The 115,343-nt window shown below is 55.0% G+C and carries 109 protein-coding genes (1 of these 109 running past the window's edge); 34 read left to right on the forward strand and 75 right to left on the reverse strand.

Translation table 11 applies throughout. From position 1 onward, the window contains the following. The 9 genes from DFO56_RS21150 to fkpA all read right to left on the reverse strand — a co-directional run. A partial coding sequence (locus tag DFO56_RS21150; RefSeq protein WP_016831079.1) for a GTP-binding protein occupies positions 1-176 on the reverse strand: 176 nt, incomplete at its 3' end. Between the two features lie 70 nt (positions 177-246). Beyond that, positions 247-2,361, reverse strand: a complete 2,115-nt coding sequence (gene fusA, locus DFO56_RS21155) for an elongation factor G (protein ID WP_020455498.1) — start codon at positions 2,359-2,361, stop codon at positions 247-249. 99 nt (positions 2,362-2,460) lie between these two features. Further along, positions 2,461-2,931, reverse strand: coding sequence for a 30S ribosomal protein S7 (gene rpsG, locus DFO56_RS21160; RefSeq protein ID WP_007369802.1), 471 nt, complete (start codon positions 2,929-2,931; stop codon positions 2,461-2,463). Positions 2,932-3,028: 97 nt separating this feature from the next. Further along, positions 3,029-3,403 (reverse strand): 30S ribosomal protein S12, encoded by a 375-nt coding sequence (gene rpsL, locus DFO56_RS21165; protein ID WP_003023654.1) that lies wholly within the window; start codon positions 3,401-3,403, stop codon positions 3,029-3,031. A gap of 124 nt (positions 3,404-3,527) precedes the next feature. Then, a complete protein-coding gene (gene tusB / locus DFO56_RS21170; protein ID WP_045507925.1) occupies positions 3,528-3,815 on the reverse strand; it encodes a sulfurtransferase complex subunit TusB in 288 nt (95 codons plus the stop codon). Between the two features lie 7 nt (positions 3,816-3,822). Further along, a complete protein-coding gene (gene tusC, locus DFO56_RS21175; protein WP_045507922.1) occupies positions 3,823-4,182 on the reverse strand; it encodes a sulfurtransferase complex subunit TusC in 360 nt (119 codons plus the stop codon). Further along, on the reverse strand, positions 4,182-4,568 hold the full coding sequence (gene tusD, locus DFO56_RS21180; protein ID WP_020455501.1) for a sulfurtransferase complex subunit TusD: 387 nt from the start codon (positions 4,566-4,568) through the stop codon (positions 4,182-4,184). Before tusD ends, tusC begins: the two co-directional genes overlap by 1 nt. After that, positions 4,568-5,290 (reverse strand): transcriptional regulator, encoded by a 723-nt coding sequence (locus DFO56_RS21185; RefSeq protein ID WP_017459895.1) that lies wholly within the window; start codon positions 5,288-5,290, stop codon positions 4,568-4,570. Before DFO56_RS21185 ends, tusD begins: the two co-directional genes overlap by 1 nt. Before the next feature lie 159 nt (positions 5,291-5,449). Beyond that, positions 5,450-6,322, reverse strand: coding sequence for an FKBP-type peptidyl-prolyl cis-trans isomerase (fkpA, locus tag DFO56_RS21190; RefSeq protein WP_020455502.1), 873 nt, complete (start codon positions 6,320-6,322; stop codon positions 5,450-5,452). 237 nt (positions 6,323-6,559) lie between these two features. On the opposite strand from fkpA, the gene DFO56_RS21195 reads away from it, so the two are divergent. Then, positions 6,560-6,778 (forward strand): protein SlyX, encoded by a 219-nt coding sequence (locus DFO56_RS21195; RefSeq protein ID WP_020455503.1) that lies wholly within the window; start codon positions 6,560-6,562, stop codon positions 6,776-6,778. Positions 6,779-6,935: 157 nt separating this feature from the next. On the opposite strand, the gene slyD is transcribed toward DFO56_RS21195, so the two are convergent. From slyD to kefG, 4 genes are all read right to left on the reverse strand, one after another. Beyond that, positions 6,936-7,523: a peptidylprolyl isomerase gene (slyD, locus tag DFO56_RS21200; protein ID WP_017459892.1), complete on the reverse strand. Its 588-nt coding sequence runs from the start codon at positions 7,521-7,523 to the stop codon at positions 6,936-6,938. A gap of 94 nt (positions 7,524-7,617) precedes the next feature. Beyond that, complete coding sequence (locus tag DFO56_RS21205) at positions 7,618-7,818, reverse strand: YheV family putative zinc ribbon protein (protein WP_017459891.1); 201 nt, start codon at positions 7,816-7,818, stop codon at positions 7,618-7,620. Between the two features lie 10 nt (positions 7,819-7,828). Beyond that, entirely contained in the window at positions 7,829-9,634 is a 1,806-nt protein-coding gene (gene kefB, locus DFO56_RS21210; protein WP_045507920.1) for a glutathione-regulated potassium-efflux system protein KefB, read from the reverse strand. Further along, positions 9,634-10,188, reverse strand: coding sequence for a glutathione-regulated potassium-efflux system ancillary protein KefG (gene kefG / locus DFO56_RS21215; RefSeq protein ID WP_071925236.1), 555 nt, complete (start codon positions 10,186-10,188; stop codon positions 9,634-9,636). Before kefG ends, kefB begins: the two co-directional genes overlap by 1 nt. Positions 10,189-10,354: 166 nt before the next feature. On the opposite strand from kefG, the gene DFO56_RS21220 reads away from it, so the two are divergent. Next, positions 10,355-12,259, forward strand: coding sequence for an ABC transporter ATP-binding protein (locus DFO56_RS21220; RefSeq protein WP_045507917.1), 1,905 nt, complete (start codon positions 10,355-10,357; stop codon positions 12,257-12,259). A 26-nt stretch (positions 12,260-12,285) separates the two neighbouring features. Then, entirely contained in the window at positions 12,286-13,230 is a 945-nt protein-coding gene (locus DFO56_RS21225) for a LysR family transcriptional regulator (protein ID WP_045507913.1), read from the forward strand. Here the strand turns inward: DFO56_RS21225 and mdcH are convergent. From mdcH to prs, 10 genes are all read right to left on the reverse strand, one after another. Continuing rightward, positions 13,214-14,116 carry a malonate decarboxylase subunit epsilon gene (mdcH, locus tag DFO56_RS21230; RefSeq protein ID WP_045507909.1) on the reverse strand — a complete coding sequence of 301 codons (903 nt, stop codon included), beginning with the start codon at positions 14,114-14,116 and terminating at the stop codon, positions 13,214-13,216. The two genes, DFO56_RS21225 and mdcH, sit on opposite strands and share 17 nt — an antisense overlap. Then, positions 14,113-14,733 carry a malonate decarboxylase holo-ACP synthase gene (locus DFO56_RS21235; protein ID WP_045507906.1) on the reverse strand — a complete coding sequence of 207 codons (621 nt, stop codon included), beginning with the start codon at positions 14,731-14,733 and terminating at the stop codon, positions 14,113-14,115. Before DFO56_RS21235 ends, mdcH begins: the two co-directional genes overlap by 4 nt. 2 nt (positions 14,734-14,735) lie before the next feature. After that, positions 14,736-15,695, reverse strand: a complete 960-nt coding sequence (locus tag DFO56_RS21240; protein ID WP_020455509.1) for an AEC family transporter — start codon at positions 15,693-15,695, stop codon at positions 14,736-14,738. Between the two features lie 121 nt (positions 15,696-15,816). Beyond that, positions 15,817-16,617, reverse strand: a complete 801-nt coding sequence (gene mdcE / locus DFO56_RS21245; protein WP_045507902.1) for a biotin-independent malonate decarboxylase subunit gamma — start codon at positions 16,615-16,617, stop codon at positions 15,817-15,819. Next, a complete protein-coding gene (locus DFO56_RS21250; protein WP_045507898.1) occupies positions 16,614-17,450 on the reverse strand; it encodes a biotin-independent malonate decarboxylase subunit beta in 837 nt (278 codons plus the stop codon). The genes mdcE and DFO56_RS21250 overlap by 4 nt, the downstream gene beginning before the upstream one ends. Next, complete coding sequence (mdcC, locus tag DFO56_RS21255) at positions 17,443-17,742, reverse strand: malonate decarboxylase acyl carrier protein (RefSeq protein WP_020455512.1); 300 nt, start codon at positions 17,740-17,742, stop codon at positions 17,443-17,445. Before mdcC ends, DFO56_RS21250 begins: the two co-directional genes overlap by 8 nt. A gap of 9 nt (positions 17,743-17,751) precedes the next feature. Continuing rightward, entirely contained in the window at positions 17,752-18,609 is an 858-nt protein-coding gene (locus DFO56_RS21260; protein ID WP_045507894.1) for a triphosphoribosyl-dephospho-CoA synthase, read from the reverse strand. Beyond that, on the reverse strand, positions 18,609-20,264 hold the full coding sequence (gene mdcA / locus DFO56_RS21265) for a malonate decarboxylase subunit alpha (protein ID WP_045507892.1): 1,656 nt from the start codon (positions 20,262-20,264) through the stop codon (positions 18,609-18,611). The genes DFO56_RS21260 and mdcA overlap by 1 nt, the downstream gene beginning before the upstream one ends. 208 nt (positions 20,265-20,472) lie before the next feature. Beyond that, positions 20,473-21,963, reverse strand: coding sequence for a nicotinate phosphoribosyltransferase (locus DFO56_RS21275; protein WP_045507890.1), 1,491 nt, complete (start codon positions 21,961-21,963; stop codon positions 20,473-20,475). Between the two features lie 13 nt (positions 21,964-21,976). Continuing rightward, positions 21,977-22,837, reverse strand: a complete 861-nt coding sequence (gene prs / locus DFO56_RS21280; RefSeq protein ID WP_045507887.1) for a ribose-phosphate diphosphokinase — start codon at positions 22,835-22,837, stop codon at positions 21,977-21,979. Between the two features lie 195 nt (positions 22,838-23,032). Here prs and DFO56_RS21285 point away from each other — a divergent pair, with 195 nt between their 5' ends. From DFO56_RS21285 to DFO56_RS21300, 4 genes are all read left to right on the forward strand, one after another. Then, positions 23,033-23,752, forward strand: a complete 720-nt coding sequence (locus tag DFO56_RS21285) for an NUDIX domain-containing protein (protein ID WP_045507884.1) — start codon at positions 23,033-23,035, stop codon at positions 23,750-23,752. Positions 23,753-23,844: 92 nt separating this feature from the next. Continuing rightward, on the forward strand, positions 23,845-24,864 hold the full coding sequence (locus tag DFO56_RS21290) for a hydrolase (protein WP_045507971.1): 1,020 nt from the start codon (positions 23,845-23,847) through the stop codon (positions 24,862-24,864). Next, positions 24,861-25,079 carry a YheU family protein gene (locus DFO56_RS21295; RefSeq protein ID WP_017459872.1) on the forward strand — a complete coding sequence of 73 codons (219 nt, stop codon included), beginning with the start codon at positions 24,861-24,863 and terminating at the stop codon, positions 25,077-25,079. The genes DFO56_RS21290 and DFO56_RS21295 overlap by 4 nt, the downstream gene beginning before the upstream one ends. A gap of 54 nt (positions 25,080-25,133) precedes the next feature. After that, the gene (locus DFO56_RS21300; RefSeq protein WP_020455521.1) at positions 25,134-26,003 is read left to right on the forward strand and encodes a phosphoribulokinase; all 870 of its coding nucleotides are present in this window, start codon (positions 25,134-25,136) and stop codon (positions 26,001-26,003) included. Between the two features lie 42 nt (positions 26,004-26,045). Here the strand turns inward: DFO56_RS21300 and DFO56_RS21305 are convergent, their stop codons facing one another. Then, positions 26,046-26,450, reverse strand: coding sequence for an OsmC family protein (locus DFO56_RS21305; protein ID WP_020455522.1), 405 nt, complete (start codon positions 26,448-26,450; stop codon positions 26,046-26,048). A gap of 304 nt (positions 26,451-26,754) precedes the next feature. On the opposite strand from DFO56_RS21305, the gene crp reads away from it, so the two are divergent. Further along, positions 26,755-27,387: a cAMP-activated global transcriptional regulator CRP gene (gene crp, locus DFO56_RS21310; protein ID WP_000242758.1), complete on the forward strand. Its 633-nt coding sequence runs from the start codon at positions 26,755-26,757 to the stop codon at positions 27,385-27,387. Between the two features lie 46 nt (positions 27,388-27,433). Continuing rightward, positions 27,434-29,512: a YccS/YhfK family putative transporter gene (locus DFO56_RS21315; RefSeq protein WP_045507876.1), complete on the forward strand. Its 2,079-nt coding sequence runs from the start codon at positions 27,434-27,436 to the stop codon at positions 29,510-29,512. Here DFO56_RS21315 and DFO56_RS21320 read toward each other — a convergent pair. From DFO56_RS21320 to DFO56_RS21345, 6 genes are all read right to left on the reverse strand, one after another. Continuing rightward, positions 29,502-30,722 carry an aspartate aminotransferase family protein gene (locus tag DFO56_RS21320; protein ID WP_020455524.1) on the reverse strand — a complete coding sequence of 407 codons (1,221 nt, stop codon included), beginning with the start codon at positions 30,720-30,722 and terminating at the stop codon, positions 29,502-29,504. The genes DFO56_RS21315 and DFO56_RS21320 overlap by 11 nt on opposite strands. 87 nt (positions 30,723-30,809) lie before the next feature. Next, entirely contained in the window at positions 30,810-31,373 is a 564-nt protein-coding gene (gene pabA, locus DFO56_RS21325; RefSeq protein WP_020455525.1) for an aminodeoxychorismate synthase component 2, read from the reverse strand. Positions 31,374-31,404: 31 nt separating this feature from the next. Further along, positions 31,405-32,007 carry a putative adenosine monophosphate-protein transferase Fic gene (locus tag DFO56_RS21330; RefSeq protein WP_020455526.1) on the reverse strand — a complete coding sequence of 201 codons (603 nt, stop codon included), beginning with the start codon at positions 32,005-32,007 and terminating at the stop codon, positions 31,405-31,407. After that, positions 31,997-32,167 (reverse strand): YhfG family protein, encoded by a 171-nt coding sequence (locus DFO56_RS21335; RefSeq protein WP_020455527.1) that lies wholly within the window; start codon positions 32,165-32,167, stop codon positions 31,997-31,999. The genes DFO56_RS21330 and DFO56_RS21335 overlap by 11 nt, the downstream gene beginning before the upstream one ends. 105 nt (positions 32,168-32,272) lie before the next feature. Beyond that, positions 32,273-32,845 (reverse strand): peptidylprolyl isomerase A, encoded by a 573-nt coding sequence (ppiA, locus tag DFO56_RS21340; RefSeq protein WP_045507873.1) that lies wholly within the window; start codon positions 32,843-32,845, stop codon positions 32,273-32,275. Positions 32,846-32,988: 143 nt separating this feature from the next. Next, entirely contained in the window at positions 32,989-34,290 is a 1,302-nt protein-coding gene (locus DFO56_RS21345) for a cytosine deaminase (RefSeq protein ID WP_045507870.1), read from the reverse strand. 240 nt (positions 34,291-34,530) lie between these two features. On the opposite strand from DFO56_RS21345, the gene nirB reads away from it, so the two are divergent. The 4 genes from nirB (at position 34,531) to cysG (ending at position 39,684) form a co-directional block, all read left to right on the forward strand. Next, the gene (gene nirB / locus DFO56_RS21350) at positions 34,531-37,074 is read left to right on the forward strand and encodes a nitrite reductase large subunit NirB (RefSeq protein WP_020455529.1); all 2,544 of its coding nucleotides are present in this window, start codon (positions 34,531-34,533) and stop codon (positions 37,072-37,074) included. Further along, on the forward strand, positions 37,071-37,397 hold the full coding sequence (gene nirD, locus DFO56_RS21355) for a nitrite reductase small subunit NirD (RefSeq protein WP_020455530.1): 327 nt from the start codon (positions 37,071-37,073) through the stop codon (positions 37,395-37,397). The genes nirB and nirD overlap by 4 nt, the downstream gene beginning before the upstream one ends. 95 nt (positions 37,398-37,492) lie before the next feature. Then, on the forward strand, positions 37,493-38,302 hold the full coding sequence (gene nirC / locus DFO56_RS21360) for a nitrite transporter NirC (protein ID WP_044489510.1): 810 nt from the start codon (positions 37,493-37,495) through the stop codon (positions 38,300-38,302). A 17-nt stretch (positions 38,303-38,319) separates the two neighbouring features. Then, a complete protein-coding gene (gene cysG, locus DFO56_RS21365) occupies positions 38,320-39,684 on the forward strand; it encodes a siroheme synthase CysG (protein WP_045507866.1) in 1,365 nt (454 codons plus the stop codon). A 48-nt stretch (positions 39,685-39,732) separates the two neighbouring features. On the opposite strand, the gene trpS is transcribed toward cysG, so the two are convergent. The 12 genes from trpS to DFO56_RS21430 all read right to left on the reverse strand — a co-directional run bounded on the left by trpS (position 39,733) and on the right by DFO56_RS21430 (position 49,746). Next, the gene (gene trpS, locus DFO56_RS21370) at positions 39,733-40,737 is read right to left on the reverse strand and encodes a tryptophan--tRNA ligase (protein WP_020455534.1); all 1,005 of its coding nucleotides are present in this window, start codon (positions 40,735-40,737) and stop codon (positions 39,733-39,735) included. Then, entirely contained in the window at positions 40,730-41,488 is a 759-nt protein-coding gene (gene gph, locus DFO56_RS21375; RefSeq protein ID WP_045507862.1) for a phosphoglycolate phosphatase, read from the reverse strand. The genes trpS and gph overlap by 8 nt, the downstream gene beginning before the upstream one ends. Further along, positions 41,481-42,158 carry a ribulose-phosphate 3-epimerase gene (gene rpe, locus DFO56_RS21380; protein ID WP_020455536.1) on the reverse strand — a complete coding sequence of 226 codons (678 nt, stop codon included), beginning with the start codon at positions 42,156-42,158 and terminating at the stop codon, positions 41,481-41,483. The genes gph and rpe overlap by 8 nt, the downstream gene beginning before the upstream one ends. A 51-nt stretch (positions 42,159-42,209) precedes the next feature. Then, positions 42,210-43,031 carry an adenine-specific DNA-methyltransferase gene (gene dam, locus DFO56_RS21385; RefSeq protein ID WP_020455537.1) on the reverse strand — a complete coding sequence of 274 codons (822 nt, stop codon included), beginning with the start codon at positions 43,029-43,031 and terminating at the stop codon, positions 42,210-42,212. A 67-nt stretch (positions 43,032-43,098) separates the two neighbouring features. Beyond that, complete coding sequence (gene damX / locus DFO56_RS21390; protein ID WP_045507859.1) at positions 43,099-44,400, reverse strand: cell division protein DamX; 1,302 nt, start codon at positions 44,398-44,400, stop codon at positions 43,099-43,101. Positions 44,401-44,488: 88 nt separating this feature from the next. Then, positions 44,489-45,577, reverse strand: a complete 1,089-nt coding sequence (aroB, locus tag DFO56_RS21395) for a 3-dehydroquinate synthase (protein ID WP_045507857.1) — start codon at positions 45,575-45,577, stop codon at positions 44,489-44,491. 55 nt (positions 45,578-45,632) lie between these two features. Beyond that, entirely contained in the window at positions 45,633-46,154 is a 522-nt protein-coding gene (aroK, locus tag DFO56_RS21400) for a shikimate kinase AroK (protein ID WP_017459852.1), read from the reverse strand. 287 nt (positions 46,155-46,441) lie between these two features. Continuing rightward, positions 46,442-47,677 (reverse strand): DNA uptake porin HofQ, encoded by a 1,236-nt coding sequence (hofQ, locus tag DFO56_RS21410; RefSeq protein ID WP_071925237.1) that lies wholly within the window; start codon positions 47,675-47,677, stop codon positions 46,442-46,444. Next, entirely contained in the window at positions 47,643-47,990 is a 348-nt protein-coding gene (locus tag DFO56_RS21415; RefSeq protein WP_045507854.1) for a HofP DNA utilization family protein, read from the reverse strand. Before DFO56_RS21415 ends, hofQ begins: the two co-directional genes overlap by 35 nt. Further along, positions 47,980-48,441, reverse strand: a complete 462-nt coding sequence (locus tag DFO56_RS21420; RefSeq protein WP_233500426.1) for a hypothetical protein — start codon at positions 48,439-48,441, stop codon at positions 47,980-47,982. The genes DFO56_RS21415 and DFO56_RS21420 overlap by 11 nt, the downstream gene beginning before the upstream one ends. Then, positions 48,425-48,961, reverse strand: coding sequence for a PilN domain-containing protein (locus DFO56_RS21425; RefSeq protein WP_045507848.1), 537 nt, complete (start codon positions 48,959-48,961; stop codon positions 48,425-48,427). The genes DFO56_RS21420 and DFO56_RS21425 overlap by 17 nt, the downstream gene beginning before the upstream one ends. Continuing rightward, positions 48,961-49,746 (reverse strand): hypothetical protein, encoded by a 786-nt coding sequence (locus tag DFO56_RS21430; protein WP_045507845.1) that lies wholly within the window; start codon positions 49,744-49,746, stop codon positions 48,961-48,963. Before DFO56_RS21430 ends, DFO56_RS21425 begins: the two co-directional genes overlap by 1 nt. Before the next feature lie 119 nt (positions 49,747-49,865). Here DFO56_RS21430 and mrcA point away from each other — a divergent pair, with 119 nt between their 5' ends. Continuing rightward, positions 49,866-52,418, forward strand: coding sequence for a peptidoglycan glycosyltransferase/peptidoglycan DD-transpeptidase MrcA (gene mrcA / locus DFO56_RS21435; protein WP_020455545.1), 2,553 nt, complete (start codon positions 49,866-49,868; stop codon positions 52,416-52,418). 78 nt (positions 52,419-52,496) lie between these two features. Here the strand turns inward: mrcA and nudE are convergent, their stop codons facing one another. Next, a complete protein-coding gene (gene nudE, locus DFO56_RS21440; protein WP_020455546.1) occupies positions 52,497-53,057 on the reverse strand; it encodes an ADP compounds hydrolase NudE in 561 nt (186 codons plus the stop codon). Between the two features lie 316 nt (positions 53,058-53,373). Here nudE and DFO56_RS21445 point away from each other — a divergent pair, with 316 nt between their 5' ends. The 5 genes from DFO56_RS21445 (at position 53,374) to pckA (ending at position 59,511) form a co-directional block, all read left to right on the forward strand. Next, positions 53,374-55,512, forward strand: coding sequence for an intracellular growth attenuator family protein (locus DFO56_RS21445; protein WP_045507842.1), 2,139 nt, complete (start codon positions 53,374-53,376; stop codon positions 55,510-55,512). 60 nt (positions 55,513-55,572) lie between these two features. Continuing rightward, positions 55,573-56,250: a GMP/IMP nucleotidase gene (gene yrfG / locus DFO56_RS21450; protein WP_045507969.1), complete on the forward strand. Its 678-nt coding sequence runs from the start codon at positions 55,573-55,575 to the stop codon at positions 56,248-56,250. Then, entirely contained in the window at positions 56,250-56,651 is a 402-nt protein-coding gene (hslR, locus tag DFO56_RS21455) for a ribosome-associated heat shock protein Hsp15 (protein WP_045507840.1), read from the forward strand. Before yrfG ends, hslR begins: the two co-directional genes overlap by 1 nt. 24 nt (positions 56,652-56,675) lie before the next feature. After that, complete coding sequence (gene hslO / locus DFO56_RS21460) at positions 56,676-57,554, forward strand: Hsp33 family molecular chaperone HslO (protein ID WP_045507837.1); 879 nt, start codon at positions 56,676-56,678, stop codon at positions 57,552-57,554. A gap of 337 nt (positions 57,555-57,891) precedes the next feature. Then, positions 57,892-59,511, forward strand: a complete 1,620-nt coding sequence (gene pckA / locus DFO56_RS21465) for a phosphoenolpyruvate carboxykinase (ATP) (RefSeq protein ID WP_020455551.1) — start codon at positions 57,892-57,894, stop codon at positions 59,509-59,511. Between the two features lie 45 nt (positions 59,512-59,556). Here pckA and envZ read toward each other — a convergent pair whose 3' ends face one another. Beyond that, positions 59,557-60,909: a two-component system sensor histidine kinase EnvZ gene (envZ, locus tag DFO56_RS21470; RefSeq protein ID WP_020455552.1), complete on the reverse strand. Its 1,353-nt coding sequence runs from the start codon at positions 60,907-60,909 to the stop codon at positions 59,557-59,559. Further along, positions 60,906-61,625 carry a two-component system response regulator OmpR gene (gene ompR, locus DFO56_RS21475; protein WP_001157751.1) on the reverse strand — a complete coding sequence of 240 codons (720 nt, stop codon included), beginning with the start codon at positions 61,623-61,625 and terminating at the stop codon, positions 60,906-60,908. The genes envZ and ompR overlap by 4 nt, the downstream gene beginning before the upstream one ends. A 227-nt stretch (positions 61,626-61,852) precedes the next feature. Between ompR and greB the strand changes: the two genes are divergently transcribed. From greB to feoC, 5 genes are all read left to right on the forward strand, one after another. Continuing rightward, a complete protein-coding gene (gene greB, locus DFO56_RS21480) occupies positions 61,853-62,326 on the forward strand; it encodes a transcription elongation factor GreB (RefSeq protein WP_017459528.1) in 474 nt (157 codons plus the stop codon). Between the two features lie 95 nt (positions 62,327-62,421). Next, positions 62,422-64,761: a Tex family protein gene (locus DFO56_RS21485; RefSeq protein WP_045507832.1), complete on the forward strand. Its 2,340-nt coding sequence runs from the start codon at positions 62,422-62,424 to the stop codon at positions 64,759-64,761. A gap of 493 nt (positions 64,762-65,254) precedes the next feature. After that, positions 65,255-65,482: a ferrous iron transporter A gene (gene feoA, locus DFO56_RS21490; protein ID WP_017459530.1), complete on the forward strand. Its 228-nt coding sequence runs from the start codon at positions 65,255-65,257 to the stop codon at positions 65,480-65,482. Positions 65,483-65,515: 33 nt separating this feature from the next. Further along, a complete protein-coding gene (gene feoB, locus DFO56_RS21495; RefSeq protein ID WP_045507829.1) occupies positions 65,516-67,834 on the forward strand; it encodes a Fe(2+) transporter permease subunit FeoB in 2,319 nt (772 codons plus the stop codon). 12 nt (positions 67,835-67,846) lie between these two features. Then, on the forward strand, positions 67,847-68,086 hold the full coding sequence (gene feoC, locus DFO56_RS21500; RefSeq protein WP_045507825.1) for a [Fe-S]-dependent transcriptional repressor FeoC: 240 nt from the start codon (positions 67,847-67,849) through the stop codon (positions 68,084-68,086). Here the strand turns inward: feoC and bioH are convergent. After that, positions 68,083-68,856, reverse strand: coding sequence for a pimeloyl-ACP methyl ester esterase BioH (bioH, locus tag DFO56_RS21505; protein ID WP_045507822.1), 774 nt, complete (start codon positions 68,854-68,856; stop codon positions 68,083-68,085). The two genes, feoC and bioH, sit on opposite strands and share 4 nt — an antisense overlap. Before the next feature lie 38 nt (positions 68,857-68,894). Here bioH and gntX point away from each other — a divergent pair, with 38 nt between their 5' ends. The 4 genes from gntX to gntT all read left to right on the forward strand — a co-directional run bounded on the left by gntX (position 68,895) and on the right by gntT (position 71,889). Next, positions 68,895-69,578: a DNA utilization protein GntX gene (gene gntX, locus DFO56_RS21510; protein ID WP_045507819.1), complete on the forward strand. Its 684-nt coding sequence runs from the start codon at positions 68,895-68,897 to the stop codon at positions 69,576-69,578. A 58-nt stretch (positions 69,579-69,636) separates the two neighbouring features. Next, on the forward strand, positions 69,637-70,212 hold the full coding sequence (nfuA, locus tag DFO56_RS21515) for a Fe-S biogenesis protein NfuA (protein WP_017459535.1): 576 nt from the start codon (positions 69,637-69,639) through the stop codon (positions 70,210-70,212). A gap of 135 nt (positions 70,213-70,347) precedes the next feature. Continuing rightward, positions 70,348-70,569, forward strand: a complete 222-nt coding sequence (locus DFO56_RS24665; RefSeq protein ID WP_147271695.1) for a hypothetical protein — start codon at positions 70,348-70,350, stop codon at positions 70,567-70,569. A 3-nt stretch (positions 70,570-70,572) separates the two neighbouring features. Beyond that, positions 70,573-71,889 (forward strand): gluconate transporter, encoded by a 1,317-nt coding sequence (gene gntT / locus DFO56_RS21520; protein WP_020455560.1) that lies wholly within the window; start codon positions 70,573-70,575, stop codon positions 71,887-71,889. 43 nt (positions 71,890-71,932) lie between these two features. Here gntT and malQ read toward each other — a convergent pair whose 3' ends face one another. Both malQ and malP read right to left on the reverse strand, forming a co-directional pair. Beyond that, positions 71,933-74,023, reverse strand: coding sequence for a 4-alpha-glucanotransferase (gene malQ / locus DFO56_RS21525; protein WP_045507815.1), 2,091 nt, complete (start codon positions 74,021-74,023; stop codon positions 71,933-71,935). Between the two features lie 9 nt (positions 74,024-74,032). Next, positions 74,033-76,426 carry a maltodextrin phosphorylase gene (malP, locus tag DFO56_RS21530; RefSeq protein ID WP_045507812.1) on the reverse strand — a complete coding sequence of 798 codons (2,394 nt, stop codon included), beginning with the start codon at positions 76,424-76,426 and terminating at the stop codon, positions 74,033-74,035. A gap of 605 nt (positions 76,427-77,031) precedes the next feature. Between malP and malT the strand changes: the two genes are divergently transcribed. Next, entirely contained in the window at positions 77,032-79,737 is a 2,706-nt protein-coding gene (malT, locus tag DFO56_RS21540) for an HTH-type transcriptional regulator MalT (RefSeq protein WP_045507809.1), read from the forward strand. A gap of 18 nt (positions 79,738-79,755) precedes the next feature. Here malT and DFO56_RS21545 read toward each other — a convergent pair whose 3' ends face one another. The 3 genes from DFO56_RS21545 to glpE are packed head-to-tail and all read right to left on the reverse strand — an operon-like array spanning position 79,756 to position 81,749. Beyond that, positions 79,756-80,514: a DeoR/GlpR family transcriptional regulator gene (locus tag DFO56_RS21545; RefSeq protein ID WP_017459542.1), complete on the reverse strand. Its 759-nt coding sequence runs from the start codon at positions 80,512-80,514 to the stop codon at positions 79,756-79,758. A gap of 17 nt (positions 80,515-80,531) precedes the next feature. Then, on the reverse strand, positions 80,532-81,362 hold the full coding sequence (glpG, locus tag DFO56_RS21550; RefSeq protein ID WP_045507806.1) for a rhomboid family intramembrane serine protease GlpG: 831 nt from the start codon (positions 81,360-81,362) through the stop codon (positions 80,532-80,534). 57 nt (positions 81,363-81,419) lie between these two features. Then, positions 81,420-81,749, reverse strand: coding sequence for a thiosulfate sulfurtransferase GlpE (gene glpE / locus DFO56_RS21555; RefSeq protein WP_017459544.1), 330 nt, complete (start codon positions 81,747-81,749; stop codon positions 81,420-81,422). A gap of 189 nt (positions 81,750-81,938) precedes the next feature. Between glpE and glpD the strand changes: the two genes are divergently transcribed. Continuing rightward, positions 81,939-83,444 (forward strand): glycerol-3-phosphate dehydrogenase, encoded by a 1,506-nt coding sequence (gene glpD, locus DFO56_RS21560; protein WP_020455567.1) that lies wholly within the window; start codon positions 81,939-81,941, stop codon positions 83,442-83,444. Positions 83,445-83,519: 75 nt separating this feature from the next. On the opposite strand, the gene glgP is transcribed toward glpD, so the two are convergent. The 6 genes from glgP to asd all read right to left on the reverse strand — a co-directional run bounded on the left by glgP (position 83,520) and on the right by asd (position 94,334). Beyond that, complete coding sequence (glgP, locus tag DFO56_RS21565; protein ID WP_020455568.1) at positions 83,520-85,967, reverse strand: glycogen phosphorylase; 2,448 nt, start codon at positions 85,965-85,967, stop codon at positions 83,520-83,522. Between the two features lie 19 nt (positions 85,968-85,986). Continuing rightward, positions 85,987-87,420 (reverse strand): glycogen synthase GlgA, encoded by a 1,434-nt coding sequence (gene glgA, locus DFO56_RS21570; protein ID WP_045507802.1) that lies wholly within the window; start codon positions 87,418-87,420, stop codon positions 85,987-85,989. A gap of 82 nt (positions 87,421-87,502) precedes the next feature. Next, positions 87,503-88,795: a glucose-1-phosphate adenylyltransferase gene (glgC, locus tag DFO56_RS21575; RefSeq protein WP_020455569.1), complete on the reverse strand. Its 1,293-nt coding sequence runs from the start codon at positions 88,793-88,795 to the stop codon at positions 87,503-87,505. 14 nt (positions 88,796-88,809) lie between these two features. Further along, complete coding sequence (glgX, locus tag DFO56_RS21580) at positions 88,810-90,786, reverse strand: glycogen debranching protein GlgX (RefSeq protein WP_045507799.1); 1,977 nt, start codon at positions 90,784-90,786, stop codon at positions 88,810-88,812. After that, positions 90,783-92,969 (reverse strand): 1,4-alpha-glucan branching enzyme, encoded by a 2,187-nt coding sequence (glgB, locus tag DFO56_RS21585; RefSeq protein ID WP_045507795.1) that lies wholly within the window; start codon positions 92,967-92,969, stop codon positions 90,783-90,785. The genes glgX and glgB overlap by 4 nt, the downstream gene beginning before the upstream one ends. A gap of 258 nt (positions 92,970-93,227) precedes the next feature. Continuing rightward, entirely contained in the window at positions 93,228-94,334 is a 1,107-nt protein-coding gene (gene asd, locus DFO56_RS21590) for an aspartate-semialdehyde dehydrogenase (RefSeq protein ID WP_020455572.1), read from the reverse strand. A 172-nt stretch (positions 94,335-94,506) separates the two neighbouring features. Between asd and DFO56_RS21595 the strand changes: the two genes are divergently transcribed. Beyond that, positions 94,507-95,100, forward strand: a complete 594-nt coding sequence (locus tag DFO56_RS21595) for a YhgN family NAAT transporter (protein ID WP_017459552.1) — start codon at positions 94,507-94,509, stop codon at positions 95,098-95,100. Between the two features lie 36 nt (positions 95,101-95,136). Here DFO56_RS21595 and gntU read toward each other — a convergent pair whose 3' ends face one another. The 5 genes from gntU to DFO56_RS21620 all read right to left on the reverse strand — a co-directional run bounded on the left by gntU (position 95,137) and on the right by DFO56_RS21620 (position 100,098). After that, positions 95,137-96,477 (reverse strand): gluconate transporter, encoded by a 1,341-nt coding sequence (gene gntU / locus DFO56_RS21600; protein WP_045507792.1) that lies wholly within the window; start codon positions 96,475-96,477, stop codon positions 95,137-95,139. Beyond that, complete coding sequence (gntK, locus tag DFO56_RS21605) at positions 96,474-97,007, reverse strand: gluconokinase (protein ID WP_044489513.1); 534 nt, start codon at positions 97,005-97,007, stop codon at positions 96,474-96,476. The genes gntU and gntK overlap by 4 nt, the downstream gene beginning before the upstream one ends. Before the next feature lie 136 nt (positions 97,008-97,143). Then, entirely contained in the window at positions 97,144-98,139 is a 996-nt protein-coding gene (gene gntR, locus DFO56_RS21610) for a gluconate operon transcriptional repressor GntR (RefSeq protein WP_045507789.1), read from the reverse strand. A gap of 102 nt (positions 98,140-98,241) precedes the next feature. Then, the gene (locus tag DFO56_RS21615) at positions 98,242-98,937 is read right to left on the reverse strand and encodes a pirin family protein (protein WP_020455576.1); all 696 of its coding nucleotides are present in this window, start codon (positions 98,935-98,937) and stop codon (positions 98,242-98,244) included. A 123-nt stretch (positions 98,938-99,060) separates the two neighbouring features. Then, positions 99,061-100,098 (reverse strand): oxidoreductase, encoded by a 1,038-nt coding sequence (locus DFO56_RS21620; protein ID WP_045507786.1) that lies wholly within the window; start codon positions 100,096-100,098, stop codon positions 99,061-99,063. A 321-nt stretch (positions 100,099-100,419) separates the two neighbouring features. Between DFO56_RS21620 and yhhY the strand changes: the two genes are divergently transcribed. Next, positions 100,420-100,911 (forward strand): N-acetyltransferase, encoded by a 492-nt coding sequence (gene yhhY / locus DFO56_RS21630; protein ID WP_020455578.1) that lies wholly within the window; start codon positions 100,420-100,422, stop codon positions 100,909-100,911. Between the two features lie 34 nt (positions 100,912-100,945). On the opposite strand, the gene ggt is transcribed toward yhhY, so the two are convergent. Next, positions 100,946-102,706, reverse strand: coding sequence for a gamma-glutamyltransferase (ggt, locus tag DFO56_RS21635; protein ID WP_045507782.1), 1,761 nt, complete (start codon positions 102,704-102,706; stop codon positions 100,946-100,948). Positions 102,707-102,826: 120 nt separating this feature from the next. On the opposite strand from ggt, the gene DFO56_RS21640 reads away from it, so the two are divergent. Continuing rightward, positions 102,827-103,240, forward strand: coding sequence for a DUF2756 family protein (locus tag DFO56_RS21640; protein ID WP_045507779.1), 414 nt, complete (start codon positions 102,827-102,829; stop codon positions 103,238-103,240). On the opposite strand, the gene ugpQ is transcribed toward DFO56_RS21640, so the two are convergent. The 11 genes from ugpQ to livK all read right to left on the reverse strand — a co-directional run bounded on the left by ugpQ (position 103,237) and on the right by livK (position 114,037). Then, positions 103,237-103,977 carry a glycerophosphodiester phosphodiesterase gene (gene ugpQ / locus DFO56_RS21645; RefSeq protein WP_045507776.1) on the reverse strand — a complete coding sequence of 247 codons (741 nt, stop codon included), beginning with the start codon at positions 103,975-103,977 and terminating at the stop codon, positions 103,237-103,239. The genes DFO56_RS21640 and ugpQ overlap by 4 nt on opposite strands. Next, on the reverse strand, positions 103,974-105,047 hold the full coding sequence (locus DFO56_RS21650; RefSeq protein WP_017459562.1) for a sn-glycerol-3-phosphate import ATP-binding protein UgpC: 1,074 nt from the start codon (positions 105,045-105,047) through the stop codon (positions 103,974-103,976). Before DFO56_RS21650 ends, ugpQ begins: the two co-directional genes overlap by 4 nt. 269 nt (positions 105,048-105,316) lie before the next feature. Then, positions 105,317-106,162 carry a sn-glycerol-3-phosphate ABC transporter permease UgpE gene (gene ugpE / locus DFO56_RS21655; RefSeq protein WP_045507774.1) on the reverse strand — a complete coding sequence of 282 codons (846 nt, stop codon included), beginning with the start codon at positions 106,160-106,162 and terminating at the stop codon, positions 105,317-105,319. Beyond that, complete coding sequence (ugpA, locus tag DFO56_RS21660) at positions 106,159-107,046, reverse strand: sn-glycerol-3-phosphate ABC transporter permease UgpA (protein ID WP_045507771.1); 888 nt, start codon at positions 107,044-107,046, stop codon at positions 106,159-106,161. The genes ugpE and ugpA overlap by 4 nt, the downstream gene beginning before the upstream one ends. Positions 107,047-107,145: 99 nt before the next feature. Next, on the reverse strand, positions 107,146-108,462 hold the full coding sequence (gene ugpB, locus DFO56_RS21665; RefSeq protein ID WP_017459565.1) for a sn-glycerol-3-phosphate ABC transporter substrate-binding protein UgpB: 1,317 nt from the start codon (positions 108,460-108,462) through the stop codon (positions 107,146-107,148). A 307-nt stretch (positions 108,463-108,769) separates the two neighbouring features. Beyond that, positions 108,770-108,895 (reverse strand): type I toxin-antitoxin system Hok family toxin, encoded by a 126-nt coding sequence (locus tag DFO56_RS25030; protein ID WP_228007870.1) that lies wholly within the window; start codon positions 108,893-108,895, stop codon positions 108,770-108,772. Between the two features lie 298 nt (positions 108,896-109,193). Further along, positions 109,194-109,907, reverse strand: a complete 714-nt coding sequence (gene livF, locus DFO56_RS21675; RefSeq protein WP_044489515.1) for a high-affinity branched-chain amino acid ABC transporter ATP-binding protein LivF — start codon at positions 109,905-109,907, stop codon at positions 109,194-109,196. A 1-nt stretch (position 109,908) separates the two neighbouring features. Next, entirely contained in the window at positions 109,909-110,676 is a 768-nt protein-coding gene (livG, locus tag DFO56_RS21680; RefSeq protein ID WP_020455588.1) for a high-affinity branched-chain amino acid ABC transporter ATP-binding protein LivG, read from the reverse strand. Continuing rightward, a complete protein-coding gene (locus DFO56_RS21685; RefSeq protein WP_045507767.1) occupies positions 110,673-111,950 on the reverse strand; it encodes a high-affinity branched-chain amino acid ABC transporter permease LivM in 1,278 nt (425 codons plus the stop codon). Before DFO56_RS21685 ends, livG begins: the two co-directional genes overlap by 4 nt. Continuing rightward, positions 111,947-112,873 carry a high-affinity branched-chain amino acid ABC transporter permease LivH gene (gene livH, locus DFO56_RS21690; RefSeq protein ID WP_020455590.1) on the reverse strand — a complete coding sequence of 309 codons (927 nt, stop codon included), beginning with the start codon at positions 112,871-112,873 and terminating at the stop codon, positions 111,947-111,949. Before livH ends, DFO56_RS21685 begins: the two co-directional genes overlap by 4 nt. 54 nt (positions 112,874-112,927) lie before the next feature. Beyond that, a complete protein-coding gene (livK, locus tag DFO56_RS21695) occupies positions 112,928-114,037 on the reverse strand; it encodes a high-affinity branched-chain amino acid ABC transporter substrate-binding protein LivK (RefSeq protein ID WP_045507764.1) in 1,110 nt (369 codons plus the stop codon). 487 nt (positions 114,038-114,524) lie between these two features. Here livK and panM point away from each other — a divergent pair, with 487 nt between their 5' ends. Further along, on the forward strand, positions 114,525-114,908 hold the full coding sequence (gene panM / locus DFO56_RS21700; RefSeq protein ID WP_044489748.1) for an aspartate 1-decarboxylase autocleavage activator PanM: 384 nt from the start codon (positions 114,525-114,527) through the stop codon (positions 114,906-114,908). 231 nt (positions 114,909-115,139) lie between these two features. Here the strand turns inward: panM and DFO56_RS21710 are convergent, their stop codons facing one another. Then, a protein-coding gene (locus DFO56_RS21710; protein ID WP_141402823.1) for a branched-chain amino acid ABC transporter substrate-binding protein crosses the window boundary here: on the reverse strand, positions 115,140-115,343 show its final stretch. 900 nt of this gene lie beyond the right edge of the window; only the last 204 of its 1,104 coding nucleotides appear in the window; its start codon lies beyond the right edge, outside the window; the stop codon is at positions 115,140-115,142.

The raw sequence follows: 115,343 nt of genomic DNA on the forward strand, positions 1-115,343 counted from the left end.
CGAGCTTTTTCTTCCGGCGCGTTATCGATCTGGTCGAATGCGCGAGCAGAACCACCGTAGGTTTTAGCCAGAACGGTAGTGATTGCAGCAGTCAGAGTAGTTTTACCATGGTCAACGTGGCCGATAGTACCGACGTTGACGTGCGGTTTTGTACGTTCAAATTTTTCTTTAGACACGGCTTTATTCCTTACTATAGTGCTCTCCCTCTTTGGAGAGAGCACGGGACTTTGGTTTTAACCCTGCGGCTTATTTACCACGGGCTTCAATTACGGCCTGAGCAACGTTGTTCGGCGCATCATCATACTTCAGGAATTCCATAGTATAAGACGCACGACCTTTGGTCAGAGAACGCAGCTGAGTTGCATATCCGAACATTTCAGACAGCGGAACTTCAGCGTGGATCTTAACGCCAGTAACTTCAGATTCCTGACCGCGCAGCATACCGCGACGACGGCTAAGGTCACCGATTACGTCACCGGTGTTCTCTTCCGGAGTCTCTACTTCAACCTTCATGATCGGCTCAAGCAGAACTGGTTTCGCTTTCTTAAAGCCATCTTTAAAGGCAATAGACGCAGCCAGTTTAAACGCCAGTTCAGAGGAGTCAACGTCGTGGTAAGAACCGAAGTGCAGACGCACACCGAGATCAACTACCGGGTAACCCGCCAGCGGACCAGATTTCAGCTGTTCCTGGATACCTTTATCAACGGCCGGGATGTATTCGCCAGGAATTACACCACCTTTGATGTCGTTGATGAACTCGTAACCTTTCGGGTTAGAGCCCGGCTCCAGCGGGTACATGTCGATAACAACATGACCGTACTGACCGCGACCACCAGACTGCTTAGCGTGTTTACCTTCGATATCGGTAACTTTCGCACGAATCGCTTCGCGGTAAGCAACCTGAGGTTTACCGACGTTCGCTTCAACGTTGAATTCACGTTTCATACGGTCAACGATGATGTCGAGGTGCAGCTCACCCATACCGGCGATAATGGTCTGGTTAGATTCTTCATCAGTCCATACGCGGAATGACGGGTCTTCTTTCGCCAGACGGCCCAGAGCCAGACCCATTTTTTCCTGGTCAGCTTTGGTTTTCGGTTCTACCGCAATGGAGATTACCGGTTCCGGGAATTCCATACGTTCCAGAATGATCGGATGATCCGGGTCACACAGGGTGTCACCAGTGGTCACGTCTTTCAGACCGATAGCAGCAGCGATGTCGCCAGCGCGAACTTCTTTGATTTCTTCACGTTTGTTAGCGTGCATCTGAACGATACGACCGAAACGCTCACGTGCAGCTTTCACGGAGTTCAGGATGGTATCACCAGAGTTAACCACACCGGAGTAAACACGGAAGAAGGTCAGGTTACCAACGAACGGGTCGGTAGCGATTTTGAACGCCAGCGCAGAGAACGGCTCTTCATCACTTGCGTGACGCTCAGCCGGAGTATCTTTACCATCGTCCAGGATACCGTTGATCGCAGGTACGTCAGTCGGGGACGGCAGGTAGTCAACTACCGCATCCAGCATCGCCTGAACACCTTTGTTCTTAAATGCAGAACCACAAGTTACCAGGATGATTTCGTTGTTCAGAACACGCTGACGCAGAGCTTTTTTGATCTCTTCTTCAGTCAGTTCTTCACCACCCAGGTATTTCTCCATCAGCTCTTCAGAAGCTTCAGCAGCGGATTCGATCAGATTCTGGTGCCATTCGTCAGCCAGATCCTGCATCTCAGCCGGGATATCTTCGTATTCGAAGGTAACGCCCTGGTCTGCATCGTTCCAGTTGATGGCTTTCATTTTCACCAGGTCAACAACACCGGTGAAACCTTCTTCAGCACCAATTGCCAGCTGCAACGGAACCGGGTTCGCGCCCAGACGGGTTTTGATCTGACCAACAACTTTCAGGAAGTTAGCGCCCATGCGGTCCATTTTGTTAACGAACGCAATGCGCGGAACTTTATATTTGTTTGCCTGACGCCATACGGTTTCAGACTGCGGCTGAACACCACCAACGGCGCAGTAAACCATTACCGCACCGTCAAGAACACGCATGGAACGTTCTACTTCGATGGTGAAGTCAACGTGCCCCGGGGTGTCGATGATGTTTACGCGATGCGGTTCATACTGCTTCGCCATACCAGACCAGAATGCAGTAGTCGCTGCGGAGGTAATGGTAATACCACGCTCCTGCTCCTGCTCCATCCAGTCCATGGTTGCGGCGCCGTCATGAACTTCACCGATTTTGTGGTTTACACCGGTGTAGAACAGAATACGTTCGGTAGTCGTGGTTTTACCGGCGTCGATGTGCGCACTGATACCAATGTTACGGTAGCGTGCGATGGGTGTTGTACGAGCCATTTGATTCCTCGTTTGTCTCTTTAGGCGTTCAGATTTAAGTTGCCAAACGGCGGGCTACTTGCTTGAAGCGCCCGCCATGTGACTAAAACTCCGAAGGGATTACCAACGGTAGTGTGCGAACGCCTTGTTGGCTTCGGCCATACGGTGAACGTCTTCACGTTTCTTAACTGCAGTACCTTTGTTGTCCGCAGCATCGGAAAGTTCGTTCGCCAGGCGCAGAGCCATGGATTTATCACCGCGTTTACGAGCAGCTTCAACGATCCAACGCATTGCCAGAGCATTGCGACGAACCGGACGAACTTCAACCGGAACCTGATAAGTAGAACCACCAACGCGGCGAGACTTAACTTCGACAGTCGGGCGCACGTTTTCGAGAGCTACTTCGAAAGCTTCCAGTTCATTTTTACCAGAACGCTGAGCCAGGGTCTCAAGCGCGCTGTATACGATTGCTTCTGCAGTAGATTTTTTACCGTCTACCATCAGGATATTGACAAATTTAGCCAGCAGTTCTGATCCGAACTTCGGATCCGGCAGAATTTTACGCTGACCAATAACACGACGACGTGGCATGGAAATACTCCGTTGTTAATTCAGGATTGTCCAAAACTCTAAGAGTTTAGTTTGACATTAAAGTTAAAACAGTTTGGCCTTACTTAACGGAGAACCATTAAGCCTTAGGACGTTTCACGCCGTATTTGGAGCGAGATTGCTTACGGTCTTTAACACCGGAGCAGTCGAGCGCGCCACGTACAGTGTGGTAACGAACACCCGGGAGGTCTTTTACACGACCGCCACGGATCAGGATCACGGAGTGCTCCTGCAGGTTGTGACCTTCACCACCGATGTAGGAAGTCACTTCAAAACCGTTGGTCAAACGAACACGACATACTTTACGCAATGCGGAGTTCGGTTTTTTCGGGGTGGTAGTATATACGCGAGTACATACGCCACGTTTTTGCGGGCATGCTTCCAGCGCAGGCACGTTGCTTTTTGCAACTTTGCGAGCGCGTGGTTTGCGTACCAGCTGGTTAACTGTTGCCATTAAATAGCTCCTGGTTTTAGCTTTTGCTTCGTAAACACGTAATAAAACGACCTCATATAATATGAGGACGCAGAATTTTATGGCTGTGCTTAAAAGGTGTCAAGAAATATACAGCGATCACACATTACCAATGCATCTGAACAGCGTTTTTCACCGTCAGGCTAACGAAATCAGTATAGCCAACCCTGACAACGCTGCTTGAAATTTGACCACCCAGACCGCGGGCATCGATATCTTCTTTCAGCGCGTGCACAGTTATGGGGGCGTTTAGCAATAACTCAACATAGCGCCCATTTTGCAAGGCCGCCGTTACGCCATCTGAAAGCAGCAGCAGATCGTCGCCGGGGCGCAGCAAACGGAGCATCGACGCCATATCACACTGCCAGGGAGAGCGGGACAAGGTATGCAGCATAAATGCCTCAAAAGGTCAGAACGACGGTGTAGCTATCGAGCTTTTCGCGCAGCGCGTCCGCTTCCAGGCGCTGAGCCGGCAAGACGAAGGTTGTCTCCTCGCCTAACCCACGTTCACGTAGCGAATCAGCACACAGCCAGCACTGTTCGATGTCATAAAGCGGCAGAACTTTAAACGTCGCGATGTAATCGCGCGCTAATACCGCATCCGGCCGCTGCTTGGCCAGCAACTGGAATACACCATCACCAATAAAAAACACGCCGATATCGTCGGTAAACGCAGAAGTCGCGAGCAACGCATCCAGCCCTTCGCGACCAGAAGAGGAGCCATGCGGCGCTGAAGTAAACACAAAGGCGATACGTTGCATCAGAATTGCACCACCCGATCGCAAGAGAGCGCGGCTTCCGCCAGCGCGCCAAGGCCGGTCAGTGAAAAACCGGCTTGCAGGTTTGCACCAGGCAGCGCCAAACGTTGTGCTTCGGCATCATCAACAACGCCACGACGCAATGCGGCGGCAACGCAGATATGCAGCTCGACCTGATGTTCCTCATGCAGGCGTTGCCAGGCGCGAACCAGGTCAAATTCATCACTGGCGGGCGCAGTGAGCGCATTGGCATTGCTCACCCCTTCGCGATAAAAAAAGACGCTGGCTAGTGTATGCCCGGCATCCAGGAGCGCCTGCGCAAACTGATACGCGCTGCTGGCCTGTTGCGTACCATACGCCGGGCCGGTGACCATCAGGGCAAAACGCATTAACGATCCTGTACGGAAAAATCGCCGCTTTTGAACTGGCGGATATAGAGGTAAACGGTGTGCTTGGAAATATTGAGGCGATCGGCGACCTGGTTGATAGCATCTTTGATATCAAAGATTCCCTTCTCGTAGAGGTTCAGTACGATCTGGCGATTCTTGGCGTTGTTGGAAACGTTACGATCAGCGTTGACCTCTTCAATGGTGAACTCCAGCGTTTGCATGACCAGATCTTCCACCGAGGAAGCAAAGTTCACCGAAGAGCCAACATCAGGCGTTTCCGGCGGCACAAAGGTGCTCATGATCTGTGAGAACGGCACATCAAGGTTCATGTTGATGCATAACAGGCCAATCACGCGGTGATCGCGGTTACGGATAGCAATAGTGACGGACTTCATCAGCACACCGCTTTTCGCACGCGTGAAGTAGCACTTCGATACGCTGCTGTCGGCACCGGTCATATCATGCAGCATGCGCAGGGCGAGATCGGTGATGGGCGAGCCAATTTTACGCCCTGTGTGTTCGCCATTGGCAATACGGATTGCGGAACATTTCAAATCTTGCAGGGAGTGCAAAACGATTTCACAGTGGCTACCAATGAGCATCGCTAACCCGTCCACCACCGCTTCATAGGATTTCAGGATATCGAAGTCGGTCTGATCGAAAGGACGTTGATCCAGTAAATCAAGCTCACTGGTTTCGTTGGTTAATAGCGACCTGGACATGAAAAAAAACACTCCTTTTCAGGAACCTGTCGTTATGTTTTCAGGGCAGGCTCAGTATTTATATGGGGATATAAATTAATACATCGTAGGTTAAGCTTTCCAGAATTATATCCCTGCTGCAAAAAAAAACGCCGCCCGAAGGCGGCGTTATTGCAAATTTTATTTCTTACTGGTGTCTGCGGCTTTCGCGTCTGCAGCTTTATCACCGGCTGCCGGAGCAGCATCTGCCGCCGGGGCGTCAGCTTTCGGCGCTGCGGCATCGGCTTTCGGCGCGGCCTTGATATCCAACAGCTCAACATCGAATACCAGCGTGGAGTTAGCCGGAATACCCGGAACGCCAGTTTTCCCGTAAGCCAGTGCCGGCGGGATAACCAGTTTGATCTTGCCGCCTTTCTTGATGTTTTTCAGGCCTTCAGTCCAGCCAGGGATAACACCATCAAGACGGAAAGAGAGCGGCTCACCACGGGTGTAAGAGTTATCGAACTCTTTACCGTCGATCAGCGTACCTTTGTAGTTCACAACAACCGTGTCGCTGTCTTTCGGCGCATCGCCGGTACCTTCTTTCTCTACTTTATACAGCAGACCGGTATCGGACGTTTTCACACCTTTCTCTTTAGCGAAGGTGTCACGGAAGGCTTTGCCTTTCGCTTCGTTGTCAGCAGCGTCTTTTTCCATGCGATCCTGCGCGGCAGTTTTCACACGGGTCTCAAACGCTTGCAGGGTTTGTTCGATCTCCTGGTCGCTCAGTTTGCTCTTATCGGCAAACGCGTCCTGAACACCAGCGATCAGCTGAGCTTTATCCAGTTTGATGCCCAGTTTTTCCTGCTCTTTCAGCGAGTTTTCCATGTAGCGGCCCAGCGAAGCGCCCAGCGCATAGGCGGATTTCTGGTCGTCATTTTTAAATGCCGCTTTGCTGTCAGCTGCTGCAGCCGGTTCTTTCTTTGCAGCAGCATCGGCAGCGAAAGAGATCGGTGCGTGAAGGGCGACGGCCATCGTGGTCGCCAGCAGCGTGACTTTAAACAGTGATTTCATCCATTTCTCCAGGGGCCGGGGCATCTCGCCCCAGGGTTAAACAAAAAGTAAGAGACGTACTATAAAGCGTTGCGGTGGAAATCAACATAAGGACACCACCTGAATTCACCTGTTTTCTGACTATTTTTGTTTAAATAAGTTTCTGCTTTTCTTTGCCAGAGCTGTACCTGGCGGCAAAGTTCAGTAAAATTCGCCCGTTTAATGAAAATCGGGCCGGACGCAATCCAGAGGTGATGTATGCATGAGTTAACAATAGAAGCGCGACTGGCGGAACTGGAAAGCCGGTTGGCTTTTCAGGAGAAGACCATTGAGGAATTAAACCAGACGGTTGTCGCCCATGAACTGGAAATGGCGAAGCTGCGCGAACATCTGCGGTTAATGGCAGAAAAGCTCAAAGCCAGCCAGCCTTCGCACATGGCCTCCCCTTCCGAAGAGACGCCGCCGCCCCATTATTAAGGCGTAAAAAAAGCGGGTTTCCCCGCTCATCACTAACGCTATGGATTTCGTGTTGCAGGCAGTCGGCAAACTTGAAAATCCCCGGGAGCACAGAAAACTATGCGACCGGGGTTTAAAAGCGAAGCCAACGCCCCTGCGACGCGAAAGACGACGCGTATTAGTGGCAGCCGCAGCCACCGTTACCGCCGCAACCACCTTTCCCGTGGTCATGGCCGTGATCGTGACCGTGGCCGCCGCAGCAACCGTCGTGATCGTGGTCGTGGTCATGATCGTGACCATGCGGACCGTGAACGTGGCCGTGAGCCAGCTCTTCTTCGGTTGCTTCGCGGATAGCGACAACTTCAACGTTGAACTTCAGATTCTGGCCAGCCAGCATGTGGTTGCCGTCAACAACAACGTGGTCGTCTTCCACTTCGGTGATTTCTACCGGTACCGGGCCCTGGTCGGTTTCCGCCAGGAAGCGCATGCCAACCTGCAGCTCATCAACGCCCATAAAGACGTCTTTCGGTACGCGCTGCACCAGGTTTTCGTCGTACTGACCGTAAGCGTCGTTCGCGCCAACAGCCACATCGAATTTGTCGCCGACTTCGTGACCGTCCAGCGCGTTTTCCAGACCAGAGATCAGGGAACCGTGACCGTGCAGGTAGTCCAGCGGCGCACTCACCGGAGACTCATCAACCAATACACCGTCTTCTGTACGTACCTGATAGGCCAGGCTGACCACCAGGTCTTTTGCTACTTTCATGATATCTCCTGAGCGTGGGAAAATTACTGGCGCAGATTGTAGCGGAATTCTGCACCCGTGTACCCTTTAGCTTAAAAAAAGCTGCCCGATCTCGCTAGTCCGGATGAAAAATGCCAATCACTTGCTCATCTTTGCGAACATGCTCGCGGGCTTCTTTATCCGCTTCACGCATCTGGTGCCCACACTTAACGCACTCAACAATATCAACATTATTCTCACGCCACATTGCCATTGAGTCCTTCGCCTGGCATGCCGGGCAAACCGCCCCGGCGATAAAACGTTTTCGTACAGCCATTCGATTCCCCTTATTCAAACTCGTCCCAGCCATCCAGCTGGCGACGCTCTTGCTGCATTTCACGCTGGAAAATCTCCTCCAGCTCGCGCCGCGCTTCGCGGACACGGGAAATTTGCATCGTATCGGTATGCACCGGCATCAGCTCGCGCAGCATACGCATATCTAAACGTTTAAAGTGCAGTTGCGCACGCTGAGCCTGATGCGGATGCATCCCCAGCGAAATAAGCGTCTTGCGTCCTAACTCCAGCGCACTGGAGAAGGTCTCGCGGGAAAACTGCGTCACACCGGCCTGCAGGAGTTCATGTGCTTCCACACGCCCACGGGCGCGAGCCAGGATTGCCAGGTTCGGAAAATGCTGCTGGCAAATCTCCACCAGCTTCATCGTATCCAGCGGGTCATTACAGGTGATGACGATCGATTGCGCCGCCTCCGCGCCCGCCGAGCGCAGCAGCTCCACCTGGGTTGCATCCCCGTAATAGACCTTATAACCATATTTACGCATCAGGTTGACGGCGCTGATATCGCGCTCAAGCACGGTAATGCGCATCTTGTTCGCCATTAACAAGCGGCCAATCACCTGACCAAAACGCCCAAACCCCACCACAATCACCTGCGGTTTGTCGTCTTCCACCCATGGAGTCTCATCTTCATCTTCCGGGGTGTTAAAACGCCGGGAGAGAAGTTTATCCACGCCACGCATCAGCAGCGGTGTGGTCATCATCGACAACGTGACGGTGACCAGCAGCAGCGCCATTTGATCGTTCTGGAACAAGCGCTGAGAAGACGCCGAGGAGAACAAGACAAACGCGAATTCACCCCCCTGGCTTAACACACCGGCGAACTGCATACGCTCCGAACTGCGCAAACCGTATATTCGCGCCAGCCCGTACAGCACCAGTGATTTCACCGCCACCAGTACTGCAACGCTCAGTACCACCCATAACAGATGGGTATAGAGCACCCCAAGGTTCAGCGCCATGCCAACGGAAATAAAAAACAGCCCCAGCAACAGCCCCTTAAAAGGCTCGATGGCGATCTCCAGCTCGTGGCGATATTCACTTTCGGCCAGCAACACACCGGCGATAAAGGTTCCCAGCGCCATCGATAACCCCAGCGCATCCATAAACAGCGCCGAGCCAAGCACCAACAGTAACGTCGCGGCGGTAAACACTTCACGCACGCCGGAACCGGCAATAAAGCGAAACACAGGCCGCAGCAAATAACGCCCGCCAATCAACATGCCCGCGAACGCCAGCACTTTCATGCCAACCTTCATCCAGTCGAGATGCTCATCACCATTGCCCGCCAGCAACGGCACCAGCGCCAGCGCCGGGATCACAGCTAAATCCTGAAACAGCAGCACCGAAAATCCCAGTTGACCGGATTCGCTGCGGTTCATGCCTTTATCGCGCATCAGTTGCAGCGCCATCGCGGTGGAAGACATCGCCAGGCCGATACCGCCAATCACCGCCGCCTGCCAGGAAAATTGCGTCAGCATCAGCAGCCCGGCGAGGATCGCCGCGCTCAGCAGCACCTGCGCCGCGCCGACGCCAAAGATGGAGCGCCGAAGCTCCCAAAGTTTTCGCGGGTTCAGCTCCAGCCCGATGATAAACATCAGAAACACCACGCCCAGCTCGGAGAAATGGAGGATTTCATCAACATCGCTGATAAACCCCAGCCCCCAGGGGCCAATCGCGATACCCGCAAGCAGGTAGCCGAGCACCGCGCCAATCCCTAAACGCGCGGCAAGCGGAACAGCGACCACCGCCGCAAAAAGAAATAACACACCGGCCAGTAAAAGCGCGGAACCTTCCATTAACGGCCTCCCACAGGCAACGGTGACGCCAGCCAGTCACCATACGCTTTGGCGTGACTCGCCAACTCCTGCGGCTGTTGCCGGCGCGCCCAGTACACAATAATCGGGCTTAACCAGTGCATGCGGCACATGGCGGCAGTCAGCTCAAACGGGCGCAAAATATCATTCATGGAGTAGCGGTTAAGCCCATCGTGGCGATACGCAGCCTCCGGTTCCCCGGTGGTGACCACGCTACGCCAATACTTTCCCGCGAGTTGGTTCCCGCCAATGCCGCTGGCAAAGCCACGGCTTAACACACGATCAAGCCACTCTTTGAGCAGCGCCGGGCAACTGTAGGTATATAACGGATGTTGAAACACAATGACGTCATGCTCACGCAGCAACGCCTGTTCATAAGGAATATCGATAAAAAAGTCAGGGTAACGGGCATAAAGATCGTGCACCGTGACATTTTGCAGCTGCGTTGCCGGCTTAAGCAAAACCCGGTTAGCCACCGAGTCCTGTGATTCCGGATGGGCATACAGCAGCAACACTTTCGCTGTCTGCGACATCATTCCCCTCCCGGGTGTCAAACTCTGGCGAGCGGCCTGTGGGCGCTGCCAGAATGATTTTGTCTATCATCTTCATTTTGGGCTACCATTGCGGCCCCGGTGCGTCTTTTGGCCGCACTCTTACATTATCATAATGACAAATTAACATAGTCTGAACATACGGCGCCTTATGATTGTTTTCTCCTCGTTACAAATTCGTCGCGGCGTGCGTGTCCTGCTGGATAACGCCACAGCCACCATTAACCCGGGCCAGAAAGTAGGCCTGGTGGGTAAAAACGGCTGCGGCAAATCAACGCTGCTGTCGCTATTGAAAAACGAGATCGGTGCCGACGGCGGCAGCTTCACGTTTCCCGGCACCTGGCAACTGGCATGGGTGAACCAGGAAACGCCAGCGCTGGATGAAGCGGCTATAGACTATGTAATCGATGGCGATCGCGAATACCGCCAGCTTGAAGCCGAACTGAACGCCGCCAACGAACGTAACGATGGTCACGCCATCGCCACCGTGCACGGAAAGCTCGACGCCATCGACGCGTGGACCATTCGCGCACGCGCGTCCAGTCTGCTGCACGGTCTGGGTTTCAGCAACGAGCAACTGGAGCGCCCGGTAAGCGACTTCTCCGGTGGCTGGCGTATGCGTTTAAACCTCGCGCAGGCGCTGATTTGCCGCTCCGACTTACTGCTGCTTGATGAACCGACCAACCACCTCGATCTCGATGCGGTGATCTGGCTGGAAAAATGGCTGAAAAGCTACCAGGGGACACTGATTCTGATTTCCCACGACCGTGATTTTCTCGATCCGGTGGTGGACAAAATTCTGCATATTGAGCAGCAAAGCCTGTTCGAATATACCGGCAACTACAGCTCGTTTGAGCGCCAGCGCGCCACACGCCTTGCTCAGCAGCAGGCCACTTATGAAAGCCAGCAACAGCGCGTTGCCCATCTGCAAAGTTTTATCGACCGCTTCAAAGCGAAAGCCAGCAAGGCGAAGCAGGCACAAAGCCGTATCAAAATGCTCGAGCGCATGGAATTGATTGCCCCGGCGCATGTTGATAACCCGTTCCACTTCAGTTTCCGCCCACCGGAAAGTCTGCCTAACCCGCTATTAAAGATGGAAAAAGTGAGCGCCGGTTACGGCGATCGCACCATTCTGAACGCCATTAAGCTCAACCTGGTGCCGGGTTCGCGCATTGGCCTGCTGGGGCGTAACGGCGCAGGTAAATCCACGCTTATCAAACTGCTGGCCGGTGAGCTGGCGGCGCAGAGCGGTGAAATCGGGCTGGCGAAAGGTATTAAGCTCGGTTACTTCGCCCAGCATCAACTGGAATTTTTACGCGCTGACGAATCGCCGTTGCAGCACCTGGCGCGCCTCGCACCGCAGGAGTTGGAGCAGAAACTGCGCGATTACCTGGGCGGCTTTGGTTTCCAGGGCGATAAAGTCACGGAAATAACCGAACGCTTCTCCGGCGGCGAAAAAGCGCGTCTGGTGCTGGCATTGATCGTCTGGCAGCGTCCAAACCTGCTGCTGCTCGATGAACCGACCAACCACCTCGATCTCGATATGCGCCAGGCACTGACCGAAGCGCTGATTGAGTTTGAAGGCGCGTTAGTGGTCGTGTCGCATGACCGCCACCTGATTCGCTCCACCACAGACGATCTCTACCTGGTGCACGACGGCAAAGTAGAGCCGTTCGAAGGTGATCTGGAAGATTATCAGCAGTGGCTGAGCGACGTGCAAAAACAGGAGAGCCAGCCTGCGGATACGGTAAAAGAGAGCGCCAACAGCGCTCAGGCGCGCAAAGATCAGAAGCGCCGGGAAGCCGAGCTGCGCACGCAAACTCAGCCGCTGCGAAAAGAGATTGCCCGGCTGGAAAAAGAGATGGAAAAACTCAACACCCAGCTTGCCCAGGCCGAAGAGAAACTCGGTGATAGCGGGCTTTACGATCAAAGCCGTAAAGCAGAGCTAACCACCTGTCTGCAACAGCAGGCGGCGGCAAAATCGGGTCTCGAAGCGTGCGAGATGGCCTGGCTGGAAGCGCACGAGCAACTGGAAGCCATGTTGCAAGGGGAGTAACACGCAACAACGCGGCGGGAGAGCTTATGAATCTGGATATCACCAACGACATTACGTTTCGCAAGCTGGGCATCTTCATGACCTTTATGGAAAAAGGCAATATTGCGCGCGCCGCCGAAGCGCTCAATCTCAGCGGCGTGAGCGTACACCGTGCGCTGCACACGCTGGAAGAAAATGTCCGTTGTCCGCTGTTTGCCCACAAAGGCCGTAACCTCATCCCGCTGCCTGCCGCGTGGACGTTGCTGGAGTATTGCCAGGAAGTGACGCAGTTAATGGAGCGTGGGCTGGATGAGGCGCGTAAAACTGCCGGCGTTGGCCAGGGGCGGTTGCGCGTTGGCACGCTCTACTCCCTGACGCTGGAAACCGTACCGCGGCTGATAATGGGAATGAAATTGCGGCGTCCGGATCTGGAGATGGATCTGACGATGGGCTCGAACCAAGCGCTGTTGCAGATGCTTGAGGAAGGCAGGCTCGACGCGATTTTGATCTCCATTTCAGAAAGCGAAATCGACCGCAACAACCTCGAAGTTCTGCCGCTGTTTCATGACGACATCTTCCTTGCCGCACCAGCGAGCGCCACGCTTGAAACCGATACGCTGGCCGATCTGCGCGACTACCGCACGCAAAAATTTGTCTCGCTGGCCGAAGGCTTCGCCACCTATGCCGGTTTTCAGGAAGCGTTTCATATTGCCGGTTTTGAGCCGGAAATTGTCACCCGCGTCAATGACATCTTCTCTATGCTGAGCCTGGTGCAGGCGGGCGTCGGCTTTACGCTGATACCGGGAAGAATGAAGAAAGTCTACGAAGGATCAGTGCAAATGTTGCGCCTCGCCGAGTCGTATCAAATGCAGCAGTTGATCGCCATTGTCTTTTCCCGCAATCGCGAGCGCGATCCCAACTTGCTGGCGCTGGCGGCGGAAGGCCGCATGTACGCCCGCAGCCTGCAAGAAAACATTACACCTGCACCCTGAGGCGATTCGCCAGATGTACCGCCACCTCCACACCGCTGCGCTCCAGCGAAATGCTTTCGCCGTTCCACGCGGCTTGCCGGGTCAGGCAGGTCAGAATACCGCCCGGCGGCATTTCAATCGCCAGCCGCGCGTCACGTTCGTTAGCGGCAACGACCGCCTCCTGCCAGCGCACGGTGCGCGCCATATTCCACGCCAGATCGTCAGCGATTTTCTCCGGCTGCCACAACACGCGCCCGGTGCTACCGCTTAAATAAGCGCACTGCGGGCGGCGAAGCGTCACATCTGCAAACGCCTGCGCCAGTTTTTCGGCGGGTTTTTCCAGCAATGCGCAGTGGGAAGGTACGCTGACCGCGAGGCGCTGCGCCTTGCTGGCCCCTTTTGCTAATGCCCGTTGCGCCACCTGCGCCATCGCCTCATCGCTGCCGGCAATAACAATCTGCGTTTCGGCATTGAGATTAGCGATATAGGCTCCGCTGCCTTCGATCAGCGTTTCCACCGTAGGCAACGTCAGCCCCATGATCGCCGTCAGCCCGTAACCGTGCGGATACGCCTGTTCCATCAAATCACCACGCAAGGCCACCAGGCGCAGCGCATCCTGAAAATCGAGCGCGCCGGCCACGACCGCCGCCGGATACGCGCCAATCGACAGGCCGCTGGTGATATCCGCTTGCACGCCCCGCCGCTGTAATTCGCGCGCCCAGGCGACACCGGCAATCAGCAGCGCCAGTTGAACCGCGCGGGTATGTTTTAGCGATTCGGCGGTATCGAGGGTGTCGATTTCCGCGCCCAGCAGGTCACGGGCCTGGTCCATTTCACTGCCGGGAAGCGCTTGTAACATTCCCGGGCGTTGTGTCCCCTGCCCCGGAAAAGTAAAGATGATTTTCATGAATCCTCCCTTTGCCACGGATCGCTCACCAGACGCGGCCCGTGGTTGGTTTTCAGCATCACCCGCCCGTCACGCAGCCACTCGGCTAAGGCAAAGCCGCCGTTCGGCGTTTCCACCTGGGTATCCGCCCGGCAAAGCCCGCCGCTAAGCTGCTGTTGCCAGCGGGCCAGATCGCGAGTGGAGAGCGGTTCTGGCGCGCGGATCAGCAAGTCGAGATCGCTGGTCGCATGGATAACCGGAATGCCGGTCGCCAGCGCATAACCGCTGCTGCCGGTCACTCCCCACGTCCACGGCCAACTAAACTGCGCCAGTTGCAGCGCCAGTTGTACCGGTGGCTGGGAGATAAACGGCGAACGCGGCAGTTCTTGTGGTGCGACCAGTTGTTCGGGTGAGACCACACGGATAACCTGTTCAGGCTTTACCCACCCCGCCGCGCGCTGGTCGCGGCGCAGGCCGCGCACGCCAACGGGGATGCGTCCGTTTTGGGCAACATCACGCCGCACCACCACCGGTAAACTGGCGTGCCAGATCTCTGCGACCCAGGGTTCGGTTACCCCTTCCAGCGCATCTTGTGCGCGAAGCCAGAGCAGATCGTGCGGGCGTAATGTTGCGGTCATGATTACATTCCTGAAGTCAGCGATATAAACAGCGGCAGCGACAGGATACAGAGCACAGAGCTCAACAGCAGCACGGCTTCTGCATCCGGCGATTGCACGCCAAAGCGGTTACCAAATACCACACCGAAGAAACCTGCCGCCAGGGCAATCATCAGGATAGCGGTGATTGCCACCGAACCGTGCAGACCCAACACCAGCACAATCCCCCACGCAATCGCTGGTTGGATCAGCAGTTTGGTGATGGTGGCAGAAATAACCATGGTGTTAATCGCCAGTTTTCTCGCCGAGAGGATCACACCGGTCAGGAACAGCGCCGCAGCCGTCGCAGCGAGACCAAGCGGTTTGATGGATGCCAGTACCAGTTCCGGCATTTTGATACCGATAGCGGAGAGCACCACGCCCAGCAGCGGCCCCCAGACAATCGGTTTTTTCACCGAGCGCCACATCAGTACCGGCAGCATGCCCAGCGTAGAACCGGTGTTATCACCCGCGGCTCGCGCTTTTTCACGCTCAAGGATCAGTAAGCAGAACGGCGTCATCAGCACGGAACCACAGGCGATGGAAACTGCAACGGAGAGCGATGTCGACGGACCTTCACCCAGCACGCTGCCCAGAATTGGCAGGCCGAGCGCGGCGTAGTTCGGTAGCGCGACAGTCAGCGTCAGTACGGCGGCATCCTGCGGCGATTTTTTGAAAACCGAGGTCGCCAGAAAATAGATGGCGGCATAGGTAATCCACATGGAGAGGGTCAGCACCAGAATCAGCGGTGATTGCGCGATGATCCCGGTCCACGGCGTCTGCACGGTAGCGCTAAACAGCGCAGCGGGCAGAGCAAAATCCATTACAAAGATATTCAGCAGGGAAACGTTTTTGTTGTCGACCATTTTGGCCTTTCCCGCCCAGAAACCCAGCAACATGATGACAAATATCGGTGCGAGGGCATGAACAATTACGTAAGTCATAAATCACCTGTAAGCCTTTAAAAGGAAAAGAAATAGCACTAGCGCGATGGTTATTATTTTCAGTAGCGCATGAGCGCGGCGTGCGCGCCCATGCGTTGCTATCTGGCAGGTTTCTTTTTACTTACCAGCTCGCTTTCATGCGTTCGCGCACAAGAGCGGAGCTGCGGCGGTTGTCGGCACCCAGACGGTTTTTCAACGTGGTGTCCTGACGAGCGTCGTTGATGGCCTGGTGCAAGGTGCTCTGCACCTGCGCCAGGTCGGCGTCTGACGGCGCGTCCGGGTTGCTGATGTTCAGCAGATCGGCAAGCAGCCCCAGTGTCGCGTAGTTACTGATGTCATAAGCCATCGGCGGAATGGTGGCCGCCAGTTCTTCCAGCGCCTCCACACTACGCAAGGTAATGCGCGCCGCCGACTCTTTGCCCATGGCGTGGATCAGCACACCGGCATCGTTAAAGGCGATCAGGCGGTTCGCCTGGTAGCCGTGGGCCAGAAACGCCCCGGACATCGCTTTACCGACGATCAAACCAATCACCGGATGCCCCGCCAGCCGCGCATTGGCGTAAGCCGCAGCCGCACCGGCTAGCGCCTGGTGAATACCAAAGGCTTCTTCACGACGACCATAGGCCTGGCTTGGCACATCAATCACCGCAATGATTGGGCGCTTCACGCTGTTGTTGGCATCGGCAGCAACGGTTTCGCTCACCACTTTCGCCAGCGTCCAGCCCTCCAGCAGACCAACTTCACCTTTTGCCGCACGCGGATAATGGTTGTTGGCATCCGGCACCACGGCAATGAAACGCACCGCTTCGCCATTAACCTTGCCATCGGCTGCCTGTACAGACGGGCACAGCCCGCTCAGACGTGTTGCATTCGGCGCCAGTTTTTCCAGCCATAACGCGCCGCGGCTTACTGTCGTACTCATGCTTTCCCCTCCCCGGCAAACAACGCGCTGATCTGTTCGGCATCCGCTTGTTTGCGGGTGTCGAAGTGGGTCAGACGTTGCAGATAATCGTCGTAGTTATCGGTGCGATGTTTGGCCGGTACGCCTTTGGCAATCGCCTCATTCATCGCCTGTTTCACCGCTTGGATGCCATCGCCGACCAGCGCATCCACCAGCCCGCTGCGATAACGCACTTCGCCGCCGGTCATGCTCCAGATAAACGGACGGTCGCGGGAGTCGTACTCTTCAATCCCGGCTTCCTGTTCGATAACCTGCGGGCCGTTCAGACCAAGACGGGCTTCGCGCGTCACAATCAGGTAGCTACAGAGCGCAGCGGCGATAGACATCCCGCCGAAGCAGCCAACCGTACCGGCAACGATGCCGATAACCGGCGTGTAACGGCGCAGGTCAACAATCGCCGCGTGAATATCGGCAATCGCCGCCAGTCCAAGGTTGGCTTCCTGCAAGCGCACGCCGCCGGTTTCGAGGCACAGCACCGCCTGAGTCGGGATGCCGTTACGGTTATCTTCCGCCGCCAGTTCAAGTGCCGCCGCCATTTTCGCGCCGGAGACTTCGCCCATGCTGCCGCCCTGGAACGCGCCTTCAATCGCCACCACAACCGCCGGCTGACCGTTGATGGTGCCTTTGGCGACCACCATGCCGTCATCGGCCTGCGGCACAATGCCCTGCGGGCCTAACCACGGCGAAATAATGCCTTCAAACGGATCCAGCAATTCGCGGTAGCTGCCGTCATCGAGCAGTGCCTGTGCGCGCTGGCGCGCTTTGAGTTCGATAAAACTGCGATCGTCACGCATAGCTCACCTCTTCGAATACCTGTTCGATACGGATGCGCGCCACACCGGGCGTCGCGCCGAAATCGTGGATCACAAGCTGGCCCGCAGGCAGCGTGCTTACCAGACCGAGACGGTTGAACAACGCTTCCCAGCGTCCACGGCTGTTATCCACGGAGGTGGTGATCTCAATTGTCAGTGTTTGCCCCTGGTCGGCGGTGAATAACACCTCCATATCCCCGGAGCCCACAACGCCCGCCAGCGCTTTACCGCGTAATGCGCGGCCAGCAGGCACGGTTATCGTAATGTGTTCCATAACTTCCTCTTAATTCGCTAAATAAGGCGTGGTCATGCGATCGAGAAACAGTGTCGCCGCGAGTAAATCTGCCGCGCCGCCCGGCGACGCGTTCAGCGCCAGCATCCGCGCATCCAGTTCGGCTAACGCTTGCTGACCGGCCTTCGACGCAACGCCCCCGGCTTGCAGCACCGCACTCGCCCCCTGGCGCATCGCATCCAGCCCCTCCAGACCCGCGCGGGAAAGCACACAGGTATCGCTGAGCGAGGTCATGATGGCCATCAGCGCATCAAGCCTGGCCTGCGCTTCGTTGCTGCCGCGCTGGCGGCTGTGCTGCAACTGTGGTAGCGCCAGCTTGATGATGTGCGGAAAGCCTTGTTGCGCCTCCTCACGTGCGCCCGGCACCCGGTAACGGTGCGTGGCGCGCAGCCCTTTACTGAAGAGCTTCGGCGCAGCGTCATCCGGCAGTTGCGCCAGCTTCGCGGCCGTGGCGGCAATCGCCTGTGCCGGTGCGCTACCGCCCAACATGGCGACCGCGCTCACCAGCAGCCCCAATGCCCAGATCGCACCGCGATGAGTATTCACGCCACCGGTGGCCGCCATCATCTGCTGCTCACCTTCCCGACCTAATCGCCCAATGGTTTGTCTGAGCGCCACATCCGCTGGCCGCCGCCAGCTTTGTTGCGCCAGCGCCTGAAACGTGGGGGTCAGGCTATGCGCGGAACGCTCCATCAGTTCGAGCGTTAAATCGTGATGCGCGCCGTTCCCCCGGCTGTCCACCAGACCGGGCTTCGGGCTTAATCGTGCTTCGTCAATCAGACACAGTGTGGCGGTTCGCGCCAACCATTCGGCACCGCCTTCAGCGTCAATCCGTGGCAGAAGTTTCATTACCAGCTCCGGAATTTCGCAGGTGGGTTGTACAGCCCGCCGGACCACTCCACCAGATCCGCTACGCTGCTGGCAGCCAGCAGTGAACGGGTGGCGTCAGTGCGGCGAATGCCCATATCTTCCGGGTAGACCACTTTGCCGCTCTGGCGAAGCTGGGCGACACGTTTGGCGTCAACGCCCAGACCGATATCGGTGATCCCCGCCACCGCCGCGACCATCGCCCGGCGCTCTTCAAGGCTTTCAGCGCGATAGAGGTAAGCAATCCCCTCCTCGGTCAGCACGTGCGTCACGTCATCGCCATAAATCATTACCGGAGCCAGCGGCATGCCGGAGGTTTTCGCCACGTCCACGGCGTCGAGTTTTTCCACGAATGTGGGTTTCGCACCGGCCTGGAAGGTTTCCACCATCTGCACCACCAGTTTTTTACCGCGCTGCATCGGGTCAGGTTCGGTGATCATGTTCAGCCAGGCCGGTGTTGCGTGGCGGCGACCGTGCGGGTCATGGCCCATATTTGGCGCACCACCAAAGCCTGAGAGACGACCGCGCGTCACGGTCGAGGAGTTTGCCAGGCCATCGACTTGTAACGTCGAGCCGATAAACATATCGACCGCGTACTGACCCGCTAACTGGCAGAACGCGCGGTTGGAACGCATGGAGCCGTCGGAACCGGTGAAGAACACGTCCGGGCGGGCACGGATGTACTCTTCCATCCCCAACTCGCCGCCGAAGCAGTGCACACTTTCCACCCAGCCGCTTTCAATCGCCGGGATCAGCGTCGGGTGCGGGTTCAGCGTCCAGTGTTTGCAGATTTTGCCTTTCAGGCCGAGCTGCTCACCGTAGGTCGGCAGCAGCAATTCAATCGCCGCGGTGTTAAAGCCGATACCGTGGTTGAGCGACTGCACCTGATGCTCGGCGTAGATGCCTTTGATCGCCATCATCGCCATCAGAATGTGTTCTTGCTTGATGAGGCGCGGGTCGCGGGTAAACAGCGGCTCGATGAAGAACGGTTTGTCGGCGACCACTACGTAGTCGATCCAGGAACCGGGGATATCAACACGCGGCAGGTCACATTCGTCATCTACCAACTCATTGACCTGGGCGATAACGATGCCGTCGCGGAAGGCGGCGGCTTCCACCAGCGCCGGGGTATCTTCCGTACTTGGGCCGGTGTAAAGGTTGCCTTTGCGGTCCGCTTTATAACCGGCAATCAGCGCCACATTCGGGCACAGATCAACGTACAGGCGGGAGTAAAGTTCGATGTAAGTATGGATCGCGCCGATTTCCAGCAGGCCATCTTCCAGCAGTTGCGAGATGCGCAGACTCTGGGTGCCGGAGAAGGAGAAATCCAGCTTGCGGGCAATGCCCTTTTCAAAAATATCCAGATGTTCGCTGCGCCCAACGCTCGGCATAATCATATGCAGGTCGTGGACTTTCTGCGGATTGACTTCGGCAAGTGTTCGCGAGAGGAAATCCGCCTGTTTTTGGTTGTTCCCTTCCAGCACCACACGGTCGCCCGGTGCAATCAGCTTTTCCAGCATGGCGACAAGGTCGCCGGTCGGCAGTACCTTGCCCTGCACGGGAATGGACGCCAGGCGGCGCTGTTTCTCGCTGCGCCGCGTGTTCCATACCTGTGCTGGCGTTTGCCCAGATAACATTATTAACCTCCTGATTCAGCTCATCATTTTGACTTGCTTAACACTGATCTCAGTGTGCGCCGTGATGAGAAAGCCATCAATTAAGGAGGCGGCTAAATCATTAGCCTGAGAGTAATAATCAAATGAAAGTAATTGTGATGTGCGTCAATTTCGACATCGAAAGAAAGGTTTATGGCGCTGGCGGTACGAGCGTACCGCCAGCTGAGGATTAACGCTGGTTCGCCAGGCGCTGGCGAATCTGTTCAAAATGTTCGGTCTGGTAGAGCTTGCCGTCGAGGAAGCGGGTTTTCAGCTCCCCGCCTTTTTCCTGCTCCCAGCTCTGCTCATCGTGCAGTTGCAGTTCGCCTTGCGCATCGCGATCCACGCGCAATAACCCGCGCGCCGAGCGTTTCAGGCCGTTATCGGTTTTCGGCTCTTTAAAGATCATCCGTCCTTCACCATTGACCGCGCCCCAGGTCGCTTTCATCGCAAAACCAAAGGTGTCACGGGTGTTGTACTGATAGGTAAACGAGCCGACGCCGAACACCACGTTAGAGCTGGCGAAGCCTTTGGCCTCCAGACGGCGCAGGATCTCATTGGCGCGCGCCAGGGTAATGGAGTCGCCGTAAATCAGGCCGACATGCGGATCCAGCACTTTGTAACCCTTCTCATTGACCGTGCCGCCAAAGATTTCCCACAGTACTTCGACCGAGCCTTTCTCCTCCGGGCTACGTTCTGCCCGCGTGTCATCATCCGCGCCTGTACCACAAAGGATTTCTACCGGATCACCGCTGTCCGGACGGAACACCACGCGCCCGTCACGGCCCAGAATGATCTGTTTCAGTTCGCGGGTATATTCCGTCAGTACGCGCCAGTAGTCCCAGGTATCGGACACGATAGAAACAAATCCCTGCGGGTAGATGTCGGCAATCAGACGGCGGAACGTTTCGATTTCGTGGTCGTGTTCGCCCATGCACATCACGCTGTGCTCGGTCGCCGGAATGCTGGCACCAATAAAATACGCATCCCCATCGGTATAGTGATCGCGGGCATACAGCAGTGAGGGAATGCTGTCGGTGCCTTTAAAACTCAGTAAATGCCCCGCACCCGCCTGCGCCGTATCGTGCAGGCCAGCCATGCCGCGAAACGAGAAGTCGTGGCACTGGAAATCGAGGTGCGACAAATCCGTGCAGGTCTTTGCTGCCCATTGTTCGCAAATTTTCCGGTAGTGGTGCGCAATGGTGGCATTGGTGGAGGCTTTCCACAGCTCGGCGGAAAGCACCGTTTCCAGGTAGTTCACCAGCCAGAAAAACTCCTCGCGGGTATTGGTAATGGTCAGAACCGGCACTTTCATCGGCACTTTGCTGCCTTCATCCAGCGATTTAATGTGCAGCGGCAGATAGCCCAAACGGTGCAGCGCGCGAATGTGATCGACCGCCACGGCGTCCCTGCCGAGATAGTTATCCATCACCTGCTTGTATTCGTTAACGACTTCCTCTTCCGGGCGGGCAAAAAAGCCGTCGTTGAACAGATCGACCATAAACCACTTCAGGAAACCCTGCAGACCAAAGAACACCAGCTTGCCGTCGGCTACCGGCGACTGGAAAAAGCGGTCGCTGCGCGGCGTGAAATTGGAGTAAACCTGCGTTGTCCCCTGCGGGTACTGCACGCGGTGTGAAACTTTGTAACCGTCGATAGCCAGAATCGGATTGATATTCATGATGTTGTCTCCCTCAGGCGCGAAAAATAGCGTCAATGTCGATCAGTTCAACTCGCGGATCCGCAAGCGCAGGCGAGGTGAAGGATGTGGTGGTGTAAATCGCGTCGATACCGTTATTGAGCAGGTTCTCTACCCCTTTGGAAAAGACACCGTGCGTGACATACAAGCTAACGCTGCGGGCGCCGGCATCGCGCAACACCTGGGCTGAACCAATAAATGTGCCGCCTGCATCGCAAAGGTCGTCAACAATCAGCACATCTTTTCCCGCCACATCACCGGCGACCAGCGCAAACCCAGTCAGGTTTCCGGTGGCGACATCACGCTCTTTAGTGAGGATCGCGTACTCTTGCGCGCCACTGGCTTTTGCCACGTTATGGATTTTCTTCAGCGCACCGGCATCCGGCGCGACCAGCATCAGCTCGCCTTTGCCAATGGCACGACGCAGGGTTTCGCTCTGCATTAAGCAACTTTCCTGCGCAATGACTACGCAGTTAGTGATGGCTGCGGCAGCGGCGTCGCTGTGCGGGTCAAGTATAAAAACTTTGTTGAAATTGAGTGTGTTGAGGAAGTTGGCGAAAACTTTCAGCGCGGAACTGTCGCCGGGCACCATATGCCTGTCCTGACGCGCCCATGGCAACCACGCCAGCTCCAGATGGCTCACTGTGATATCGGCGGCGTGACGAACGGCGTCGACCAGTTGTGCCAGCAGCATAAAGTCGTTCATATCGCGCATCGCCGCAACACGCACCCGCATCTGCTGGCCAAATGAAGGAAGTTTACCGGTCACTTTGAGCCAGACAGCTCCGTCCGGAAAAACGCCATGGCTCAGTGCAACCTGCTCGTTATCAATGAATAATTCGATTCTGCTCGCCATCTTTCACCTCGACGCAATGGTTAATGTCCCTTGGACACTTTTAATATTGTCGATAAGACACTTATTAGGCAAGTATTTTTTTGTCTATTCATAAATTAAACAGTTAACCCTTTCAAAATTAACCAGATAAAAGTTAACTTGCCGCACCAGGGCAGGCTGATAAACTTGTGGCGTGTAAAAAGGAGCGAGTAAGCGATGATCAGTGAAGCAGAGTATCTGAAAACGTATGATGCCAGCCGTTTCCCCTCACCGCTGGTGACGGTGGATAGCGTGCTGTTTACGCTGCATCAGCAGGTGCTTTGCGTGTTATTGGTTCAGCGAGCCAGCCAGCCGCAGCAAGGGCGCTGGGGATTACCCGGCGGATTTATCGATATGGCGCAGGATGATTCCACGCGCGCCACGGCGCTGCGCAAACTGACGGAAAAAACTGGCGTTTCCCCATCGTGGCTGGAACAGCTGGATACCTTTTCCGGCCCGCAGCGCGATCCGCGCGGCTGGAGCCTGACCATCGCCTGGTTTGCGCTGATTTCGTGGGTCTCCTGCGCGCCGCATATCGCAAGCGTTAGCGATGCGAAATGGGTGCCGGTGAGTGAGCTGGATGCCATTGAACTGGCTTTTGATCATCGGGCAATTATTCAGGCGGCGCTGCACCGGCTGCGGCAGAAAACCATGTATTCGTTACTGCCGGTTTACTGTTTGCCAGAGAGCTTTACCCAGGCGCAATTGCAGGAAGCGACGGAGATAATCCTTGGTCAGCCGATTCAGCGTAAAAGTTTGATTCGCCGCTTTGAAGCCTCCGGCATGTTTGAAGAGACCGGCGAAAGCGTGGCGACCGGCGCGCGTAAAGCGCGTTTATGGCGGCGCAAACCTGGCGTCGACATCCATCTGTTTTCGCGGAATTTGCTAACAGATTAATGCCCGATCGTGCTAAGTCCCGTAAAATGAACAAACGGAATGCCCTTGCGCGGTTATAGTTGTCCCATACCTACTCTATTTTTTTCTGTGTTATGGCTGAAATCACACCTTCACAACTTTCGGAAATTGCAGATGATACGCATGACTTTCGCCCGATGCGCGGCGTGCGTAACCCGCATTTGCAGACCATGCTGCCACGGCTGATTCGACGCCGCCTCCAGTTTGAACCCTGGTGGCAGCGCCTTGAGCTGCCGGATGGCGACTTTGTTGATTTGGCATGGAGCGAAGAGCCGAATCAGGCGAAACATAAACCGCGGCTGGTGGTTTTCCATGGACTGGAGGGCAGCCTGCACAGCCCATATGCGCATGGACTGGTGCATGCGGCGAAACAGCGCGGCTGGCTTGGCGTGGTCATGCATTTTCGCGGCTGTAGCGGCATCCCGAATCGTCTGAACCGCATTTATCACTCGGGCGAAACCGAAGATGGCACCTGGTTCTTGCACTGGTTACATCAGGAATTTGGGCCCGCGCCAACCGCAGCGGTGGGTTATTCGCTCGGCGGGAACATGCTCGGTTGTTTGCTGGCAAAAGCCGATGACGACTTGCCCGTCGATGCGGCGGTGATTGTCTCTGCTCCGTTGGTGCTGGAAGCCTGCAGTTATCATATGGATAAGGGATTTTCCCGTGTTTATCAGCGCTATTTGTTGAATTTGCTGAAAGCGAACGCCGCGCGCAAATTACGCGCTTATCCTGGTTCGCTGCCAACCACCTTGCCGGCGCTGCGTAAGCTGCGCCGTATTCGCGAGTTCGACGATCTGATCACCGCGAAAATCCATGTTTTTGCCGACGCGCTGGATTACTATCGCCGCTGTAGCGCGATGCCGGTTTTGCCGGATATTCGTAAACCGACGCTGATTATCCACGCGAAAGATGACCCGTTTATGGATCACAATGTGATCCCGGATGCCGGACATTTGCCGGCGAATATTGAATACCAACTGACGGAACACGGCGGCCATGTCGGGTTTGTTGGCGGAACCTTGCGCCACCCGGAAATGTGGCTGGAAAAGCGTATTCCGGATTGGTTATCCGCTTACCTGGAAAGACGATGATTATTCCCTGGCAAGAGATTGACGCGCAGACGCTGGACAATCTGATTGAGAGCTTTGTCTTGCGCGAAGGCACTGATTATGGTGAACATGAGCGTTCACTTGAGCAAAAGGTCGCCGACGTTAAACGGCAGCTGCAACGCGGCGAAGCCGTACTGGTGTGGTCGGAACTGCACGAGACGGTCAATATCATGCCGCGCGGGCAGTTCCACGACTGAACAGGTACATGGCGGCTGGCTATACTGAAATAATCGTTTATTCAGGGAGTTGCTATGTCCGCCAAACATCCGGTTATCGCCGTTACAGGCTCCAGCGGCGCGGGAACCACCACCACCAGCCTCGCCTTTCGTAAGATCTTCGCCCAGCTCAATATGCACGCGGCAGAAGTGGAAGGGGACAGCTTCCATCGCTATACCCGCCCGGAAATGGATATGGCTATCCGTAAGGCCCGCGATCTTGGGCGGCATATCAGCTATTTTGGCCCGGAAGCCAATGATTTTGGCCTGCTGGAACAGACGTTTATCGAATATGGCCAAACCGGCAAAGGCCAGGCGCGCAAATACCTGCATACCTACGATGAAGCCGTTCCCTGGAACCAGGTTCCAGGCACGTTTACGCCGTGGCAACCGCTGCCGGAGCCGACCGATGTGCTGTTTTATGAAGGTCTGCACGGCGGCGTGGTAACGCCGCAAAACGATGTCGCGCGTCATGTGGATTTGCTGGTGGGCGTGGTGCCGATCGTCAATCTGGAATGGATTCAAAAACTTGTCCGCGATACCAGCGAGCGCGGGCATTCGCGGGAAGCGGTAATGGATTCTGTCGTGCGTTCGATGGAAGATTACATCAATTTTATTACGCCGCAGTTTTCCCGTACGCACATTAACTTCCAGCGCGTGCCAACGGTGGATACGTCCAATCCGTTTGCCGCGAAAGGCATTCCCTCACTGGACGAGAGTTTTGTGGTGATCCATTTCCGCAATCTGGAAGGGATTGATTACCCGTGGTTGCTGGCAATGCTGCAAGGCTCGTTTATCTCGCATATGGATACGCTGGTGGTGCCTGGCGGAAAAATGGGGCTGGCGATGGAGTTGATTATGACGCCGCTGGTGCAACGGCTGATGGAAGGTAAAAAGATCAAATAATGCAGAAAGCCCGGTGGTGTGCTGCTTACCGGGCTTTTCGCATCAGGCTTCGATAACTTCGTAAGAGTGGGTGATGTTCACCGCTTTTTCGAGCATCAAGGCCACGGAGCAATACTTCTCCGCGGATAAATCCACCGCGCGGGAAACCGCAGCATCCTTCAGATCTTTACCGGTGACGATAAAGTGCAAATTGATGTGGGTAAACAGGCGCGGCGCTTCTTCACGGCGCTCTGAAGTCAGCTTCACTTCGCAGTCAGTCACGTCATGACGCCCTTTTTGTAAAATAGAAACCACATCAATGGCGCTGCATCCGCCCGCCGCCATCAGCACCATTTCCATCGGGCTTGGCGCTTTGTCGCCGGAGTTGCCGTCCATCAGGATTTGGTGGCCCGATGCGGACTCACCGATGAACGTTAACCCTTCAACCCATTTCACACGTGCCTGCATTTTCTTCACTCCGGAGTGGCAATTTTCTTTACAGATTACGCGTACATAACAAAACTCGCAACGGAAGGCGACCTGCGTCATGCTGAAGCGAGACACCAGGAGACAGGCGGTAAAAGCTATGCTAAAACACTCTGGATGCTACAGAGATAAATGGATGTTACGCATGTATGCATGACATCATACTTTAGAGACCGCAGATGACGCTGACGGTCCACTTCCCTGGATGCGGGAAGCTTAGATTGCAACCCCAGACGTAGGGGCTCATCCTGTGTCTGAGACAGCTTATAACAGAGGATAATCGCGCATGGTGCTTGGCAAACCACAAACAGACCCGACGCTTGAATGGTTCTTGTCTCATTGCCACATTCATAAGTACCCGTCGAAGAGCACGCTGATTCACCAGGGTGAAAAAGCGGAAACGCTGTACTACATCGTTAAAGGCTCAGTGGCAGTGCTGATCAAGGACGAAGAGGGTAAAGAGATGATCCTCTCCTACCTGAACCAGGGAGATTTTATCGGTGAACTGGGCCTGTTCGAAGAGGGTCAGGAGCGCAGTGCATGGGTACGCGCTAAAACTGCTTGTGAAGTGGCTGAAATCTCGTACAAAAAATTCCGTCAGTTAATCCAGGTTAACCCGGATATCCTGATGCGTCTTTCCTCGCAAATGGCGCGTCGCCTGCAGGTCACTTCAGAAAAAGTGGGTAACCTCGCCTTCCTGGATGTAACCGGCCGTATCGCGCAAACGCTGTTAAACCTGGCGAAACAGCCAGATGCAATGACCCATCCGGACGGCATGCAAATTAAAATTACTCGCCAGGAAATTGGTCAGATCGTCGGTTGTTCCCGTGAAACAGTGGGCCGCATTCTCAAAATGCTCGAAGATCAGAACCTGATCTCCGCCCACGGTAAAACCATCGTCGTATACGGAACGCGTTAATCTGTAAAACGGCGCAGCTTACGCGCTGCGTCGTTTTTCTTCCCTCATGTGGCGCAGGCTGATTTATCACCCCGAAATCAACTACGCACTGCGACAAACGCTGGTGTTATGTTTACCTGTGGCCATTGGTCTGGTTACTGGTCATCTGCAACAAGGTCTGCTGTTTTCCCTCGTTCCCGCCTGCTGCAACATTGCCGGGCTTGATACGCCACATAAACGTTTTTTCAAACGCCTGATCATTGGCGGAACGCTGTTTGCAGGCAGCAGCCTGGCGGTGCAGCTATTGCTGGCGAGAGATCTTCCATTGCCGCTGATCCTCACCGGGCTGACGCTGGTTTTAGGCGTAACCGCCGAAATCAGTGCGCTGCACGGTCGCCTGCTCCCGGCTTCGCTCATTGCCGCCATCTTTACGCTCAGCCTCGCCGGTAACATGCCGGTATGGGAGCCGATACTTATCTATGCGCTGGGCACGCTGTGGTACGGATTGTTCAACTGGTTCTGGTTCTGGATGTGGCGCGAGCAACCGCTGCGCGAATCGCTCAGCCTGCTCTACCGACAACTGGCAGACTACTGCGAGGCGAAATACAGCTTGCTGACGCAGCATGCCGACCCGGAAAAAGCGCTGCCGCCGTTGCTTGCCCGCCAGCAAAAAGCGGTGGATATGATAAGCCAGTGCTATCAACAACTGCATATGCTGGCTGCCAATAAACACAACGATTACAAACGGCTACTGCGGGTTTTCCAGGTAGGGATTGATTTGCAAGAGCACATTTCGGTGAGTTTGCACCAGCCGGAAGAAGTGCAAAAACTGGTGGAACAAACCCACGCCGAACAGGTGATCCGCTGGAACGCGCAAACCGTCGCCGCTCGCCTGCGCGTGCTGGCAGACGACATTCTCTATCACCGCTATCCCACGCGCTTCAACATGGATAAGCAGATTGGCGCGCTGGAAAAAATCGCCCGCCAGCACCCGGATAACCCGGTCGGGCAGTTCTGCGCCTGGCATTTTAGCCGTATCGCGCGCGTCTTGCGCACTCAGCGCCCGCTCTATGCCCGCGATCTGATGGCGGAAAAGCAGCGGCGCTTGCCCCTTCTCCCGGCGCTGAAAAGCTATTTATCACTGAAATCTGCGGCGCTGCGTAATGCCGCGCGAATCAGCGTCATGCTCAGCATCGCCAGCCTGATGGGCAGCGCCCTGCATTTACCGAAACCCTACTGGATCATGATGACGGTGATGTTTGTCACGCAAAACGGTTATGGCGCAACGCGCGTTCGCATTGTCCACCGGGCGGCGGGCACCATTGCGGGACTGGTGATTGCCGGGGCGACGCTACACTTTCATGTTCCACTCGGTTTTACGCTGGCCGCGATGCTGATGATTACGCTGGTCAGTTATCTCATTATTCGGAAAAACTACGGCTGGGCGATGGTGGGTTTTACCATTACCGCCGTCTACACCTTGCAACTGCTGACGCTAAATGGTGAGGAGTTTATTGTCGCCCGCCTTATCGACACGTTGATTGGTTGCCTGATCGCTTTCGGCGGCATGGTCTGGCTGTGGCCGCAGTGGCAAAGTGGCTTGCTGCGCCAGAATGCGCACGATGCGCTGGAAACAGATCAGGAAGCGATTCGCCTGATCTTAAGCGATAACCCGCAGCCCACTCCGCTTGCCTGGCAGCGCATGCGCGTAAACCAGGCGCATAACGCTTTGTTTAACTCGCTAAACCAGGCGATGCAGGAACCGGGCTTCAATACGCGTTATCTGGAAGATATGAAACTGTGGGTAACGCACAGCCAGTTTATCGTTGAGCATATTAATGCAATGACGACGCTGGCACGTGAACATACGATGTTGACGCCGGAGCTGGCGCAACGTTATTTGCAATCCTGCGAAATTGCCCTGCAGCGCTGCCAGCAGCGGCTGGAGTATGACGGGCCGGGAGGATCCGGCGATGTGAATATTCTCGAAGCCCCGGAAGCATTAACGCACGGGCCAATGAGCACGCTGGAGCAGCATTTACAGCGGATTATCGGGCATCTGAACACCATGCACACCATTTCGTCGGTAGCATGGCGTCAGCGCCCGCATCACGGCATTTGGTTAAACCGCCGCCTTAACCGTTGACCACTTTCGCCACCGCATTCGCGAAGCGCTTCATCCCTTCTTCGATATCCTGCGCGTCAATAATCAGCGAAGGCACAAAACGCATGACGTCCGGGCCAGCATTCAGCACCATGACGCCCGCATCGGCAGCGGCGTAGAGGAAGTCGCGCGCACGGCCTTTATATTGCGGGTTCAGCTCAGCACCAATCAGCAGCCCCATGCCACGAATATCGCTAAACAGGTCAAACTTCTCGCCAATTTGCTGCAGATGTTTAACGAACAACTGACGTTTTTCATTCACGCCGCTGAGTACTTCCGCCGTGTTGATAATGTCGAATGCGGTTCCTGCGACGGCGCAGGCCAGCGGGTTGCCACCATAAGTAGAGCCGTGTGAACCGGCGTGGAAGACACTGGCAATTTCATGTGTAGTCAGCATCGCGCTGATAGGGAAACCGCCGCCGAGCGCTTTGGCGCTGGTCAGAATATCCGGCGTCACACCATAGTGCATGTAAGCAAACAACTCTCCGCTGCGGCCCATGCCGCACTGCACTTCGTCGAACACCAGCAGAGCGTTGTGCTGATCGCACAGCTCGCGCAAACCTTTCAGGAAATCCGGTGTGGCGGCAGTAACGCCGCCTTCGCCCTGAATAGGCTCTACCACTACCGCGCAGGTGTGGTCGTCCATCACCGCTTTCACCGCGTGCAGATCGTTAAACGGCACATGGATAATGTCCGCCGGTTTCGGGCCAAAGCCATCGGAATACTTCGGCTGGCCGCCCACGCTTACGGTAAACAGCGAACGGCCGTGGAAGGCATTATGAAACGCGATGATTTTTGTTTTGTATGGACTGTGACGCGTAGATGCATAAAAACGCGCCAGCTTGAATGCTGTTTCGTTAGCTTCAGTGCCGGAGTTCATAAACACCACACGCTCGGCAAACGTGGCGTCAATGAGTTTACGCGCCAGGCGCAGAGCAGGCTCGTTGGTAAAAACATTGCTGGTGTGCCACAGCGTTTCGCCCTGCGTTTTCAGCGTCTCCACCAGCGCCGGATGGCAGTGCCCTAACGCAGTAACCGCAATTCCACCTGCAAAATCAACGTACTCTTTACCCTGCTGATCCCACACCCTGCTGCCTTTACCCTTTACCGGGATAAACTCGGCCGGTGCGTAAATTGGCAGAATAACGTCATCGAAGTTTGCACGCGTTACCGCGTCTTGCTGAGTTGCCATGGCTTGCCCATCCAGTTTTACGTTGCATTGATTATGAAAATATAATCACGAAATATGCATAAAAAATCAGTTAATGGCAACCACAAATCAGCGTTCGAGGAAGTTTTTCAATAACTGATGTCCCTGCTCGCTCAGGATACTTTCCGGGTGAAATTGCACCCCTTCCAGATCCCACTCCAGGTGGCGAATGCCCATGATCTCGCCGCTATCACTCCAGGCGGTAATCTCAAAGCATGCCGGTAACGTAGGCGGATCGATAACCAGGGAATGGTAACGGGTGACGGTTAACGGATTATTAAGCCCGCTAAATACGCCAGTGCCGTTGTGGGTGACAGGCGATGTCTTACCATGCATCACTTTTGCCGCACGAACGATAGTCGCGCCAAAGACCTGCGCAATCGCCTGATGACCAAGACAAACGCCAAGAATCGGCAATTTCCCCGCGTAATGGCGGATAACCGCCAGCGAAACGCCGGACTCATCCGGCGTACAAGGACCGGGCGAAATCACGATCTTTTCCGGTGCCAGCGCAGCAATATCGGCAAGCGCGATCTCATCGTTACGCCGCACCTCTACGCTTGCCCCCAGTTCACAAAAATATTGATACAGGTTCCAGGTAAAGGAGTCGTAATTGTCGATAAGCAGGATCATAGCGGCCTCTGGTGTCGGAAACCGCGCTAGTTTACTCGCTTTCGACCGCTTCGCTCACCACTTTGCTGAAGATGGTGCAAAGCGGCGCTAAGTCGCCCATTGCACCTGCCTGGTTTGCCTCGCGCCACTCATCAGGATCGATGCCACGCCAGTCGAGCGAAAAACCCGCGTGCAGCGCCAGTTGTTCAAAGAAGATGCGCTGAGCGATACCGTTGCCAAGGCGAAACGGGTGCAGCACGTTGATTTCACAGTAGTAGTGCGCCAGCCGCTCAATAAACGCTGCTTTTTCCAGCCCGCACAGCCACTCTTCATCTTCCAGTTGCTGCATCAATGCATTGCCCTCTTTCTCGATATACTCGAAGTGGCAAAACCGGGTATCGCCTTCGTAAATATCCACTTCACGGATCTGCCCGGCCCAGTCGAACACATCCTGATAAAGATGGTGGTGAATGGCGCATAAATGAGGAAGACCGCGCACCATCGGGCCAAGATCCAGTGTGGCGGCGCGCAAGGCGGTGAACTGATAAGCCGCCTGCTCCAGTTTCTGCGCCTGGCGAAGCCCCAGCTCATTGCGCATCACATTCAGGCCAGGATAGAGATACGGATCGCGCCCGTCGCCGAATTTATCGCTCATAGTGCCTCCGCAGTTCTTCAAGGCGCTCATCGGCTTCCGCGCTACTTAGCGTCACCAGTTCGCTGTCGACATTTTCCAGCCGCCGGCTGGCCTGAAAATTGGCATTGCGCTGCTGTTCCCAGAGACGGGATTTTTGCCGGTCGGTGAGTTTTTTGGCCATAGCGCCTCCCTGTTTCACATGTCGGTGCCCAAATTATAAGCAGAAATGACAGGTTACGCAGGGAAGCTCAGGAAGCACGGGGTGAATACCCCGTGCGGGGGAAACTTACGGCAGCACTTTCGCGGAGAGAATAACGACCGGTTTTGACGGAACATTCTGGTAAGGCCCGACATCGTGCGTCGGTACCTGGGAAATTTTGTCGGCGACATCCATGCCCTTCACCACTTTACCAAACACCGCATAACCAAAGTCGCGCTGGCCATGATCGAGGAAAGCGTTGTCAGCCACGTTGATAAAGAACTGGCTGGTTGCGCTGTCTTTATCGGCAGTGCGCGCCATCGAAATGGTGCCACGCGTGTTACGCAAGCCATTGTCAGCCTCGTTTTTAATAGGCGGGTTAGGCTGCTTTTGCTGCATCTGTTCGTTGAAACCACCGCCCTGCACCATAAATCCCGGGATCACACGATGAAACGTGGTGTTGTTATAGAAACCGTTATTTACGTAATCAAGGAAGTTTTTCACCGACACAGGGGCTTTCTGGTTGTTCAGCTCCAGTTCAATGGAGCCGGCGGAAGTGGTGAGCAGAACATGAGGATCGCCTTTTGCCGCCAGCGCAGCAGAAGAGAAAGCAGAAAGGGCAAACACAGCCGCAACAGCCGCCAGAGTCGATTTAACCATAAGGTTTCCTTAACGAAGAGCAGTAAAGAAAGCGAGTGGCTTGATTCTAAAGAGCAGTCAGCCAGCAGGCCAGCCTTTTACTTAATTTTACGTATTTAGTAACAGATGTAACGCCAGACCGCTCACAACCCGCTTCACGAAGGCTACATACCTGAACGATAACGGCTAAAAAGCACCGCTTCACCACCGTTATCCATCTGAATCCAGCTTTGCGCAGGTTGCGTGCTGGCAATGATCCGCCCTTGTCGAATCGACCAGCGTACCGGCGACTGGCAGCGCACCGCATCAAAACCGCTTTCAACGGGCAAAATGACCATGTTCGCCGGGTTACCCGTTTCAATCCCGTACTGCGTTAAACCAAACGTTCTGGCGCTGTTATGCGTGATAAGACGCAACCCATCATTAATTTGCTGGTAGCCCATCAGCTGACAAACGTGCAGCCCCATATGCAGCACCTGCAACATATTGCCGGTGCCAAGCGGATACCAGGGATCAAACACATCGTCATGGCCAAAGCAGACATTTATTCCCGCCGCCAGGAGCTCTTTCACCCGCGTAATTCCCCGGCGCTTTGGATAATCGTCAAAGCGCCCCTGCAAGTGAATGTTTACCAGCGGGTTAGCGACAAAGTTAATGCCGGAAAGCTTTAACAGACGGAACAGCCGCGAGGTGTATGCGCCATTGTAAGAGTGCATCGCCGTGGTATGGCTGGCGGTGACGCGCGGGCCCATGCCCATCTTCAGCGCCAGCGCGGCAACGGTTTCGACAAATCGCGACTGCTCGTCGTCAATTTCATCACAGTGAATATCCAACGGGCGGTCATATTTTTGCGCCAGTGCGAACGCAATGTGCAGCGATTCAACGCCATATTCGCGGGTAAATTCAAAGTGCGGGATCGCGCCAACCACATCCGCGCCAAACTGGAGCGCCTCTTCCAGCAATGCAGCGCCGTTGGGATAGGAGAGAATTCCTTCCTGCGGGAAAGCGACGATTTGCAGATCAATCCACGGCGCGACCTCGACTTTTACTTCCAGCATGGCTTTCAGCGCTGTCAGGCTGGGATCGGAAACATCAACATGGGTCCGTACATGCTGCACGCCGTTGGCCATTTGCCACTTCAATGTTTGCCAGGCGCGCGCTTTGACATCCTGGTGGCTCAGCAGCGCTTTGCGTTCCGCCCAGCGCTCAATGCCTTCAAACAGCGTGCCGGATTGATTCCAGTTCGGCTCTCCGGCAGTTTGCGTGGTATCCAGGTGAATATGCGGTTCGACAAACGGCGGTAGCGCCAGCCCACCGTGCGCATTCAGCACTTCCAGGCTATCGCTGTGTGTTTCATTCATCGGAGTGATTTCACCGAAGCGACCATTCTCAATCGCGATTTGCCATACCCCTTCGCGATCGGGTAAATGCACATTCTGAACTAACCAAATCGGTGCTGCCGACATAGTGTGACTCCCTCTGTTTCCCTCCGATAATTTGTATCAGACGTGCGTGCAAAAACCCTCTTTTTTTGTACACAAATTCCGCAAACCATAAAAACCAGTGATATCCGCTACTTATAAAAACCAATAAAAATCAAATATCTACCCATTAAGTGGTATGCGAAGGTGTATTTGATGTACATCAATAAGCCGGGTAGCTGAATCGTTAAGGTAGGTGGTAGTAGAAAAGAAATCGAGGCAAAAATGAGCAAAGTCAAACTCGCTATTATCGGTAACGGCATGGTCGGTCACCGTTTTATTGAGGATCTCCTCGATAAAGCCGACGCCAGCCAGTTCGATATTACCGTCTTCTGTGAGGAGCCGCGTAAAGCCTACGACCGCGTCCACCTCTCTTCCTATTTTTCCCACCATACGGCTGAAGAGCTGTCGCTGGTTCGCGAAGGCTTTTACGAGAAACACGGCGTAAAAGTGCTGGTCGGCGAGCGCGCTATCACTATCAACCGTCAGGAAAAAGTGATCCACTCCAGCGCCGGACGCACGGTTTATTACGACAAATTGATCATGGCTACCGGTTCCTATCCGTGGATCCCGCCGATCAAAGGTTCCGAAACACAAGACTGCTTCGTTTATCGCACCATTGAAGATTTGAACGCCATTGAATCCTGCGCCCGTCGCAGCCGCCGCGGCGCGGTCGTCGGGGGCGGTTTGCTCGGTCTGGAAGCGGCCGGAGCGCTGAAAAACTTAGGCGTGGAAACCCACGTCATTGAATTTGCGCCAATGCTGATGGCAGAACAGCTCGACCAGATGGGCGGCGAGCAACTGAAGCGCAAAATTGAAAGCATGGGTGTGCGCGTGCACACCAGCAAAAATACCAAAGAGATTGTGCAGGAAGGCACCGAAGCGCGTAAAACCATGCATTTTGCTGATGGTAGCGCACTGGAAGTCGACTTTATCGTCTTCTCCACCGGTATTCGCCCGCGCGACAAACTGGCGACCCAGTGCGGCCTGGAAGTGGCGCAGCGCGGCGGTATCGTGATCAACGATAGCTGCCAGACCTCAGATCCGAATATCTATGCCATCGGCGAGTGCGCCAGCTGGAACAACCGCGTATACGGTCTGGTCGCGCCAGGTTACAAAATGGCGCAGGTGGCAGTGGATCATATCCTCGGCACCGCCAACGCCTTTGAAGGTGCAGACCTCAGCGCCAAACTGAAACTGCTCGGCGTCGACGTTGGTGGTATCGGCGACGCGCATGGTCGTACGCCAGGCGCTCGCAGCTATGTCTATCTCGACGAAAGCAAAGAAGTTTACAAGCGTCTGATTGTCAGCCCGGATAACAAAACCCTGCTCGGCGCGGTACTGGTGGGTGACACCAGTGATTTCGGCAACCTGCTGCAACTGGTGCTGAACGCTATCGAACTGCCGGAAAACCCGGATGCGCTGATCCTGCCGGCCCATGCGGCAGGCGGTAAACCCTCTATCGGCGTGGATAAGCTGCCGGACAGCGCGCAGATCTGCTCCTGCTTCGACGTCACCAAAGGCGACCTGATTGCCGCGATTAACAAAGGCTGTCACACCGTTGCCGCACTGAAAGCAGAAACCAAAGCCGGTACGGGCTGCGGCGGTTGTATCCCACTGGTAACCCAGGTGCTGAACGCCGAACTGGCGAAACAGGGTATCGAAGTAACCAATAATCTGTGTGAGCACTTTGCTTACTCACGCCAGGAGCTGTACCACCTGATCCGCGTGGAAGGCATAAAATCCTTCGACGAACTGCTGGCAAAATATGGCAAAGGTTATGGTTGCGAAGTGTGTAAACCGACCATCGGTTCACTGCTGGCTTCCTGCTGGAATGAGTACATCCTGAAACCGCAGCACACACCGTTGCAGGATACCAACGACAACTTCCTCGCCAACATCCAGAAAGATGGCACCTATTCCGTGATCCCGCGCTCCGCAGGCGGCGAAATCACCCCGGAAGGGCTGATGGAAGTGGGCCGTATCGCCCGAGAATTCAATCTCTACACCAAAATCACCGGTTCTCAGCGTATTGGCCTGTTTGGCGCGCAAAAAGACGACCTGCCGGAAATCTGGCGTCAGTTGATTAACGCGGGCTTTGAAACCGGGCACGCCTACGCCAAAGCATTACGTATGGCGAAAACCTGTGTCGGTTCGACCTGGTGCCGTTACGGTGTGGGTGACAGTGTGGGCTTCGGCGTTGAGCTGGAAAACCGCTACAAAGGGATTCGTACCCCGCACAAAATGAAGTTCGGCGTTTCTGGCTGTACCCGTGAATGTGCCGAAGCACAGGGTAAAGACGTGGGGATCATCGCCACGGAAAAAGGCTGGAACCTGTATGTGTGCGGTAACGGCGGCATGAAGCCGCGCCACGCGGATCTGCTGGCGGCGGATCTCGATCGCGAAACCCTGCTGCACTATCTTGACCGCTTTATGATGTTCTACATCCGTACCGCCGACAAACTGACGCGTACCGCCTCCTGGCTCGACAGCATGGAAGGCGGCATCGAATATCTGAAGAGCGTGATTATCGATGACAAACTGGGCTTTGACGCGCAGCTTGAAGAAGAGATGACCCGCCTGCGTGAAGCGGTAGTCTGCGAATGGACTGAAACGGTGAACACGCCTTCTGCGCAGCTTCGCTTCAAACACTTTATCAACAGCGACCGCCGCGATCCGAACGTGCAGGTAGTGCCAGAGCGTCAGCAACATCGCCCGGCAACCCCGTATGAACGAATTCCGGTGGTGTTAGTGGAGGATAACGCATGAGCCAGTGGAACACCGTCTGCAAAATCGACGACATCATCCCGGCGACCGGTGTGTGTGCGTTGGTGAAAGGTCAGCAAGTCGCGATTTTCCGCCCGCGCCATGATGATCAAGTGTATGCCATCAGCAATATCGACCCGTTTTTTGAGTCCAGCGTGCTCTCTCGCGGCCTTATCGCTGAACATCAGGGCGAGTTATGGGTTGCCAGCCCGCTGAAAAAACAGCGCTTCCGCCTGCGCGACGGCGTATGCATGGAAGATGAAAGCCGCTCTGTCGCGCATTTCGATGCGCGCGTGAAAGACGGCGAAGTACAGATTAAAGCGTAATACCCCTGCGGGGGCGCAATGCTCCCGCTGTTTCACTTTTTCGTTTTCATTTTTTCCTTTTAAACATTTTCTTTTAACTTTGGATAATCAACATCATGTTTACCGACACTATTAATAAGTGCGCGGCTAACGCTGCGCGTATCGCTCGCCTCTCTTCACAAAATCCGCTGGGTTTCTGGATAAGCTCTGCCATGGCGGGCGCTTATGTTGGCCTCGGCATCATCCTGATTTTTACCCTTGGTAACCTGCTTGATCCGACATTGCGCCCGCTGGTGATGGGCGCGACGTTCGGTATCGCCTTAACGCTGGTGATTATCGCCGGTTCTGAATTGTTTACCGGTCACACCATGTTTCTGACGCTGGGCGTCAAAGCGGGCACCATCAGCCACGGGCAAATGTGGGCTATTTTGCCGCAAACCTGGCTCGGTAATTTGCTCGGATCAGTGTTCGTCGCGTTGCTGTATAGCTGGGGTGGCGGCAGTTTGTTACCGGTGGATACGAGTCTGGTGCATGCGGTAGCGCTGGCGAAAACCAGTGCGCCAGCAACGGTGTTGTTCTTTAAAGGCGCGCTGTGTAACTGGCTGGTGTGCCTGGCTATCTGGATGGCAATCCGTACCGAAGGCGCAGCAAAATTCCTCGCTATCTGGTGGTGTCTGCTGGCGTTTATCGCCTCGGGTTACGAACACTCCATCGCCAATATGACGCTCTTTGCCCTCTCCTGGTTTGGTCATCACAGCGAGGCGTATACCCTCTCTGGTATCGGTCATAACCTGCTGTGGGTAACGCTTGGCAATACTCTCTCTGGTGCGGTATTTATGGGGTTAGGTTACTGGTATGCTACGCCGAAATCTGAGCGTCCTTCTGCGGTCACCCGCGTGGCAAGCCAGGCTACAGCGAATAACTAAAATGTTGAGGTAATGTCGTGGACCATTTGCCAATTTTTTGCCAGCTACGCGATCGCCAGTGCCTGCTTGTCGGTGGAGGCGATGTCGCAGAACGTAAAGCCCGGCTGTTAATGGATGCGGGTGCACGGCTTACCGTTAACGCGCTCACGTTTGTTCCTCAGTTCACCGTCTGGGCCGAAGAAGGCATGTTGACGCTGGTTGAAGGCGAATTTAGCGAAACGCTGTTAGACGCGTGTTGGCTGGCGATTGCCGCAACGGATGACGAAGCGGTTAATCAGCGCGTCAGCGATGCCGCAGAGCAGCGCCGTATCTTCTGTAACGTTGTCGATGCGCCCAAACAGGCGAGCTTTATCATGCCGTCAATCATTGACCGCTCGCCGTTGATGGTGGCGGTCTCTTCCGGCGGCACATCACCGGTACTAGCGCGTCTGCTGCGCGAAAAACTCGAATCGCTGTTGCCGCAGCATCTGGGCCACGTCGCCCATTACGCAGGCAAACTACGCAGCCGGGTCAAGAAACAGTTCGCCAGCATGAGCGAGCGTCGCCGCTTCTGGGAAAAATTGTTCGTCAACGACCGACTGGCGCAATCCCTGGCGAACCAGGACACCAACGCCGTGGAGAAAATAACCGAGCAACTGCTGGCCGAGCCGCTGGATAATCGTGGTGAAGTGGTGCTGGTTGGCGCGGGGCCTGGCGACGCCGGGCTACTGACCTTAAAAGGTTTGCAGCAGATCCAGCAAGCCGATGTGGTGGTGTATGACCGGCTGGTTTCCGATGAGATCATGAACCTGGTGCGCCGCGACGCTGACCGGGTGTTTGTTGGCAAACGCGCGGGCTATCACTGTGTACCGCAGGAGGAGATCAATCAGATCCTGCTGCGCGAAGCGCAAAGCGGTAAGCGAGTTGTCCGGCTCAAAGGCGGCGACCCGTTTATTTTCGGTCGCGGCGGCGAAGAGCTGGAAACGCTCTGCCACGCGGGTATCCCTTTTTCGGTGGTGCCAGGCATTACGGCGGCATCCGGCTGTTCGGCCTACTCCGGCATTCCGTTAACCCACCGAGATTACGCACAAAGCGTGCGGCTGGTGACGGGGCACCTGAAAACCGGTGGTGAGCTGGACTGGGCCAATCTGGCTGCGGAAAAGCAAACGCTGGTGTTCTATATGGGGCTGAATCAGGCAGCGACGATTCAGGCGCAATTAATAGAGCATGGAATGCAGGCAGATATGCCGGTGGCGCTGGTGGAAAACGGCACCTCGGTACAACAGAAAGTCGTGAGTGGTGATTTGACGCAACTGGGCGAACTGGCACAGCAGGTGCAAAGCCCGGCGCTGATCATCGTTGGTCGCGTGGTGGGACTGCGCGATAAGCTTAAATGGTTTTAAAAACAGAAAAAGGGCAGGTAAACCTGCCCTTTTTAATGGTGTCAACGATTACGGTTTAGCAACGAAACCAATCGCTTCGTAGACTTTCTTCAGGGTTTCCGATGCCCGCGCGCTGGCTTTTTCCGCGCCGTCTTTCATCACCTGTTGCAGGAAGGCTTCATCATTGCGATAGCGATGATAACGCTCTTGCAGCTCGGTCAGCATGCCGGAAACGGCATCCGCCACTTCCCCTTTCAGATGACCATACATTTTGCCTTCAAAGTGCTGTTCCAGCTCGGCAATACTCTGGCCGGTTACGGCAGAGAGAATATCCAGCAGGTTGGAAACACCGGCTTTGTTGGCGATGTCGTAGCGAACCACCGGCGGCTCGTCGGAGTCGGTCACCGCGCGTTTGATTTTTTTCACTACCGATTTCGGATCTTCCAGCAGGCCAATAACGTTGTTGCGGTTATCGTCCGACTTGGACATTTTCTTGGTCGGCTCCAGCAGCGACATCACGCGTGCGCCAGATTTTGGAATAAACGGCTCAGGCACTTTAAAGATATCGCCATAAATCGCGTTAAAACGCTGGGCGATATCGCGGCTCAGTTCCAGATGCTGTTTCTGGTCTTCACCCACCGGCACCTGGTTGGTTTGATACAGCAGAATGTCTGCCGCCATCAGCACCGGGTAATCAAACAGACCGGCGTTAATGTTTTCCGCATAGCGCGCAGATTTGTCTTTGAACTGGGTCATGCGGCTCAGTTCACCGAAATAGGTGTAGCAGTTCAGCGCCCAGCCGAGCTGTGCATGCTCCGGCACATGGGACTGAACGAAGATGGTGCTTTTTTGCGGATCGATGCCGCACGCCAGGTAAAGAGCCAGCGTGTCCAGCGTCGCCTTACGCAGCGCTAGCGGATCCTGGCGCACGGTAATCGCGTGCTGGTCAACGATGCAGTAGATACAGTGATAGTCGTCCTGCATGTTCACCCACTGACGCAGCGCACCCATATAGTTGCCAATGGTTAATTCACCTGAGGGCTGTGCGCCACTAAAGACGATGGGCTTAGTCATTTTTCGTTTCCTGATTTTCACTGTGCGAAAGCCCGAGTGCGGGCAGTAAATCTTTGAAGTGATCGAACACGTAGTCCGGCTCACTGGCGGTAATCGCTTCGCCGTAGTTATAACCGTAAGTCATACCGACACAGACGCTTCCAGCCGCTTTTGCCGCCAGGATGTCATTGCGCGAATCACCGACGAAGAGCAATTCATGAGGTTGAATATTGAGCTTTTTGCACACCAGAAGCAACGGTTCCTGATGCGGCTTTTTGTTTACCACATCATCGCCGCCGACCACAAAGGTGAAATATTGCGCAATACCCAGCGCCTCCAGCAGCGGTGCCACGAACGGCGTCGGCTTATTGGTCACCAGCGCCAGTGGCAAGCCTTTGGCATGCAGAGCTGCCAGCGTTTGTGCCACGTCCGGGAACAGAAAACTGCCCTCTTCCACCGTCTCTTCGTAATAACGGTTGAACAACTTACGCAGCATGCGTATCTGCTCTTCTTGTGGAATGTCGTGACCCACATCCGGCTTACCTTGCGCCGCGCGCTGGCTGGTGCGCTCCTGGCGAGCCCAGTTAAACGCCCGCTCCATCAACACATCCGCGCCGTTACCAATCCAGGTCACCACGCGCGCTTCGCCCGCCTGCGGTAACTCAAGCGCATACAGCGCGCTATCAACAGCAGCGGTCAGACCCGGCGCGCTATCCACCAGCGTACCGTCGAGATCAAAAGCAATACCCTGAATCGACTGCATTTTATTCATGACTTACCTTTGCCAGTTCACTACGCATTTCATCAATAACCTGTTTGTAATCCGGTTTATCGAAAATTGCCGAGCCTGCGACAAACATATCCGCGCCCGCTGCGGCAATTTCACCGATATTGCTCACCTTCACACCGCCGTCGACTTCGAGACGGATATCGAAGCCTGAGGCATCAATGCGACGACGCACTTCACGCAGCTTATCCAGCGTGTGTGGAATGAAAGACTGGCCGCCAAAGCCGGGGTTTACCGACATCAGCAGGATCACGTCCAGTTTATCCATCACGTAATCCAGGTAGCTGAGCGGTGTTGCCGGGTTAAGCACCAGTCCCGCTTTACAACCGTGTTCTTTGATGAGTTGCAGGGAGCGATCGACGTGTTCGGAGGCTTCGGGATGAAAGGTGATAATGCTTGCGCCAGCGGCGGCGAAGTCCGGGATCAGCCGATCAACCGGTTTCACCATCAGGTGAACATCAATAGGCGCGGTGATGCCATAATTACGCAGCGCTTTGAGCACCATCGGGCCAATGGTCAAATTCGGCACGTAATGGTTATCCATCACGTCGAAATGCACCACGTCACCACCTGCAGCCAGTACGGCGGCGGTATCTTCGCCGAGGCGTGCAAAATCAGCCGACAGAATCGAAGGGGCAATCAAATACTGTTTCATCCGCATCTCCTTGAGAAAGTAGGGTTCGGCAGGCAGCGCGGTGAATGCGAATTATCGCGGAGCCGGGCGATAGAGTGCCAGCAGCTCATCCACCTTTTTACGTGTACCACCGTTACTGCTGATACTGCGCCGCACTTTTACCACGTGCAATTTTGCCTGACTGTACCACTCACGCGTTAATAGCGTGTCGTGGTTGGAAATCAATACCGGGATCCGGTTTTGCACCAGGCTTTCGGCAATCGCCGCCAAATGCGCCTGCTGCTCAAGACTGAAACTGTTGGTGTGATACGCCGTAAAATTGGCCGTCGCCGACAGCGGGGCGTAAGGCGGATCGCAGTAGACCACGGAGTTCTCGTCCGCGCGCGCCATGCTATCTGCGTAAGACTCGCAGTAAAAAAAGGCATTCTGCGCTTTTTCGGCGAAGTGATACAACTCCGCTTCCGGGAAATAGGGTTTCTTATAACGCCCGAAAGGCACGTTGAATTCACCGCGCAAATTATAGCGGCACAGGCCGTTGTAGCCATGGCGATTGAGGTATAAAAACAGCAGCGCGCGCCGGAAAGGATCCTGGCACTGGTTAAACTCTTCGCGTAGCTGATAGTAAACCACGGACTGGTTTGTCGCAGGGGCAAACAACGCCCGCGCCTGGCGCACATACTCGTCAGGCTGGTCTTTAACGATGTTATAGAGGCTAATCAAATCGCTGTTGATATCAGCGAGGATATAGCGGGAGAACGACGTGTTGAGAAACACCGAACCCGCGCCGACGAACGGCTCGATAAGGCATTCACCCTGCGGCAGATGCCTTCCGATATCGTCCAGCAGGGGGTATTTCCCCCCTGCCCATTTCAAAAAAGCGCGATTCTTTTTCATGCTGACTGATTACTTACACTCTCTCCGGCTGTGGAGAAAGCTCCGACAGCATCCTGCGCTTTATACATTACTTCAGATCGGCCTGAACCTGATGTATCGGTTTGGCCCAGGGATTTTTCGCCTGTACGTCTGCCGGCAACGCCGCGACAGCGCGTTTCGCATCGTCTTTAGATGCGTACACACCGCTCACCAGCACGTACCACGGCTGACCGTTACGCGTTGTCTGGTAAACCACGAAGTTTTTCAGATTCTCTTTCTTCGCCCATGCATTCAGGTTGTTAGAGTTCGAGGAACTGCTCAACTGCAGCGTGTAGTGGTTACCCGGCGCAGATTTTAACGCTCCAACATTCCCGGTGGCGGCAGCAGCGCTTGCCGCAGGCGCGGCGCTGGCTGCAGGTGCAGTCGCGGCTTTAGCCTGAGTTTGCACTGGTGACGATGTTACCGCAGGCGCTTTTACCGGCGAGGTCGCGGCGGTTTCAGTGCGTTTCGGCGGCTGAGCAACCGGTTTGGATTCGGCTTTCGGTTCTGCTTTCGCCACTGGCTCTTTAGCAACCGCCTTCGGCTCGATCACCATCTGTTTGCGTTCGGCACGCGGCGCAGCGGTATGGCTTTGAGCTGCAGCAGATTGTTGCTGACGCGCAGCAGCGCCATTGCCGTTACGTACCGGCGCAACTGTTGCAGGTTCAGTTGGCAGCGTCGAATTCACCGCGTTATCCATCTGCGACTGACTTTGTGGCTGAGTCAGTGCGTTATTCAGATCGCCCTGCACTTCAACACGCTGCTGGCCCGCAGGCGCGGCAGGAGCTTCAGCTTGTGATGGTGTAGAAGAAATCGGTGGCAGCGAGACATCCTGCTGCGCAGGTGCATTGCCTGAAGTGGGTTGCTGAGCAGGTGCTGGCTGTGCGCCATTTGCCTGATCTGCGGCACCGGTATTGCTGGCGTTGTTATTGCCTGCAGAGAGATCGATGCTTTTCTCCGCCGGTGCGTTTTGTTCATTACTCGTTGTCGGTGCGGGGGATTTCAGCGCGGAGCCGATGCCGATGATTAACAGAAGCAGAACCAGAATGCCGACGCCCATCATCACATATTGACGGGAAGCGGGTTTCGCGGCTGCCGCTTTCTTGCGCTTACGCGGACGGCGCTCTTCGCGCTCCTCGTCATACGCGTTTTCATCTTCTTCGTAGCTCTCTTCTTCACGCTCATCACGCGCCCGGCGGCTGCGAGAAGGGCGGCGTTCGTCCGCATCGACATCAACATCATCAAAGTTGATTTGCGGTTCATCGACACGCTCGGAAGATTGGCGAGAACGACCAGTACGACGATCGCTGGGATCGGGTTTCAGCTCGTCTTCTGGTTTGAATTCATCCATTTAACACCCCACACAAAGGCGTATGCCACATCATGCATCCCGCCCGAAGTTAAACGCCACGCGGTGCGTGACCAGACCTTTCTAATAGTTACGCCTGCTGGCAATCAGCAATAGCGCCAAGTACTACGTCGTGCGGCACTCCGCCGCGAACTTCACTCTTCCCTATTGCCAACGGGAGCACTAAACGCATCTCTCCCGCCAGCACTTTTTTATCGCGCATCATGTGCGGTAAATAAGCCTGCGCGGACATCTCCTGCGGGCCTTGTACCGGCAAACCTGCGCGTTTCAGCAGCGCTTTTATACGCTGCGTATCCGCTTTGCTTAACTGGCCAAGACGTTCAGATGCATGCGCCGCCATCACCATACCTGCCGCGACAGCTTCACCGTGCAACCAGTTCCCGTAGCCCATTTCCGCTTCAATAGCGTGGCCGAAGGTATGCCCCAGATTCAGTAAAGCACGTAAGCCTGTTTCCCGCTCATCGGCGGCAACAACTTCTGCTTTCAGCTCACAACAACGGCGAATACAGTACGCCATCGCCGGACCATCAAGGCGCAGCAACGCATCCATGTTCTGTTCCAGCCAGTCAAAGAACTCGCCGTCGAGAATAATGCCGTATTTGATCACTTCCGCGAGGCCGGAGGATAATTCGCGGGCAGGAAGCGTAGCCAGACAATCAAGATCGACAATCACCGACGCAGGCTGATAAAACGCGCCGATCATGTTTTTGCCGAGGGGGTGGTTCACCGCTGTTTTGCCGCCAACAGAGGAATCAACCTGCGAAAGGAGCGTGGTCGGCACTTGAATAAAGCGCACACCGCGCTGATAGCTGGCGGCCGCGAAGCCGGTCAAATCGCCCACCACTCCACCGCCCAGCGCGACCAGTGTGGTATCGCGCCCATGGGGTTTTTGCAACAATGCGGTAAAGACCGTGTCCATCACCGCAAGGCTTTTGTACTGCTCGCCATCCGGCAGAATCACGCTATCCACTTTCACGCCAGCCTGTTCAAGAACATGGCGGACTTTATCAAGATAGAGCGGAGCCAGTGTTTCATTGGTGACCAGCATAACCTGATCACCAGACTTCAGGGGCGAGAAGGAAGCTGGATCGTTAAACAGACCAGCCGCGATGGTGATAGGGTAACTACGTTCCCCGAGAGTGACTGTGATCCTCTCCATGACGCGACATCCACCTTAGTTGCTTAAACCCGCAGGCGTGTGAATTAAGCCAGAATTAGTTGCTTTCCAGCATATGAATAATCTGGTTTGCCACCACTTTAGCACTCTGATCGTCGGTGCGAATGGTCACGTCGGCAATCTCTTCATACAAAGGATTACGTTCGTCGGCCAACGCTTCCAGTACTTCGCGCGGCGGCGTATCCACCTGCAGAAGCGGGCGTTTTTTGTCACGTTGAGTGCGAGCTAATTGCTTTTCGATAGTGGTTTCCAGATAAACCACTACGCCACGGGCGGAGAGACGATTACGGGTCTCGCGAGACTTCACAGAGCCACCGCCGGTCGCCAGTACGATGCCCTGTTTTTCCGTCAGCTCATTGATGATTTTTTCTTCGCGATCGCGGAAGCCTTCTTCACCTTCAACATCGAAGACCCAGCCCACATCAGCTCCGGTTCGTTTCTCAATCTCTTGATCAGAATCGTAAAATTCCATATTGAGTTGTTGAGCTAACTGACGCCCAATAGTGCTTTTGCCGGCACCCATAGGCCCAACCAGAAAGATATTGCGTTTCTCTGCCATTTTTTCGGTACTACTAAGACTATTCGTTGATGATAAACCCGCTTCGCAAAGACTCGGCGTAGCAGGACATGAACTGAAACCTCATATGCGATAGTGCGAGAGTCAGATCGAAAATTATCTCAGTACTCCGGCTTGTTTGGCAACTGAATAAACACGCAATCCTTCATGCTGCTCATTGTTCGACGGAGACCACTGACGCTCAAATCGGTACTCCTTGTAAGCTAAATCATGTCTCACGTCAAACACATGAACCAAGTTCCATTGAAAAAGGGGGAGTTACGGCAGATTTAATGTACCGCCGCCAACCTGGGCGTAATAAACACCACCAGCTCGCGCCGCTCATTATCTTTGGCGTCCTGGCGAAATAACCTGCCGATACCTGGAATTGAGCCTAAACCAGGAACCTGCGCCCTGTCGGCGGAGTTCTTTTGTGAGAAGATCCCACCAAGCGCCAGCGTATCGCCGCTTTTAACCTCTACCTGCGTTTCAATTTCCTGCTTGTCAATCGCCATCGCCTCGCCCCCTGCTTGCTGTAGCACCTGGCCTGGCATATTTTGGCTAATGCGCAGCTTCAGCCGCACACGGTTATCGGGCAGCACCGTCGGTGTAACTTCCATCCCCAGCACCGCCTCTTTAAATTCTACCGCCGTGCTACCGCTATCGCCGCTGGCAACCTGATAAGGTATTTCGCTCCCCTGCTTAATACTCGCCGGCTGGCGGTGAGAAGCCAACAAGCGTGGGCTGGCGATAATTTCAAGCTGCTGTTTTTGCTCAAGGGCTGACAACTCCAGCTCCAGCAGTTGGGCGTTGATACTGCCGATATTAAAGCTGACGCGCGTACTGGCATCCGGAACCGAGAGATCGGCAGAAACACCGCTAAGTCGCCCACGCGCTGCGGGTTTATCCTGCGCCAGTCCCCATTTCACCCCCAACTCGCGCAGGCTTTTTTCATTGATGGTGACAATATAAGCCGCCAGCTCTACCTGCTCGACCGGTAGATCCATCTGTGTGACCCATTTTTCCAGTGCGGCGAGCCCTTCTTTATTATCACGCACCAGTAACCGGTTAAGCCGCACATCAACCGTCATCGCCCCTTGTGGGCTGAGCAGTTTTTCTCCGGCTTTTGCCAGCTCTACCGCGTCGGCATAGCGCAACACAAAACTGCGTGTTTGCAAGGGTATATTCTGCTTGCGCTGGCGCTGAGCGGCCTCCTGCTCCGCCTGCTTTTGCTGCCGCCATGCCGTCGTATGGACCTGCCAGATGTTGCCCTGCTGGTGTAACGTTAATCCGGCACTGGCGGCAACGGTTTGGAGCGCCTGCTGCCAGGGGACCTCTTTGAGATTCAGCGACACCGTGCCGCTGACCTCAGGTGAAATCACCATGTTCTGCTTCTCCAGCGCAACCAGCGCCTGCAATACCTGGGTGACTGGCACGTCGTCGACGGTCATTGTGACGACACGTGATGTCTGCGCGCCGGCAAGCGGCAAGCTAAAGAGCATCGCGCTCGCTATCCATTTTCGCATGTTGAGTTCCTTCTCGTTGCCAGCGCCATTGCGCTGGTGTGCACTCTTCGCCAATCTCAATCAGCATTTCGTCCTGGTGAATGGCGACAACGCGCCATCCGGTGGGCAGCGTTTCGCCGACAATAAGGCGATACCAGCGCCCGGTGGTATCACGCACGATCCCTATCGGTTGATCACCTGCCACCGCGCCGTGAAAATGCCAGTTGCTGAGCTGGGCGGTTCGGCAGATATCCGGCGGTGGCTGGAAAGGGTCGCGCATGCCGCACAGAAGCAGGCTGAGCAGCGCGGCCAGTAACAGACGACTAATTCGCATTGTCCTGCTCCACTCGCAACGTAAAATTCAGCGCGCCTTCACCAGCCATTAATGAAAACGCAGGAACCTGCATGCCGCTCGCCGTTAGCAGTGAAAACGTCTCAACCACGCCTTCCCAGCCGGTCGCAAGCACTAACTCTCCACCCCCCTGAGCAGGCTGCCAGCGGGCAAGCTGGCGCCCCTGTGACTGAAAATCCAGCGGGCTAAATGCCCGGCGTTGCGGCAAGATCACGGATTCTGACGGCGGCACCAACGCATGTAACTTTTGCCACTGCGCGCGCAGCTTCATGTTTTGTTGCTGTCGTTGATCAACCAGCCGCATTTGCGTCTCTTTGACTGGACTTATCGCCAGCCACCATAAAAGTGCCAGCGCGCAAAGTGAGCTGAGTAGCCAACAAAGCACCCGCGTTCGTAGTGACAAAGCAAACCAGACATCAGGGTTGAGCATCATCACGCTCCCGGTTCAGTTGGTAGTGGAATTGCCAGCGCCCTTGCGCATCACGCTCTACGGTGCCTGCGGGTTGCAGCTGAAACCCTGCCGTTTTCTGCAACCGTTGCTCAAGCTCGCTTAATGCGTTAAAAGAGCCGGCCAGGCCAGTGATTTCAAGCTGGTTTTGCTGCCAGCGCAAAGCAGTAAGCCAGGCATTGGGCGGCAGATTTTCCGCCAGAGTAAGCAACGTCTGTCGCCACGCCTCGGTACGCTGAAGCCGTAATCGCTGCGCCTGCTCCTGCTGCCAGCGCTGGTGTCGAAGCTGCAACGGCTGCTCAGCGGCGTGCAACCCTGCAAGTAAGGCGGCATCAGATTGCTGCCACAGCGTGGCCTGGCGCAGACCAGCCACAGCGGATGCCCGCCATAATGCGCCGCCTGGCACAATCACCACCGCTGTTGCGATAAAAACCGCAAACCAGAGACGAATGCAGCGCAACCGCTTTTGACGCCGCCAGGGGAGAAAATTCACGACGGGCTGCATCAGTATCCCCTGGCAACAGCCAGTCCCAGCGCTATCGCGTAGCGTTCTCCGCTATCGGGTAATGGTGCCTGGCGCGACGGGACCGCGCTCCAGCAGTCAAATCCTCCGGGCATCCCGCCACACTGCGCGATTTCGTCTGCGGGCAGCCCAAGCACGGCGGCAAGCCGGGCGGCATTTTCAGCCTCTTCGCGCGCACGTCGCCCCCAGCTCTCTCTCGTGGCCCACAGCCACTGGCGCTCATCACACCAGGCCAGACAACGAGCCGGTGGAGTAAGCCAGGGTAACAATGGCTGTAATGCACTGGCATCCGGGGTAATAGAGGAAAGATGAAGGGATAATGTCTGTGCTATCTCCAGCAGTGACGCCACATCTTTATTTTGTGCAGCAGTAACGCCGTATGCTTTGCCGGGTTCATCTTCGGTGAAGTCGAAACAGAGATCGTTTTCTGCCATCTCCAGTTCACGCGCCATTGCTTGCGAAACCCAACTTGTTAAAGCAGGTTCGCGCAGCGTGACTGCCGGTCGCGGCAGCTTTTTTTGCAGGGTTTGCCCCGCAGGAAATGCCATGCGTACGCAATGGCGTTGCGGTAGGGTTTGCCGCCAGGGCCGCAAAACATTGAGCAGTTCTTCTGGCGCTTTTATTCGCCCCTGCACCACGACGCAAGGGGATAGCGGAAGGTGCCACCAACGGCGCAGCGCCTGGCCGCGACGCCCGGCGGCAAGGGCGACAATGAAGATGCCATCTTGTTGAATATGCAAACCAATTTGCCAGTGCCTGAATGCCATAAATCCCGATCTCCTTATCGTCTCGCTGGATGACGCTATATCAATGCATCAGGCTTGCCTTTATACTACCGCGCGGTTGTTTATAAACTGCCCAAATGACTCTAAATGGGAAATCTCCAGTGAAGTTCGTAAAGTATTTATTCATCCTTGCAGTATGTTGCATTCTGCTGGGAGCAGGCTCGATTTACGGTCTGTACAAATATATTGAGCCACAGCTACCTGACGTCGCCACGCTGAAAGACGTGCGGCTACAAATTCCGATGCAGGTCTACAGCGCTGACGGCGAATTGATCGCGCAATATGGCGAAAAACGCCGTATTCCGCTGACGTTGAATCAAATCCCGCCTGAAATGGTTAAAGCGTTTATCGCCACGGAAGATAGCCGTTTTTATGAACATCACGGTGTTGACCCGGTGGGGATTTTCCGCGCCGCCAGCGTGGCGATGTTTTCCGGACGTGCGTCGCAGGGCGCAAGTACGATTACCCAACAGCTGGCACGTAACTTTTTCTTAAGCCCGGAACGCACGCTGATGCGTAAGCTTAAAGAAGTGTTCCTGGCGATCCGCATTGAACAGTTGCTGAGCAAAGATGAGATCCTTGAGCTTTATCTCAATAAGATCTACCTCGGTTACCGCGCGTACGGCGTGGGCGCTGCGGCACAGGTGTACTTTGGGAAATCGGTCGATCAGTTAACGCTGAGTGAAATGGCGGTGATTGCCGGTCTGCCAAAAGCACCGTCTACGTTTAACCCGCTCTATTCACTTGATCGCGCTACCGCGCGCCGCAATGTGGTGCTGGCACGTATGGAGAGCGAAGGCTACATCACCGAGCAGCAGTATGATCAAGCGCGCGGTGAAGCTATCGATGCCAATTACCATGCGCCGGAAATCGCTTTTTCCGCGCCTTACCTTTCCGAAATGGTGCGCCAGGATTTGGTCAATCGCTATGGCGATAAAGCCTACGAAGATGGCTACCGCGTTTACACCACTATCACCCGCAAAGTGCAGCAAGCCGCGCAGGCCGCCGTACGTAATAACGTGATGGATTACGACATGCGCCATGGTTATCGCGGCCCGTCGAATGTGTTGTGGAAAGTGGGCGAAGCGGCGTGGGACAGTAAAAAAATCACCGATTCCCTGAAAACGCTGCCGTCTTATGGCCCGCTCTCGCCAGCAGTGGTGACCAGCGCCAATCCGCAAGAAGCGACGGCGATGATGGCCGATGGCACCTCGGTCTCTTTGCGCATGGAAGGCATGCGCTGGGCGCGTCCTTATCGTTCCGATACGCAACAAGGCGCAACGCCGCGCAAAGTTACCGACGTGGTGCAGGCCGGACAGCAGATTTGGGTTCGCCAGGTGGATGACGCGTGGTGGCTGGCACAGGTGCCGGACGTTAACTCGGCGCTGGTTTCCATCAACCCACGTAACGGCGCCGTATTGGCGCTGGTGGGCGGCTTCGATTTCAACCAAAGCAAGTTTAACCGCGCGACACAGGCGCTGCGCCAGGTGGGTTCTAACATCAAGCCGTTCCTTTACACCGCAGCAATGGATAAGGGCCTGACGCTGGCGAGCATTCTGAATGATGCGCCAATTTCCCGCTGGGACGCGGGCGCAGGCTCCGACTGGCGACCAAAAAACTCGCCGGACGAGTATGCCGGTCCGATTCGTTTACGCCAGGGTTTGGGGCAGTCTAAAAACGTGGTGATGGTGCGTGCAATGCGCGCAATGGGTGTGGATTACGCGGCGGAATATCTGCAGCGTTTCGGCTTCCCGGCGCAAAACATTGTTCACACCGAATCGCTGGCGTTGGGCTCTGCTTCCTTTACACCAATGCAGGTTGCCCGCGGTTATTCGGTGATGGCGAACGGTGGTTTCCTGATCGATCCGTATTTCATTACCAAAATCGAAAACGATCAGGGCAACGTGCTGTTTGAAGTACGTCCGAAAATCGCCTGTGCCGATTGTGATATTCCGGTGATTTACGGCGATACGCCGAAATCGAACGTGCTGGAAAACAAAGACATGGAAAACGTCGCCACCTCACAAGAGCAGCAGAACGCAGCCGTACCGCAGCCGCAGCTTGAGCAAGCCAACCAGGCGCTGGTGCAAAGAAGCGGCGCCGAAGAGTACGCGCCACACGTTATTAGCACCCCGCTGTCGTTTTTGATCAAAAGCGCGCTGAACAGTAACATCTTTGGCGAGCCCGGCTGGCAGGGCACAGGCTGGCGCGCAGGTCGTGATCTCAAACGCAATGATATTGGCGGTAAAACCGGGACCACGAACAGTTCGAAAGATGCCTGGTTCTCGGGTTATGGCCCGGGTGTGGTGACCTCCGTTTGGATCGGCTTTGACGATCATCGCAGGGATTTGGGGCGTACTACCGCCTCCGGCGCGATTAAAGATCAGATTTCCGGCTACGAAGGCGGCGCGAAAAGCGCACAACCTGCCTGGGATGCGTATATGAAAGTCGTGCTGGATGGGGTTCCTGAAGAGCCATTAACCCCGCCGCCAGGCATAGTGACGGTGAATATCGACCGCAGCACCGGCCAACTGGCGAACGGTGGTAGCAGCCGCCAGGAGTACTTTATCGAAGGGACGCAGCCAACGCAGCAAGCCGTCCATGAAGTGGGCACCACGTTAATGGATAACGGTGAGTCTCACGAGCTGTTTTAACTCGGCGCCGGGCTTGTCCCGGCTGACAGACAGCAAAAAGGGCGCGAATGCGCCCTTTTCATTTATTCTTTTGTGCGTTCAGAGCCGCCCCTGGCCTTTTAGCCATTCGCGAACCAAAAACAGCGCGCTGACATTGCGGGCTTCGTTGAAATCAGGATCTTCCAGCAGGTCCATCAAATGCTTCAGCGGCCAGCGTACCTGCGGTAGCGGTTCTGGTTCATCACCCGGCAGCGACTCAGGATAGAGATCTTCTGCCACGATGATGTTCATTTTGCTGGAGAAGTAAGAAGGCGCCATACTGAGTTTTTTCAGAAAAGTAAGCTCTTTTGCGCCAAATCCGACTTCTTCTTTTAGTTCACGGTTCGCCGCTTCGTATATACTCTCACCCGGATCGATAAGACCCTTGGAAAATCCCAGTTCGTAAGATTCAGTGCCAACCGCATATTCGCGGATCAGGATCAGGTGATCGTCAACAATTGGCACAATCATCACGGCTTCGTGCGTAGAGGGGCGCATACGTTCATAAACACGGCGCACGCCGTTACTGAATTCCAGATCCACACGTTCTACGTTAAAAAGTCGTGAAGACGCGACCGTTTCTACGTTAAGAATGGTGGGTTTTTGCAATGATTCGCTCATTATTATCGGTCTTTGCAGAGAAACTTTCGTTATTGTGCGACACTACGCACTGTTTGGGCAATGTACTTTGCCGCTAATTTACATTCCTGCAACCTCTTCGAAATCAATTCCCAATTTAACCCAAAAGTCAATAGCTTGAAATAAAACTAAGAATTTGCTGATATTCCCGTTAGGGTGGTTTTGCTATTCTCTTTGACATTGGTATGCGCTTAAAAATACTCAAGTTAATTGCTTGCTTAAAAGGCCAACCACATTAGATTGTTACGGGAAGGGTGCAACTGACTACACCTGTTAGAAAAAGTAAGATGGGGAAAGCATGAGCACCATTTTGATTTTTTTCGCTGCTATGCTGGCCTGCGCATTCCTCGCCGGATGGATTTTCAGGTTCAGGTCGCAACGTCGGTATCGACTGCCTTATTTGCAGGCATTCACCGGCGCGACTACCCGTAAATTAACACCTGAAGAGCGTGAAACGGCGGAACGCTATCTGGAAACGCTCTCCCGCACGCAAAACAATCTCGCCCCGACGGGCGCGACTGCCGCCCCTGTCTCCATCAGCCTTAACGCACATAGCAACACGGTGCTGTATGTCACGCACTCGATCACCCGCTATGGCATCACCACTGACGCCCCGAATAAATGGCGCTACTACCTTGATTCCGTCGAAGTGCACTTGCCCCCTTCATGGGAGCAGTACATTACCGACGAGAACAATGTTGAACTGATCCGCACCGACTCAATGCCGCTGGTTATTTCGCTTAACGGGCATACGCTTAGCGAATACATGAGCGAAGAGCGCGGCGGTGAACTGGAACGCGTCTCGTCGAGTCAATCCGCCATCCGTGGCGAAGAAAGCGAGCAAATTGAGCTGCTGAATATTCGCCGGGAAACATCGGAAGAATATGCATTAAGCCGCCCGGACGGCATGCGCGAAGCGCTGCTGATTTCGGTCTCGTTTTTACTGTTTTTCTTCTGTCTGGCCTCGCCCGATGTCTTTATCCCGTGGCTGGCGGGCGGCGGCGTGATGTTGCTTGCCGCCGGGCTCTGGGGGTTATATGCGCCACCGGCTAAAAACACACTGCGGGAGATTCATTGTCTGCGTGGCACACCAAAGCGCTGGGGGCTGTTCGGTGAGAATAATCAGGAGCAAATGAATAATATCTCGTTAGGTATTATCGACCTGATTTATCCGCGTCACTGGCAGCCCTTCGTCACCCAGGATTTGGGCCAGCAAACCGATATTGATATCTACCTCGATCGCCACGTTGTGCGCCAGGGGCGTTTTCTCTCCCTGCACGATGAAGTGAAAAATTTCCCGCTGCAGCACTGGGTGCGCAGCGCCGTCATTTCTATCGGTTCTCTGGTGGTGCTGGCGATGTTGTTGATTTGGGTGCCGCTGGATATGCCGATCAAATTTACCGTGTCGTGGATTAAAGGCGCGCAGACCGTTGAAGCGAGCAGTGTGAATCAGCTTGAAGCTGCCGGGTTGCGGATTGGTGACACGTTGCGCATCAGCGGTACCGGCATGTGTAATATTCACATGCAAAATAACTGGACCTCGCGCCAGACGTCGCCGTTTACGCCGTTCGACTGCTCGCAAATTATCTGGAACAACGCCCCACCCCTGCCGTTGCCAGAATCCGATATTGTGAACAAAGCCACCGCGCTTGCTCAGGCGGTCAGCCGCCAGCTTCACCCCACTACCGAAGAAGATTCCCGCGTGAGCCCGGTGTTGCGCTCAGCCATTCAGAAATCCGGCATGGTGCTGCTGGATGATTTCGCCGATATCGTACTGAAAACTCAGGATTTGTGTGCTGCCCAGGATGAGTGTTTGCGGTTGAAAAACGCGCTGGTCAACCTCGGAAACAGTAAAGACTGGGAAACTCTGACCAAACGCGCCAGCGACGGGAAACTCACCGGTGTGAACGTCTTGCTGCGCCCGGTAAGCGCCGAGTCGCTGGATAATTTGGTTACCACCTCCACCGCGCCGTTCATTATGCGGGAAACGACCCGCGCCGCGCAGGCGCTGAACAGCCCGGCACCGGGCGGTTTTGTGATTAGCAGTGAAGAAGGTAGCGAGCTGGTTGATCAACCCTGGCCGCCGATTGCGCTGTATGACTACCCTGCACAGGAACAATGGAAGGAATTCCAGCGGCTGGCGCAAATGCTGATGCAGACGCCGTTTCGCGCGGAAGGGATCATTACCAATATCTATACCGATGCCAACGGCACCAGGCACATCAGCCTGCACCGCATGCCGGATGCCAGCGGCCTATGGCGTTATGCGGGAACCACACTTCTGCTGGTCGCGATGGTGATTTGCAGCCTTTACAACGGTGTGCTGGCGCTTCGGCGTTACCAGCGCAATCGCACACGTATCGAAGAGATTCAGCAGTATTACGCAAGCTGTCTGAACCCCCAGTTTCTGCCCACCCAGGATAGCCTCAGCAGCTAACGATCTGTCGTGCGAGCTGTGTTAACCTGTCGCGCACGTTTTCTCTGGCTGGAGTTTTTAATGCACCTTGATATCGCATGGCAGGACGTCGATACCGTTTTGCTGGATATGGACGGCACGCTTCTCGATCTCGCGTTTGATAACTTCTTCTGGCAAAAACTGGTGCCGGAAACCTTTGGCGTCAAACAAGGCTTAACGCCAGAAGAAGCGCAGAACGTTCTCCGTCAGGAGTATCACGCCGTGCAGCATACGCTAAACTGGTACTGTCTGGATTACTGGAGCGAACGCCTGGGCCTGGATATTTGCGCCATGACCACCCAGCAGGGGCCGCGCGCGGTGCTGCGTGAAGATACGGTGCCGTTTCTGGATGCGTTACAAAAAAGCGGTAAACGCCGCATTTTACTGACCAATGCGCACCCGCATAATCTGGCGGTCAAACTTGAGCACACGGGTCTTGCGTCGCACCTTGATTTATTACTTTCCACCCATACATTTGGTTATCCGAAAGAGGATCAGCGCCTGTGGCAGGCTGTCGCGCAGGAAACCGGGCTTAATCCTGAACGGACGCTGTTTATCGATGACAGCGAACCGATTCTTGATGCGGCGGCGAAATTTGGCATCCGCTATTGCCTGGGCGTCACCAACCCGGATTCCGGGCTTGCGGAAAAACGTTATCTGCGCCATCCAGGCACTAATGACTACCGCGGCATGATCCCCTCACTTCTCAAGGAGATGTGATGAAACAGCAGCCTGCGCAAGAGGTTCGTCTGGATAAGTGGCTATGGGCTGCGCGTTTTTATAAAACACGCGCCCTTGCCCGCGAAATGGTTGACGGCGGCAAAGTGCATTACAACGGGCAGCGCAGCAAGCCGAGTAAAATCGTCGAGCTGAACGCCACGCTCACGCTGCGTCAGGGAAATGATGAGCGAACCGTGATCATTAAAGGCATTACGGAGCAGCGCCGACCGGCAAATGAAGCTGTCGCGCTGTATGAAGAGACGGCAGAAAGCATCGAGAAACGCGAAAAAATGGCGCTGGCCCGCAAACTTAACGCGCTCACCATGCCCCACCCCGATCGCCGCCCGGATAAGAAAGAACGTCGCGATCTAATAAAATTTAAATTGGGTGACAGCGAATAACGCTCACCCGCAAGAGAGATAATCATGGCCATTCAAGACCAATTACACCGCTATCTTTTTGAAAACTACGCTGTTCGCGGCGAGCTGGTGACCGTTTCCCATACCTGGAAACAGATCCTCGAAAACCACAACTATCCGCTGCCGGTAAAAACGGTGCTCGGCGAGTTGCTGGTTGCTACCAGCCTGCTGACCGCAACGCTGAAATTTGCCGGTGATATCACCGTGCAGTTGCAGGGTGACGGCCCGATGAGCCTGGCGGTGATCAACGGTAACAATCGCCAGCAAATGCGCGGTGTGGCGCGTGTTCAGGGCGATGTGCCGGAAAATGCGGATCTGAAAACGCTAGTGGGTAACGGCTATTTGGTTATCACCATTACGCCGGAAGAGGGCGAGCGTTATCAGGGCGTTGTGGGTCTTGAAGGTGATACGCTGGCGGCTTGTCTGGAAGATTACTTTATGCGTTCAGAGCAGTTGCCAACGCGCTTGTTTATCCGCACCGGCGAGGTCGATGGCCAACCCGCAGCGGGCGGCATGCTGCTGCAGGTATTACCGGCACAGGAAACGCAGGCCGAAGATTTTGAGCATCTGGCCGTGCTGACGGAAACCATCAAAGCGGAAGAGTTGCTGACGCTGGCGGCGGAAGATGTGCTGTGGCGCTTGTATCACGAAGAAGAAGTCACGCTGTACGATCCGCAAGATGTGGAATTCAAATGCACTTGCTCGCGCGAACGCTGCGCGGGTGCGCTGAAGACACTGCCGGACGAAGAAGTGGATAGCATCCTCGCTGAAGAGGGAGAAATCGACATGCACTGCGACTATTGCGGCAGCCACTATCTGTTTAACGCGATGGATATTGCCGAGATCCGCAACAACGCCTCCCCTGCCGATCCACAGGTGCACTAAACATCCCTCCTTACGCCGCCTGCGGGCGGCGCTTTTGCATGACTCGTCACGTTTCCGCTAAAATCCTCAATGAAAGTGTTACGTAACTTACTTTCATGAAAGCGATTACAGTCACAAAGCCGCGGTTAAAAATGTCGTCTTACGCCATTTTTGGAACATTTACCCCATAAATGAGACTATTTTTGCCATAATCCGTCTCGTTACGTGACCACAATCACAGTGTTTTCCGTCAGTCTGGGTTTGTCGAGTTAGGTAAATCTATGAGCCTCGTCCCGGTAAGCGGGTAAAAAACAACCCTACAATTTCAGGCAGTACATATTGGCTAAGGAGCAGTGACATGCGCGTTAAGAGCTTAACCCCGCAGGATCTCAAGGCTTATGGTATCAACGATGTTCAGGATGTCGTCTACAACCCCGATTACGATACGCTGTATCAGGAGGAGCTCCGTCCAGACCTGGAAGGATATGAGCGTGGTGTGCTGACGAATTCTGGTGCTGTCGCCGTCGACACCGGTATTTTTACCGGCCGTTCGCCGAAGGATAAGTATATTGTGCGTGATGACACCACCCGCGATACCGTGTGGTGGTCCGATAAAGGCAAAGGCAAGAACGACAATAAGCCGATCTCGCCTGAGGTCTGGCAACATCTAAAAGGCCTGGTCACCAGGCAGCTTTCCGGCAAGCGTCTGTTTATTATTGACGCCTTTTGCGGCGCAAACCCGGACACGCGTCTCTCGGTGCGTTTTATCACCGAAGTGGCCTGGCAGGCGCACTTCGTGAAGAACATGTTCATTCGCCCGACCGAAGAAGAGCTGGCAAGCTTTACGCCAGACTTTATCGTGATGAATGGCGCGAAATGCACCAACCCACAATGGCAAGAGCAAGGTCTCAACTCGGAAAACTTTGTCGCCTTTAATCTCACCGAACGCATCCAGTTGATTGGCGGAACCTGGTACGGCGGCGAGATGAAGAAAGGTATGTTCTCAATCATGAACTACCTGCTGCCGTTACAGGGCATCGCCTCAATGCACTGTTCAGCAAACGTCGGTGAAAAAGGCGATGTTGCCGTGTTCTTCGGGCTTTCCGGTACCGGCAAAACCACCCTCTCCACCGACCCGAAACGCCGCCTGATTGGCGACGATGAACACGGCTGGGATGATGACGGCGTTTTCAACTTCGAAGGCGGTTGCTACGCCAAAACTATTCGGCTTTCGGAAGAGGCTGAACCGGATATCTTTCACGCCATCCGTCGCGATGCGCTACTGGAAAATGTCAGCGTCCGCGCCGACGGCAGCATTGATTATGATGATGCGTCGAAAACGGAAAACACCCGGGTGTCGTACCCGATTTACCATATTCAGAACATCGTAAAACCGGTCTCCAAAGCAGGTCACGCCACGAAAGTTATCTTCCTGACGGCAGATGCGTTCGGCGTGCTGCCGCCGGTTTCACGCCTGACCGCCAGCCAGACGCAGTACCATTTCCTTTCCGGTTTTACCGCTAAACTTGCCGGAACCGAACGCGGCGTCACCGAGCCGACACCCACCTTCTCGGCCTGTTTTGGTGCCGCGTTTTTATCACTGCATCCAACGCAATATGCGGAAGTTCTGGTGAAAAGAATGCAGGCGTCAGGCGCGCAGGCGTATCTGGTCAATACCGGCTGGAACGGCACCGGTAAACGCATCTCTATCAAGGATACGCGGGCGATTATCGACGCGATCCTTAATGGCTCGCTGGACGATGCAGAAACCTTTACCCTGCCGATGTTCAACCTGGCCATCCCGACTTCGCTGCCGGGCGTAGATACGCGCATTCTCGACCCGCGCAATACCTACGCGTCTGCGGAGCAGTGGCAGGAGAAAGCCACGCAGCTGGCAACGTTGTTTATTGAAAATTTCGAGAAGTACACCGATACCGCCGCCGGTGCCGCGTTAGTCAGCGCCGGGCCAAAAGTGTAATTTGGCTACGCAAGAGAAACAAAACCCGCCAGATGGCGGGTTTTTTTACACTTCTTTATTCTGCCCGCTCAGCCGGGCAATCGGAATCGGCAGCCAGGCGCGAATACAGAGCCCGCCCCGCTCGCTGGTACCCAATTCAAGAATGCCGTTATGGTTATCCACAATACGCTGCACGATTGCCAGCCCCAGGCCCGTACCGCTGGTGCTGCGCGCGCTGTCACCGCGGACAAACGGCTGGAACAGATGTTCGCGCTGCTCCGGTTTGATGCCCGGGCCGTCATCTTCAACCTGGAACCAGGCGCGATTGTGCTCGGTACCGCTGCTGACTTTGATCCAGCCATTGCCGTAGCGCGCCGCGTTAACCACCATATTGGCAACCGCGCGTTTAATGGAAAGCGGGTGCATACGCACGAAAATCTCGCTCTCTTTCAACCCGGTATCGATTTCACGCTCGTAGCCACTTTCTGCCGCGATGACTTCCCCAAGCACCGCGTTCAGTTCGGCCACTTCCATCGGCATTTCCTGCCCGGTACGCAGATAATCGATAAACTGCTCGATAATCGCGTTGCACTCTTCAATATCTTTATTAATGGATTCAGCGAGATAGCCATCTTCTTCCGCCATCATCTCCGTCGCTAAGCGAATACGCGTGAGCGGCGTACGCAGATCGTGGCTGACGCCCGCCATCAATAACGTGCGATCGTCGGCAAGCTGCTTCACCCCGGCGGCCATCTGGTTAAAGGCGCGGGTAACCGAGCGCACTTCCGACGCGCCATATTCACGCAGCGGCGGCGGAATATGCCCTTTCCCCACCTTCAGCGCGGCGTGTTCCAGGTCAACAAGTGGTCGGTTCTGAATGCGGATAAACAACCAGGCACCGCCTATCGCCAGCAGCATAATCGCCAGCGTGTAGCGGAACAGCGGGGAGAAATCCCCTTGATGAATTTCGGTCAGCGGTACGCGCACCCAGATATTGGGCGACAGCCAGGTTTTCAGCCACACCACCGGTGAGCTTTTATTCACCTCAACGCGCACTTCGGTCGGGCCGCCAAGCTGCTGCGCCATTTGCTGACTTAAGAATTCGTAATGCTGCGCCCAACGCAGACCGGCGTCTTCTGCGGCCTCGTTGGAGTAAAGCGAAATGCCCAGCTCGCGGTAAATCTCACGGCGAAACGCCGGAGGCACCACCAGCTGCGTGCCGTCCTCCAGTTGCAGTTTATCGGTCATCAACATACGCACTTCGTAGGCGAGAACCTTATTAAACTGCTGGAGGCTGGGCAGAATGGCGAAGTTCAGCACCACCAGGTAGGTCGTCACCAGGCTGGCGAACAGCAAGGTGACGATAAGTAACAGGGTGCGGGCAAAAGAACTGCGCGGCGAGAAACGCACTCGCATCATGCTTTAGAGCCGTCCGGTACAAAAACGTAGCCAAGGCCCCAAACGGTCTGGATATAGCGCGGGTGCGCCGGATCTTCTTCCACCATGCGACGCAAGCGCGAGATCTGCACGTCAATAGAACGCTCCATCGCCGAGTATTCACGCCCGCGCGCCAGGTTCATCAGCTTATCGCGCGATAACGGCTCACGCGGATGGCTCACCAGTGCTTTCAGCACCGCGAATTCACCGCTGGTCAGCGGCATCGGTTCATCTTCACGGAACATTTCGCGCGTACCAAGATTCAGCTTGAACTTACCAAACGCAATTACCGCTTCTTCCTGAGACGGCGCGCCCGGCAATTCATTCGCCTGACGGCGCAACACAGCACGAATACGCGCCAGCAGTTCACGCGGGTTAAACGGTTTGGGAATATAATCATCGGCACCAATTTCCAGACCCACAATGCGGTCCACTTCTTCGCCTTTCGCCGTCACCATAATAATCGGCATCGGGTTGCTCTGGCTGCGCAAACGGCGGCAGATAGAGAGGCCATCTTCTCCTGGCAGCATCAGATCCAGCACCATCAAATGGAAAGATTCACGGGTTAACAGACGATCCATCTGCTCAGCGTTAGCCACGCTGCGAACCTGGAAGCCCTGCTCGGTAAGGTAACGCTCAAGCAATGCGCGCAGGCGCATGTCGTCATCCACGACCAGAATCTTATAATTCTCTTGCATTGTTTATACTCCCAAAGGTTCCGACAATAATGTTTCCGTATTCTAGAAAAGTGCGCGTTCACGACCAGCGAAATCTGGTATACATTCTAGTCGAAATTGTTACAAAGCATATTTAACAGCAGCTTATATGCATATGTCATCACAGAAAGCATGATTAATCTGCACCTTACACTATCGCGTTTGTAACGTGTGTGCAGGCAAGAACGTCACGGAAATAAGGCCCAAGAATGAAAACGCCCCTGATTACCCGCGAAGGTTATGAAAAACTGAAGCAGGAACTCGATTTTCTCTGGCGTCAGGAGCGCCCGGAAGTCACCAAAAAAGTCACCTGGGCGGCCAGCCTCGGCGACCGCAGCGAAAACGCCGATTATCAGTACAACAAAAAGCGCCTGCGCGAGATAGACCGCCGCGTACGCTATCTCACCAAATGCCTGGAAAATCTCAAAATCGTTGATTACTCCCCTCAGCAGGAAGGCAAAGTCTTTTTTGGCGCCTGGGTGGAAATCGAAAACGACGACGGCGATACACTGCGTTTTCGCATTGTGGGTTATGACGAAATTTTCGGCCGCAAAGATTACATTTCTATCGATTCGCCGATGGCGCGCGCCCTGCTCAAGAAAGAGGAAGGCGACGTGGCGGTAGTGCAAACGCCCGGCGGTGAAGCAACCTGGTACGTCAATCAAATTGAATACGTGAAATAGCCCCCAGAACCGTCCGAGAAGCCCTGTGCGGCTGGCATTTTGCGATGCCAGTCCGTATAACTATCCCCTGATTTTTGTTCAGAAGATGAAATGACATGATGAATGATTCGCTCTGCCGCATTATTGCGGGTGAACTTCAGGCACGAACCGAACAGGTGGAATCCGCCGTTCGCCTGCTTGATGAAGGGAACACAGTGCCGTTTATCGCGCGCTATCGTAAAGAGGTCACCGGCGGTCTGGACGACACGCAATTGCGTCAGCTCGAAACCCGCCTTGGTTATCTGCGCGAGCTGGAAGAGCGCCGCCAGGCGATTCTGAAATCGATTGGCGAACAGGGCAAACTCAGCGATGAGCTGGCAAAAGCCATTAACGGTACGCTGAGCAAAACCGAGCTTGAAGATCTCTACCTGCCGTACAAACCAAAACGCCGCACGCGCGGGCAAATCGCCATTGAAGCCGGGCTGGAGCCGCTGGCAGATTCCCTCTGGAATGACCCCTCGCAAGACCCGGAAACGCTGGCCGCAACGTTTGTCGATACCGACAAAGGCGTCGCCGACAGCAAAGCGGCACTGGATGGCGCGCGCTATATCCTGATGGAACGCTTCGCGGAAGATGCCGCGTTGCTGGCAAAAGTGCGTGACTATTTGTGGAAAAACGCCCATCTCGTCTCCACCGTGGTTAGCGGCAAAGAGGATGAAGGCGCTAAATTCCGCGACTATTTCGATCATCACGAACCGATTTCGACTGTCCCTTCGCACCGCGCGCTGGCGATGTTTCGCGGGCGTAACGAAGGTGTGCTGCAACTGGCGCTGAACGCCGATCCGCAGTTTGATGAGCCGCCAAAAGAGAGCCACTGCGAGCAAATTATTATCGACCACCTCGGCCTGCGCCTGAACAACGCGCCAGCGGACAGCTGGCGTAAAGGCGTGGTGAGCTGGACGTGGCGTATCAAAGTGTTGATGCATCTGGAAACGGAGCTGATGGGCACCGTGCGCGAACGCGCGGAAGACGAAGCCATCAATGTTTTCGCCCGTAACCTGCACGATCTGCTGATGGCCGCCCCTGCCGGGCTGCGCGCCACGATGGGTCTTGATCCGGGCTTGCGTACCGGTGTGAAAGTCGCAGTGGTGGATGCCACCGGCAAACTGGTCGCCACCGACACGATCTATCCGCATACCGGGCAAGCGGCAAAAGCGGCTGTAGCCGTCGCAGCGCTGTGTGAAAAACACAATGTTGAACTGGTGGCGATTGGTAACGGCACCGCCTCGCGCGAAACAGAACGCTTCTACCTCGATGTGCAGAAACAGTTCCCGAACGTGACCGCGCAGAAAGTGATTGTCAGCGAAGCGGGCGCATCGGTTTATTCCGCTTCCGAACTGGCGGCGCTCGAATTCCCGGATCTGGATGTTTCACTGCGCGGTGCGGTCTCTATTGCCCGCCGCTTACAAGACCCGCTGGCGGAGCTGGTGAAAATCGATCCGAAATCTATCGGTGTCGGCCAGTACCAGCACGATGTCAGCCAGACGCAACTGGCGCGCAAACTGGATGCAGTTGTGGAGGATTGCGTGAACGCTGTTGGCGTCGACCTGAATACCGCCTCTGTGCCGCTGCTGACGCGCGTCGCCGGTTTAACCCGCATGATGGCGCAGAATATTGTCGCCTGGCGCGATGAAAATGGTCAGTTCCAGAACCGCCAGCAGTTGCTGAAAGTGAGCCGTCTGGGGCCGAAAGCCTTTGAGCAGTGCGCGGGCTTCCTGCGTATTAACCACGGCGACAACCCGCTGGACGCCTCCACCGTTCACCCGGAAACCTACCCGGTGGTTGAACGTATTCTGGCGGCAACCGAGCAGTCACTGCGCGATCTGATGGGCAATAGCGCGGAGTTGCGCAAGCTGAAAGCCAGCGATTTTACCGATGAGCAGTTTGGTGTACCGACGGTCACCGACATTATCAAAGAGCTGGAAAAACCAGGCCGCGATCCGCGTCCGGAGTTTAAAACCGCGACCTTTGCCGAAGGCGTGGAAACGATGAATGACCTGCTACCGGGCATGGTGCTTGAAGGCGCAGTCACCAATGTGACGAACTTTGGCGCCTTCGTTGATATCGGCGTGCATCAGGATGGTCTGGTGCATATTTCATCGCTGGCGGATAAGTTCGTCGAAGATCCGCATACCGTGGTGAAAGCGGGCGATATCGTGAAGGTCAAAGTGCTGGAAGTGGATTTACAGCGCAAACGAATCGCGTTGACCATGCGTCTGGACGAGCAGCCAGGCGAGACCAATTCCCGTCGAGGGAGTGGTAACTCGGGCAATCGCGATAACGCGAACCGCAACGCGGCTCGTCCGGCGAAAGCGCCACGCGGTCGCGACAGCCAGCCAGGCGGCAACAGTGCAATGATGGATGCACTCGCTGCGGCAATGGGTAAAAAACGTTAATCTTTACCCCTCCCTTCACCGGGAGGGGTATTTTTTGCAAACACGTTCGAAAAAGTCCAGATTAAATCTGTCCAATGATGAACGAAAAGCAATTAACTCGTTATTTCAGATGTTATTTACTATTCAAAATTATTAACTAATCACTACCTGTATTTAATTATGCAATCGGCATCGGCGTTATTTTCCTTGCGCGGCGCATATTACAAACATTAAACGCGAATTAACTTTGTAAAATAAAAATTACCTTTTTAACCTGGCGGTAATATTTTCTCGTTTTGCGCTGGTAATACACAACCCAACAAATTTTTGAGCTACGTCAAAAGAGAATCAAATTCTCATTTCTGCCCCCGGCAAACGCATTTTTATGATTGATGATAAAAACTATTCTCATTATCATTGGATCAGTAGATTATTTCTCCACTCCTTCGATGATGAACAGTGCGCCAGACGGCGCGTGGAAACTCTTGGCTCGCAGCGTAAATAAGTAGGCTCTATGCAATTCTCTCCAGACAGTGCGTGGAAAATTACCGGTTTCTCCCAAGAAATAAGTCCGGCCTGGCGACAGAAACTTCTGTCATTAGGGATGTTGCCCGGCTCCTCTTTTAATGTGGTGCGCGTCGCCCCTTTGGGTGACCCTATTCATATTGAAACCCGCCGCGTTAATTTAGTGTTACGGAAAAAAGATCTCGCGTTCCTTGAACTGGAAGCGGTATCTCGTTAATCAGCCAGTTGTTACAAAGAGTGCTAAGTAAAAATGAAAAAATTGACCATTGGCTTAATTGGTAACCCTAATTCTGGCAAGACAACGTTATTTAATCAGCTCACCGGCGCGCGTCAGCGGGTGGGAAACTGGTCCGGCGTAACCGTTGAGCGCAAAGAGGGACAGTTCAACACGACCGACCACCAGGTGACGCTGGTCGATCTTCCCGGCACCTATTCGCTCACTACCATTTCCGCGCAAACGTCGCTCGATGAGCAGATCGCCTGCCACTACATTTTAAGCGGTGACGCCGATCTGGTGATCAACGTGGTCGATGCCTCCAATCTTGAGCGCAACCTTTACCTGACGCTGCAATTACTGGAGCTGGGCGTGCCGTGCATTATCGCCCTCAACATGCTGGATATCGCGGAAAAACAGAAAATCCGTATTGATATCGATGGTCTTGCCGCACGCCTGGGCTGTCCGGTGATACCGCTGGTTTCCACGCGTGGTCGCGGGATTGAAGCGCTTAAAATGGCTGTCGACCGTCACCAACACAACGACAACATAGAACTGGTGCATTACGCCCAACCCCTTTCCCGCGAAGCAGACGCGCTGGCGCAGCAAATGGCCGATGATGTGCCATTACAGCAACGCCGCTGGATGGGCCTGCAAATGCTGGAAGGTGATATCTACAGCCGCGCAAATTCTGGCGTAAACGAACAGCAACTGGCTGCCTCGCTCGCTCGCCTGGGAGCGGAAATGGACGATCCTGCGTTGCATATTGCTGATGCGCGTTATCAGTCGATTGCGGCGATTTGCGATACCGTCAGCAACACGCTCACCGCCGAGCCAAGCCAGTTCACCGCCGCAGTTGATCGCATCATCATTAACCGCTTTTTAGGGTTGCCGATCTTTTTGTTCGTCATGTATCTGATGTTCCTGTTCGCGATTAACATCGGCGGCGCGTTCCAGCCGATTTTCGACGCAGGTTCAGTCGCGATCTTCATTCACGGTATTCAGTGGCTGGGTTATACGCTGCACTTCCCGGAATGGCTGACCGTATTCCTCGCACAAGGGCTTGGTGGCGGCGTGAATACCGTGCTGCCGCTGGTGCCGCAGCTCGGCATGATGTACCTGTTTATGTCCTTTCTTGAGGACTCCGGTTATATGGCGCGCGCCGCGTTTGTGATGGATCGCCTGATGCAGTCGCTGGGGCTGCCGGGCAAATCTTTCGTACCGCTGATTGTCGGTTTCGGCTGTAACGTACCGTCAGTGATGGGCGCACGCACATTAGACGCGCCGCGTGAACGTCTGATCACCATCATGATGGCGCCGTTTATGTCATGTGGTGCGCGTCTGGCCATTTTCGCAGTTTTCGCTGCCGCCTTTTTCGGCCAGCAAGGAGCGCTCACCGTCTTCTCGCTGTATGTGATTGGTATCGTGATGGCGATCCTTACCGGTCTGGTGCTGAAACATACGCTGCTGCGCGGCGAAGCATCGCCGTTTGTGATGGAACTGCCGGTGTATCACGTGCCGCATCTGAAAAGCCTGTTGCTGCAAACCTGGCAGCGTCTAAAAGGCTTTGTCATCCGCGCGGGTAAAGTGATTATCATCGTCAGCATTTTCCTCAGCGCGATGAACAGCTTCTCGCTGGATGGTCGTACCGTACACAAAATTGATGAATCTGCATTGGCCTCAGTCAGCCGCGTCTTTACCCCGCTGCTGGAGCCGATTGGCGTGCATGGCGACCACTGGCAAGCCACCGTGGGTCTTGTTACGGGCGCAATGGCGAAAGAGGTGGTCGTCGGTACGCTGAACTCACTTTACACCGCGGAAAATATTGAGCAGGAAGCCTTTAACCCGGCGGAATTCAGCCTGACGGGGGAGCTGATTGCCGCTCTGGAAGATACGGCGAAAAGCGTGAAAGAGACGTTCAGCCTGAGCGTACTGGCTAACCCAATCGAAGCCAGCAAAGGCGATGGCGAAATGGCGACCGGTACCATGGGCGTAATGAGCGAAAAATTCGGCAGTGCGGCAGCCGCTTACAGCTACCTGATTTTTGTGCTGCTTTACGTACCGTGTATCACCGCGATGGGCGCTATCGCCCGCGAATCCAGCCGTGGCTGGATGGGCTTCTCGGTGCTGTGGGGGCTGAATATCGCCTACTCGCTCGCCACGCTCTTTTACCAGACGGCGACCTTCAGCGAGCACCCGGTCTACAGCCTGATCTGTATTCTGGCGGTTCTGCTGTTTAACGTGGTGGTAATTAGCGCCCTTCGCCGCGCCAGAAGCCGGGTGGACGTCAGCCTGCTGGCTACGCGTAAAACCGTCGCCAGCTGCTGCGACAGCCCGGCGGGCGATTGTCACTAAGGAGCAACAACGATGGCGTCGTTAATTGAAGTGCGTGATTTGTTGGCATTGCAAGGCCGGATGGAGGCTCAGCAACTGAGCGCCGCGCTGCATACGCCACGCGCGATGATCGACGCCATGCTCGCTCGCATGGAAGCCATGGGTAAAGCCGTGCGTATTCAGGAAGAGACTACCGGTTGTTTAACCGGTAGCTGCAAGCAGTGCCCGGAAGGGAAAAGCGCCTGCTCTCGCGAGTGGTGGGCGCTGCGTTAAACAAGCCTGGCTTTCAGCGCCAGCAACGCCTCGCAGAACGCGGCAGGATGGGAAACAAACGGCGCATGTGCCGCTTTCGGGAAAATCAACGACTCGCTCTGCGGCCACATATCATCCAGTAACGGAACGATTTTACGCGGCACCAGTCCGTCAAGATGGCCATACATACGTAAAAACGGCAGCGTCAGTCCACTCAGTGCTTCGCGTAAATCTACCGTTTTTAAAATCTCCAGCCCGCCGTTCAGCACTTCCGTTGGCGGCATCGGAAGCGACAACACCGCGTTTTTCAGCTCGCGCGCATCCTGCCTTGCGGTTTCGGTGCCGAGCGTCTGCAATGCCAGGAAACGCTCAACGGTACGCTGAAAATCCTCACTCAATTGGTGTTGAAAACCGGCCAGCACCTCAGGTTTGATACCCGCCCAATCGCCCTGCGCGCTAAAACAGGGCGATGAAGCAACCGTAACCAACGCACTGACGCGTTCAGGTGATTGCAACGCAATCTGGCTCGCCACCAGCCCGCCCAGGCTCCAGCCCAGCCATATCGCCTTTTTTGGCGCGTGAGATAACACGATATCCGCTATCTGTTGCAGCGCCAGTGCGCCAAACCCTTCACTTCGGCCATAGCCCGGCAGATCCACTAAATGCAGCGTAAATTGCGAACACAGTTCCGGTGTAATGCAATCCCAGACCTGCGCATTCAGCCCCCATCCGTGCAGCAGCACAAGATGACAATTTCCTTCGCCTTTGGTTTGCCACCAGATGTTCTTCATCAGCTATCGTTCTCTTCTTTCACACAAGGAGGTGGCACATGCTAACAGTGCCAGGCTTATGCTGGCTATGTCGAATGCCATTGATGCTGAGCCAGTGGGGAGTCTGTTCCGGCTGCACGCGCGCCATGGAAGTGCGCGAAAAAGTTTGCCCTTTGTGCGGTTTACCCGCCGCTCGCGACGACATTGCCTGCGGGCGCTGTCTGCAAAAACCGCCGCCCTGGCAGCGGCTGATTGCCGTCAGCCGTTATGCACCACCGCTTAGTCCGCTGGTGCAGCAGTTTAAATTTATGCCTCGCCCGGAAATCGCCCGCGCGCTGGCCCGTCTGCTGCTGTTAGCCGTATTAAACGCACGCCGCAGCGGAAACTGGCAGACGCCGGATATTATCCTCAGCGTACCGCTACATGCGCGTCGCCAGTGGCGCAGAGGCTTTAATCAAAGCGATCTCCTGTGCCGGGCGCTGGCGCATTGGTTGCAATGCCCATACTCTTCCGGCGCTCTACGCCGGGTGCGGGCAACGCCTGTGCAGCATCAACTCAATGCCCGTTTGCGCAAGCAGAACCTGAAAAATGCCTTTCGTCTTGAATTGCCCGTTGCCGGTCTCCATATCGTCGTGGTGGATGATGTCGTCACGACCGGCAGCACCGTTGCGGAAATCACCCGGCTGCTATTACGCAGCGGCGCAGCAACTGTTCAGGTCTGGTGCCTGTGTCGAACCTTGTAGACCCTCGATGATGGGCGTATTATAACCAAGTAAAATAGTCAACTATTAGGCCATTGCTATGATCCGTATTTCCGACGCTGCCCAAGCGCACTTTGTCAAACTGCTGGCAAATCAGGAAGAAGGGACACAAATCCGCGTATTTGTGATTAACCCAGGCACACCCAACGCTGAGTGTGGCGTCTCTTATTGCCCGCCGGACGCGGTTGAAGCCACCGACACCGCGCTGAAATTTGAACAACTGATTGCCTATGTCGATGAGCTGAGCGCGCCGTATCTGGAAGATGCGGAAATCGATTTTGTCACCGACCAGTTGGGTTCCCAGCTGACGCTGAAAGCGCCGAACGCCAAAATGCGTAAAGTGTCCGACGACGCGCCGCTGATGGAGCGCGTTGAGTATTTGCTGCAGTCGCAAATAAACCCGCAGTTAGCCGGCCACGGCGGCCGTGTTTCGCTGATGGAGATCACCGATGAAGGCTACGCCATTCTGCAGTTTGGCGGTGGCTGTAACGGTTGCTCCATGGTCGACGTGACGCTGAAAGAGGGTATCGAAAAGCAGTTGCTGACCGAGTTCCCGGAGCTGAAAGGTGTGCGCGATCTGACCGAACATCAGCGCGGCGAGCACTCTTACTACTAAGTCTGCTTTCTGCTGTAGATTGCCCGGCGGCGTTCTGCCTGCCGGGTCTACAACGTTAACCCGTGTGTTACCCGTATCTCCCCGCCCACATTTCTCTTTTCATACCTGTTTAGTTTCCTGGCGTTAATATGACGCATGTCTCAGATCTTACATTTAGATCGCCAGAGTGATTCTCTTTTCGTGGATGTTACCCGTATCATTCCTGCCAGCACTGACAACTTAAAAAACATCCGACTACAATTTTTAGCAATGGATGTCAGCCGCAACGGTGCCGCAGCTCGCTCCTTCCTTTTTCGGGAATTTTCAGCGGCTGCCAGAAATACTGACGTTACCCATAACAAATTAAAGGCCAGGTAAATCATGCCATTAGTCATAGTCGCTATCGGTGTTGCTCTCTTACTCCTGTTAATGATCCGCTTCAAACTGAACGGATTTATCGCCCTGATCCTTGTGGCGCTCGCCGTGGGGATGATGCAGGGCATGCCGCTTGATGCCGTTATTAAATCCATTAAAAATGGTGTTGGCGGTACGCTCGGCAGCCTTGCGCTGATCATGGGTTTTGGTGCCATGCTCGGCAAACTGCTGGCGGACTGCGGCGGCGCACAGCGCATTGCCACCACGCTTATCGAAAAATTTGGTCGCCAGTACATTCAGTGGGCAGTGGTGCTGACCGGTTTTACCGTCGGTTTCGCGCTGTTCTATGAAGTCGGCTTCGTACTGCTGCTGCCGCTGGTGTTTACCATTGCGGCATCCGCACGTATTCCGCTGCTGTATGTGGGTGTGCCGATGGCGGCAGCACTGTCAGTGACGCACGGCTTTCTGCCTCCACACCCGGGCCCAACAGCGATTGCGACCATTTTCCATGCGGATATGGGCAAAACGCTGCTCTACGGAACACTGCTCGGTATCCCAACCGTTATCCTTGCTGGCCCGGTCTATGCCCGTTTCCTGAAAAGCATTGATAAACCGATCCCGGATGGTCTCTACAACGCGAAAACCTTCACCGAAGAAGAGATGCCGGGCTTTGGCGTCAGCGTCTGGACATCGCTGGTACCGGTGATCCTGATGGCACTGCGCGCGGTAGCAGAAATGCTGCTGCCGAAAGGCCATGCGCTGCTGCCTTACGCTGAATTCTTCGGCGACCCGGTCATGGCAACCATGATTGCGGTGCTGATTGCGGTATTCACCTTCGGCCTGAACCGTGGCCGTTCGATGGACGACATCAACGAAACGCTGACCAGCTCCATCAAAATCATTGCCATGATGCTGCTGATCATCGGTGGTGGTGGTGCGTTCAAACAGGTTCTGGTTGATAGCGGCGTCGATAAATACATCGCTTCAATGATGCATTCCACCAATCTCTCCCCGCTGTTTATGGCGTGGTCAATTGCCGCAGTGCTGCGTATCGCGCTGGGTTCCGCCACCGTTGCGGCAATCACCGCAGGTGGTATTGCGGCGCCGTTGATTGCCACCACCGGCGTAAGCCCGGAGTTGATGGTGATTGCAGTCGGTTCCGGTAGCGTGATTTTCTCTCACGTTAACGATCCGGGTTTCTGGCTGTTCAAAGAGTATTTTAACCTGACCATCGGCGAGACCATGCGCTCCTGGTCGGCGCTGGAAACCATCATTTCCGTGTGCGGTCTGGTTGGCTGCCTGCTGCTGGGCATGGTGGTTTAATTCAGTCGCTGCACGTAAAAAGGCCCGGATAACCGGGCCTTTTTTATTTCCGCTTTGCCGCCGCTTTACGGCGTCGATCGAGGTCTTTTAATAACTTATTGACCTTTTCATCGGCAAACATCGCCTCCAGCGACACCGCCAGCTTCCGCCGCCAGTTTTTATACTGATAACTGGTGCCCGGAATATTCACCGGCCCGGCCATATCCAGCCAGTCTTCCGGTTGCAGCCCCAACAGCGCACTGTTGCTGTCGGCGATATAACGCTGCATCCCACGGTTAAGTACCGACGTCATTGGCATACGCGACGCTTTATGTCCGGCCCGCTGCGGCAAACAACCGTACTGATGAAGCGCATCAAGCAGCCCCTGTTTCGCCAGTTCGCGATCCTGATACAACCCGCGCAAAACCACTTCATCCGGATAGAGCCCCAGCGTTTTACCGAGCGTCAAATCGCCGCTTTCCCAGTAGCCACGCAGGGTAGGAAGATCGTGCGTTGTCGCCACCGCCATTGACTGTTGCGGGTACGCCTGCGGCGCGCGGAACGTTTTTTCATGATCGTTTTCGAAGTAGAGCACTTTGTAAGAGTACACACCGCTGCTGCGCAGTTTACCGACGATCTCCACCGGTACGGTTCCCAGATCTTCACCAATCACCATGCACTGATGACGCTGGCTTTCCAGCGCGAGAATGGCGAGCAGGTCATCGACCGGGTACTGCACATACGCGCCGTGATCGGCCGTTTCACCATACGGGATCCACCACAGACGCAGCATCGACATCACATGATCAATCCGCAGCGCACCGCAGTTTTTCATATTGGCACGCAGCAGATCGATAAATGGCGCATAAGCGCGGGCGTGGATCACATGCGGATCCATCGGCGGCAAGCCCCAGTTTTGCCCCAACGGGCCGAGAATATCCGGCGGTGCGCCAACGGATGCTTTCAGGCAATACAACTCGCGATCGCACCAGGTTTCTGCGCCACCTTCCGCCACACCCACGGCCAGGTCGCGGTACAAACCAATCGGCATCGCGTAACCCTGGCTGGTTTGCCAGCATTCGGCGAACTGGGTGTAAGCCAGCCATTGCAGCCAGAGGTAGAAATTGACCTCATCCTCATGCTCTTTGCAGAACGCTTTCACCTGCGGGCTGTTCGTATTCTGATACCCTTCCGGCCACACCGGCCAGCCCCAGCGCAGCACATCTTCTTTCACCTGATTAGCATGAATCGCATCGAACGCCGCCTGCCAGTAAAGGCTCTCGCCTTCCTGCAGCACAAAACGCTGGAACGCCACAGCCTGTTCATCGCTCTGCGCACGCTGGCGAAAGCGCTGCCACGCCATGCGCAATGCCTCCAGTTTCAGCGCAGTGACGGTGGCGTAATCCACCCATTGTGCATCGCGGGCGGCCTGTAGCGTTTCGCGCGTGGTGGGTAAATTCCACCACGCCTGCGCCTCTTCGCTGTCGCGGAAATCCGCCACCGCATTGACATCGATATAGATAACATTCAACCAGCGGCGCGATGATGGGCTGTACGGGCTGGCGCTTTCCGGGTTCGCCGGATAGAGCGCATGAATCGGGTTAAGCCCGATAAACGCACCGCCACGGCTGGCCACCTCGCCGAGCATCTTTTTCAGATCGCCGAAATCGCCAATCCCCCAGTTACTCTCAGAACGCAGGGTGTAAAGCTGCACACAGGCACCCCACAGTTTCTTACCGTCGAGCAGCGCCTGAGGTTCATAACACCGCGCCGGCGCGATGATCACCCGGCACTGCCAGTGTTGATTTTTCTGCGTCACGCTCAGCGTGTGATAACCCAGCGCCAGGCCAGCTGGCAGCGGCAAATTCGCCCCACCGCGCACCTCGCCCTGGTACTGCTTGCCCGTTTCCGTGGTGAGTTGCCACTGGAAATCACCTTGACCAACAACCGGCAGCACCTTTTTCTTGCCATGGATAAACACCTGTACCACGGGCACTGGCGGCGCACTGGTCGCCACCGCAGGCGCCGGATGCATCGCATCCAGCAAACGCTGCTTGGTTTTCACGGTAATGGATTGCGGTTTACCGTGCGCATTGATGTAGTTCGGGCTGATCCCCGCCGCCAGCGCGGCCTGTTCCAGACGTTTATTCTCCATCACCCTTCCTTAGCGTTTCGCCTGCCAGATACGGGTTTGATAATCGCGGATCGAACGGTCGGAGCTGAACATACCGCAGCGCGCGGTGTTCAGGATTGCAGCACGCGTCCAGGCTTCCTGGTCACGGTAGAGCACATCGACACGTTTTTGCGCGGCTACGTAATCGGCGAAATCCGCCAGCACCAGATACGGGTCGCCGCCCTGCTTGCCGAGACTGTGCAGCATCTGGTCGAAGGCATGTTTATCGCCATCGCTGTATTTACCGCTTTCCAGCTCTTTCAGTACCGCATCAAGTTGCTTGTCTTTTTTGCGCCACTTCAGCGGGTCGTAACCTTTCGCTTTCAGCGCTTTCACCTGCTCAACGGTGTTACCGAAGATAAAGATATTCTCCTCGCCCACCTGTTCGGCAATCTCGACGTTGGCACCGTCCAGCGTACCGACGGTTAACGCGCCATTCAGTGCCAGCTTCATGTTGCCGGTGCCGGAGGCTTCTTTACCGGCCGTGGAGATCTGCTCGGAAACATCCGCCGCCGGAATCAATTTTTCCGCCGCCGATACACAATAATCCGGCAGGAAAACGACCTTCAGCTTGTCGCCAATGCTGGCGTCGTTATTAATCACTTCCGCCACTTTATTAATGGCATAGATAATGTTTTTCGCCAGGTAGTAACCCGGCGCGGCCTTCGCACCAAACAGGAACACGCGCGGTACGCGGTCAGCTTGCGGGTTTTCGCGGATCTCTTTATACAGCGCGATAATATGCAGCAAACCAAGATGCTGGCGTTTGTACTCATGCAAACGCTTGATTTGGATATCAAACAGCGCGTGCGGATTGATTTCGATGCCGGTACGCGCTTTCACAAACGCCGCCAGTTGTTGTTTGTTGTGCTGTTTTATCTCGCGGTACTGTTTACGGAACGCCGCGTCGTCGGCGTATTTCTCCAGGTTAATCAACTGGTCGAGATCGTTGGCCCACTCTTTTTTCAGCGTCTTATCAAGCAACGCGGCCAGCTGCGGGTTGCACTGTTTGATCCAGCGGCGCGGAGTGATGCCATTGGTGACGTTATGGAATTTGCCCGGCCACAACTGGTGGTATTCCGGGAACAGATCTTTTACCACCAGATCCGAGTGCAGCGCCGCAACGCCGTTGACCGCGAAACCGCCAACCACGCACAGGTTCGCCATGCGGACTTGCTTGTGATGCACTACCGCAAGTTTTTCCCACACCGCTTTGTCGCCCGGCCAGGTTTTCTCGACCAGCACTTTAAATTTGTCGTTGATCTGCTTGATGATTTGCATATGGCGCGGCAGCAGCGCTTTCACCAGCGTTTCGTCCCAGCGCTCCAGCGCTTCTGGCATCAACGTATGGTTGGTATAGGCGAAAGTGCGGCTGGTGATCGCCCACGCATCATCCCAGCTCAGCTGATGTTCATCGATCAGCACACGCAGCAGCTCCGGTATGGCGATGGTCGGGTGCGTATCGTTGAGTTGAATGACTTCATAGTCCGGCAGTTGCGCCAGCTTGCGTCCGGCCAGGTGATGGCGGCGCAAAATATCGGCCACCGAGCAGGCACACTGGAAATATTGCTGCATCAGACGCAGCTTTTTGCCTGCCTGATGGTTGTCATTCGGGTAGAGCACTTTGGTAAGTTTTTCCGCATCAATACCCGTTTGTTCGGCACGCAGGAAATCACCATCGTTAAATTTAGTGAGATTAAACGGATGCGCGTGGGTCGCCTGCCACAGACGCAGCGGCTGAGTGACACCATTGCGATAACCGATAACCGGCAGATCCCAGGCTTCGCCTACAATCGTGAAAGCCGGTTGCCAGTGGCCTTCTTTGCTGACTTTCCCGCCAATGCCCACCTGCACATCTAATTGCTCGTTATGGCTAAACCACGGATAGCTACGGCGATGCCAGTCGTCCGGCGCTTCGTGTTGTTGCCCGTCAACAAAAGACTGGCGGAACAAGCCGTATTGATAGTTCAGACCGTAACCAGTGGCCGACTGACCAACGGTGGCCATCGAATCGAGGAAACAGGCCGCCAGGCGCCCTAAACCACCGTTGCCGAGCGCTGGATCGATCTCCTCTTCCAGCAGGTCGGTGAGGTTGATGTTGTGGTGTTGCAGCACCTCGCCAACGTCCTGATACCAGCCCAGATTCAACAAGTTGTTGCCGGTCAGGCGACCAATCAAAAACTCCATGGAGATATAGTTGACGTGGCGCTGATTTTTCGCCGTTTTCGGTGCGGACTGCGCCGCCAGCAATTCCGCCAGCGCACCGCTGACCGCTTGCCACCACTGACGGGTTGTCATGTCGCTCGCGGCCTGAACCCCAAAACGCTGCCACTGGCGCGTAAGAGCCGTTTCAAATTCCGCTTTATTAAACGTTGGCTTTGACATAAAGAATCCGGGTCCTGTAATGAAGTAAATCGACGTTTGCGCTAGTGTGCCTGGCTCAACAGGTGACTTCCTCATCCTGCCAGGGATTAGCCGGGGAGGAGTAGCGGGGATGAGCGAAAAGTGTGATCGCCGCCACCTAAAGGTAGCGTCTTTTTTGAACATTACTCAATCAAAAAAGCAGCAACAGCAGATGAGAAATTCCGCATGCGGGCAGGAAAAATGAAATGTCGTTTCGGAGAGAATAACTATTGCTGACCGGTGAAAATTTAGCGAAATAATATTTCGCTGAGCGGAATTGTTCGTTTTTTGCTATTTGTGCGTTTATGTCAGCCAATGTCTTAATATTTCTAATAAAGACCTTATAGTTGCCAATAGTATTTAATAACCCGGTCTGCATCGCCCGCCAGTCCTGGCTCCCCCTCTTTTGCCATTATTGTGCTTTCTTTATTCACGACATAAATAGAAATGTGACATGGTGCAAATTCACAATCGCCAGATTCGGACATAACTTGCAATATTTCTTCATCTGGCCGACCTTATTACTATTAATTACGAAGCGCAAAAAAAATCGTCCCCTCCGTTTTTCGCACAGTGAAGTGATAACTATGTTGATTCCGTCCAAATTAAGTCGCCCGGTTCGTCTCGACCACACGGTGGTGCGGGAACGGCTGCTGGCTAAACTTTCCGGCGCCAACAATTATCGGCTTGCGCTGGTAACCAGCCCTGCGGGTTACGGCAAAACCACGCTCATTTCGCAGTGGGCGGCAGGTAAGAACGACGTTGGCTGGTATTCGCTGGATGAAGGAGACAACCAGCAAGAACGCTTTGCCAGTTATTTTATCGCCGCCATCCAGCAGGCGACGGGCGGGCACTGCGTCAGCAGTGAAGTGATGGCGCAAAAGCGCCAGTACGCCAGCCTGCCGTCACTCTTTTCACAGCTGTTTATTGAGCTGACCGAATGGCAGCGCCCGTTGTATCTGGTGATTGATGATTACCACCTCGTCACCAACCCGGTCATTCACGATGCGATGCGCTTTTTCTTACGCCATCAGCCAGAAAACCTGACGCTGATTGTGCTGTCACGCAACTTGCCGCAGTTAGGCATCGCGAATCTTCGTGTGCGCGAGCAGTTGCTGGAAATTGGCAGCCACCAGCTTGCCTTTACCCACCAGGAAGCCAAACAGTTCTTTGACTGTCGCCTGACCTCCCCTATTGAAGCGGCAGAGAGCAGCCGCCTGTGCGACGACGTGGCCGGCTGGGCAACGGCGCTCCAGCTTATCGCGCTTTCTGCCCGGCAAAATCACAGCGCACCGCACCAGTCTGCGCGCCGTCTGGCGGGCATTAACGCCAGCCATCTTTCGGATTATCTGGTTGATGAAGTGCTGGATAATGTCGATGTTGATACCCGTCATTTCCTGCTGAAAAGCGCGCTGCTGCGTTCGATGAACGATGCGCTGATTGTGCGCGTGACCGGCGAAGAGAACGGGCAGATGCGGCTGGAAGAGATTGAGCGCCAGGGCCTGTTCCTGCAACGGATGGACGATTCCGGCGAATGGTTTAGCTACCATCCGCTGTTTGGCAACTTCCTGCGCCAGCGCTGCCAGTGGGAACTGGCGACAGAGTTACCGGATATTCACCGCGCGGCAGCGGAAAGCTGGATGGCACAAGGCTTCCCGAGCGAAGCTATTCACCATGCGCTGGCGGCGGGCGATGGCATTATGCTGCGCGATATTCTGCTGCATCACGCCTGGGGGCTATTCAACCACAGCGAGCTGAGCGTGCTGGAAGAGTCGCTGAAAGCGCTGCCGTGGGAAAGCCTGCTGGAAAACCCTCGCCTGGTGCTGTTACAAGCCTGGCTGATGCAAAGCCAGCACCGTTACAGCGAAGTGAACACCCTGCTGGCGCGCGCCGAACAGGAGATGACCACGCAAATGGACGCCTCGCTGCATGGCGATTTCAACGCGTTGCGCGCGCAGGTCGCCATCAACGATGGTGATCCGGTGGAAGCCGAACGGCTGGCGATGGTGGCGCTCGAAGAGTTGCCGCTGGCAAATTACTACAGCCGCATTGTGGCCACCTCGGTTCACGGCGAAGTGCTGCACTGCAAAGGCGAGTTAACTAATTCGCTGTCGGTTATGCAGCAAACCGAGCAGATGGCGCGTCGCCACGATGTCTGGCACTACGCGTTGTGGAGCCTTATTCAGCAAAGCGAAATTCTGTTCGCCCAGGGCTTCCTGCAAGCGGCCTGGGAGATGCAAGAGAAGGCTTTCACGCTTATCCGTGAGCAGCATCTTGAACAACTGCCGATGCATGAATTTTTACTGCGCATCCGCGCGCAACTATTGTGGGCGTGGGCGCGGCTGGACGAGTCCGAAGCGGCGGCACGCCAGGGCATGGAGGTGCTTTCCGCCCTGCAACCGCAGCAGCAGTTGCAGTGTCTGGCGTTGCTGGTGCAAAACTCGCTGGCGCGTGGCGATCTCGATAATGCCCGTAGCCACCTGCACCGGCTGGAAAACTTGCTCGGCAATGGTCAGTACCATAGCGACTGGGTGTCGAACGCCGACAAAGTGCGGGTGATCTACTGGCAAATGACCGGCGATAAAAAAGCGGCGGCTCAATGGCTGCGCCAGACGCCTAAACCAGAATTTGCCAATAACCACTTCCTGCAAAGCCAGTGGCGTAATATTGCCCGCGCGCAAATCCTGCTTGGTGATTTCGACCCGGCTGAGATGGTGCTTGAAGAGCTAAACGAAAACGCGCGCAGTCTGCGTCTGATGAGTGATATCAACCGCAACCTGTTGCTGTTGAACCAGCTTTACTGGCAGGCGGGACGTAAAAATGACGCGCAGCGGGTGTTGCTGGAGGCCTTACAACTGGCTAACCGCACCGGATTTATCAGCCACTTCGTGATTGAAGGTGAAGCGATGGCGCAGCAGTTGCGTCAGTTAATTCAGCTCAACACGCTGCCGGAGCTGGATCAGCACCGCGCCCAGCGCATTCTGCGCGACATTAATCAGCATCATCGGCATAAATTCGCGCATTTTGACGAGAACTTTGTCGAAAGGCTGCTAACTCACCCGGAAGTACCGGAACTGATCCGCACCAGCCCGCTGACCCAGCGCGAATGGCAGGTGCTGGGGCTGATTTATTCTGGCTACAGTAATGAACAGATTGCGGGCGAACTGGCTGTCGCGGCGACGACCATTAAAACCCATATCCGCAACCTCTATCAGAAACTCGGCGTCGCCCATCGCCAGGATGCGGTTCAGCATGCGCAGCAGTTGCTGAAGATCATGGGCTACGGAGTGTAAAAACCGCCGCAAGGCGGTTTAGCACAGCTCCAGTTGCACGTTGTTGCTGGTAATCACCTGCACCACGCTGGCGGGGGGCATGGTATCGGTGTAAACCGCGTCCACCATGCTAATACTGCCCATATTGACCATCGCGTTGCGGCCAAACTTCGAGTGATCCACCACCAGCATCACATGGCGCGAGTTTTCAATAATCGCCCGTTTGGTGCGCACTTCATGGTAATCAAACTCCAGCAATGAGCCATCGGCATCAATGCCGCTAATACCGAGGATGCCGAAATCGAGGCGGAATTGAGAGATAAAATCGAGCGTCGCCTCGCCCACAATCCCGCCGTCCCGGCTGCGTAACTCACCGCCCGCCAGAATCACCCGGAAATCGTCTTTTTTCATTAATGTATTGGCGACGTTCAGGTTGTTGGTGACGATGCGTAAATCACTGTGGTTGAGCAGCGCATGGGCGACCGCTTCCGGCGTGGTGCCGATATCAATAAACAGCGTGGCGCCGTTGGGAATCTGTTCCGCCACTTTGCGGGCGATACGCTCTTTTTCCGCCGTTTGTGTCGCTTTGCGATCGTGCCAGGAGGTGTTTTCCGAGCTCGATGGCAGCGCCGCGCCGCCGTGATGACGCAAAATTTTATTTTGATCCGCCAGATCGTTCAGATCGCGGCGAATCGTTTGTGGACTAACGGAAAATTGCTCGACTAACTCTTCGGTACTGACGTATCCCTGCTGTTTAACCAGTTCAATAATTGCGTCATGACGCTGTGTTTGTTTCATGAATTGTCCCTGGATAATTATGTTCGTTTTCGCACATTTTTCGTGTCGACCAGCGCCATCGCCAGCCCAATCACCATCCCCGCCGTGTGCGCGCCGTTAGCAATCGCGAAACCGGTCAAACCGAACCACTCCGCCACCATCAGCACAACGGTGAAGATAAACAATCCGTTAGGTAACGCAATCTGCGATTCCGGGTCACGTAAACCGCGCAGCCAGACATAGCCAATCAGCGCATAAACCACGCCGGATAAGCCGCCAAACCACGGACCAGTAAGCTGGTGCTGCACAAAACCGCTCAATAAAGCGCTAATGAGGGTAATGACCACCAGTTTTCCGGTGCCCAGACGTTTTTCAACCACGCCGCCAAGATACCACCACCAGAAAAGGTTGAAGATGATATGCACCAGCGAAAAGTGCATTACCGCATGGGTAAAGTAGCGCCAGACTTCAAACTGCACGCTTGCGTCCCACGGCCAGGCAAGCCACATCATCACCGTTTGATCGCCGATGATGCTCATCATCACAAACACCACGACGCACAGCGCCGACATCAGCAACGTTAATGGCCCGCCGCGCTCACGCAGCGCCGCCCGCAGCGGAAAGCGGCGATAGTGCAAGCCGCTATCGATTTGCCCGGATTGCCAGCTCGCCGCCAGATAACGCGGGTCGCCGGGGTTTTCCATAAAACGCGCCAGTTCGCTGCGCACGCGCTCCGCCTGGCTTTCATCTGCCAGCCAGACATCGCTTTGCTGATGGTGTTGAAGGGTGAGGATCACACCCTGGGTCTGCATATAGTCAACAAACGCCTGGGCGACGCGAGGGTTGGAAAAAGAGGTAATCATCAACATGGCAGGCGTCGTTTAGTCCCTACAAAAAAGACAGTATACCGAAGACGAGCGCAATGCCTACAGCGCGCCGTGCATCACTTCAGACGGAAAGTGGCGATGCCAGGCGTCGAAACCGCCGTCCACGCTGTAGACCTGATCGTAGCCCTGCTGCAATAAATATTGCGCAGCGCCTTTACTGCTGTTGCCGTGATAGCACATCACCATCACCGGCGTTTCGAAGTCGTTATCACGCATAAACGCGCCCAGCGTGTCGTTGGTGAGATGAAACGCGCCTGGCGTATGCCCCATCGCAAAGCTCTGCGGGTCGCGAATATCCACCAGTACGGCCTGCTGCTGGTGCAATTTTTGGTGGGCTTCTTCTACGTTAATACACTCAAAGTGATCCATGACGTTCTCTTAATTGACACAGTTAATGGCTATCCTGCCGTCAAGTGTACGTCGTGACAGCGGGTTAGCGCCATTATGTTATGCATATCACTCTAAATTGTTTTTTTGATGTTACCAAAAGCGCGTTCCTTTGCTATTATGAGCGATATCGAACATTTTTGAGCTATAACGAAAGTGCATGAGGACAGCATGGAAACCAAAGATCTGATTGTGATAGGCGGGGGCATTAATGGTGCCGGTATCGCGGTTGACGCCGCAGGGCGTGGTTTGTCCGTGCTGATGCTGGAAGCACAGGATCTCGCCTGCGCGACATCCAGCAACAGCTCCAAATTGATTCACGGCGGCCTGCGCTACCTTGAACACTACGAATTCCGCCTGGTGAGCGAAGCGCTGGCCGAACGCGAAGTGCTGCTTAAAATGGCACCACACATCGCTTTCCCGATGCGTTTTCGTCTGCCGCACCGCCCGCACCTGCGCCCGGCGTGGATGATTCGTATTGGTCTGTTTATGTACGATCATCTGGGTAAACGCACCAGTTTGCCTGCATCGCGCGGTTTGCGTTTTGGCGCAGAATCGGTGCTGAAACCGGAAATCGTGCGCGGTTTCGAATATTCTGACTGCTGGGTGGACGATGCGCGTCTGGTACTCGCCAATGCGCAGATGGTGGAACAAAAAGGCGGTAAAGTGATGACCCGCACCCGCGCCACCAGCGCACGCCGTGAAAATGGCATGTGGATTGTTGAAGCGGAAGATATCGACACCGGAGAAAAATTCAGCTGGCAGGCGCGCGGTCTGGTTAACGCCACCGGCCCGTGGGTGAAAGAGTTCTTTGATGACGGTATGCATCTGCCATCCCCCTACGGCATCCGTCTGATCAAAGGCAGCCATATTGTGGTGCCGCGAGCACACGCGCAAAAACAGGCGTATATCCTGCAAAACGAAGATAAGCGTATTGTCTTTGTGATTCCGTGGATGGATGAGTTTTCGATTATCGGCACCACGGACGTGGAGTATAAAGGCGATCCGAAGCACGTGGAGATCGACGAAAACGAGATCAACTACCTGCTGAAAGTCTATAACGGTCACTTCAAGAAACAGCTAAGCCGCGAGGATATTGTCTGGACTTACTCCGGCGTACGCCCGCTGTGCGATGACGAATCCGATTCGCCGCAGGCTATCACGCGTGACTACACGCTGGATATTCACGACGAAAACGGCAAAGCACCGCTGCTCTCCGTGTTTGGCGGCAAGTTGACCACTTACCGCAAGCTGGCCGAACACGCGCTGGAAAAACTGACGCCGTACTACAAAGGTATTGGTCCGGCATGGACGAAAAGCTGTGTGTTACCAGGCGGGGATATTGCGGGCGATCGCGATGATTACGCCGCCAAATTGCGCCGCCGTTATCCATTTATCAGCGAATCGCTGGCGCGCCACTATGCCCGCACTTACGGCAGCAACAGCGAGCTGATACTGGCAAATGCCACCAGCCTGGAAGCGTTAGGCGAGCATTTCGGCCACGAACTGTATGAAGCCGAATTGCGTTACCTGGTCGAACACGAATGGGTCAGACGCCTGGACGACGCGATCTGGCGTCGTACCAAACTCGGCATGTGGCTGAATGCGGAAGAGCAGTCGCGCGTGGCGCAATGGTTAACGCGTCATCATAAAACGGAACTGTCGCTGGCGTCGTAACAGAATCCGCTTCTCCCCAGCGGGAGAGCGGCATTGCAAGAGAAGAAACCTCTCCCAACCGGGAGAGGTTTTTTATTACAGCCGAACCGGTTTGATATGCCAGATATAGTCGGCATATTCCTGAATGGTGCGATCCGATGAAAAGTACCCCATATTGGCGATGTTGCGCATCGCTTTATTGGTCCACTCTTCCGGGTGGCGATAAAGCTCATCCACTTTTTCCTGGCAGTCGATATAGCTACGGAAATCTGCCAGTACCTGATAATGGTCGCCAAAGTTGATCAAGGAATCGACGAGATCGCGGTAGCGCCCGGGTTCCTGCGGGCTGAATAAGCCAGTGGCGATTTGCGTCAGCACCTGATGCAACTCTTCATCTTTCTCGTAGTATTCACGCGGCTTATAGCCCTTGCGCCGCAGCGCTTCGACTTCATCCGCCGTGTTACCGAAGATAAAGATATTCTCTTCGCCAACGTGCTCTTGCATCTCAACATTCGCGCCATCCAGCGTGCCAATCGTCAGCGCGCCGTTGAGGGCAAACTTCATATTACTGGTGCCGGATGCTTCCGTGCCCGCCAGTGAAATCTGCTCGGAAAGATCCGCCGCCGGAATAATAACCTGCGCGAGACTGACGCTGTAATTGGGGATAAAGACCACTTTCAGTTTGTCACCAATCTGCGGATCGTTGTTGATCACCTGCGCGACATCGTTGATCAGATGGATAATATGTTTCGCCATGTAGTAAGCAGACGCGGCCTTACCGGCGAAGATATTGACGCGCGGCACCCATTGCGCCGTGGGATCGGCCTTGATGCGGTTATAGCGAACAATAACGTGCAACACGTTCATTAGCTGGCGCTTATATTCATGAATGCGTTTGATCTGCACATCGAACAGCGCTTTCGGGTTCACTACCACATTAAGTTGCTGGGCAATAACGACCGCCAGCCGCTTTTTATTCTCCAGCTTCGCCTGGCGCACCGCCTGGTTCACCGTCGGGTAATCAATATGCTGCTCCAGCTCGCTCAACTGACTGAGATCGGTACGCCATGTGCGGCCAATATTTTCATCCAGCACATGCGAAAGCGACGGGTTCGCCAGCGCCAGCCAGCGCCGCGGCGTCACGCCGTTAGTGACGTTGAGAAAACGCATCGGGAAGATTTCTGCGAAATCGGCAAACAGCGACTGCACCATTAAATTGGAGTGCAGCTCGGAAACGCCATTCACTTTATGGCTCACCACCACCGCCAGCCAGGCCATACGCACCCGGCGTCCGCTGGCTTCGTCAATAATCGATGTGCGGCTCAACAAATCGGTGTTATTCGGATGCTGCTCCTGCAAGGTTTTGAGGAAATAATCATTAATTTCAAAGATGATTTGCAGATGGCGCGGCAAAATTTTACCCAGCATATCCACCGGCCAGGTCTCCAGCGCCTCACTCATCAGCGTGTGGTTGGTGTAAGAGAAGACCTGACAGGTCACCTCAAAGGCGTCATCCCATTCGAATTTATGTTCGTCAATGAGCAGACGCATCAGCTCAGGAATCGACAGCACCGGGTGGGTGTCGTTGAGGTGAATGGCGATTTTATCTGCCAGATTGCTAAAAGTCTGGTGCAGCTGATAGTGGCGGCTGAGGATATCCTGCACCGTCGCGGAGACCAGGAAGTACTCCTGACGCAGACGCAACTCACGACCGGAGTAGGTTGAATCATCCGGGTAGAGGACGCGGGAGACGTTTTCCGAGTGGTTTTTATCCTCCACGGCGGCAAAGTAGTCACCCTGATTGAATTTGCCGAGGTTGATTTCACTACTCGCCTGCGCGTTCCACAAGCGCAGCGTGTTAGTCGCATCGGTATCGTAGCCGGGGATAATCTGATCGTAGGCAACCGCCAGGATCTCTTCGGTTTCAACCCAGCGGCTCTTTCTGCCTTCCTGCTGAATGCGCCCACCAAACCGCACTTTGTAGCGCGTGTTGTGGCGTTTAAACTCCCACGGGTTGCCGTATTCCAGCCAGTAATCCGGCGACTCTTTCTGCCGCCCGTCGACGATGTTCTGCTTGAACATCCCGTAGTCGTAACGAATGCCATAGCCGCGACCGGGCAATCCCAGCGTCGCCAGCGAATCCAGGAAGCAGGCCGCCAGTCGACCCAGCCCGCCGTTACCAAGGCCGGGGTCGTTCTCTTCATCAATCAGCTCTTCAAGATCGAACCCCATTTCATCCAGCGCATTTTTCACATCGTCATAGATACCGAGTGAGAGCAAGGCGTTAGAAAGGGTACGACCAATCAGAAACTCCATCGACAAGTAATAAACCTGACGCACTTCCTGAGAGAGCTGCGCACGGGTGGAACGCAGCCAGCGCTCCACCAGCCGATCGCGCACGGCAAACAGCGTGGCGTTCAGCCATTCGTGGCGATTGGCGACAGCCGGATCTTTACCGATGGTGAACATCAGTTTGTAGGCAATCGAATGTTTTAACGCCTCAATACTTAACGTAGGTGAAGCATAAGTAAAAGGTGCATTCATATAAGTGATTCCTGGAAAACTATTTCAACCGAAAGTAAAGATCGCGGTATGACTGCGCGGCGACCTGCCAGCTAAAATCCATCGCCATCGCCTGACGTTGCACAAAACGCCAAAGCGATGGACGGGACCACAACACGAAAGCACGCCTGATGGCCCTAAGCAGCGACCAGGCATTACTATCTTCAAACACAAAACCGCTGGCGACGCCATCCGCCAGGTTTTCCAGCGAACTGTCGGAAACCGTATCCGCCAGCCCGCCCGTGCGGCGCACTAATGGCAGCGTGCCGTACTTGAGGCCATACAATTGCGTCAGGCCGCAGGGTTCAAAGCGGCTCGGCACCAGAATCACATCCGCCCCGCCCATAATGCGGTGCGAGAACGCTTCGTGGTAACCAATCTGCACCCCCACCTGCCCGGAGTGTTCCGCAGCGGCGGCGAGGAACCCTTCCTGCAACACCGGATCGCCCGCGCCGAGTAGCGCCAGTTGACCACCCTGCTCCAGCAGCCCAGGCAAGGCTTCGAGCACCAGATCCAGCCCTTTCTGGCTGGTCAGGCGGCTCACCACCGCAAACAACGGGACTTTGTCGTTCACTTTCAGCCCCATCGCCACTTGCAGCTGGCGTTTGTTTTCCGCTTTTTCTTCCAGCGTATCGCGCGTGTAGCGCGCACCGAGCAGCAAATCGGTGGCCGGATCCCAAATTTTTTCATCCACGCCATTGAGGATGCCGCTCAGGCGACCTTCCTGCTGGCGCTGGCGCAACAATCCTTCCATGCCATAGGCGAACTGCGGTTCGGTGATCTCACGCGCGTACGTCGGGCTGACGGCGGTAATATGATCCGCGTAATACAACCCCGCCTTGAGAAACGAAATCTGTCCGTTGAACTCCAGCCCGTGCATATTAAAGAACGACAATGGCAGTTCGATGTCATTCATATGCTGTGCATAAAACATGCCCTGATAGGCTAGGTTATGCACCGTAAACACCGACTTGGCCGGATGCCCCTTCGCCGCGAGGTACGCCGGTGCCAACCCTGCATGCCAGTCGTGCGCGTGCACCACATCCGGGCGCCAGAATGGATCAAGTCCGCTGGCCATTTCGCTGCCGACCCAACCGAGTAACGCAAAACGTAGTACGTTGTCGGTATAGGCGAACAAATTCGTGTCGTGATAGGGACTCCCGGACCGATCGTACAGATGCGGCGCATCGATCATGTAAATCCCCACCCCGTTGAAGTGACCGAATAACAGCGAAATGTGGCCGGCAAACGTCTCACGCCGGGACACCACTTTCGCATCGCTCACACCACGACGAATATCAGGGAACGCAGGTAACAGAACGCGAGTATCAACACCACCGGCAATTTGTGCCGCAGGCAACGCGCCAATCACGTCTGCCAGACCCCCGGTCTTCAGCAACGGAAACATCTCAGAACATACATGTAAAACCTGCATTATCGCTCCTGTTCAAAACCCGTTGGCCTTGACGCCAGAAAGGGGGAAACAGCGCGCGGACCCCTTCCGCGCAAGGTTATAATCAGATGCTTTCAGCTTTTAATTTGCGCAACATTTCTCGTGTGACCAACACAATGCCTTCTTCGGAACGGTAAAAGCGACGCGCATCTTCTTCCGCATTTTCACCAATCACCGTGCCTTCCGGTATCACACAGCCTCTGTCGATAATGCAGCGATGGAGGCGACAGGAGCGCCCCACCCACACTTCCGGCAGCAAGACCGAAGAGTCGATATTGCAGAATGAGTTGACGCGCACGCGGTAGAACAACACCGACTGCACAACAACCGATCCTGAAATAACGCAACCGCCGGAAACCAGCGAGTTCAACGTCATGCCGTGGCTGCCCGACCTGTCCTGGACGAATTTCGCCGGGGGTAAAGATTGATTATAGGTACGGATAGGCCAATTTTGATCGTACATGTCCAGTTCCGGCATCACCGAGGCTAAATCCAGGTTCGTTTTCCAGTAGGCTTCGAGCGTGCCGACATCCCGCCAGTATGGCCCAGCATCAGGATCGGACTGCACGCAGGACAACGGGAAAGGGTGCGCATACGCCATGCCAGACTTCACTATCTGCGGAATGATGTCCTTACCAAAATCATGGCTGGAATTTTCATTCTCATCGTCCTGCTCCAGCAGGTCGTACAGATACTCCGCATCAAAAATATAGATCCCCATGCTGGCCAGCGCCTTGCTGTCGTCACCTGGCATACAGGGCGGCGACGCGGGTTTCTCTACGAAGTCGATTATTTTGTCGTTCTCATCAACGGCCATTACGCCAAAAGCGGTGGCTTCATGTACGGGCACCGGCAGGCAGGCAACGGTGCAGCGCGCCTCTTTTTCCACATGGTCAATCAGCATGCGCGAGTAGTCCTGCTTGTAGATGTGATCGCCCGCCAGGATGACGATGTACTCCGCACGATAACGACGAATGATGTCGAGATTCTGCGTGACGGCATCTGCCGTACCGCGATACCAGTTTTCACCATGCACACGCTGCTGAGCGGGCAGCAGATCGACAAACTCATTCATCTCGTTATTAAAAAACGACCAGCCGCGCTGAATATGTTGAATCAGCGTATGCGACTGGTACTGCGTGATGACGCCAATTCGCCGAATGCCGGAGTTAATGCAGTTGGAAAGCGCGAAGTCGATGATGCGGAACTTGCCACCGAAGTGCACCGCTGGTTTGGCGCGTTTTTTGGTTAAATCTTTCAGACGCGTCCCCCGGCCGCCCGCCAGGATCAGGGCAACAGATTTTAGCGGCAACTGGCGCGCCAGCATTGTTGGGTCGTTCTTATCTAATCTCACCATGACTAACTCCTTTTTTATGACCGCTGAAATACGCACACTCCATGCGCGGGCCCGTGCCAGACAGAGACGATGACCGGATTGTCCTCTCCGGCAAAAGGCGGAATGGCGCACCATTCACCTGCGGGTAAAGCCATTTCTGCAACTTCTGCAGTGGCATTAAGGGTGATTAACACGCTGTCAGATAACAGGATCTGTAAGCGGTGCACCCCGTTTTGCCACGCCTGCGGCGTTAGCTGTTGCCCTTCGTCATTTAACCAGGCGACGTTGCCGTCACCCTCTTCCCACCACGCGTCACGCGTGAGCGCAGGAATACGCTGGCGCAAATGGATAAGCGCGGCGGTAAAAGTCACCAGCCCGCTATCCACCTGGCTCCAGTCAAGCCAGGTTAATGCGTTATCCTGGCAATAAGCATTGTTATTGCCGTGCTGGCTATGCCCCATTTCATCGCCCGCCAGCAACATCGGCGTGCCTTGCGAAAGCAGTAACGTGGTTAATAGCGCGTGCATGCTCGCACGCCGTCTTTCAATCACATCAAGGCTGCCACCGAGTCCTTCTGTTCCATGGTTAAAGCTGTGATTACTGTTGGTGCCGTCGCGGTTGTCTTCGCCATTGGCTTCGTTGTGTTTATTATCAAAAGAGACACAATCCCGCAGCGTAAAACCGTCATGCGCGGTGATCAGATTGACCGAGGCCGATGGCAGACGACCATCGCGTTTGAACACATCGCTGGAAGCGGCAAAACGTCCGGCGAACTCCCCTAATGAGAGGGATTGTTCGAGCCAGAAGCGGCGCGTCGCATCGCGGAAATGATCGTTCCACTCGGCAAAAGGCGGCGGATAGTTCCCCACCTGATAACCACCGGGACCGATATCCCACGGCTCGGCAATCAGCTTCAGAGCGCGCAACAGCGGGTCGTTTTTAATGGCGTTAAACAGCGGTGCCTGCTGGCTGAATTCCGGGGTGCGTCCCATCACCGAGGCCAGATCAAAACGGAAACCATCCACATGAAAGGTTTCGACCCAGTAACGCAGACAGGCATGTGCGTAATCCACCACATCGGCGTTATTCAAATTCAGCGTGTTACCGCAGCCGGTCCAGTTGTGGTAATCGCCATCCTCACGAGTCCAGTAATAACTTCGGTTGTCGATACCGCGCAGGGAAAAAGTCGGTCCGTCGAGATCGCTTTCGGCGCTATGGTTGAGGACGATATCGAGGATCACTTCGATGCCCGCCCGATGCAGCGCTTTTACCGCATCGCGAAACTCATTAATCGCCTGCGCCGGGTTACTGGCGTAGCGGGGTTCCAGCGCAAACAGCGCCAGCGGGTTATAACCCCAGTAATTAGACAGCCCCAGCCGCTGCAGGCGCGGCTCGCTGGCAAAATGCGCAACAGGCAATAATTCCAGCGCAGTGATCCCCAGTTGTTTAAACCAGTTGATCATCACCGGGTGGCCCAGCGCCTTGTAGGTGCCGCGTATTTCCTGCGGCAGCGCCGGGTGCAACCACGTCAGCCCTTTGACATGTGCTTCGTAAATAACGGTGTTACCCCAGGGGATGCGCGGCGGCGCATCCTCTTCCCAGTCGTAGTTGTCATGCACCACTACGCTGCGTAAGCCGAGCGCGGCGTTATCGTGGGGATCCGGCGCGTCATAACCGCCGTGAAACAACGGGTTGTCGAGCGTTTCGCCTTCAACACGCCGCGCACAAGGGTCGAGCAGTAATTTGGCCGGGTTAAAACGGTGCCCGCGGGCGGGCTCCCACGGACCATGAACACGGTAGCCATAATGCAAACCAGGCTTCGCCCCTGCCAGAAAACCGTGCCAGATATTGCCGGTGCGGCCAGGTAAGTCGACGCGCTGTTCATTACCTTCATCATCGAACAGGCACAGCTCCACGCGCTCTGCATGGGCGGAAAACAGCGTAAAGTTCACGCCGTCTCTTTGCACATGTGCGCCGTGAGGTGTCGCTTTTCCGGCCGTCAGCTTGCTCATTCGCCCTCCCGCACCAGCCAGATAGTCGCCAGCGGCGGTATGGTCAACAGCAGAGAGTGTTCACGTCCGCGATTGGCGATCGCGTCGCTGTGTACCACGCCGCCATTGCCGGTGTTGCTACCGTGGTAATGCATTGAGTCGCTGTTCAGCTCTTCGCGCCAGCGCCCCGGCTGATTGATACCAATGCGATAACCGGGGCGCGGGACAGGGGTAAAGTTGCTGACCACGATAATTTCATTGCCCTGCTTATCCCGACGGACAAAGGCAAACACCGAGGCTTCATGATCGTCCACCACCAGCCATTCAAACCCGTAAGGGTCAAAGTCCAGCTCGTGCAGCGCTTTGTGATGGCGATAAACCTGGTTCAAATCGCGCACCAGACGCTGCACGCCGTGATGCCAGTTATCACCGCCCTCCAGCAGGTGCCAGTCGAGGCTGGCATCGTGGTTCCACTCGCGCCCCTGCGCAAATTCGTTGCCCATAAACAGCAGCTTTTTACCGGGGAACGCCCACATCCAGGCGTAATAGGCGCGCAGATTGGCGAACTTTTGCCAGGCATCGCCGGGCATACGATCAAGAATGGATTTCTTGCCGTGCACCACTTCGTCATGGGAAAGCGGCAGGATAAAGTTTTCGGTGTAGTTATAGAGAATACCGAAGGTCATCTTGTCGTGGTGGTACTTGCGGTACACCGGATCAAGCTTCATGTAATCCAGCGTGTCATGCATCCAGCCGAGGTTCCATTTGTACCAGAAGCCCAGCCCGCCCAGCGACGGCGGGCGCGACACGCCAGCGAAATCGGTAGACTCTTCCGCCATGCTGACGGCGCCGGGCGCTTGTTCACCGATAATGCGGTTGGTATTGCGCAAAAACTCAATCGCTTCCAGGTTCTCACGACCACCGTATTCATTGGGGATCCATTCCCCCTCTTTGCGGCTGTAGTCGCGGTAGATCATCGACGCCACCGCATCCACGCGCAGGGCGTCAATACCGAAGCGTTCAATCCAGTACAGCGCGTTACCAACCAGATAGTTGCTCACTTCCCGGCGACCATAGTTGTAAATCAGCGTGTTCCAGTCCTGGTGATAGCCTTCACGCGGATCGCTGTGCTCGTAGAGTTTGGTGCCGTCGAAATCCGCCAGACCAAAATCATCGGACGGGAAATGGCCTGGCACCCAATCGAGGATCACCCCTAAACCAGCCGCGTGCGCGGTGTGAATAAAGTGCAGGAAATCGTCGCGCGTACCAAAGCGGCGGGTTGGCGCGTACAAACCGGTAGGTTGATACCCCCAACTGCCATCGAACGGATGCTCATTCACGGGCATCAACTCAAGATGGGTGAAGCCCATCCATTTCGCGTAAGGCACGAGCTGGTCCGCCAGCTCGCGGTAGCTGAGCCAAAAGTTGTTGTCGGTATGACGACGCCAGGAGCCCAAATGAACTTCATAGATACTGATTGGCGCATCGAATTCATTGGCGCGTTTGCGCTCTTCGCTCTGCGTTTTCTTGCCCGGCAAGCCGCAAATCAGCGACGCGCTGTCGGGCCGCATTTGCGCCTCAAACGCATAAGGATCTGCTTTGATACGCAGCTTACCTTGCGCATCAATCATCTCGAATTTGTAGAGCTGCCCATTGAGCGCACCGGGGATGAAAAGCTCCCAGATACCACTTTCCCGACGCAGGCGCATCGGGTGGCGGCGGCCATCCCAGTAGTTAAACTGCCCTACCACGGAGACGCGCTGCGCATTTGGCGCCCAGACGGAGAAACGGGTACCCACCACGCCATCGACCGTATCGGCATGCGCTCCCAGCGTTTCGTAAGGCCGCATATGCGTGCCTTCGCTCAGCAGCCAGGCATCCATATCCTGGATTAACGGGCCAAAACGGTAAGGATCATCAATCAGATTTTGTTGGCCGTGCCAGATAACGGCGAACTGATAATAAAAAGGATTTTTACGGCGTTGCATCACGCCGCTAAAAAATCCCCTGGAATCCAGGCACTCCAGTTTTCCCACTTTGCGCCCGGTTTTCGGCTCGATAACCCACACTTCGGTGGCATCAGGCAGCAGCGCACGTACTTCCAGACCCGCTTCAGTCTGGTGCATCCCCAGCACCGAAAAAGGATCAGCAAAATGACCCGCAATAAGCGCGTTAATGACGTCTTTATCAACACGAACGGACATGGTTCTCATCCTGTTGTTGTGGCATCGCACCTTCCACCGTAGTAAGTCCGGTTGCGACACTTTTTTGACCTGAACGGCGCAGCACCAAATGTGCATCCTCTCTGCTCCGTCCCATCTTCAGGCAAGATGTTCCGACACCTTGTCTAAAGCATAGCCAACACTTTTCAACACTTGAGAAAATAAACACATCTGTGCTTCTTTCTGGCAAAAAAGCACAAAAAAAGGGCGCCGTAGCGCCCCTTGTGGTGGTGAACTCTGTTACGCCAGTTGGCGCAACATACGACGTAGCGGTTCGGCCGCGCCCCATAACAGCTGGTCACCAACGGTAAAGGCTGAGAGGAACTCCGGCCCCATGTTCAGTTTACGCAGACGACCAACCGGCGTGGTCAGCGTGCCGGTGACGGCGGCAGGCGTCAGTTCGCGCATGCTGATTTCGCGATCGTTTGGCACCACTTTCGCCCACGGGTTATGCGCCGCCAGCAGCTCTTCGATAGTCGGAATCGACACATCTTTTTTCAGCTTGATGGTGAACGCCTGGCTGTGGCAGCGCAGCGCGCCGATGCGCACGCAAAGGCCATCGACCGGGATCACATTCGCGGTGTTGAGAATTTTGTTGGTTTCAGCCTGGCCTTTCCACTCTTCGCGGCTCTGACCGTTATCAAGCTGTTTGTCGATCCATGGGATCAGGCTGCCCGCCAGCGGTACGCCAAAGTTATCGACCGGCAGCTCGCCGCTACGGGTCAGCGCGGTCACTTTACGTTCGATATCCAGAATCGCTGACGCCGGATCGGCAAGCTCGGCGGCAACATGGCTGTGCAACTGGCCCATTTGCGTCAGCAGTTCACGCATATGGCGCGCGCCGCCGCCGGATGCGGCCTGGTAAGTGGCAACGGATACCCACTCAACCAGATCGTTGGCAAACAGCCCGCCGAGCGACATCAGCATCAGGCTGACGGTGCAGTTACCGCCGACAAAGGTTTTCACGCCATTGTTCAGGCCGTCGTTGATCACCGCCTGGTTAACCGGGTCGAGGATAATGATGGCGTCATCTTTCATGCGTAAAGAGGAAGCCGCGTCGATCCAGTAACCCTGCCAGCCGCTTTCACGAAGCTTTGGATAGATTTCGTTGGTATAATCGCCGCCCTGGCAGGTGACAATGATGTCGAGTGCCTTCAGCGCTTCCAGATTGAACGCGTCCTGAAGCGTGCCTGCTGTACTTCCGCCAAACGCGGGTGCAGCCTGCCCAAACTGGGAAGTGGAAAAGAAGACAGGGCGAATGGCGTCGAAATCGCGCTCTTCAATCATGCGCTGCATGAGAACGGAGCCGACCATTCCGCGCCAACCGATAAAACCAACATTTTTCATAGCGAAGTTCCTGCGAAGGTGTGTGCTGTGTATACGAACCAGTATCCCACTGGGAATAGCCACATTACAAAATGCAGCCAAAGTCGCAAGTGAAATTAATCAATGATCGCGAACGTATCAGAAATGCAGCTAATTACTGTAATTTTGCCGACTGCGTCAGGGATAAGAGTGAATGACTGATATCATCTCCGCCACCGTGTTGTTGATCCTGATTATGGATCCCCTGGGCAACCTGCCCATCTTTATGTCGGTACTGAAACACACCGAGCCGAAGCGCCGACGGGCGATCATGATCCGCGAGCTGCTCATTGCGCTGCTGGTGATGTTTATCTTCCTCTTCGCCGGGGAAAAAATCCTCGCGCTACTCAATTTACGCGCGGAGACGGTTTCTATCTCCGGCGGCATTATTCTGTTCCTGATTGCCATTAAGATGATTTTCCCCAGCGAATCCGGCAGCAGCTCTGGCCTGCCCGCAGGCGAAGAGCCGTTTATCGTCCCGCTGGCAATCCCGCTGGTGGCAGGTCCAACGCTGCTGGCAACGTTAATGCTGCTTTCCCATCAATATCCGAATCAAATGAGCCACCTGGTGATTGCGCTGCTGATTGCCTGGGGCGGCACGGTGGCTATCTTATTGCAATCGTCGCTGTTTTTGCGCCTGCTCGGCGAGAAAGGGGTTAACGCACTGGAAAGGCTGATGGGTCTGATCCTGGTGATGCTCGCCACCCAGATGTTCCTGGATGGGATTCGGGTGTGGATGAAGGGGTAAAACGAACCCTCTCCCGACGGGAGAGGGTTGGCAAACTTAGCTCAACAGTGAAAACGCAATCATCCCGATAATTGCACCGGTGGTGCCAAGGATGGTTTCCATCATGGTCCAGGTTTTCAGCGTTTGCGCTTCGGTTGCGCCGGTGAAGCGGCCATACAGCCAGAAACCGGCGTCGTTCACGTGGCTTACCACAATCGAACCGCCCGCGATGCAGATAGAGAGTGCTGCCATCTGCGCGCCGTTGAAATGCAACTGTTCAATAACCGGCATTACCAGGCCGACAGCCGTCAGACAAGCAACCGTGGCGGAACCCTGAATAATGCGCACCGCGGCAGCCAGCACAAAACAGGTGATCGCGATAGGCAAGCCCATGCCGGTCAGCGCTTCGCCCAGTGCCGGGCCAACGCCGGAATCCACCAGCACTTGCTTGAACACGCCGCCCGCACCAATCACCAGCAGAATAATGCCCGCCGGTTGCAGCGCCTGACCGCAGATTTCCATTACACGATCTTTCGGCATCCCCTGTCGCATCGCCAGGCCATAAATCGCCACCAGGCACGCAACGAGGATCGCGGTGAACGGGTGACCGATAAACTCCAGCCAGTCGTACAAATTGCTGCCTTCGGTAACGAAACGCGCGGCAATGGTTTTCATCCCCACCAGCACCAGCGGGAGCAAAATCAGCGACAGGCTGAAACCAAACGAGGGCATTTTGCCTTCGCCCAGATGCGGCTCGCTAATATCATCAGGAATGTGCAGCTCCACATGGCGGCTGATAAAGTTGCCCCATAGCGGACCGGCAATCAACATGCCCGGAATTGCCGCGCACAGGCCAATCAGGATCATCCAGCCGAAATCTGCGTGCATCTGCGATGCCAGCAGCATCGGTGCAGGCCCCGGTAGCAGGAACGCCGCGGCTGCCGCAACCCCTGCGAACAGCGGAATAACCAGTTTCACCAGGTTGGTGCCGGTATGGCGCGCCATAGAGAACGCCACGCTAATCAACAGCACAATCGCCACTTCAAAAAACAGCGGCAGCGCGCAAATCAGACCGGCGAGGCCAATCGCGTAATGCGCGCGACTGTGACCAAAGGATCGCAACATTTTGACGGCGATTTGGTCCACCGCGCCGGTCTCGTGAAGGATTTTGCCGAACATCGCGCCGAGCGCGACCACAATCGCCAGAAAGCCGAGCGTACCGCCCATCCCTTTTTCCATGGTCTGCGCGATTTTAATCAACGGCATCCCGGAAAAAAGCCCTGCGCCAATGGAAACCACCATCAAAGCAACAAAAGCGTGCATACGCGCTTTCATCACTAAAAACAGCAGCAGCAAAACCGAGCCTACTGCTGTTAAAACAAGCGTTAATGTACTCACTTAGCACTGCCTTTAGTAATGACTTCAATGGTGCTGGCAACAACACCCTCCAGCGGCTGGTCAATATCCACAACCAGAACATCCGGCTCATCCGCGCCCGGTTCTTGCAGCGCTTCAAACTGCGTTACCAACATTTGCGTTTTGAAGAAGTGCCCTTTACGCGCTTTCAGACGGCCTTCAATCACGTCGAAGTCGCCTTTCAGGTAGATGAAAGAGAGGTTTGGGTTACCGTCGCGCAGCTGGTCGCGATAGTGTTTTTTCAGCGCCGAGCAAACAATCAGCGACACTTTGTTGGTGCGCTGCATGGCGAAAGCGGCGTCGTTCAGCGCCTGCAGCCACGGTTTGCGGTCATCGTCGTTCAGCGGTTCACCGGACGCCATTTTGGTGATGTTGCTGCGCGGATGGAGGAAGTCGCCGTCGAGAAACGCGGCATGTAACTGATGCGCCACTTCGCTGGCGACAGCGGATTTACCGCTGCCTGAAACGCCCATCAGAACATAAACGTGGTGATCAAGGTTAGTCGTGCTCAAGGGTAGCCCCCACTGGTGCAAGAGTGAATTGTTACGGGTAACTGTTATCGGTAACATTGTCCTGCTGGGGTAACGGAGAAGCAATATCCATTCGTGCCAGAGATAAATAAGTGTGAGCTAGCTCAAATTTGTCAGACTAAATAGATCCGCCCGGTGACAAAGTGAAACCTAAATCTAACATTTTCGGCGTAACTGACTCACCACGAATGCGCGCCAGTAAGCGTTCAGCGCCAATTCGCCCCATGCGTTCACGCGGCGTGAGCACGCTTGCCAGACGCGGCTCCATTACCTGGCCAATGTCGTGACCGTGGAACCCGGCGATTGCCATATCCTGCGGAATTTTCAGCCCCAGACGCTGGCACTCAAACGCCGCGCCAACGGCAAGGTCATCGTTAGTACAAAAAATTCCGTCAAGCTGAGGGTACTCGCGGCGCGCCTGGCGCATCAGTTCGATACCGGCGGTATAAGAGGAAGATTGCTCCACCATCACGCTGTACGGCGTTAAACCTGCCTCCAGCATCGCCTGCTCGTAACCCTTCTGTTTGATGATAGTACGTTCGTCCAGGCGTGCGCCGAGATAAGCAACCCGACGGTGGCCGCGCTCAATGATGGCGGTCGTTATCTGCCGCGCCGCTTCGAAGTTATCAAAACCAACGGCGATATCGAGGCAAGGCGAGCGGCTGTCCATTAGCTCCACCACCGGAATACCAGCAACTTCAATCATTTTCAGCGTGCGCGGGGTATGGGTACGTTCGGTAAGGATCAGGCCGTCAATGTTCCATGAGAGCATCGATTCCAGGCGCTCTTCTTCCATTTCGGCTTTGTAACCGTAGTGCGCCAGCATAGTTTGATACCCGTGCGCGTCGGTCACGCTTTCAATGCCGCGTAACACTTCGGCGAAAACCTGGTTGGTCAGGGAAGGGAGAAGCACACCAATCGCCCGGCTGGTGGCGTTAGAGAGAATATCGGGAGCCCGATTTGGAATGTAACCCAGTTCATCAAGCGCAGCAGCTATTTTGCCCCGTAACGCGACGGAAACTTGCTCCGGGTTACGCAAAAAACGGCTGACGGTCATTTTGGTCACGCCAACGCGATCGGCCACATCCTGAAGTACGGGTCTTTTCTTTTTCATCGTCCTGACATTTTTCTGAGTAAGAGATTTCCTCAGTTTATCACGGACAACGCGCAACCTTCCGGCCAAAACCAGGAGGTTGCGTCATTTATTTAACCAACATCATACCGGCGGCAGATCGAACAGCAGAATTTCACTGTCGCTATCGGCATGCACCGAGATAGCCTGTTCATCCCAAATGGCCAGACCATCGCTGGTGGTGGCTTTTGTCCCGTTGATAGTGACTTCGCCTTTCACCACCTGGATCCACACGCGGCGTTCAGCGGCAATCTGGTGTACAGACTGCTCATCTTTCAGCAGCGCCCAGCGGTAAAGCTCCATATCCTGATGCACTTTCAGCGAACCATCACGCGCATCCGGCGATAGCACCAGTTGTTTGCCCTGCACCGCATCAAAGCGACGCTGTTCATAGCGCGGCGTGATGCCGTTAGTTTCTGGAATGATCCAGATTTGATACAGGCGCAGCCGGTCGGTTTTGCTCGGGTTGTATTCCGAGTGGCGCACCCCAGTACCGGCGCTCATAATCTGGAATTCGCCCGCAGGAACCTGTTCTTTGTTGCCCATGCTGTCCTGGTGTTCAACCGCCCCTTCCAGTACATACGTCAGGATTTCCATGTCTTTGTGCGGGTGAGTGCCAAAGCCCTGGCCTGCATCGATAACGTCATCGTTAATCACACGCAGTGCCGAGAAGCCCATAAAATTTGGGTCGTAATAGTTGGCAAACGAGAAAGTGTGCCAGGAATCCAGCCAACCATGATTTGCATGGCCACGGTCATTTGCTTTGCGTAAGAAGATCATCTTGTTTACCCCCGTATGTTTTCGATGGAGTAAGTGTGGACGCAATTGACCAACGATCATAGAGGGTGAAAATTGACTCCTCTGTTCAAAAAAAGTGAACAAGTTGCGAGGAGTCTTTTTCAGTTATTTCGCGAGGGTTATCGTGGCAGGAGAAGCCTGCTCAAAAGCGCGTTCCAGCAGTTCAAGGTTGGTGAGAACTTCAGATTCCTTGACGTAATTTGGCGCACCGTTTGAAAGCGTTTCGTACAGCGCATCGTAGACGCGACCATAGTCACCCGTTTCCGGAGCGACCTCTTCCCGCACCGTTTCACCCGCCGCATTCACATATTCCAGAACGCCCTTGCTGTCGTCAGCGGCAAAACCGGGTTCGCCCGGCATGATATTGGCTTTCAGGCTGGTTTCCTGCTGGTCGATACCGTATTTAATAAACGACCCTTTGGTGCCGTGGACGATAAATTTCGGGTAATCAATCTTCACCAGATGGCTGGTTTTGACGATGGCTTTTAAATCGCCGTAAAACAGCTGGGCTTCGAAAGTATCATCCGGGTTGGCTTTATTACGCAGGCTGCGGATGTCATACGCGGCGTGATCCGGGCGGCCAAACAGCGAAATGATTTGATCCATCGTATGCACGCCGAGGCCATAAAATGAGCCGTCCTGCGGCAAACCAGGTTTGGTTTCCGCTACCGGGCGGTAGTAATCAAAATGGCTTTCAATTTCCACGATGTTGCCGAGTTTGCCGCTTTCAATCGCCTTTTTCGTGGTGAGGAAGCAGGAGTCAAAACGACGATTCTGGTACGGCGTCACCGTCAGGCCTTTGCGTTTTGCCAGCTCAAACAGCGTTACCGCTTCCGCCATTGTTGGGGTGAATGGTTTTTCCACCAGCACATTTTTACCCGCTTCCAGCGCACGCTTAGCGTAGTCGAAATGGCTGTCGGCATGGGTACAAACGATCACCAGTTTGACCTGCGGATCATTAAAGATGTCGTCAATATCACTGGTGAACTGAATGTGTTGATACTGCGGATGCTGCTCTTCCGGCTTCGGGTGGCGGCGAAAAATATGCGCCACATGCCAGCTGTCTTTGCGGTGCAGAACATACGGGAGGTGATAACGGGTGGTGCTTTTACCAAAGCCGATAAAGGCGCAATGTAGCGTCATAATCCAGTCCTTATCAAGTTGACTCTCACAACCATAGCGCATCTGCAAAGGACGTGTCCCTGACCCTTTTCCCAAAAGGGCGGCAAACGGGAAGGCAAATCGCAGGCAAAAAAAAGCCAGCACGCGGCTGGCTAAGAAATACTGGAAGCAATGTGAGCAATGTCGTGCTTTCAGGATTACCGCAACGGTTTCCCTGAACGCATGGCAATAATAATCATTATCATTCGCACCTGTCCACTTTTTTTTTGCAAAAAATGGCAGTTGACGCTTCGCCAGAAAGCCAGGAAGGTAGCTTTCTACCCCATCAACAGGAGAAGCAGGATGAGCAAGATAGTGGTACGCCATGCCGAAGCGCGCGATGCAGAATCTTTACGTCAGTTTTATGCGCAACCCGAGGTGTATCATAACCTGCTACAGCTACCTCATCCCCCTGCTGAACTGTGGGAAGACCGCCTGAAACCGCAACCCGGCCGCCGCCAGTTGGTCGCCTGCATTGACGAGCAAGTCGTCGGAAACCTGACGTTAATGGTGGAACAAAATCCGCGCCGTAGCCATGTCGCCTTTTTTGGCATGGCGGTATCATCGGCGTTCCAGAACCGGGGCGTCGCCAGTGCGCTGATGCGTGAAATGATTAACCTGTGCGATAACTGGTTGCGCATCGAACGCATTGAGTTAACGGTGTTTGCTGATAACGCCCCCGCGCTCGCCGTGTACCGTAAATTTGGTTTCGAGATTGAAGGTACAGGCAAGCGTTATGCGTTGCGTAACGGCGAGTATGTTGATTCGTACTATATGGCACGAATGAAAGGCTAAGGAATTCCTCTCCCCAAACGGGGAGAGGAATTGTTCAGTATCCGGCGGTTAAATCATCCACCGAGCGCGGATCCGACGCGCCATACAGCGTACCGTCCGGCCCGACCATAATGCTCTGCGTACTGCCCATCGCTTCCTTAACGGCTACTTTTTGCCCTTTCTGTTCAAGCAGTTTTAACGTGTCCGGGCTAAAGCCTTTCTCGACGCGCAGTTCATCCGGCAGCCATTGATGATGAAAACGCGGCGCGTTGGTAGCTTCGGCGACATTCATGCCAAAATCGATGCTATTCACCACCATTTGCAGCACCGTGGTAATAATTCGGCTACCGCCGGGGCTGCCGGTGACCAGCCAGGTTTTGCCATCTTTCAGCACAATGGTTGGCGACATTGAAGAGAGCGGGCGTTTGCCCGGCCCAATCGCATTCGCATCGCCGCCCACCAGCCCGTAGACATTCGGCACGCCCGGTTTGGCAGAGAAATCATCCATTTCGTTATTCAGCAGAATGCCGGTATTGCCAGCAACAATCCCGGTGCCGAATACCGTATTCAGCGTATAAGTGACCGCAACTGCATTGCCATCTTTATCCACCACCGAGAAGTGCGTGGTTTGGTTACTTTCGTAAGGTTCCAGCTTGCCGGGGCGGATCTGGCTGGAGGGGCGCGCTTTGTTGACATCAATCTGCGCGGCGATCGATTTGGCGTACTCTTTGTTGGTTAACGCCTGCCACGGCACTTTGACAAAGTCCGGATCGCCCAGATATTCCGAACGGTCGGCATAGGCATACTTCTCCGCCTCGGTCATCACCTGCATCGCATCCGCACTGCCAAAGCCGTACTTCGCCAGATCGAAGTTTTCCAGGATATTGAGGATTTCCACGATATGAATCCCGCCTGATGAGGGCGGTGGCATGGAGTAAATCTCGTAACCGCGATAGCTGCCGCTTATCGGCGTGCGCTCCACGGCTTTGTAGTTGGCTAAATCCTCTTTGGTGATAAGCCCACCGTTTTTGCTCATCTGCTGGGCGATTTGCACAGCAATCGCGCCTTTGTAGAAGGCGTCCGGGCCTTTCTCCGCAATCATCTCCAGACTTTTGCCGAGATTGCTTTGCACCAGCTTGTCGCCCTTTTTCAGCGGCTCGCCATCTTTCCAGAAAATGGCTTTGCTGGTTTCGTGGTTGGGCAACACTTCACTGCCATAGGTTTTCAAATCGCCCGCCAGCGCATCGTTCACCACAAAGCCCTGTTTCGCCAGCTTGATGGCCGGTTGCACCACTTTGTTCAGCGGCAGCGTGCCGTACTTTTCCAGCGCCAGCGAGAAACCTGCAACGGTGCCGGGCGTGCCGGACGCCAGATGAGAAGTCAGGGATTTTTTACTGTCCGGGTTGCCCTGATCGTCGAGAAACATATCGCGTGTCGCGCCAGCGGGGGCCATTTCACGGAAATCAATCGCCGTGACGTTCCCTTCTTTGCTACGAATCAGCATGAAACCGCCACCGCCGAGGTTACCGGCCTGCGGATGCGTGACTGCCAGTGCGTAACCAACCGCCACCGCTGCATCCACCGCGTTACCGCCCTGCTTGAGAATATCGACACCGACGCGCGTGGCAGTTTCATCCACCGAGGCAACCATGCCCTGTTTCGCTACAACAGGATGAAAGACATCGGCTTCAACCCCGTAAGATACCGGAGGCGGCGCGGTCGCCTGCCCTTCTGGCGGCGCCGCCGCAACGCCAAAACATCCTCCCGCCATCAGCGCGGCAATCGCCAGCCAACGCGCAAACTTCTGTTTCATCATCGTCGTTCTCCCGAGTAAGGGCTACAGTCCCCGCTTAAGCCTGGTTCACAACTCTTAAAAATGCATTGTCACGAATGAAAGCGAGTAAACTGATAGGAAACCTCAATGGAGGACAGGACGATGAAACAATTACTGATTCTGGCGGCGCTGCTGCCCTTTAGCGCCTTCGCACAGCCATTAAACACCACCAATGATCCGCACCAGCCTGGGTATGTGATCCCAAGCCAGCAGCGAATGCAGACGCAGATGCTCAACCAGCAGCAACAGCATCAAGGAATGCTGAAACAGCAGATGCAGACGCAAACCCAGCTGCAACAGCAACAATTGCAGATGCAGATGAATAACAATTCCCAACGGGTAAGGCAGGCGCAGCCGGGGGAGCTCAATCCCGGCGGCCAGCAAGTGCTCCCCAACAACAGCCCCGGGATGCTCAGCGGGGGAACAACTAGCAGCGGTATGACGCAGCAACATATGCTGCCGCAAACGCAAAACGGCGACATGCTGCAAAGTACATCGCCGTCGACAACACCTTAGTACTGGAAGTGCGGCCCGATATCGTCAATTTTATCGGTGCAGATGCTATCAACGCCCCAGCGCAGCAGTTCCGCCGCCCGTGCGGGCTGGTTGACGGTATAGACCAGGATGCGCAAGCCCGCATCGCGCAACATGCGTACGCGGGCTTCATCCAGCAGTTTATGGTTAAGATGGATCGATACGCAGCCCAGCCGTTCGGTGAGCGCCTGCCAGTCATCACGCCACTCATCGAGCAGCAGGCCGCGCGGCAGTTCCGGCGCGGCTTGCTGCGCCGCTTCCAGCGCATCAATTTCAAACGATGAAAGCAGCGGCGGTGTCATTCCGGCCCACAGATCGCGCGCGGCCAGCGCCACCACTTTACCGGTGAGCGCCCCGGTGCCGGTGGTCGGTTTAATTTCGATATTCGCCATCATGCCGTGCTGGCGACAGCGCTCGGCCACCTGGGAGAGCAGCGGCAGCGGTTCGCCTTTGAATTCACCGCTGAACCAGCCACCTGCATCCACTTTCAGCAGATCGTTCCACGCCAGTTCGCCCGCGACGCCCCAACCGTTACTGGTACGCTCCAGATTGTCGTCATGCAGCAGGAAAATCTGCCCATCTTTCGACAGCTTGGCATCGAACTCAATCATCGTGTGCCCGTAACGCGCGCCAACATCAATGGCAGCCAGTGTGTTTTCCGGTGCCAGTTTACCGCCGCCGCGATGGGCGACAATGTGGGGATATGGCCAGTTGCTCATACTCGTTGTCCTGTTTCACCATCAAATAAGTGCAGGTGATTTTCCGGCAAATGGAGCCACAGCGTGCTGCCTGCCGTCGGGCGATCCTGATGCGACAAACGCACCACCAGTTTCTGCTCGCCCCAGCGACCATGCGCTAAGTTATCCGCGCCGAGGATCTCCAGCGTGTCCATCACCAGCGGTACACCGCCTGCGGCCTGTGAGCTTAGCGCAATATGTTCCGGGCGGATACCCAGCGTCATCTTGCGGCCTGCATACCCGCGATAGTACCAGTTGATCGGCAGCGCCATGCCGCTCTCCAGTTCAAAGTGCGTACCGGCGCTGCTGATACGGCCATCAAGCAGGTTCATCGCCGGGCTACCGATAAAGCTCGCCACAAAGCGGCTGGCGGGTTTTTCATACACCTCAACCGGCGTACCGATTTGCTCCGCCACGCCTTTATTCATCACCAGCACGCGCTGCGCCAGCGTCATTGCTTCCACCTGATCATGGGTAACGTACAGCGAAGTGGTGTTCAGGCGACGATGCAGTTGTTGCAGCTCAAGGCGCATTTGCACACGCAGCTTGGCGTCAAGGTTGGAAAGCGGTTCATCGAAGAGAAACACCGCTGGATCGCGGACAATCGCGCGGCCCATCGCCACACGCTGGCGCTGGCCGCCAGAGAGTTCGCGCGGGCGGCGTTTTAACAGGCCCTCTAATTCAAGAATACGCGCCGCTTCCGCGACACGCCCGGCGATATGCTCTTTGCCCATGCCGCGAATTTTCAGCCCCCACGCCATATTCTCTTCCACACTCATGTGCGGGTAGAGCGCATAGTTCTGGAACACCATCGCGATACCGCGATCTTTGGGTTCCATTTCGGTGACGCGCTGGGTATCAATCCAGATATCCCCGCTGGTTACGCGCTCCAGGCCTGCGACCATGCGCAACAGTGTTGATTTACCACAGCCCGACGGGCCAACCATCACAATAAACTCACCGTCTGCGACATCCAGCGTCAGCGGCTGGATCACCTGGGTTTTGCCGCTGTCCCAACTCTTGGTGACCGCTTGTAATTTTAATCCTGCCATATAAGGTTGCATCTCTTGATTGTTCGTGAACGTCGCTGGCGGCCATTTTTGCCCAAGGCAAGGCGCGAGCGGCGAAGTTTGGTGGGCCCAAATAAAACGCGAGTAACGCAGCTTTGGGCAAAAATGGCCCCAGCCCTTCGGGACGCGTACCGAAACCGCGTACTCTGCGTTGTCGGATTTGGACATAGGCCCACTATGTCCATCATCCTCCGCCTTGATTACGCGGTTTCGGCTCAGCGTCGACGTCACGCACAATCAAGGGATACAACCTACTTCTCACTGTCGACCAGGCCACGCACAAAGGCGCGCTGCATGGCTAAAACGATAACGACCGGGGGGATCAACGTCAGCAACATCGCTGCCATGACCTGGTTCCATTGCGTGGTGCTTTCACCGCTGGCAATCATGCTTTTTACCCCCGCCACGGCGGTGCCAAGATTGACGTCGCTGATAATTAGCAGCGGCCATAAATACTGGTTCCAGCCGTAGATAAAGGTGATGACGAACAGCGCCGCGAGGTTGGTTTTTGACAACGGCAACACGATGTCGCGGAAAAAACGCATTGGCGATGCGCCATCAATTCGCGCGGCTTCCATCAACTCGTCCGGCAAGGTCATAAAGAACTGGCGGAACAAAAACGTTGCTGTTGCGGAGGCCATCAGCGGCAGCGTCAAACCGGTGTAGCTGTCGAGCATTTTCAGGTTCGCAATCACTTCCACCGTTGGGAAAATACGCACCTCAACCGGCAGCATCAGCGTGCAGAAGATCATCCAGAAGAAGAGGTTGCGCAGCGGAAAGCGGAACCAGACAATGGCGAAGGCGGAGAGCATCGATACGGCGATTTTGCCGACGGTGATGACAAACGCCATGATGAAGCTGTTGGTCAGCATCAACCAGAACGGCGCGCTATTCGCGCCAATACCCTTGACCCAGATGTTGCGCAGGTTCTCCCACAAATGGGTGCCGGGGATCAGCGTCATGGGCGTGTCGTACACGGCGTTGATATCCAGCGTCGCCGTTACGAAGGCGACATACAGTGGGAACAGCACCACCGCAATCCCGAGAATAAGCATGATATGGCTGAATAACGTCAGCCCGGGGCGATTCTCAATCATTGGTAGCGCACCTTACTTTCAACATAGCGGAACTGGATCACCGTCAGCACTATCACCAAAAACATCAGTACCACCGACTGCGCCGCAGACGCGGAGAGATCCAACCCGGCGAAACCTTCGCGGTAAATTTTATAAATCAGCGTCGTCGTCGCCTGAACCGGGCCACCTGCTGTCGCGGCGTCGATCACCGGGAACGTGTCGAAAAAGGCGTACACCAGGTTAACCACCAGCAGGAAAAAACTCACCGGCGCAATGAGCGGCAGTGACAATTTGAAGAAGCGACGGATCGGCCCGGCACCGTCAATGGCGGCGGCTTCAACCAGTGAGCGCGGAATTGACTGCAAAGCGGCAAAGAAGAACAGGAAGTTGTAGCTGATCTGCTTCCATACCGAAGCAAAAACCACGAGGAACATGGCCTGGCCACTGTTTTGCGCATGGTTCCATTCATAGCCAAACTGCGCCAGAAAATGGGTAAGCAAGCCGCGACCGGGGTTAAAGAGAAAAATCCACAGCACAGCGGCAACCGCTGGCGCAACGGCGTAGGGCAGCAGCATCAGCGTTTGATAAATGCGACTGCCGCGCACCACGTTATCCACCAGCGCGGCAAAAAACAGGGAAACCAGCAGGCCGCTGAACGTCACCCACGCGCTAAAGCGCATGGTGGTCCAGAAAGAGTCCAGATAATAGCTGTCGTGAAACAGCGCGACGAAATTATCCAGCCCGACAAACTGGCTGGAGAGGCCGAACGGATCGACACTTTGTACCGAATACCACAGCGCTTCAGCCGCAGGCCAGATAAAGAAAATAATGGTGATAGCCAGCTGCGGCGCTACTAACACGTATGGGAGCCAGCGCGAACGAAACACCGGACGGGATGAGGACATAAGCAACTCTTTTCAGATAGGCCGGATAGCAACGGCCTACCGTAAAGTAGGCCGTCTTTGTCTGCCGGATAAGTACTTTTCTCCCGGCAAAACACTACATCAAGACTTGGTGGACTGCTCGAAGCGGCGCAGCAGCTGGTTACCACGCTCAACGGCGGAATCGAGCGCCTGTTGCGGGGTTTTCTTACCGGTCCATACGCTTTCCAGCTCTTCATCAACAATGGTACGGATCTGCGGCATGTTGCCCAGACGCAGACCTTTGGTGAACGCCAACGGCGGCTTGTTCAGCATCTGACGCGTAGCGATATCTGCGCCCGGGTTCTTGTCATAGAAGCCCTCTTTACGCGTCAGATCGTACGCTGCGGTAGTGATCGGCAGGTAACCAGTTTTCTGGTGCCACTCCGCTGCGTTTTCCGGTTTTGCCAGGAAGTCGAGGAACTGGGCAACGCCTTTGTAAGTGGCATTGTCTTTACCCTGCATCACCCACAGGCTTGCGCCGCCGATAATGGCGTTCTGCGGCGCACCTTTCACGGTGGCGTCATACGGCATCATGCCAACGCCATAATTGAATTTGGCGTAATGGCGAATATCTGCCAGCGAACCAGAAGAGGCAGTAGTAATGGCGCAGTCGCCGTTATAGAACTTCTCAGTGGACTCATCTTTACGCCCGAAGTAGCTGAAATCGCCTTTTTTGTTCAGTTCTTCCAGCATGGCGATGTGTTTCACCTGCTCCGGCTTATTGAACTCCAGTACCGCGTCAGTACCGTCAAAGCCGTTGTTTTTGGTCGCAACCGGCAGACCATGCCAGGCGCTGAAGTTCTCAATCTGGATCCAGCCCTGCCAGCCGCTGGCGTAGCCGCATTTCATCCCGGCCGCTTTCAGCTTGGCAGTGTATTCGGCCAGATCCTGCCAGGTTTTCGGCGGCTGATCCGGATTCAGACCCGCTTTTTTAAAGGCGTCTTTGTTGTAATACAGCACGGGTGTAGAGCTGTTGAACGGCTGAGAGAGCAAATGACCCGTTTTAGAATCGGTGTAGTAACCCGCAACGGTCGGCACAAACTGGCTTTCATCAAAGTTGATGCCCGCGTCTTTAAACACCTGGTAGACCGGTTTGATCGCTTTAGACGCCATCATGGTGGCGGTACCGACTTCGTAAACCTGCAAAATCGCCGGTGCGTTACCGGTACGGAAGGCAGCGATACCCGCGCTCAGGCTCTGCTCGTAGTTGCCTTTATAGATCGGTACGATTTTGTAATCCGGGTGGGTGTCATTGAAACGTTGCGCCAGGGAGTCAACTTCTTTACCTAACTCCCCTTCCATCGAATGCCAGAACGGAATGGTGGTTACCGCCATGGCGTTACCTGCAAAGACTAACCCCATCGCCAGACCCAAAGCTGTATGTCGTAACGTTGTCATTGTGCTCTCTCTTGTTATGCGGATGCGCGATTTCACGCGTTTTTATGCTCGCGAGGTAACATGACATGCTCGAATTACAGAAAAATAACCATTTAATTACAAATAGATGACAGCCAGGCGTCAGGAAAATGTCGCCAGGATGATGGTACGGTGAAGGAAAAATGGCGGTTAACGGGGCGGCCGTCGCGCTTTAGAAAGGAAAAAGGGCTTCCCTGTTAAACAGAGAAGCCCTTTATAAAGGCGCTTAGAGGTATGCACATTACCGTTTCCCCTGAAAAGGCAGGGATTTCTCCCTGCCTCCAGGTTGCTACTTACCGGATTCGTAAGCCATGAAAGCCGCGACCTCGCGGAACCCATCTTTATAACGAATTTCGCACAGCGATTTCCGTGTCAGATAAGTGAATATCAGCAGTGTGAAACACACGATAAACACGCACCAAATAAGGGTTCCTTGCGGTAGCTTCATAACCTGCGGCTCCTTGCCTTTCGGCGGGTAAGAGGCTACTCTACATGTGACTAGCATATAGACAGGCCTCGTTGGTTAATTGAAAAATGACCTTCGGGGCTTTCTTCTTTCTGCCGCACAACTTTTTACCGTCATGAGGCAAAAAGCCTCAAGCGCCACCCGCATCATATCCCATCAAGCCGTCTTGTCGCATCGCAGGAAAACGTTTTTAAGACAAAAAAACCGGCCCTTGCGAGACCGGTTTAAATGCTATTACATCAACAAGTTACCCGCCCAGGTAAGCGCTGCGCACCGCTTCGTTCGCCAGTAATGCGTCGCCAGTATCTTCCAGCACTACATGGCCGTTTTCCAGCACATATCCGCGATCGGCGAGCTTCAGCGCCTGGTTAGCGTTCTGCTCCACCAGGAAGATGGTCATGCCCTCTTTTCGCAGTTGCTCAATGGTGTCGAAAATTTGCTGAATAATGATCGGCGCAAGACCCAGCGAGGGTTCATCCAGCAGTAACAAACGCGGCTGACTCATCAGCGCGCGCCCAATCGCCAGCATCTGCTGCTCACCGCCGGACATAGTGCCAGCCCGCTGGATGCGGCGCTCATGCAGGCGTGGAAACAGTTCATAAACCCTTTGAATACGTGACTGATACTGCTCACGATCGGCGAAAAAACCGCCCATCGCCAGGTTCTCTTCCACGGTCATCCGCGAAAAGACACGGCGACCTTCCGGCACAATTGCCACGGCTTCGCGCATGATCTTCGCGGTCTGCCAGTCGGTAATATCTTTGCCATCAAATACAATGCGCCCGCTGCTGGCGCGCGGATCGCCGCACAGCGTACCGAGCAACGTGGTTTTCCCCGCGCCGTTGGCACCAATCAGCGTCACGATTTCGCCCTGGTTAATATGCAGGCTGACATCATGCAGCGCCTGGATTTTGCCGTAGTGAGCGCTAACTTTGTCAAAAGATAACATCGCCTTTTCCATCTTATGCCTCACCAAGGTATGCGCGGATCACGTCCGGGTTATTACGAATCTCTTCCGGCGTCCCGTTCGCCAGCGGCGTGCCCTGGTTCACTACATAAATCCGGTCGGAAATCCCCATCACCAGCTTCATATCATGCTCGATCAGCAGGATGGTGGTGTTGTGATGGTTACGCAGCTCGACAATCAGCTCGTCCAGCTCTTTGGTCTCTTTCGGGTTCAGACCGGCTGCCGGTTCATCAAGCATCAGGATTTCCGGCTGCGTCACCATGCAGCGCACAATCTCCAGACGGCGCTGATCGCCGTAAGCCAGGTTGCTGGCCTGGCGGTTAGCGTGCGCTAACAAACCAATACGTTCCAGCCAGGTTGCGGCGCGGTCCAGCGCTTCACTCTGCGCGCGACGAAACGCCGGCGTTTTCAACAGGCCAGAGAAAACCCCGGTTTTGAGCTGCTGATGTTGCCCCACCAGCAGATTTTCAATCACCGTCATTTCGCGAAACAGACGCACATGCTGGAAAGTCCGTACCACGCCCATACGGGCGATTTGCTGCCCCGGCAACCCTTCCAGGTGCTGGTCACGCAGCATAATGGTGCCGCCCGTCGGTTTATAGAAACCGGTCAGGCAGTTAAACACGGTGGTTTTGCCCGCGCCGTTCGGGCCAATCAGCGAAACGATCTCCTGCGGGCGCAGCTCTAACGACACATTGTTGACAGCCAGCAGACCGCCAAAGCGCATCATCAAACCGTTTACGGATAACAGTGGCTGACTCATGCCTGCTCTCCTTTCGCTTGCCCGTTTTTCAATTTCAACTGCGGACGGGTCATCGGCAGCAAGCCTTGCGGACGCCAGATCATCATCAGTACCATCAAACCACCCAGCATCAACATGCTGTATTCATTGAAATCACGCATTAACTCACGGGAAACCACCAGCAGGATAGCCGCAAGGATCACCGCAAACTGCGAGCCCATACCGCCCAATACCACAATCGCCAGCACAAACGCCGATTCGGCGAAAGTGAACGATTCCGGGCTGACAAAGCCCTGGCGCGCGGCAAAAAGCGTACCGGCAAAACCAGCGAACGCGGCGCTGATGGTAAAAGCCGTCAGCTTAATGCGTGTCGGGTTCAGGCCGAGCGAGCGACAGGCGATTTCGTCTTCACGCAGCGCTTCCCACGCGCGCCCCAGCGGCATGCGTAACAGACGGTTAATCACAAACAGCGTCAGCACCACCAGCAGCAACGCAACCAGGTAGAGGAACACCACGCGGTCACTGGGATCGTATTCCACATGGAAGAAGTTGCTGAACGTGTCCCAGCCACCTTCACGGGCAGTACGGCTGAACTCCAGACCGAACAGGGTCGGTTTGGGGATCTGGCTAATGCCGTTCGGGCCGCCGGTGATTTCGGTGTTATTCAACAACAGGATACGGACGATTTCGCCGAAGCCCAGCGTCACAATCGCCAGGTAATCGCCGCGCAGACGCAGCACCGGGAAACCGAGCAGGAAACCGGCGGCGGCAGAAACCAGCCCCGCCAGCGGCAGGCACGTCCAGAACCCCAGACCGTAATAATGGTTGAGTAGCGCGAAGGTATATGCGCCGATGGCGTAGAAACCGCCGTAACCCAGCACCAGCAAACCGGAAAGCCCGACCACCACGTTCAGGCCGAGGCCAAGGATGATATAGATCATCGTCATGGTGGCGATATCTACCGTGCCGCGCGAAACAACAAACGGCCACGCCACCGCAATCACCAGCAGCGCCAACAGGAACAACTTCTGTTTGAGCGTAGAGCCATCAATCGCCGGCAGCACGAATTTCGGACCGGAAACACCCTTCAGGCTTTTCTGGAATACAGGCCGCAGCAACTGGAAGAAAAACACCACTGCCGTGCCGATAAAGATCCACTGCCAGCGGATATCCGCCGCGGTATCGACCACCAGTTTGGTGCCGTTCAGCTCCAGTTGCACGCCCATAAAGACGCTCGCCAGGACGAAAAACATCGCCGCTGAGAGCAGCGCCATCGCAAAATGCATCGGTTTCATACTTTTTCAACCTCCGGGCGACCGAGGATGCCGGTCGGCATCACCAGCAGCACCACAATCAACAGCGCGAACGACACCACATCTTTGTATTCGGTGCTCAGATACGCCGAAGAGAGGGATTCTGCAACACCCAGGATCAGGCCGCCGATCATCGCGCCCGGAATGCTACCGATACCGCCCAGCACCGCGGCGGTAAATGCTTTCATCCCGGCCATAAAACCGATATACGGGTTGATAACGCCATAGAACTGGCCAAGCAGCACGCCCGCCACCGCCGCCATAGCCGCGCCGATCACAAAAGTCAGCGCGATAACACGGTCAGTGTTGATACCCAACAGACTTGCCATTTTCAGGTCTTCCGCACAGGCGCGACAGGCGCGCCCCATACGGGAATAGCGGATGAACAGCGTCAGCGCCAGCATGGCAACGAAGGTCACAATCCAGATAACCAGTTGCATAGTGGTGATCGCCGCAGAGAAGTTTTCGCTGCTGCCGACAACCCACTGCCCGTTAAACAAGCTTGGTAGCGCCACATCGCGGGAGCCTTCGGTCAGGCTGACGTAGTTTTGCAGGAAAATAGACATGCCGATGGCGGAAATTAGCGCAATCAGGCGTTTGGAGTTGCGCACCGGCCGATAGGCCACTCGCTCGATACTCCAGCCGTAAGCGCTGGCAATGATAATGGCACCGACGAAACCGGCCGCGACCAGCAGCCAGCTGGAGTCGATACCCATCATCATCAGCGCGGCGATGATCATAAAGGAGACATAACTGCCGATCATATAAACCTCGCCGTGGGCGAAGTTGATCATGCCGATAATGCCGTAAACCATGGTGTAACCAATGGCGATCAATGCGTAGGTGCTTCCCAGCGTGACGCCGTTAAACATCTGCTGCAAGAAATAGAGAAACTGCTCGGACATAACGTAACCTTCTAAAATCTCCCGGAACATTGCGCCCCGGGAGAGGGATGACAGTTATTTCGCCACGGAAGACGAACCATCGGCGTGCCATTGGAAGACACCGAATTCAAATCCTTTCAGATCGCCTTTTTCATCCCAGTTCAGCGGCCCAATCACGGTTTTAGCCCCGTTGGCTTTTAAATCTTTAATCAGTGCCAGTGGCTCACTGCTGCCGGTACGCTCCAGCGCGGTGGCCAGCGATTGCACGGCGGCGTAGGTGATCCACACATACGGGCCGCTCGGATCTTTCTTCTCGGCTTTCAGCGCATCGACAATACTCTGGTTCGCCGGATCCTGGTCATAACGCTTCGGCATCGTCACCAGCATGCCTTCTGCCGCAGCCCCCGCGATATTCGACAGCGAGGCGTTGCCCACGCCTTCCGGTCCCATAAACTGGGTTTTCAGACCGCTGGCGCGCGCCTGGCGCAGGATTTGTCCCATCTCCGGGTAGTAACCACCGTAGTAGACAAAGTCGATATTTTCTTTTTGCAAACGCGATACCAGCGCAGAAAAATCCTTCTCACCGGCGGTGATGCCATCGAAGAACACCACATTCGCACCGCCCGCTTTCAGCCCTTCCTGCACGGAGCGAGCAAGGCCTTCGCCGTACTGCTGCTTATCGTGAATAATGGCAATACGCTGCGGTTTCAGGGTGTTCAGGATGTACTTCGCGGCGGTCGGCCCCTGCGAGGAGTCCAGCCCGGCGGTACGCATAATGTGTTGATAGCCGCGCTGCGTCAGCTCCGGGTTGGTCGCACCGGGCGTGATCATCAGGATACCTTCGTCTTCGTAGATGTCCGATGCGGGCTGTGTTGATGATGAGCAAAGATGGCCAATTACATATTTCACACCGTCATTGACGATTTTGTTCGCCACGGCAACGGCTTGTTTTGGGTCACAGGCGTCGTCATATTCCTCGGCGACCAGTTTATCGCCCTTGATCCCGCCCTTAGCGTTGATATCGTGGATAGCCTGGCGCGCACCGTTGAATTCCATATCGCCCCACTGGGCAACCGGACCGGACATCGCACCGACAACCGCTACCTTAATATCCTTCGCCATGGCCGCGTGAGACATCGCAAGTGCTACTATCCCCGCGATTAATGTCTTCGCGTTCCTTTTCATTGTTGTAAATCCCCATTCGTGATGTCGTGTTTACACTTCCTGCCTCAGGCAGCCGGAACGTTGGCTTGCTGTTGCCTGAATTATTCGTGTAATAATTTTGTTTTATTATGGTTAAAAAGCATTCTGTACTTTTAATGCACAACGCTATTTTTACCAGTGCCTTTAATGGTTTAGCGCAGTTTTTTAGCAAAAACCAGACTAAATCCTCTATTTTTCAGGCTATTAAGCAGAGATAATATTCTGTATTTCTTCCGAGATAAACAAAAAAAGCCCCGACATCAGCATAAAATAACGGCATATAAAGCGGAATAAAACGCTACCAATTAGGTTAAAATCCTGCCTGTTTTTCGATCTCCAATGTTTAACACTACGCCAACCGCTGCGGCAAAATTATTCGCCTGTCGAATGAAAAATAAAAAACGATCAAACCCTGCCATGCGAAATTGATTACACTCACACAATGTTTTGCGTTTTGGACAAGCTGTACATGAAATTGACTATCGTCCGACTGGTGACCTTCACCGAACAGGATCATATTGATTTAGCGAAAGTCTGGCCGGAATACTCCTCTGCATCTCTTGAAGTAGATGACACTCATCGTATCTACGCGGCGCGTTTTAATGACCGTCTGCTGGCTGCCGTTCGCGTGACGCTACTCGGCGTCGAAGGGGCGCTGGATTCCCTGCGCGTGCGCGATATCACTCGTCGTCGCGGCGTGGGACAATATCTGGTGGAAGAAGTGATGCGTGATAACCCGTCGATCACCAGTTGGTGGATAGCCGATATCGGCGTCGAAGACCGGGCCGTAATGGCTGCTTTCACCCAGAGACTGGGATTTACCGCACAGGAAAATGGCTGGGAAAAACGATAAAGCCCGCGCTGTGGATGTGCCTGGTGGCGCGATGCTTAACAGACCTACCTTCAAAAAAAGAAAAAAAGCCGGGATTTTCCCGGCTTTTTCAATTAGTTCTGACCTGGACTTTCTCATCGCAGGAAGGCAGCAAGTTCGCTCATCCCCGGAAGTTTACTGAAGTCAGTGACCGGGGTGAGTGCGTGCAGCCAACGCCACTGAGGCGCGAAAGACGACGCTCAGCCCAGGAAATCACTTAGCGTCGGTCGCTGTACCGTTCGCATGCCAGGTGAAGACCCCGAATTCAAAACCTTTCAGATCGCCCTTCTCATCCCAGGAGAGCGGCCCCATGACGGTATCCACTGAATGGCCTTTCAGCCAGGTTGCGATAGCCGCCGGATCGGCAGACTGCCCCAGACCTGCAGCCAGTGATTGCAGCGCAGCGTAAGTGGTCCA

This window comes from Kosakonia sp. AG348 (genome assembly GCF_003337365.1).
GTDB lineage: Bacteria > Pseudomonadota > Gammaproteobacteria > Enterobacterales > Enterobacteriaceae > Kosakonia.

What these genes read in the sequence shown, in the direction of transcription:
- fusA (WP_020455498.1), bottom strand. Translation starts at nt 2,361, where the DNA reads ATGGCTCGTACAACACCCATCGCACGCTACCGTAACATTGGTATCAGT.
- rpsG (WP_007369802.1), bottom strand. Translation starts at nt 2,931, where the DNA reads ATGCCACGTCGTCGTGTTATTGGTCAGCGTAAAATTCTGCCGGATCCG.
- rpsL (WP_003023654.1), bottom strand. Translation starts at nt 3,403, where the DNA reads ATGGCAACAGTTAACCAGCTGGTACGCAAACCACGCGCTCGCAAAGTT.
- tusB (WP_045507925.1), bottom strand. Translation starts at nt 3,815, where the DNA reads ATGCTGCATACCTTGTCCCGCTCTCCCTGGCAGTGTGATATGGCGTCG.
- tusC (WP_045507922.1), bottom strand. Translation starts at nt 4,182, where the DNA reads ATGCAACGTATCGCCTTTGTGTTTACTTCAGCGCCGCATGGCTCCTCT.
- tusD (WP_020455501.1), bottom strand. Translation starts at nt 4,568, where the DNA reads ATGCGTTTTGCCCTGATGGTCACCGGCCCGGCGTATGGTACGCAACAG.
- DFO56_RS21185 (WP_017459895.1), bottom strand. Translation starts at nt 5,290, where the DNA reads ATGTCCAGGTCGCTATTAACCAACGAAACCAGTGAGCTTGATTTACTG.
- fkpA (WP_020455502.1), bottom strand. Translation starts at nt 6,322, where the DNA reads ATGAAATCACTGTTTAAAGTCACGCTGCTGGCGACCACGATGGCCGTC.
- DFO56_RS21195 (WP_020455503.1), top strand. Translation starts at nt 6,560, where the DNA reads ATGCATGAGTTAACAATAGAAGCGCGACTGGCGGAACTGGAAAGCCGG.
- slyD (WP_017459892.1), bottom strand. Translation starts at nt 7,523, where the DNA reads ATGAAAGTAGCAAAAGACCTGGTGGTCAGCCTGGCCTATCAGGTACGT.
- DFO56_RS21205 (WP_017459891.1), bottom strand. Translation starts at nt 7,818, where the DNA reads ATGGCTGTACGAAAACGTTTTATCGCCGGGGCGGTTTGCCCGGCATGC.
- kefB (WP_045507920.1), bottom strand. Translation starts at nt 9,634, where the DNA reads ATGGAAGGTTCCGCGCTTTTACTGGCCGGTGTGTTATTTCTTTTTGCG.
- kefG (WP_071925236.1), bottom strand. Translation starts at nt 10,188, where the DNA reads ATGATGTCGCAGACAGCGAAAGTGTTGCTGCTGTATGCCCATCCGGAA.
- DFO56_RS21220 (WP_045507917.1), top strand. Translation starts at nt 10,355, where the DNA reads ATGATTGTTTTCTCCTCGTTACAAATTCGTCGCGGCGTGCGTGTCCTG.
- DFO56_RS21225 (WP_045507913.1), top strand. Translation starts at nt 12,286, where the DNA reads ATGAATCTGGATATCACCAACGACATTACGTTTCGCAAGCTGGGCATC.
- mdcH (WP_045507909.1), bottom strand. Translation starts at nt 14,116, where the DNA reads ATGAAAATCATCTTTACTTTTCCGGGGCAGGGGACACAACGCCCGGGA.
- DFO56_RS21235 (WP_045507906.1), bottom strand. Translation starts at nt 14,733, where the DNA reads ATGACCGCAACATTACGCCCGCACGATCTGCTCTGGCTTCGCGCACAA.
- DFO56_RS21240 (WP_020455509.1), bottom strand. Translation starts at nt 15,695, where the DNA reads ATGACTTACGTAATTGTTCATGCCCTCGCACCGATATTTGTCATCATG.
- mdcE (WP_045507902.1), bottom strand. Translation starts at nt 16,617, where the DNA reads ATGAGTACGACAGTAAGCCGCGGCGCGTTATGGCTGGAAAAACTGGCG.
- DFO56_RS21250 (WP_045507898.1), bottom strand. Translation starts at nt 17,450, where the DNA reads ATGCGTGACGATCGCAGTTTTATCGAACTCAAAGCGCGCCAGCGCGCA.
- mdcC (WP_020455512.1), bottom strand. Translation starts at nt 17,742, where the DNA reads ATGGAACACATTACGATAACCGTGCCTGCTGGCCGCGCATTACGCGGT.
- DFO56_RS21260 (WP_045507894.1), bottom strand. Translation starts at nt 18,609, where the DNA reads ATGAAACTTCTGCCACGGATTGACGCTGAAGGCGGTGCCGAATGGTTG.
- mdcA (WP_045507892.1), bottom strand. Translation starts at nt 20,264, where the DNA reads ATGTTATCTGGGCAAACGCCAGCACAGGTATGGAACACGCGGCGCAGC.
- DFO56_RS21275 (WP_045507890.1), bottom strand. Translation starts at nt 21,963, where the DNA reads ATGAATATCAATCCGATTCTGGCTATCGACGGTTACAAAGTTTCACAC.
- prs (WP_045507887.1), bottom strand. Translation starts at nt 22,837, where the DNA reads ATGGCGAGCAGAATCGAATTATTCATTGATAACGAGCAGGTTGCACTG.
- DFO56_RS21285 (WP_045507884.1), top strand. Translation starts at nt 23,033, where the DNA reads ATGATCAGTGAAGCAGAGTATCTGAAAACGTATGATGCCAGCCGTTTC.
- DFO56_RS21290 (WP_045507971.1), top strand. Translation starts at nt 23,845, where the DNA reads ATGGCTGAAATCACACCTTCACAACTTTCGGAAATTGCAGATGATACG.
- DFO56_RS21295 (WP_017459872.1), top strand. Translation starts at nt 24,861, where the DNA reads ATGATTATTCCCTGGCAAGAGATTGACGCGCAGACGCTGGACAATCTG.
- DFO56_RS21300 (WP_020455521.1), top strand. Translation starts at nt 25,134, where the DNA reads ATGTCCGCCAAACATCCGGTTATCGCCGTTACAGGCTCCAGCGGCGCG.
- DFO56_RS21305 (WP_020455522.1), bottom strand. Translation starts at nt 26,450, where the DNA reads ATGCAGGCACGTGTGAAATGGGTTGAAGGGTTAACGTTCATCGGTGAG.
- crp (WP_000242758.1), top strand. Translation starts at nt 26,755, where the DNA reads ATGGTGCTTGGCAAACCACAAACAGACCCGACGCTTGAATGGTTCTTG.
- DFO56_RS21315 (WP_045507876.1), top strand. Translation starts at nt 27,434, where the DNA reads ATGTGGCGCAGGCTGATTTATCACCCCGAAATCAACTACGCACTGCGA.
- DFO56_RS21320 (WP_020455524.1), bottom strand. Translation starts at nt 30,722, where the DNA reads ATGGCAACTCAGCAAGACGCGGTAACGCGTGCAAACTTCGATGACGTT.
- pabA (WP_020455525.1), bottom strand. Translation starts at nt 31,373, where the DNA reads ATGATCCTGCTTATCGACAATTACGACTCCTTTACCTGGAACCTGTAT.
- DFO56_RS21330 (WP_020455526.1), bottom strand. Translation starts at nt 32,007, where the DNA reads ATGAGCGATAAATTCGGCGACGGGCGCGATCCGTATCTCTATCCTGGC.
- DFO56_RS21335 (WP_020455527.1), bottom strand. Translation starts at nt 32,167, where the DNA reads ATGGCCAAAAAACTCACCGACCGGCAAAAATCCCGTCTCTGGGAACAG.
- ppiA (WP_045507873.1), bottom strand. Translation starts at nt 32,845, where the DNA reads ATGGTTAAATCGACTCTGGCGGCTGTTGCGGCTGTGTTTGCCCTTTCT.
- DFO56_RS21345 (WP_045507870.1), bottom strand. Translation starts at nt 34,290, where the DNA reads ATGTCGGCAGCACCGATTTGGTTAGTTCAGAATGTGCATTTACCCGAT.
- nirB (WP_020455529.1), top strand. Translation starts at nt 34,531, where the DNA reads ATGAGCAAAGTCAAACTCGCTATTATCGGTAACGGCATGGTCGGTCAC.
- nirD (WP_020455530.1), top strand. Translation starts at nt 37,071, where the DNA reads ATGAGCCAGTGGAACACCGTCTGCAAAATCGACGACATCATCCCGGCG.
- nirC (WP_044489510.1), top strand. Translation starts at nt 37,493, where the DNA reads ATGTTTACCGACACTATTAATAAGTGCGCGGCTAACGCTGCGCGTATC.
- trpS (WP_020455534.1), bottom strand. Translation starts at nt 40,737, where the DNA reads ATGACTAAGCCCATCGTCTTTAGTGGCGCACAGCCCTCAGGTGAATTA.
- gph (WP_045507862.1), bottom strand. Translation starts at nt 41,488, where the DNA reads ATGAATAAAATGCAGTCGATTCAGGGTATTGCTTTTGATCTCGACGGT.
- rpe (WP_020455536.1), bottom strand. Translation starts at nt 42,158, where the DNA reads ATGAAACAGTATTTGATTGCCCCTTCGATTCTGTCGGCTGATTTTGCA.
- dam (WP_020455537.1), bottom strand. Translation starts at nt 43,031, where the DNA reads ATGAAAAAGAATCGCGCTTTTTTGAAATGGGCAGGGGGGAAATACCCC.
- damX (WP_045507859.1), bottom strand. Translation starts at nt 44,400, where the DNA reads ATGGATGAATTCAAACCAGAAGACGAGCTGAAACCCGATCCCAGCGAT.
- aroB (WP_045507857.1), bottom strand. Translation starts at nt 45,577, where the DNA reads ATGGAGAGGATCACAGTCACTCTCGGGGAACGTAGTTACCCTATCACC.
- aroK (WP_017459852.1), bottom strand. Translation starts at nt 46,154, where the DNA reads ATGGCAGAGAAACGCAATATCTTTCTGGTTGGGCCTATGGGTGCCGGC.
- hofQ (WP_071925237.1), bottom strand. Translation starts at nt 47,677, where the DNA reads ATGCGAAAATGGATAGCGAGCGCGATGCTCTTTAGCTTGCCGCTTGCC.
- DFO56_RS21415 (WP_045507854.1), bottom strand. Translation starts at nt 47,990, where the DNA reads ATGCGAATTAGTCGTCTGTTACTGGCCGCGCTGCTCAGCCTGCTTCTG.
- DFO56_RS21420 (WP_233500426.1), bottom strand. Translation starts at nt 48,441, where the DNA reads ATGATGCTCAACCCTGATGTCTGGTTTGCTTTGTCACTACGAACGCGG.
- DFO56_RS21425 (WP_045507848.1), bottom strand. Translation starts at nt 48,961, where the DNA reads ATGCAGCCCGTCGTGAATTTTCTCCCCTGGCGGCGTCAAAAGCGGTTG.
- DFO56_RS21430 (WP_045507845.1), bottom strand. Translation starts at nt 49,746, where the DNA reads ATGGCATTCAGGCACTGGCAAATTGGTTTGCATATTCAACAAGATGGC.
- nudE (WP_020455546.1), bottom strand. Translation starts at nt 53,057, where the DNA reads ATGAGCGAATCATTGCAAAAACCCACCATTCTTAACGTAGAAACGGTC.
- DFO56_RS21445 (WP_045507842.1), top strand. Translation starts at nt 53,374, where the DNA reads ATGAGCACCATTTTGATTTTTTTCGCTGCTATGCTGGCCTGCGCATTC.
- yrfG (WP_045507969.1), top strand. Translation starts at nt 55,573, where the DNA reads ATGCACCTTGATATCGCATGGCAGGACGTCGATACCGTTTTGCTGGAT.
- hslR (WP_045507840.1), top strand. Translation starts at nt 56,250, where the DNA reads ATGAAACAGCAGCCTGCGCAAGAGGTTCGTCTGGATAAGTGGCTATGG.
- hslO (WP_045507837.1), top strand. Translation starts at nt 56,676, where the DNA reads ATGGCCATTCAAGACCAATTACACCGCTATCTTTTTGAAAACTACGCT.
- pckA (WP_020455551.1), top strand. Translation starts at nt 57,892, where the DNA reads ATGCGCGTTAAGAGCTTAACCCCGCAGGATCTCAAGGCTTATGGTATC.
- envZ (WP_020455552.1), bottom strand. Translation starts at nt 60,909, where the DNA reads ATGATGCGAGTGCGTTTCTCGCCGCGCAGTTCTTTTGCCCGCACCCTG.
- ompR (WP_001157751.1), bottom strand. Translation starts at nt 61,625, where the DNA reads ATGCAAGAGAATTATAAGATTCTGGTCGTGGATGACGACATGCGCCTG.
- greB (WP_017459528.1), top strand. Translation starts at nt 61,853, where the DNA reads ATGAAAACGCCCCTGATTACCCGCGAAGGTTATGAAAAACTGAAGCAG.
- DFO56_RS21485 (WP_045507832.1), top strand. Translation starts at nt 62,422, where the DNA reads ATGATGAATGATTCGCTCTGCCGCATTATTGCGGGTGAACTTCAGGCA.
- feoA (WP_017459530.1), top strand. Translation starts at nt 65,255, where the DNA reads ATGCAATTCTCTCCAGACAGTGCGTGGAAAATTACCGGTTTCTCCCAA.
- feoB (WP_045507829.1), top strand. Translation starts at nt 65,516, where the DNA reads ATGAAAAAATTGACCATTGGCTTAATTGGTAACCCTAATTCTGGCAAG.
- feoC (WP_045507825.1), top strand. Translation starts at nt 67,847, where the DNA reads ATGGCGTCGTTAATTGAAGTGCGTGATTTGTTGGCATTGCAAGGCCGG.
- bioH (WP_045507822.1), bottom strand. Translation starts at nt 68,856, where the DNA reads ATGAAGAACATCTGGTGGCAAACCAAAGGCGAAGGAAATTGTCATCTT.
- gntX (WP_045507819.1), top strand. Translation starts at nt 68,895, where the DNA reads ATGCTAACAGTGCCAGGCTTATGCTGGCTATGTCGAATGCCATTGATG.
- nfuA (WP_017459535.1), top strand. Translation starts at nt 69,637, where the DNA reads ATGATCCGTATTTCCGACGCTGCCCAAGCGCACTTTGTCAAACTGCTG.
- DFO56_RS24665 (WP_147271695.1), top strand. Translation starts at nt 70,348, where the DNA reads ATGTCTCAGATCTTACATTTAGATCGCCAGAGTGATTCTCTTTTCGTG.
- gntT (WP_020455560.1), top strand. Translation starts at nt 70,573, where the DNA reads ATGCCATTAGTCATAGTCGCTATCGGTGTTGCTCTCTTACTCCTGTTA.
- malQ (WP_045507815.1), bottom strand. Translation starts at nt 74,023, where the DNA reads ATGGAGAATAAACGTCTGGAACAGGCCGCGCTGGCGGCGGGGATCAGC.
- malP (WP_045507812.1), bottom strand. Translation starts at nt 76,426, where the DNA reads ATGTCAAAGCCAACGTTTAATAAAGCGGAATTTGAAACGGCTCTTACG.
- malT (WP_045507809.1), top strand. Translation starts at nt 77,032, where the DNA reads ATGTTGATTCCGTCCAAATTAAGTCGCCCGGTTCGTCTCGACCACACG.
- DFO56_RS21545 (WP_017459542.1), bottom strand. Translation starts at nt 80,514, where the DNA reads ATGAAACAAACACAGCGTCATGACGCAATTATTGAACTGGTTAAACAG.
- glpG (WP_045507806.1), bottom strand. Translation starts at nt 81,362, where the DNA reads ATGTTGATGATTACCTCTTTTTCCAACCCTCGCGTCGCCCAGGCGTTT.
- glpE (WP_017459544.1), bottom strand. Translation starts at nt 81,749, where the DNA reads ATGGATCACTTTGAGTGTATTAACGTAGAAGAAGCCCACCAAAAATTG.
- glpD (WP_020455567.1), top strand. Translation starts at nt 81,939, where the DNA reads ATGGAAACCAAAGATCTGATTGTGATAGGCGGGGGCATTAATGGTGCC.
- glgP (WP_020455568.1), bottom strand. Translation starts at nt 85,967, where the DNA reads ATGAATGCACCTTTTACTTATGCTTCACCTACGTTAAGTATTGAGGCG.
- glgA (WP_045507802.1), bottom strand. Translation starts at nt 87,420, where the DNA reads ATGCAGGTTTTACATGTATGTTCTGAGATGTTTCCGTTGCTGAAGACC.
- glgC (WP_020455569.1), bottom strand. Translation starts at nt 88,795, where the DNA reads ATGGTGAGATTAGATAAGAACGACCCAACAATGCTGGCGCGCCAGTTG.
- glgX (WP_045507799.1), bottom strand. Translation starts at nt 90,786, where the DNA reads ATGAGCAAGCTGACGGCCGGAAAAGCGACACCTCACGGCGCACATGTG.
- glgB (WP_045507795.1), bottom strand. Translation starts at nt 92,969, where the DNA reads ATGTCCGTTCGTGTTGATAAAGACGTCATTAACGCGCTTATTGCGGGT.
- asd (WP_020455572.1), bottom strand. Translation starts at nt 94,334, where the DNA reads ATGAAAAATGTTGGTTTTATCGGTTGGCGCGGAATGGTCGGCTCCGTT.
- DFO56_RS21595 (WP_017459552.1), top strand. Translation starts at nt 94,507, where the DNA reads ATGACTGATATCATCTCCGCCACCGTGTTGTTGATCCTGATTATGGAT.
- gntR (WP_045507789.1), bottom strand. Translation starts at nt 98,139, where the DNA reads ATGAAAAAGAAAAGACCCGTACTTCAGGATGTGGCCGATCGCGTTGGC.
- DFO56_RS21615 (WP_020455576.1), bottom strand. Translation starts at nt 98,937, where the DNA reads ATGATCTTCTTACGCAAAGCAAATGACCGTGGCCATGCAAATCATGGT.
- DFO56_RS21620 (WP_045507786.1), bottom strand. Translation starts at nt 100,098, where the DNA reads ATGACGCTACATTGCGCCTTTATCGGCTTTGGTAAAAGCACCACCCGT.
- yhhY (WP_020455578.1), top strand. Translation starts at nt 100,420, where the DNA reads ATGAGCAAGATAGTGGTACGCCATGCCGAAGCGCGCGATGCAGAATCT.
- ggt (WP_045507782.1), bottom strand. Translation starts at nt 102,706, where the DNA reads ATGATGAAACAGAAGTTTGCGCGTTGGCTGGCGATTGCCGCGCTGATG.
- DFO56_RS21640 (WP_045507779.1), top strand. Translation starts at nt 102,827, where the DNA reads ATGAAACAATTACTGATTCTGGCGGCGCTGCTGCCCTTTAGCGCCTTC.
- ugpQ (WP_045507776.1), bottom strand. Translation starts at nt 103,977, where the DNA reads ATGAGCAACTGGCCATATCCCCACATTGTCGCCCATCGCGGCGGCGGT.
- DFO56_RS21650 (WP_017459562.1), bottom strand. Translation starts at nt 105,047, where the DNA reads ATGGCAGGATTAAAATTACAAGCGGTCACCAAGAGTTGGGACAGCGGC.
- ugpE (WP_045507774.1), bottom strand. Translation starts at nt 106,162, where the DNA reads ATGATTGAGAATCGCCCCGGGCTGACGTTATTCAGCCATATCATGCTT.
- ugpA (WP_045507771.1), bottom strand. Translation starts at nt 107,046, where the DNA reads ATGTCCTCATCCCGTCCGGTGTTTCGTTCGCGCTGGCTCCCATACGTG.
- ugpB (WP_017459565.1), bottom strand. Translation starts at nt 108,462, where the DNA reads ATGACAACGTTACGACATACAGCTTTGGGTCTGGCGATGGGGTTAGTC.
- livF (WP_044489515.1), bottom strand. Translation starts at nt 109,907, where the DNA reads ATGGAAAAGGCGATGTTATCTTTTGACAAAGTTAGCGCTCACTACGGC.
- livG (WP_020455588.1), bottom strand. Translation starts at nt 110,676, where the DNA reads ATGAGTCAGCCACTGTTATCCGTAAACGGTTTGATGATGCGCTTTGGC.
- DFO56_RS21685 (WP_045507767.1), bottom strand. Translation starts at nt 111,950, where the DNA reads ATGAAACCGATGCATTTTGCGATGGCGCTGCTCTCAGCGGCGATGTTT.
- livH (WP_020455590.1), bottom strand. Translation starts at nt 112,873, where the DNA reads ATGTCCGAGCAGTTTCTCTATTTCTTGCAGCAGATGTTTAACGGCGTC.
- livK (WP_045507764.1), bottom strand. Translation starts at nt 114,037, where the DNA reads ATGAAAAGGAACGCGAAGACATTAATCGCGGGGATAGTAGCACTTGCG.
- panM (WP_044489748.1), top strand. Translation starts at nt 114,525, where the DNA reads ATGAAATTGACTATCGTCCGACTGGTGACCTTCACCGAACAGGATCAT.